This window comes from Streptococcus sp. 27098_8_99, assembly GCF_041431935.1.
GTDB classification, from domain to species: domain Bacteria; phylum Bacillota; class Bacilli; order Lactobacillales; family Streptococcaceae; genus Streptococcus; species Streptococcus parasanguinis_D.
The window spans coordinates 1-86397 of sequence record NZ_JAPVYQ010000010.1; the positions used below are offsets into that span (position 1 = coordinate 1).

Sequence of the window (86397 nt, forward strand, 5' to 3'; positions counted from 1 at the left end):
CAAAAATAATTGAGAGGCTAGGACTTTTGTCCTAGCCTCTTTACTCTTATTTCTTAATAAAGATCTAAATAGTTGTCTACTTCCCATTGAGATACGAAGGTCGCATAGCTTGCCCATTCGATTCGTTTGGCTTCAAGGAAGCTGGTGTAGATATGTTCACCCAAGGCAGCTTTCACCACTTCGTCTTCTGTCAAGGCTTTCAAGGCATTGTGAAGGGTAGAAGGGAGATCTGTGATTCCAGCTGCTCTACGTTCTTCCGGTGTCATCACATAGATATTTTCTTCGATCGGAGCAGGTGCTTCGATTTTATTTTCAATTCCGTGAAGGCCGACTTCAAGCAAGACTGCCAAGGCTACATAAGGATTGGCCATTGGATCTACGGAACGCAATTCCAAACGAGTTCCCATACCACGTGATGCTGGCACACGTACCAATGGGGAACGGTTGCGACCTGCCCAAGCGATATAAACAGGTGCTTCATATCCAGGAACCAAACGTTTATAAGAGTTGACGGTTGGGTTGGTCACCGCTGTAAAGTTGTAGGCATGCTTGATCAAACCACCCAAGAAGTGATAAGCAGTTTCTGACAATTGCATTCCACGTGGATCTTCTGGATCAAAGAAAGCATTGTTGCCATCTTGGTCAAAGAGAGACATATTACAGTGCATACCTGATCCGGCAATTCCAAATTTTGGTTTGGCCATAAAGGTTGCATACAAGCCGTGTTTACGAGCGATAGTCTTCACAACGAGTTTAAAGATTTGGATCTTGTCACAAGCGCGGAGAACTTCGTCATACTTAAAGTCGATTTCATGCTGACCAACGGCTACTTCGTGGTGACTAGCTTCTACTTCAAAGCCCATCTTGGTCAAGACATTTACGATTTCACGACGAGTGTTATCTGCAAGGTCTGTTGGAGCCAAGTCAAAATAGCCACCTTTGTCGTTTACTTCAAGAGTTGGATCTCCATTTTCGTCCAACTTGAAGAGGAAGAATTCCGGTTCTGGACCAAGGTTAAAGGATTTGAATCCAAGTTCTTCCATATGACGAAGAGCACGTTTCAAGTTGCCACGTGGGTCTCCTGCAAATGGTTCCCCTTCTGTCGTATAGACATCACAGATCAAGCCAGCTACGCTACCATTTTCATCTCCCCAAGGGAAGACTGTCCATGTATCCAAATCTGGGTAAAGATACATATCTGACTCGTTGATACGGACAAATCCTTCGATAGAAGAACCATCAAACATGGCTTTGTTTGAAAGAACCTTGTCCAGTTGCTCATCGGTAGCTGGAATTTCGACATTCTTCATGGTTCCCAAAATATCAGAGAACATCAAGCGAATAAAAGTAACATTTTTTTCTTTTACTTCACGGCGAATATCTGCAGCAGTAATTGACATTTTTGTCTCCTTAAAATAGATTACAAGCTTATGAAATGATCAACGAAATTGACCATATGGCGATGGGGAAGATGTGAAGCGACTTTGCTGAAGAATGTCACGATGAAGAGCCTTACGGATCTCTTCTTGACTGACAACCTTGGTTTGCTCTTGCTCTTTTTCCGCATATTTCTTCTTAATATCCGCAATATTGAAGCCATCTGAGATATAATCTTTGATCTCAAGTAGGCGGTCCATATCGTCCAACGAATACATGCGGCGATTGCCTTCTGTCCGATCGGGAGAAATCAATCCCTGATCTTCATAATAACGAATCTGGCGAGCTGTCAAGTCGGTCAGCTTCATAACACTGCCAATCGGAAAGACTGCTAGCGAGCGTCGTAATTCCTTTTCCTTCATACCATTCCTCTTTCTATTCTATTATATCGAAAAAAAAATCTATGTCAAGATTAAATGTTATATAATCTTACATAGGTTTTTTGTGTTTCTTGAGAAAATCGCGAATGCGATCCACATCCGAATTGACCAAAATCGCAACGAAAACGCCAATAAAGGTCTCAAATATTCGGGCAAAAACATACAAGAAGGTTTCTCCGTTAGGAATCGAGAGGGTAATGATCAGCATTGCCGAAACTCCTCCGATAATTCCTGCTTTATTATTCATAGCGACATTTGTCATAATGGTTAACATGGTCGCAATAGGTACAAAAATAAGAGTCACCCAATACGCCCCATGAAAGAGCGTTTTTAAAAGGAAGAACAATACGGCATAAAAACCTCCGATACTGTTGCCCATGACACGCGAAGCCCCGAAGTGGACACTCTTATCAAAGTCTTCCCTCAAACTAAAAACAGCTGTCAAGGTCCCAATCTGAAGGCCTCGCCAGCCAAATATTCCAAAAATAAGTAGTACAATAAAAACGGCAATCCCTGTTTTAAAGGTTCTCATCCCCAAACGGAATTTGGACCAATCAAATTTGTGTCGTTTAAAGTAATCCATGGTCACCTATCTTTCTATTTCTATTATTCTACCATATTTTCAGAAAGGAGAGAACAGATATCAATAGAAAGAAAAAAGAGAGTGGGACAGAAATCGGTAATTCGTTAGAATTCGATTTCGTCGTCCCACCTCCGCACAGTTGAGTAGGGCTGTAAAAGCTGATGAAATCAGTGTAGTAGAGCCCACTCAACCACTGCGTCTTGCTTGACAATCCAAAAATAATTGAGAGGCTAGAACTTTTGTCCCAGCCTCTTTCATTCTATTTAGATTATTTGTCTGTAAGAGCAGCCAATCCTGGAAGTTCTTTACCTTCAAGGAGTTCCATAGAAGCACCACCACCAGTAGAGATCCATGAGAATTTGTCTGCACGGCCAAGGTTGATCGCAGCAGCAGCTGAGTCACCACCACCGATGATTGATTTAACGCCTGGTTGTTTCACGATAGCGTCCATCACACCGATTGTACCAGCTTGGAAGTCAGGGTTTTCAAATACACCCATAGGTCCGTTCCATACAACTGTTTTCGCACCAGTCAATTCTTGGTCGAATTTAGCGATTGATTTAGGACCGATATCAAGACCAAGGAATCCTGGATCTACTGCTTCACCTTCAGTGTCTTTCACTTCAGTGTAGTCAGCAAATGCGTTTGCTTCTTTTGAGTCAACTGGCAAGATCAATTTACCGTTTGATTTTTCAAGAAGAGCTTTCGCAACATCCAATTTGTCTTCTTCTACAAGTGAGTTACCGATTTCGATACCTTGTGCTTTGTAGAATGTGTAAGTCATCCCACCACCGATAAGAACTTTATCAGCTTTTTCAAGCAAGTTTTCGATAACACCGATCTTGTCAGATACTTTAGATCCACCAAGGATAGCTACGAATGGACGTTCTGGAGCTTCAACTGCTTCTTTGATGTAAGCAATTTCGTTTTCAAGAAGGAATCCAGCAACAGCTTTCTCAACGTTTGCAGAGATACCAACGTTAGATGCGTGTGCACGGTGAGCAGTACCAAATGCATCGTTTACGAAGATACCATCTCCAAGTGATGCCCAGTATTTACCAAGTTCAGGATCGTTTTTAGATTCTTTCTTGCCGTCAACATCTTCGAAACGAGTGTTTTCAACCAAGAGAACTTGTCCATCTTCAAGAGCGTTAACAGCTGCTTCCAATTCAGCACCACGTGTAACACCTGGGATAAATTTCACTTCTTGACCCAATTTAGCAGCCAAGTCAGCAACTACAGGAGCAAGTGATTTACCTTCTTTATCTGCTTCCTCTTTTACACGTCCAAGGTGAGAGAAGAGGATTGCACGTCCACCTTGTTCAAGGATGTACTTGATAGTTGGAAGAGCTGCAGTGATACGGTTATCGTTAGTGATCACGCCATCTTTTACAGGAACGTTGAAGTCAACACGAACGAGAACTTTTTTCCCTTTCAAGTCAACGTCTTTAACAGTCAATTTTGCCATTAGATATGACTCCTTCTTTTTTTAATACATGATAATTATATCACAAAAGCTGTAAAAGAGGTAGAAAAATTCGATGATTTCACCTCTAATTGAGCTGGATTCCCTATACTTTGGATGATTTGTATCTCCATAAGTACAAAAAAAGAGGAGGTTTCCCTCCTCTCATCATACGCATGAATTATTTAGCAATTTTTGCGAAGTATTCAAGAGTACGAACAAGTTGTGAAGTGTAAGACATTTCATTGTCATACCATGAAACAACTTTAACCAATTGTTTACCGTCAACGTCAAGAACTTTAGTTTGAGTTGCGTCAAACAATGAACCGAATGACATACCTACGATATCAGAAGATACGATTGGATCTTCAGTGTATCCGTATGATTCGTTAGAAGCTGCTTTCATAGCTGCGTTTACTTCATCAACAGTAACGTTCTTATCAAGAACTGCTACCAATTCAGTTACTGAACCAGTTGGAACAGGAACACGTTGAGCAGCTCCGTCCAATTTACCGTTCAATTCAGGGATAACCAAACCGATTGCTTTAGCAGCACCAGTTGAGTTAGGAACGATGTTAGCTGCAGCAGCACGAGCACGGCGAAGGTCACCTTTACGGTGTGGTCCGTCAAGAACCATTTGGTCACCAGTGTAACCGTGGATAGTAGTCATCAAACCTTCAACGATACCGAAGTTGTCATGAAGAGCTTTAGCCATTGGAGCCAAACAGTTTGTAGTACATGAAGCACCTGAGATAACTGTTTCAGTACCATCAAGAATATCGTGGTTAGTGTTAAATACGACTGTTTTAACATCTGATCCACCAGGAGCAGTGATAACAACTTTCTTAGCACCACCAGCATGCAAGTGTTTTTCAGCAGCTGCTTTAGTAGCAAAGAAACCAGTTGCTTCAAGAACGATTTCTACACCGTCGTTAGCCCAGTCGATTTGTTCTGGATCGCGTTCAGCAGAAACTTTAACGAATTTACCGTTAACTTCGAATCCACCTTCTTTAACTTCCACAGTACCGTCGAAACGACCTTGAGTTGTATCGTATTTCAACAAGTGTGCAAGCATAACTGGATCTGTAAGGTCGTTGATGCGAGTAACTTCAACACCTTCTACGTTTTGGATACGACGGAAAGCAAGACGACCGATACGACCGAAACCGTTAATACCAACTTTAACTACCATTCGTGATTTCCTCCTTATGAAAATCAAAAAATTTTTTTGTGAAAAGAGTAACTTGACACAGCGCCAAACATCTTTTAACAGTCTCTATTATATACTTTATTGCATTAAAAAGCAACTATTTCCCAACGAAAAGCAAGATTTATCCTAGTTCGAGACCTTTTTTATTAAAGTTTTTCACAAAGTCTTGATCCATGGAATTAACGTTTTCTTTACTACCATTTAACCTCTAGCCTTCCCAGACAAACAAAAACCCTTCCCTAAACGGGAAGAGTTTTCTAGCTCCGGTAAATTAAGCTTCACCTTTAGCTTTTTTAATGATTTCTTCTTGTACTGATTTTGGTACATCTTCGTAGTGGTCAAATACCATCATGAAAGTACCACGTCCTTGAGTTGCAGAACGAAGAACAGTAGCGTAACCGAACATTTCAGCAAGTGGCACATAAGCACGAACGATTTGGCTTGCACCGTGTGCTTCCATACCATCTACACGTCCACGACGAGCAGTTACGTGACCCATAACATCCCCAAGGTTTTCTTCAGGAACTGTGATGGTTACAAGCATCATTGGTTCAAGGATAGCTGGTTGTGCAGTCTTAGCAGCTTCTTTAAGTGCAAGAGATGCAGCGATCTTGAAGGCAGTTTCAGATGAGTCGACATCGTGGTATGAACCATCGTAAAGCTTAGCTTTCACGTCAACCATTGGGTAACCAGCAAGAACACCGTTCGCCATAGATTCTTGAAGTCCTTTTTCTACTGCAGGGATGAATTCACGTGGAACCACACCACCGACGATAGCATTTTCGAACTCGAATCCTTTACCTTCTTCGTTTGGAGTAAATTCGATCCAAACATCACCAAACTGACCTTTACCACCAGATTGACGTTTGAAGAATCCACGTGCTTGTGTAGAAGCGCGGAATGTTTCACGGTAAGATACTTGAGGAGCACCAACGTTAGCTTCAACCTTGAATTCACGTTTCATACGGTCAACAAGGACATCCAAGTGCAACTCACCCATACCAGAGATAACTGTTTCACCAGTTTCAGGGTTTGTTTCAACGCGGAAGGTTGGATCTTCTTCAGCCAATTTTTGAAGGGCGATACCCATCTTGTCTTGGTCTGCTTTAGATTTAGGTTCAACCATCAATTGGATAACTGGTTCTGGAACTTCGATTGATTCAAGGATGATTTTTGCTTTTTCATCTGTCAATGAGTCACCGGTTGTAGTATCTTTCAAACCAACGGCAGCAGCGATATCTCCAGAGTAAACTGTTTCGATTTCTTTACGAGTGTTGGCGTGCATTTGAAGGATACGTCCGATACGTTCACGTTTACCTTTAGAAGTGTTCAATACGTATGAACCTGAGTTCAAGACACCTGAGTAAACACGGAAGAATGTCAAACGACCTACGAATGGGTCAGTCATGATCTTGAAGGCAAGAGCTGCAAATGGCTCTTCATCAGATGCTGGACGTTCTTCTTCTTCATCTGTATCTGGGTTTACACCCTTGATTGCAGGGATATCAAGTGGGCTTGGAAGGTAGTCAAGAACTGCATCCAACATCAATTGAACCCCTTTGTTCTTGAAGGCAGAACCACAAAGTACTGGGTAGAATTCAACGTTGATTGTAGCTTTACGGATACCAGCTTTCAATTCTTCGTTTGTGATTTCTTCCCCTTCAAGGTATTTCATCATCAAGTCTTCATCAGTTTCAGCAACTGCTTCAACCAATTTTTCACGGTATTCTTGAGCTTGTTCAAGGTATTCAGCTGGAATATCTTCTTCAAGGATATCTGTACCAAGGTCGTTGGTATAGATTTCAGCTTTCATCTTGATCAAGTCAATGATTCCGCGGAAGTCATCTTCAGCACCGATTGGCAATTGAATTGGGTGAGCGTTTGCTTGAAGACGGTCATGAAGTGTGCTCACTGAGTAAAGGAAGTCAGCACCGATTTTATCCATCTTGTTTGCGAATACGATACGTGGAACTCCGTATTCAGTTGCTTGACGCCAAACTGTTTCAGTTTGAGGTTCAACACCTGATTGTGAGTCAAGAACGGTTACAGCACCGTCCAAAACGCGGAGTGAACGTTGAACTTCGATAGTGAAGTCCACGTGTCCTGGTGTGTCGATGATGTTTACACGAGTGTCTTTCCATTGAGCTGTTGTAGCGGCAGATGTAATAGTGATACCACGTTCTTGCTCTTGCTCCATCCAGTCCATTTGTGACGCACCTTCGTGAGTTTCACCGATTTTGTGAATCTTACCAGTGTAGTAAAGGATACGCTCAGTTGTAGTTGTTTTACCAGCATCGACGTGAGCCATGATACCGATATTACGAGTTTTTTCAAGTGAAAATTCGCGTGCCATGAGGTTTGTTTCTCCTATATTTTTTATTTCTATATTCTATTATAACATGATTTAATAAAAACGGATAGGCAGGACCTACCCGTTCTCATTGTTTTCATGATTTGTTGGTTTCAACTCATTGGTGAGTTGAACTCGGGCTAAAAGCTCAAGTTAGCCGATTTGAGCCGGAACGGGATGCTGTGTGAAAAAGATAAACTTCCTTGTATTCATCGAATACTGCGTCAGTTTCCTATTTTCACTTTGCATCCTTGCCGTTCCTAGCATCATGATCTTACCAACGGAAGTGTGCGAATGCACGGTTAGCTTCAGCCATACGGTGAGTATCTTCACGTTTCTTAACAGCTGCACCAGTGTTGTTCGCTGCATCCAAGATTTCTTTTGCAAGACGATCAACCATTGTGTGTTCACCACGTTGACGAGCGATTGTTACCAACCAACGAAGTCCAAGGGTTGTACGACGTTCTGGACGAACTTCAACTGGGACTTGGTAGTTAGAACCACCGACACGGCGAGCACGTACTTCAAGTACAGGCATGATGTTTTCCATAGCTGTTTCAAATACTTCAAGAGCATCGTTTCCAGTAGCTTCTTTAATTTGTTCGAAAGCTCCGTAAACGATTGAAGCAGCTGTACCACGTTTACCATCAAGCATAACGCGGTTGATAAGACGAGTAACTAATTGTGAATTGTAAAGCGGATCTGGCAATACATCGCGTTTAGGCGCACGGTTTTTACGACTCATTTCTCTTTATCCCCTTTCCTTATGCTTTTGGACGTTTAGTGCCGTATTTAGAACGGCCTTGTTTACGATCGTTTACACCTGCAGTATCAAGTGCTCCACGGACGATATGGTAACGTACCCCTGGAAGGTCTTTTACACGTCCACCACGAAGAAGAACCACGCTGTGTTCTTGCAAGTTGTGTCCGATACCTGGGATATAAGCAGTAACTTCGATCAAGTTGCTCAAACGTACACGAGCGAATTTACGAAGGGCTGAGTTAGGTTTCTTAGGTGTCATTGTTCCAACACGAGTTGCAACACCACGTTTTTGTGGTGAAGAAACGTTTGTTTGAACTTTTTTATGACTGTTGTAACCAACGTTCAAAGCTGGTGATTTAGATTTTTCTACTTTTGATTTACGCGGTTTGCGAACCAATTGGTTAATTGTAGGCATCTACATTCTCCTGTGAATTTTTTTATTTTTGGTGATGATACACTTGGTGACAGCTACCATCTGTGTGTACTTTTGCAACATTTGTCAGCACGTCCCTGTACACTCTTGAGAGACCAAAAGTAAAAAGTACCGTCTATTATTATAACATGACGGCACTTTGATTGCAAGATGTTTTTTTATTTTTTAAAGAAGTCTAAAAAGTTCATTATTGCCCAGCTTGAGCAGGTTCTTCTGCCCCTGTATCTGCAGCCGGTGCATACTGTTGTTGCTGTTGTGGTTGCACTGTCGCATTGGCTCCAGCTACCCCAGCATTCGCATTAGCGTCTGTTTGAGTCTGCTGCGTTGTCGCAGTATCACTCTCATAGGTTAGTCCATAATAGTTAGCAATGTATTGAATACGAGCTTCAAGCGATTCCTTTTGAGTTGCATCTTTTACTTTCTTCACAGCAGCTTGGGCAGAGTTCACAGAATCTTGACTCGGAGTCGTTTCCATTTGAACGACTGCTTTTTCAGCAGCTTCTGTATTTTTCTTTTCTTCCTTCTTTTCTTTTTCTTCCTTTGTTTCCTTTTTCACTGGAAGGGAACCTGTTTTTTTAGCAGGTTGAATTTCTGTCGTTACCTGGGCAGCTGTATTCTTTTTAACGGTATACAAACCAGCTACCAAAATAAAGGATAGAGACAGAACTGTCACCAAGCGAATCCACAAAGGACTATTATCAAATCGATCTAAAATTCTTTTCACTTTTTGATCCTCCTTTGTTGCTCTTAATCAAAGATATTCCCAACTTCGACACTCAATTTATTTTCTTTTACATCGATGTTGGTCACGCGCAATAAGGATTTGTGTTCAAAGAATTCACGGTCGGTTGCAGCATTATCCGCAAAGACAGCTACCCCTGCTAATTCAGAATCAAATTCAGACAAGAGGCTGACCATCCCGTTAATCGTTCCGCCACCTTTAAGGAAGTCATCGACAATCAAGACCCGGCTTCCTGCTTTTAGGCTCCGTTTTGAAAGGAACATTTTCTCAATGCGATCCCCACTTGAGCCTGAAACATAGTTGACACTAACGGTTGACCCTTCTGTGATTTTCAAATCACGACGGACAATAACAAAAGGAACATTCAAGACATTGGCTACTGCATTGGCTAGAGGAACTCCCTTGGTCGCTACGGTCATGACAGCATCAATCTTCTTATCCCGGAAAGCTTTGGCAATGATGCGGCCGATGCGATTCAAAATCTTTGGATTGCTCAACAGATCAGACAGGTAAATGTAGCCACCAGGAAGGATACGATCACTTTCAGACAGCTGCTTGCAAAGATCCTCGACGATTTCTTTGGATTCTTGATCTGAGATAGACGGTGTAAAGATAACACCTCCACCAGCTCCTGTAATGGTCTCAATATTTCCGATTTCCATCTCTTCAAACGCACGCTTAATGATCACGATATCTTCTGAGATGGAAGACTTGGCAGACTCATACTTTTCCGCAAACGTATTGAGGCTCGTCAATTCATAGGGATGGTTGATCAAGTAATTAGAAATCACGACCATCCGTTCACTTCTTCTTAATTTCATTTTCTCACCATGTAGTTTTTTCTATCATTATACCATAAGAAGCGAAAAAAACGAACATTCTGATTTACAGAAGGCCGTTTTTTCCTGATTATTTTATTTTTGGCAGAATCATTCCCGTATTTATCTCTGTTTTTACTAGTCGAGATTCGGTTTATAGAAGGAACGATTTTCCATAGCAAAGATTTTATTGGTCATTTCGCCAGGACCAATTAAGCCAAGTGCCGTTGTCATCATCATCATTTCTGCATCCAAATTATCGATCATATGAATAATCTCTGCTTCCATGATCTTTGGACGAACAGGACTACCGTATTCGAGCAAGCCATGGTGACTCAAGATCACATGGCGAAGAACGATGACATCTTCTTTTTGGTCATCAATCTTCAAGTCTTGCAAGACCTTGGTGATTTCTTCATCGATGAGTGCAATGTGGCCGATGAGGTTGCCTCGAACAGTGTATTCTGTATTTTCAGGCCCCGTCAACTCGATCACTTTGGCCAAATCGTGTAACATAATCCCTGCAAAGAGCAAGCTCTTATTCAACTGAGGATAGATATCACCGATACTATCTGCCAAGCGGACCATGGTCGCCGTATGATAAGCAAGGCCTGCTTCAAAGGCATGGTGGTTGGTCTTAGCAGCTGGATAGCTATAAAACTCTTTCTCATATTTCCCATAGAGGGCCCGGACAATCCGTTGCCAGACTGGATTTTCAATTTTGAAAATCATGTTTGACAGGTATTCATGCAATTCCTTGGGATCTACTGGTGGTTTTTCCTTAAAGTCTGCTGGATTGTTGGGCTCTCCTGCTTGGGGCAAGCGCATGTTTAATTGGTTGACTTGCGGAGTATTATTGTAAACTTCTCGACGTCCAGACATATGGACCACGCGTCCAGCCATAAAACTCTCTACATTGTGAGGTTGGGCATCCCATAGTTTACCTTCGATTGTACCGGTCTCATCCTGGAAGACAAAGGCGAGGTAGTTTTTCCCGGCCCGCGTTTGACGCACTTCTGCTGACTTGATCAAATAGAATCCTTCGAACAATTCATCTTTTTTCATTTGGTTAATTTTGACCATCATCTTCTCCATCTTCTATATATACATCTAGTTCCAGCAGGTCCTCATCGCTTTCGATTTGGCGGAGTGTCCGCTCGATGGCACTGGTCCGTCTGGTGAGCAAATCATCAATATTATTGGAAGCATTCTTTAAATGGCGCTGGGTCTTGGCCAGAATCCCTCCAAACTTATGGAATTCTGATTTGACCGATCCCAACACCTTGCTAATGTCATCTGCACTCTTTTGGATGTTGAGCGTTTTAAAGCCAACAGACAAGGAGTTCAAGAGGGCTGATAGTGTGCTTGGACCAGCCACTAAAATTTGTTCGTCCCGACGCAAGCGATCGAAGAATTCTGGATTGCGAACCACTTCGGAATAGAGGCCTTCAGTTGGCAAAAAGAGAATTCCGAAATTCGTTGTCGCTGGTGGAAAGAGGTATTTTTGTTGGATATCCTTAGCAAAACGCTTGATACTAGCAAGAAGGGCCTTGCGGTAACGCTCGATCTCCTCTTTCTCTCCCGATTCATAAGCTTCTTCCAGACGATAGTAATCTTCCAGTGGGAATTTAGAGTCAATCGGAAGATAGACTGGTTCTTCTCCTTGTCCAGGAAGCTTAATGGCATATTCCACGCGCTCACTGGATTGAGGAACGGTGACAAACTCCCGCTCATACTGGGCTGGGGTCAAGATATCTTCAATAATTTGGCCCAGCTGCAATTCGCCCATAATCCCACGCGTCTTGGTATTGGAGAGAACTTTATTAAGAGTTCCGACATCCCGCGCCACTGTCTGCATTTCTCCCAGCCCTTTGTTGACCGACTCCAATTGTTTTGAAACCGTCTCAAAGGAGGTCTGCAAGCGGTGCTGCAAGGTTTTCTCCAATTTTTCTTCTACCGTTTGGCGCATCTGTTCTAGCCGCACTTCATTGGACTCTTGGATCTGGCGCATGCGCTCATCTGTTTTGTCCCGATTTTTAGTAAAGTGCTCATTCATCTCAGCGCGCAGAGCCGTCGTCTGCTGGTGGATCTCCACTCGCATCTCGGTTAAGCGATCTGTCAGGGCGATCTCTAACTGCTGATTGGCAATCTGGCTTGCTTGCCTTTCTTTTTCAAAACGATAGTCCAACTGGTCTGTCAAATGATCCTCATGGTCTTCCAGCATCTCTCGTAAAGCCGGTCTGGTGTCATCTGACCGTTGCAAGAGATAGATGAGGAGGCCCAGATTGAGCAGGCCAATCAGAAGCAGAATGATATTCATATTAACCTCTGTCTTTACTATAAACAATGACAAGATAGCCACGATCAAGACTCACTTGAATCAGTTGATCCAAAAATTCATTGGAGCCATACATGGCCTTCAAAAAATAATTCTCCTGATGGAGCGGATACTTGGCTCCTGTGATCTCTAAGCGACCTTGTCCGACAGGCATAAAACCAACATAGGACATGGCTGGATCTGGCTGAATCTCATGGCAGCCGGCTGATCTGTAGATCAAGCGATTTTGACCGTCGACTAATTGGATTTGCTCCATGTAGGGAGCTAGGTCTGGATCGGTCGGCAAAAAGATATTGGACAAGAAGTGATCCAAACGACCGCCAAAGGCACCATAAACGGTGACACCAGCCTCTGGATAGGCCTCAAAGGCCGCTTTTAAGGCCAATTCCAAATCCGTATCGTTCTTTTCAGGGATGGATTGAATAACCTGCTTGGCTTGGGTTTGGATCTGGCGCAAATCGGTCTCAGAGACAGAATCGAAATCCCCCACAGCTATATCTAAAGGCAAGCCTTGTGCCAGCAACTTCAAACAGCCTCCGTCGACACCTACGTATAGATCTTGATCTTTTGGTAGTAGAGAAGAATCTCCACCTGCTAATACTCCTATATTAACCATTGATGGCATCTCGGAGCGTTTGAACGCGCTCATTGACATCTCCATTAAAGACATAAGAGCCTGCTACAAAGACATTGGCCCCCGCTTCTTTTGCTTGGGAAATACTTTGGCCATCAATTCCGCCATCGACTTCGATATCAAAGTCTAAGCCTTTCTCTTCACGAAGAGCCGCTAATTCGCGCACCTTGTCCATTGTTTCTGGAAGAAAGGCTTGGCCACCAAATCCTGGATTAACGGTCATGACCAAGACTTGATCCACCAAGTTCAAGACGTGTTTGATACTGACTACAGGAGTTCCTGGATTAATTACAACACTAGCTTTCACACCGGCTTGACGAATTTTTTGAAGAGCTCCATGGATATGAGGAGTCGCTTCCACATGAATGCTGATGATATCCGCACCTGCACGGGCAAATTCTTCAATGTGGTGTTCGGGATTGGTCACCATCAAGTGGCAATCAAAGACCAACTTGCTATGCGGACGCATACTCTCTACGACTCCAGCTCCAAAGCTGATATTTGGCACAAAATGGCCATCCATGACATCGATATGAGCATAGTCAGCTCCAGCTGCTTCTAAGCGTTTCAACTCACTTTCAAAATTGGCATAATCTGCACTCAAAATTGAGGGTGCTATTTTCATTGTTTTCATTCTTCTATTGTCTCCTATTTTGGCATTTTTTTCGAAACTTTTTTATAGGTTTCGCGACGGTTTTCGATCTCACTTAGAAATTGCAAGTAATCCTCATATCGGAAAGGCGCAATTTCCTCTCTTTCAACGGCTGGTTTCACCGCACAAGCGGGCTCATGCGTGTGGGTACAGGTACGAAATTTACAAGAGTGGCTCACATCGGCGATCTCTGGAAAGGCTTGATTTAAGTCTTCACTGGTCGTCACTTCATAATCGAGGGACGAGAAGCCTGGCGTATCTGCGATCTTTCCTCCATTTAAATGGTAAAAGCTGACAGCTCGGGTCGTGTGTCGACCGCGCCCCAGACTATCTGAAATCTCACCCGTTTCAAGCTCCAGATCCGGAGCAATCTTATTGAGCAAGGTCGATTTTCCTACACCGGTCTGTCCCATAAAGACCGTGGTTTGATTGGTCAAAAGGGGCAAGAGTTCCTCAATCGACAAGACAAAATCATAGCCAATAGCCTGATAGATTCCTTGGTAGTAGTGGATGTCTTCCATATCTTCTAACAAGTCCAGTTTTGAAATATAGACAATGGGATGAATCCCCTTATGCTCCAAAAGAACCAGAAAACGGTCTAAAAGATTGGCATTGAAATCCGGCTCCTTAGCTGACATAATCACTACTGCCTGATCAATATTGACAATCGGAGGACGCACGAGGCTATTTTTTCGAGGCGCAATGCTCAAAATGTAGCCTTCTGAATTCTCTTCAGCAGAGAATTCTACCTGATCCCCCACATAAGGAGTCTGTCCTTTTTTTCTAAAATTTCCACGAGCCCGTGTCTGGTAAATATGGCCGTCTGACTCCACATAGTAGAAGCCAGCCAAGGCCTTGACGATGGTTCCTTGCAAATCGCACTCCTTTGAGATTAATACTATCTATTATACCAAAAAATGAGAAATTAGGCTGGATTGCTCAATAAGAAAAAACGAAAAGTGAACCTCTCCGGACGCTTTTAGAAACGAATAGGTTCGTTTTTTAAATGGATAGAAACAGAAGACGGAGTATCTGTTATGACTTGTCTTTTAGCAGAATTCGGGAAAGGGCACCTTCCTTTTTTTCCTTGGCATTTTTCCTAAAAAGTGTATAATAGAACTATGCGGAGGTGGTGGAATGGCAGACACGCATGCTTCAGGCGCATGTGCCCCTTCGGGCGTGAGGGTTCAAATCCCTTTCTCCGCATCTTGGAAAGGTGGCCCAGCTCGGTACGGCACCGGACTCGAAATCCGGCAAGTGGATTTTCTTCACGCGCGGGTTCAAATCCCGTCCTTTCCTTACGATACAAATAAGCCATAGGTTATAACCTATGGCTTTTCTGTTATTTTATTCCTGCTTCTAAAAGGCCATCTGCTAGGCGAGCGAAGTCTTCTAGGCTAAGAGCTTCTCCTCGTACAGAAGGTTGCAGGCCTGCAGCTTGGATTCCTGCTTCCAGTTTGGCTTTGATTTCTTCGGTCTTGCCAAAGCGACTGGTCAAGTTGTTCCAAAGTGTCTTCCGCCGATAGACAAAGCTAGCCTTGCTGACAGAGAAGAAGAAATCTTCATCCTTGACTGCTACTTCTGGTTCTTCGCGACGGACCATCTTCAAAATGGCAGAGTCGACGTTTGGTGCTGGCACAAAGACGGTGCGAGGCACGATAAAGGCTACCTTGGCAGTCATATAGTATTGGACTGCAATGGATAAAGAACCATAAGCCTTGGTGTTGGGCTCAGCCGAGATGCGGTCTGCCACCTCTTTTTGCATCATGACCACAAATTCTTGGAAAGGAATCTTGGATTCGATCAAGTGCATGAGGATAGGAGTTGTGATGTAATACGGAAGGTTAGCCACCACCTTGATCGGAAGGTCTGGATTTTTAAACTCTTCGATGTACTGGTTGAGGTCTACCTTGAGGATGTCTTGGTTGACAACCGTGACATTGTCAAAATCCCGTAAGGTATCCGCCAAAATGGGAACCAGGCGGTCATCGATCTCAAAGGCCATGACTTCTGCCGCATTTTCCGCCAAGAACTCAGTCAAAGCTCCAATTCCAGGACCGATTTCGATGACATTGACCTGCTTATCGATCTCTGCCGTATCCACAATTTTTTGAAGGATGTTGGTATCGGTCAAAAAGTTTTGACCGAAGGATTTTTTAAAGGTAAATCCGTGACGCTCCAGCACTGCCTTGGTCACGCTATAATCTGCAATTCTCATGTATTCTCTTTTCTATTTATTAGCTAAAAACAATATATAAAACCCACATAATTCCTAGTGCCAACAAAATCCAAAACACTAAAAGAACACGAGACTTGTTCCCTTGTGAATCGGCTCCAGTCATATCGATCGCTTTCTTATCTTCTTGGGGGTTCATTTTCTTCAGTTCATCCTGATAGGCAACCGAATCTAGAATATTGTCTTCTGGCAATAATTCTGAAGCATAATAATCAGGAAAGCCCATAGCAAGACCAATTAAGTTCTTTTCTGTCAAAGAAAAATCTAAATCTTTGGGTTGATTTTCCCGAATAGCTCGTATATTTTTTAACAGTTTATCAGAAACAACAGACACTTGGTCCATAAAAACAACATCTAAGACATCAAATCCGAGCACATCACCATCTTTTACGTTTGCAAGAATATAACGAACAAAGGCATCATATAATTGTAAGGTCTGAGAAGCATTTTCTTCTAAAAAAGAGCGGTTTTGGAGGGCACTTTGCCGGAATTTTTCAATAGGAAGCAAGATATCTACATTCTGCTCTTGGTAAAATCTTTCTGCTTGCTCTTCATCTTCTTCGAGTTCTTCTGCTGTTTCCCAGAGAGCAATAGGAGCTTTTAAGTCTTCTTCATCCCAAAACAATTGCCAAAAATAAGGTATCGTGTAAATTCCCTCTGTTAAGATACGAGCTTCATCTCCGTTTTTTAAGTAAATATAACTTCTATTCGCCATTCCATTTCCTTTCAAAATCTTTGAAAAAGGGTAGTGGTTCAGGTAAGATGTAGATAAAACTATATAGTTTCCCAATGAAAGAAACTCTCTAATCTTTATCTCTGCCTTCTAGTTCCTCACTAAACTTTTGCATTTCCTTAAAAGCTGTTAGGCTAACATAGGCACCCGCTTCATAATACTCCGTTGGATTTATGGCATAGTCAAAGCCTTCAATCATGCCACCAGCTTCTTCAATCATGCCATTCCACTTTTCATCAAAGACCATTCGCAGACGTTTCCAATCAGTAAATACTGGCACAGAATTGCGCCCATCTTTTCCTTCTCTGACTGGGATGCTGAACTTAGCGTCTTCTTTCAATACAAAGGAGTTGGCTCCCTGACTCTTATCGGGGAATCCCGAAGTAGCATTTAAAGGAATGAGGAGTTTGGCTTTTGGCATGGCTGCTGAGAAGAATTTATAATAGAGCTTATATATTACTTCTTCGTCATCTGTTGTAGGCTTATCCATCTGCCCCATCAACAGCATCCATCTTACAATATCAGGATTCATAACAGGAACTTGTATCTCTGGTAGGTTCGAAAAATCTGGTTTCTGAACCAAAACAGAAGCACTAATGCTGACTTCCTTGGTATTAAAGGCTGCTCCCAAAGCTCCATTTAAGTAAAAGGCTGTCCCAAGAAAATTCTCAATTCCTTTTTTATCTGCTGTATTTTCAATCAGTTTCACAACTGAATTTGGTCGACGATCAATGGTTTCCTTAAATTGGTGATACCAACGCGGCGTATATAGCATGATCATCGGGTCTGAACAGAGATAGCCCTCTTCACCTTTATCATAGGTCGTTGAGAAAAGATACGCTTCCCCCGTTTTTTCTGAAAAGACCGCGTAAATCGAATCTGCTGCTAACAACTTGTCCTTGACGATTTCTGCTAGGCGTTCTAGCTTTCGAGTGTTAGCTTGATAGCTTTCTTCACTTTCAGTTTTCTGATTTTGACGGCACTCCCATAAAAAGAGGCGCAATATTTCTATGCTATCATCAAGACTAGCGGCTTGATAGTCTTCATTGGACATTTGACCTTTTTGGACAATTACAAACGCGTTATAAAGAGCATCTGTATAGCTTGATAGCCGTTGTTCCTCATCGACACCATAACTATAGAGAACACTTCCCTTTTTAAGATTAACCAAGGAAGTTTCCATATCGATGACCAAATGAGCTAGAGATTCATCCGTGAGAACATCTACATCCTTATTTTGATTAATGAGTTTTTTCACGACTACAGAACCAAGAGCGTCCATACCTTGATCGGGATTGCAAAATTGCAGACAATCCCCAACCTTGAGTCCGCCCTCTAAGCTCCCAATAATCAATAACTCATTCGTCTCCTTTATCGGAAATAGTTCTAGAACTCCCAAGCATGTTTTGTCAATTGACTCTACTGTTTTGTTTGTTGCTTCAGTTGTTTCTGTCTTTTTTAAAAAATCGAAGATTCCCATAAATTATCCTCATTATCTACACTCATAACAAATCCTATGGAGTCACTTTTCTAATGCTTGCAACCAAGCCTGATTAAACCGTATATACTTACTTCTATTGCGTCATCTTCCCCTTGCTTTTGGGGGAGTTTCTCAATTCTCATAACTTTTCATGGTAGCTTCAACCTCAGCCAAACTAATTCCAAACAACTCCAAGCGTTTGAGTAATTGCTTGCCATTGCAGTAGCCGATGCGCAAGGCTTCTCCTAGATATTCCCGCCGTTTGCGACTATCGCTTCCCATCAACAGTCCAAGCCGCATCAAGTCGGTCTTTGTGATATCAAAGAAATTTTCATCTTCGTAAGACCCGACCAGTCCAGCTAGGGCTTTTTCTAAATCTTCAAAGTTCGCATGCTCCACTCCAAGAGAACGCCCCTTGGTCTTGGATTTGGGGACTGCTTCACCACGATTTAAAAAGGCATGTTTGGCTTGGGGCACCTCTTGCATAATGATCTTGCGAATGCGCTCGCCATTATAGTCTGGATCGGTAAAGACAATGACCCCACGCAACTCTTGCAAGGTAGCAATCCGTTCTAGGTCATCTTGATCGATCGCAGAGCCTCGTGTTTCATAGGTATCCACCTCATAAAAACGACGGAGATTGGCTGTGTCGTCCTTGCCCTCCACGACAATCACTTCTGGTATTTTTCTTTTCTCAGTCAAGGGCAAATACCTTTCTTGCATTGTCATAGGTTGCCTGAGCCACTTCTTCTGTTGTTAAGCCACGTAGTTCTGCAATGAAGTCTACTACATAACGTGTGTAGGCTGTTTTATTTTCCCGACCACGTTTGGGAACTGGCGCCAGATAAGGGGCATCTGTTTCAACCAAGATCTTGTCTAGCGGCAGGCCAGCTGCTGCTTCTTGGACATCTGTGGCTTTCTTAAAGGTCACCACTCCAGAAAAGGAAATCATCATTCCCAAATCCATGAAGCGTTTCGCTTCTTCTAAACTTCCTGAGAAAGAATGCATGATCCCACCGCGAGGACCAACTCCTTCACTCTTGATGATGCCATAAGTATCTTCTAAAGCATCGCGTGTATGCACCACAAAGGGGAGGTCCAAGTCCTTAGACAATTGAATCTGACGACGAAAAACCTTTTCTTGGACATCTTTTGGTGCCGTCATCCAGTGGTAATCCAGACCGATTTCTCCGAGTGCGACAACTTTGGGATGTTTTAGCTGTTCAAGTAAATAGGCCTCCACTTCAGGACTATAATCGCCTGCCTCAGTGGGGTGCCAACCAAGCGTGAGATAGAGTTCTGGATGCTGGTCTGCCAACTCCATGGCACGCTCAATCGTCGGTTTGTCAAAACCAACGATATTGTGGGCTACAACACCCATTTCCTTGGCCAAGTCGAGCTCTTCTTGTTCTTTTCCTGCGAATTCTTCCACATTGAGATGGGTGTGGGTATCAAAAATCTGCATGATCTTCCTTTTCTTCCGAGTTTTTCTTCTTTCTATTATAGCAGAAAGCGCCTCTAAATTCACTTTCGGACAAAACAAAAACCAGTAGTCTCGAGTTTCTACTGGTTTTTAGGTTTTTATCTGAATTAGGCAGCCAAAACTTTGCGTCCTTTACGACGACGAGCTGCCAATACGCGACGACCATTTTTAGTTGCCATACGGTGACGGAAACCATGTTTGCGCGCACGACGAAGTTTACTTGGTTGATAAGTACGTTTCACGATGAATACCTCCTCATAGATTTTGTATTCGTTTAGCCGGCTAGTTGTGATCAGTTACTAAACATACTTTACTATTCTATCGGATTCGACTCTATTTGTCAATAGCTATGGCAAAATTGTTGCAAATACAGGTCGGAGAACACCTTTCTACACCTGACGGGTTGCCAAGTAATAGGGTTCCAGAGCCACCAGCGCCTCTTGCAACTGATCCAGGATATTCTCTAGGGAACTCTCCTCAACTAGAGAAACATCGTATTTGACGAGGACCTTACGAACCGTCCCTTCTGCTACTCCTTGCAACAGATCATGGCGATTCTTTTCTGTTCCTTCTACCCTTTGACTCTCTCCATTTTTCTGGGCGAAATAATAAACTGGCTGAGTGATGGGTATGGTGAGAACCATTTGTTGTTTTTGAAGGCTCTGCTCATCTTTTTTTCGCTCGATAAAGCTCACCTCTAAGGAAACTCCAAAATCAACTGCATCTCCATAAAGCCTCAAGGCAAACATGGGCTCTGCCATCGTCCCCGCTCCTTTTAGATAGGCCCAAAAATGAGGCCGCAAGATCTGGGCCTGGTTCATCCATTGACTGGTCCGATCTTGCTCCAAGTAGGGGTGGCGCTTCTGAAAGGCTGAGACCAAATCGGTGAATTCCTTACGAGCCGCTTGAGCTAGGGCACGATACTGCTCCATCTCCGATGCTAGCACCCCTGCCTTTGCTGGAGCCAGGTATTTCATTCCTTGAAGCTTTAAAAACTCTCGAATCGCTGCAAATGCCATCTGCTTCCTTTCTAAACCTAAAAAAGGAGAGATCGGCTCAATCCCGTCTCTCCCTTATGGGAAATAATAGCTTGATTATCCTTCGATGTCTACCACTACGTAACGGTTTGGTTCTTCCCCTTCAGAGTAGCTAGTGACTCCTTCCATCTTAGAGACAATACGGTGAATGATTTTGCGTTCACTGTTTGACATCGGATCTGTCTGTTGGGCTTGCCCATCTTCGAGGGCACGCGTTGCCAACTTCTGAGCATAGCTTTGAAGAACTTCCGCCCGGTGTTCTACATAGTCATTAACATTAATAGTAATGTAAAAATTCTTTGAGTAGCGGTTATAGAGGTAATTTTGTGCCAAAAGTTGAAGAGCCTTCAAGACTTTTCCGTGGTATCCAATGACACGTCCCGGTTCATTGGTATCAATTTGCATATTGACCGTACGGCGGTTGTGACTGCTTGAGATGGTCGCATCCACATCCATTTCATCGACCACTGTTTGAACATAGGCTGTCACATCATCTACGACTTCTTCGATGTTGTAGTTTTCCTCTACCTCGATACCAAGGTTTGAGAAATCAGATTCGCTTGATTCTTTTATCGCTGGTTCTTTGACTTTTTCAAGGATATGTTCATGCCCTTTTTCTTCAAGAACGGTATCTGCTTCTTTGTCATGTTTCAGGATTTCTGTCTTGATTTCTTCAGAGACAACTTCTCCTTCTTCTTCGACCTTTTTGATCGCTGCTACGACGCGTCCGAGATCGACCGTTGCTTCGCTCACCGTCTTAACTGGTTCGTTTTGTGCATTGATCTCATCTGGGACACCTTTGACAGCTTTTTGATTGGCTTTCACAACAGTTGTTTCTGCAATGGGTTCAATCTCTACTTGGGCTGGTTTTTTCCCAAACAAGCCAAGAAAACCTTTCTTTTCACGCGCTACAACCGTAATATGTGCCTTCATACGAGGAATATCTAAATCGTTCAGACCTTTTTGAATCGCTTCTTCAACAGTTGCTCCAGTATATAGGACCATATGTCCACCTCTTTCTTATTTTTTCTTTTTCTGTGCTTTGTTTAGGGCACGGCGTTTTTGTTTTTCCATGTCGCGCGAAGCTTGCTCTTTTGCTTCACGCTCTGCAATAATCTTGAAGGGGTTGTTCAAGAGATAGGTTTGCCCGACTTGGTAAGCATTGGAAGTCACCCAGTATAGTGCGACCCCGCTGGCTGAGAACAAGGCAAAGAAGAAGATCATCACAGGCATCACATACATCATGGTTGTCGCACTACCATTGCGCTCTGGCATGGCTTTATTTGTCAACCAACTGCTGAAAAATGTGAAGAGTGCTGCAAGAACCGGCAAGATATAAGTCGGGTCGATCGCACCAAGGTCCAACCAAAGGAAGTGACCGACTTTAAGGAATTCGACACGGCTCAGCGCTTGGAACAAGGCCATCAAGACCGGCATCTGGATCAAGAGAGGAAGGAAGGCTGAAGACGTTTTGACGCCTTTTTCCTTGTAAAGGGCCCGCATCTCTTCAGAAAGCTTAGTCCGGCTATCGAGATCCTTCCCAGGATACTTAGCTTGCAATTCCTTGAGGAGGGGTTGAATTTCCTGCATTTTGCGGGTTGAATTCATTTGATATTGGAAGAGAGGCAAGAGGACCGTCCGAATCACAATGGTAAAGACGATAATCCCTACACCGATACTTCCGCCAAAGGACAAGAAGCGGATGGCTTCTGCAAAGAAGTAGACGAAGCGTTCCCAACCACCTGTCGACTGAGCTGTCACTTGAGAAGTTCCACAAGCTGTCAAGACCAATAAGGCCGCTCCAAATAATCCAGTTAACTTCAGTTTCTTTTTCACATTATTCCCTTTCTTGGTAGACATGCGCTAATTTTAAGACATGTACAAGATTTTTCTCTACTTGATGAAAGTCGAGCTCCTCCACTCCTTTACGAGCAATGACAACAAAATCATCGGTCGTAAGGAAGGCTTGGTGTTTGATCAAAACATGGCGAATCAAACGTTTGATGCGATTTCTGGTCACAGCATTTCCCAGTTTCTTACTAACAGACAGGCCGACTCGAAAATGCGGTTGGTCTTTGCGCAAGCGGTAAACAACGAATTTCCGATTGGCAACATTTTGACCACTTTTAAAAATAGCATTAAAATCTTTGTCACGTTTGACGCGGTAGCTTTTTTTCAAACCTCAACTCCCTCTATTAAATTTATTCTATTATACCATATTTTCAAAAAAAACCAATCTCACTCAGGAAATCGGTTGCTACTTAAATACAGATAAAAGTAAAGGCAAGGTGTAGTAGAGATTGAGCAAGATATGAGCCAAAATAGGTGAAAGGAGCGTCTTGCTCCGATAATACAGGATCCCAAAAATCACACTCGGCAGGAGATAGATGATAGAAGCTCCCAGCGAAAAGGGAGTGTGGAGAAAATGCAGGCCACTGTAGATGAGGGCTGGAAGCCAAATCTCTGCATAGAGTTTCCAGCCTTTGAAGTAGGCATTCACCAAGGCTCCACGAAAGATCAGTTCTTCTGTCACTGGCCGGATGACGACCATTGCGATCACCAGGATAAGCATCCCTGTGGGGCTAATTTCCCGTGGAAACAAACTCAAAACGGCTGCCCGTCCTTGAACAAAACCACTGATGAAGTAGTCCAGCCAGTAGACCAAACAGGCCGCAAAAACAGCTTCTATCAGAGCTTGAAGGGGGTTCTTCCCCAGTTTAAACTGCGCTTTTTTAGAAAAACGGTAGACCAAAAATCCTGTAAAGACTGCATAGAGGCCTTCTAGGCCAAATAAGGTCCAATAATAGCTATTGGCGCTTGCTACGCTATTGGAGACATACTGGGCCAAGGGGCGAAATTGAGGCCGAACATAAAAATAAAACAAGAGCAGAAAAAGGGGATAAAGTAGTGAGAGCTTTCCTTTGATGAATTTCATAGATACCTTTCCTATAGAGTATGACAAATCGTATAGTGCATCTTACCATAATCGTGACAAGGTTTCAATGAAAAAGGATGACTTCCTACTCCCTGAGATAGGCCACATAACCTCCTAAAACAGCGACTAAAATCAAGAGACAAAGAAGAGTTTCCATCCATACGAGAGCTGTCAAGAAAGGCCACTGCAACAAGCCTTGGGCCATTTTCAAAGAGGTCGCTGTGATGACTGTTGGAAAGGTCAGGGCTGAAAAAGCAGGTTGAAAACCTTCTTTGATCATTCTCGGTAGACGCGTCAAAACAAAGAAATAAAAACCTTGTGAGGCAACTACCATGATCAGTAAGAACCAGACAGGAAGGCTTGCTCCACCCACACGAACCAGAGCTGCTAAAAGAAGGGAAAATGGAGCGCAATAGATGCCTTCTTGGCCCAACAGATGACTGGGCAAGGGGGACTGCTTCAAATCATGATAGATAAGGGGATAAAGAAGAAAGGTCAAACCAAAACCAATCACTAAAGCGAGATAAGCAATCTCTCTTATTCCTACAACTGGATAAGTCAAGGCTGCTACTGCAATGCCCACATAGAGAACGGTCCAACTTGGAGTGGCATTGGCTCTTGGTCGCGCTAGGACATGGGTCTTGGTAAAATAGAGAATTAAGCTCAGATCCAAGAGAAAGGCAGACCACCAGACCAACTGTGATAGACCTCCAAAGGCGGGAAAGAGGCGCAAAAGATAGGTGGATAGAATCATCCCTGCCATGGGAAAAGTCGCCATCCCAGATAAAAGGGCTGGTTGTTGGAATTCTATCTTGGCTTCTTGCCAGCGAATCGCATGGTAAACTACAAAGAAAAACCAGAAGAACAAACCTGTCAGACTAAAGGCGTGGGCAAAGAAAGGTAGCGAGTCTGCAAGAAGGTTTCCAGCGCCAACCAGTCCTAACAGACAGCCTGAAAATACTAAGGGGATCTTTTTCATCGGGAGCTCCAATCATGTTGTCGCTTTCAGTATACCATAAAAGAGAAGGAAGCAGGATAAAAAACATACTAAGATTAGTAGTGAAGAAATCTCCGACGGGAGAGAGTACTCACTACTTTTTCTTTATATTAAAGCAGAAGTATCTTGTTATGTCGTAGCTTCTTTTGGCGCTAGACGCCGAGTATTGAAAATGGAATCACCAAAATAAGGAATCATTCAAGACAAAGAGGAAAACATAATGCGGACAGTTTTTGGAATTGATGTGAGTAAAGCAAGCTCAGAAGTCGCTATTCTTGTGAATGGTGAAAGGGTTCATGGCTATACTATGCCTAATGACATTATCGGATTTTCTCGTCTACTGGAGGATCTAAAGACCGTGAGCAATCCCGAAATTATTTTCGAAGCTACTGGTGTATACTCTCGCCGACTTCAGGCCTTTCTAGAAGAAAACAGCTATGACTATACACGTCTTAATCCTTTGGAAGCTAAGAAGCAACTTGATGGATTACGAGTCCGAAAAACCGATAAGATTGATGCAGAGAAACTTGCTTCGTCACAATTTGTTCTAAACCGTAAGCCAACTTATGTTCAAGAAGAAGTCTATCAAAACTTGCATGATCTTAGCCGATTCTACCAAAATCTGACAGAGGATATCGTAAGGACGAAGAATAGGCTGCACAAAGTTCTTCAAGTCGCCTTCCCAGAAATCGAGAATCTACTATCTACTCCTACAGGTGAGCAATATTGGAATCTCGTGTCCATCTTCCCAACCAAGCATTGGGTGCTGGAACTATCAGAAGTTGAGTTGAAAGAAGCTATTCGCAACTCAACCTCTAAACGCATTTCAGAGAACAGAGTAGGTAACTTGACTGAGAAATTAGTTGGATTGGCGAGGCAATCTTATGCTGGCATTTCAAAAGCCTCTCCTATGATAAAAGAGGTTAAGTATGATGCACAGGAGAGTATAAGGTTGACAAACAGTCGGGAACAAGTTTTACAACAGTTGATAGCGTTAGCTGAACCTCTACCTGAATATGAGATTCTTCTCTCTATTCCTGGTATCGCAGAAACAACGGCTACAAGCATTATTGGCGAATTAGGAGATATTCGTCATTTTAAGTCTGTTAATCAACTCAACGCTTTTATCGGTATTGATCTCAAACACTATGAATAGGGAGATTTTCTAGGTCAAGAGCATATCACTAAGCGTGGGGATCCTTATGCAAGAAAAATTCTGTACAAATGTATTCACGATATCGCTTCAGCTAGCCATACTAATCCTTGCCATATCGCAGATTTCAATGAGAAACGAAAAAGACAATCGCAGATAACTTCAACTAAGCCACATACGATTGCCTCTATACATCGTCTCATTAGGATAATGTATTATCTTATAATGCATAATAAACTTTACAACTATACTTTATTTCAAAGTCATTAAAGTCGTCTAAGCCTTATAATTCCAACACCTTGTTTCAAAAAATGCCAGATAAGGTGTCATTTTTCTATGCTCAAATATCAGAAAAATGGCTCGAACTATCCCTCAAAAAATTCTCTTCATACATTTTCAAGAATAATGGTGAGTCGGAAACCGTATTATACTTGACAAATGGTAGAAAAAGAAGTAAAAAAATGAACTGAACCCCAAAAGTTGGATCTTTTCTGTCTAACTTTTGGGGTTCAATTCATTTACAGGCTTTTCTGATAATTATCTGATTTCTTCCAACATTTTTTCAATGTGTTGGATGGATTTCTCACGTCCAAGCAAGTAGATGGTATCTGGCAATTCAGGACCATGCATTTCACCTGAAACGGCAATACGGATTGGCATGAAGAGGTTCTTCCCTTTGATACCAGTTTCTTTTTGGACCGCTTTGATTTGTGGGAAGATATTTTCTACTACAAACTCATCGTCTGACATGGCTTCAAGTTTTGCTTTGAAGGCTTCAAGTACCGTCGGCACTGTTTCACCAGCCATGACTTCTTTCTCTGCTTCGGTCAATTCTGGGAAGTCTGAGAAGAAGAGGTCTGTCAATGGAACGATTTCATCCACTGACTTCATTTGTGGTTTGTAAAGTTCCACTAATTTCTCAGCCTTGTCTGTCAAACGTCCTGCTTCTTCGAGGAATGGTTTGGCCATTTCAAAGATAGTCTCAAGATCCGCATTCTTGATGTACTCATTGCTCATCCAGTCCATTTTCTTTTGGTCGAAAGCAGCTGGAGACTTGCTGAGGCGGTTTTCGTCAAAAAGTTTAATGAGTTCTTCACGAGAGAAGATTTCGTCTTCCCCACCAGGGTTCCAACCAAGAAGAGCGATAAAGTTAAAGACTGCCTCTGGAAGGTAACCTTTCTTCCGGTAATCTTCGATAAACTGAAGGGTATTCGTATCACGTTTAGACAACTTCTTACCAGTTTCAGAGTTGATGATCAAGGTCATGTGACCGAACTCTGGCGCTTCCCATCCAAGCGCTTCATAGACCATGAGTTGTTTTGGAGTGTTGGCAATGTGGTCATCTCCACGGATAACGTGAGAGATTTGCATATCGTGGTCATCGATCACAACAGCAAAGTTGTAAGTTGGGTAACCATCTTTCTTTTGGATGACCCAGTCCCCACCGATATTGCCGCCTTCAAATTCGATATCGCCTTTGACCATATCATGCCATTTGTAGATACCTGACTCATTCACTGCCAAACGAACCGTTGGAATCACACCTGCTGCTTCCCGTTCTGCGATGTAAGCTGCTTTTTCTTCTTCGCTCATGCCAAGGTATTCGTTGATGTAGCGAGGTGTTTCCCCAGCTGCTTCTTGGCGTTCACGTTCCGCTGCCAACTCTTCTTCTGTAACGTAAGATTTATAGGCTTTACCTTCAGCCAAGAGTTGGTCAATGTATTTTTGATAGAGTTCCAAACGTTCAGACTGGCGGTAGTTTTCATGCGTCTCTGGGCTTTCATCCCAGTCCATGCCCAACCAACGAAGGTTTTCAAGCTGTGAACGTTCTCCGTCTTCGACGTGACGTTTGCGGTCCGTATCCTCGATACGGATGATAAAGGTTCCACCATGGTGGCGTGCATACAAGTAGTTAAACAATGCTGTACGAGCATTTCCGATGTGTAATAGCCCTGTTGGACTTGGTGCATAACGCACACGAATATCTTTTGCCATATTTCTCTCCTCTTATCTTGTTCGCTATTTCTAGCTCATTTTTCAATCGTTCCTATTATACCACAAAGAAAGCAGGACTGAAATGAATAAGTGACCTTTCTAGCCTTTCTTCCTATATATATGAAAAAAGCCAGAACAAATGCTCTGACTTATATCCAATCTATTTGTATCTTATTAAACGAACACGGGCTACGGATTGTGTCAAAAACGAAAGCTGAATAGCAATTAATTCAAGACACAGTAGCTGATTGGATTCTTCTGTCGCTTTCTAAGCTCAGAAGAATACCTAATCAGCCTTGTGGGGGTAGGACGACGAAGCGTTTATAAATGATATCGCTTCTGTCCTACTCCCTATTTTCACTGTGCATTTTACGGGCTTTGTATCTTATTTTAACCGTTCTTCTAATTCAAAATCGATTGGCAGGGTTTGTAAAAAGTGCTCCAACTCACGTTCCCAGTAGAACCATTCGTGCTTGCCTGAGCTGTGGGTATAGGTGACATCCAAACCTAACTTTTCTAGTTCCTTGACTTCAAAATTATTGGCCTCATAGAGGAAATCCTGCTCCCCACACCAGATCCATAGTTTGGTCTTCTTATCTGAAAACTTCTTGGCAGCAGTCTCTAGCGAATAGGGACTGGTTGTCCAATCCTCAATCTCTCCAAAGATCCCCTTCCAAAAAGCTGGTTGTTCCAAGTCATTGTTTTCAAAGTCCCGATCGTGGAAACTCAGAGCACCGGAAAAACTAGCCGCATGGGAGAAACGATTTGTCTTGAGAGCCAAGAGCATGGATCCATAGCCGCCCATGGATAGACCAGCAATAAAGGTCTTCTCCCGTTTCTTGGTCATATTAGGGAAGAAGCGAGAAAGAGTCTCTGGCAATTCCTCCGCAATGGCCGTGTAGTAGTTGTAGCCATACTGGGTATCTGTGTAAAAGCCATTATTGGTATTGGGTAGGACCACGATTAGATTGGTATTTCGCAAAATGCGCTCCACATTAGTCCGCTTCAACCAGGAATGGTGGTTTCCATTCATCCCGTGCAAGAGATAAAGGACTGGAATATCTGTATCCGCTGGATCTTCCACGCGCGATGCATCGGGATAAAGGACGGACACACCCCACTCCATCTTCAAGGCTTCTGAATAATACTCAATCTGCATAACTGCCATTTGATTTCCTCTTTCTACTGTTAAAAACACTCGGCAAGCCTCTGGCTGCCAAGCGTTTCGTTTTCTACTATTATTTCACTTCCATCACGACTGGTAGGATGGCTGGACGGCGTTTGGTTTGTTCAAACAAGAACTTAGACAAGTTGTCGCGTACCAAGCCTTTTAACTCACCCCAGTCAAAGCTGTCTTGTGCCAAATAGTCTTCAACGCTTTGGTTGACCAATTCGCAACTTTCACGAAGAATATCCCGACTCTTCTTAACATAGACAAAACCACGGGTGTGCACACGCGCTTTGGAAATAATCTTCTTCTCTTTGCGATTCACTGTGATCGCCACGATAAAGATCCCGTCTTCTGACAAGACCTTGCGGTCACGAAGGACAATATTGCCCACATCACCAATGGCATTCCCATCGATCATAACATCTCCAGCTGAGACGCTACCGGCAGGGACAAAGTCCCCCTTTTCGTACTCCATCACAGTTCCGCGTTTTGGAATAAAGATATTCTCAGGCAAGATACCGACTTCCATCGCTACTCGTGCATGGGCATCCAATTCGCGGTATTCCCCTTGGATCGGGAAGAGATATTTAGGACGAAGAAGGTTGATCATCAACTGCAAGTCCCGTGCGTTTCCGTGACCAGACACGCGCAAGCTTGACGTGATCAATTTGACAATGCCACCCGCTTGGTAGACCATGTTTTCCACACGAGCCACCACAGCTTCTTTAGCAATAGATGGTGTTGTAACGACGTAGACCAAGTCCCCATCTTTGATTTCCACATAACGGTGACGGCCAATAGACATCTTGCGCAAACCGTTGATCGGCTCACCCATCCGGCCTGTTTCCAAAATGATCAATTCATGATCCTCGAAACGGCTCATTTCTTTTGGCTTGATCAAGAGTTTTTCGTTGGCAAGAGACAATTTGTTCAAGCGAATAGCTGTACGGACGATGTTTTCCACATCAAACCCTGTCAAGACCACTCGACGGCCAGTCTCAGCCGCAGCATCAAAGACCTGCTGGATCCGAGAAAGGTTGCTGGCTACCGCAGCTACGATGACACGACCATCCCAGTCTGCAATCGTATCTAAGATGGCATCGCCTACTTCTTGCTCACTGGCAACTTGAATATTACTATCCGCATTGGCCGAATCACTCAAGAGAGCGAGTACGCCTTCGCGTCCAATCTCAGCTAGGCGAGCAAAGTCTGTCGCATATGACTCGCTGGCAGTTTGGTCAAATTTAAAGTCTCCTGTGTAGACGATATTGCCCTCAGGAGTGCCAATCACAATCCCGATACTTTCAGGGATGGAGTGGGTTGTTTGGAAGAAAGAGACGACGGCATCGCCAAAATCAATCTCAGAATTCTGATCGATGACATGGAAATCGTTGAATTTCTTCACACTGTCATTGCTTTTTACAAAGAGTTTAGCCAACTCAATGGTCAACTCTGTCCCGAATACAGGAACTTTTGCTTCCGCCAAAAGATAAGGCAAGGCCCCAATGGCATCTGCGTGACCATGGGTCAAGAAAACACCCGCAATGCGGTCCTTGTTTTCAAATAGATAATCCATGTTGGGGATAACGACATCCACCCCAAGTTGCTCATTTTCTGGATACTTCAAACCTGCATCCAAGACAAAAATTGAATCGTTCACTTCGGCAACGTAGAGATTTTTCCCATTTTCTCGAACACCGCCAAGAGTGACTAATTTAATACTACTCACTGTTGTCTCCTTTAGTGTGATTATTTTAATACTTACGGTCCTTGGTCGCCCAAGTCGAATTACAGCTTTGCAAATACTTGCATATCCACTTTATTATACAATTTTTTTCTCTTTTTTTCAAAAAGCTTTCCACAGCAAAAAAGTCCTCTCATCTGAAGTAGATGAGAGGGCTTCTAGGCGCCTATTTTTAGGGGGAAAAGACCCTAAAGATGGTAATCTCCCCGTTTATTTTCAATGATCCGCATGGCTGCCTTGATCACATGAAACTTGCCTAACAATTCCTCTAGGCGCTTACTATTTCGTTCGCTCAATTGGCCGTTCTTGACTGCTTGGGACAGGCGATAAAAGTCATCCAAGTCCTCCCCAATGTTTTCAAACAGCTCTTTGGCTTCCTTGAGTCGGTAGCGATTGACCAGGTGATTCACATCTTTTTTGAAGGAAGCGACATTGCTTTCGTGAATGTCCGTATAAGCTTCCTCTTCTTCCTTAGATTCTTGGTAATTGACTGCCTTAAAACAGGTGATAAACTCCCGACTTTTGATATTGCAGACAAAGATGACACCATCACTAGCTACATAGGCTTCTGTATTGGCGGGTTGAACCACATTACTATCATAAGGAGAGAGGGAAGGGAGGTGTTGGTTGATCCACCTGTTCAGGTGCTGATCATCTACGCCAAAGCGCTCAAAAGCTCTTTGCCGAAAATGGTCACGGCAACTATATTCTTGCGCATACGACAATCCCATACTCTCACCTCCTCCTGGGTATTTTATAAAAATGGCCTCCAGTCTTACGGGACTAGAGGCCTGGTCTGCTTCACTGACTTGGTGCAATTAACCTTTTGGCTAACAAAACAATGTTTATGATGTTGATTTCATTTAATAGTATTTGTGTAAAATACCAGAGGTTTTCTTTGCTATCCCAAATCCAAATGATTAGTTTTCGACTGGACGCATTGAAGTTTGAAAACCTTTACAAAAAGCTTCTACCTACTATTCCCACGTTTTCTTATGTCTCCGGACAAACTAAGCAGGTTTGCCCGACCGTCCAACCGATCACCGATCCGACACACACGACATGACTGCTCTTTTACGATAAGAGCATGAACAGATATCAGCAAAACAGGCCTAAAACGAAGTAACCTAAATTTTAACTCGATAAGGCATTGGTATCAATCCCTTCTTCATCTTTCTACCTTTATTATACTCAGCTTCCTAGGCAATTGCAAGCGATTCCAGCTGAAACTAGTTCCTATTTTTATGCGGTTTTATAGATGATTTAAGGAAAAGAAAAGAGGATGGGACAAAAGTCGTAGCCTCTCAATTATTTTTGGATTGTCGAGCAAGACACAGTGGTTGAGTGGGCTATACTACGCTGATTTCATCAGCTTTTACAGCCCTACTCAACTGTGCGGAGGTGGGACGACGAAATCGAATTCTAACGAATTACCGATTTCTGTCCCACTCTCTAGCATGCAGACAAACTACTTCTACATCAGACCACCTAAGTAATGTCGCTTCTGTCCTACTCCCATTTTACGGGCTTTGTATCTTATTCTTTCTCAAATAATTGATAGTAGTCTGCGATGGTCATTTGGGCTTTTTCTTCTTGATTGAGGTCTTGGACGATGTGTCCGTCTTTCATCACAATCAAGCGATTTCCATATTTCAAAGCATCTTCCATATGGTGGGTGATCATAAGAGCTGTGAGGGCATCTTGTTTCACAAACTCATCGGTCAAGGTCATTAGGGCCTGACTGGTTTTTGGATCCAAGGCTGCAGTGTGTTCGTCTAAAAGCAAGAGTTTTGGGCGTTTCAGTGTCGCCATCAACAGACTCAAGGCTTGTCGTTGCCCCCCTGATAGAAACTCAACGGCTGTGTCGATATGATTTTCCAAGCCATTGCCGATCTTAGCAAGGACCATTTGAAACTCTTCTTTATAGCTGGCCAAGTGACGCGGAATCAAGCCACGTTTTTCTCCACGAAACTTCGCTACCAAGAGGTTTTCCGCTACTGTCATGCGAGGCGCTGTGCCCATTTTAGGATCTTGAAAGACCCGCGATAGGTACTTGGCTCTCTTTTCAGGAGAATAGTTGGTTACATCTTCCCCCAAAATATAAATCTTCCCACTGCTCACCGGAAGCGTCCCAGCAATGGTATTAAAGAGGGTTGATTTTCCAGCTCCATTGCCCCCCAAAATCGTGATAAAATCATGCTCTCGAATTTCCAAGGAAACATCATCCAGAATGACTTTTTCTTCGTTCATCCCATTGCTCACGGCTTTGGTTACATTTTTTAATTCTACAATTGCTGTCATTTACTGAGTTTTGCTCCTTTCATGATTTTTCCCTTAAAGGTTGGAATCATCAAGCAGATAGCTAAGATCAAGGCACTGAAGATTCGAATATAGCTGGTATTGATGCCAAGCGCAATCACGGCCCAAATCAAAAATTGGTAGGCGATCGATCCGATCGCAATACTGAGCAAGCGCTCTGTCAAGGTGACATTTGAAAAGAGCACCTCTCCAATAATGAGACTGGCAAGCCCAATAACGATGACACCAATCCCACGTGAAGCATCCGCATAGCCTTCTTGTTGGGCCATCAGTGCACCAGATAGAGCAATAATCCCATTTGAAATGACCAAGCCCATCAATTCCATCCGGTCAGTGTTGATCCCAAAGCTCTTGGCCATATCTGGATTGTCCCCTGTCGCAATATAGGCTTGGCCCAAGCGTGTATCCAAGAAGAAGATCAAACCAAGGATCACAAGCGTTACGAAAATCAAGCCAATCAGGATCTCATTGAACCCACTGGCAAAAGGAAGAAATTCCTGAATTTTTTTATAGCCCAGAAGTCCTAAATTAGCCCGCTGCATGACAAAGAGAATAACCGAGTTACAAGATGTCATTACAAGGATCCCTGACAAGAGTGTGGGGATTTTCCCTTTTGTATAGAGAAGACCCGTCGCAAGTCCTGCCAAGCACCCTGCACCAATAGCAGCCAGCGTCGCAAGGAGTGGATTGACCCCTTTGGTAATCAAGGTTACCGCCACCGCTCCTCCAAGCGGGAAGGACCCTTCTGTCGTCATATCTGGAAAATCTAGAATTCGGAAGGTCATAAAGATTCCTAACCCTAAAATTGCCCAAATCAAGCCTTGTGAAACAATTGAATTAATCATAGTTTCTCCCTTCGATAATAGTAGTTTAATTGTATCACAAATATGGAAGAGAACCTATAGGAAATTGTCATCAATTCCCTTTTCATGCTTTATAAAAAACCAAAAGGTTGTGCCTTCTGGTTTTTAATCGTGAGATTTTTTAAAGGATTAAAAGAAAATCTTAGTCTTCTTTTTTCTTTCTTGACAAAGCATAACCGGCAGTAGCTAAACCAATAAGTGCTGAATAAGTCATGAATGATTGTTCAACTGAACCAGTATTTGGCAATGATTTCTTAGATGATTCTGGTTTTGGCTCTGGTTTTGGCTCTGGCTTAGGCTCTGGTTTTGGTTCTGGCTTAGGCTCTGGTTTTGGTTCTGGCTTAGGCTCTGGTTTTGGCTCTGGTTTTGGCTCTGGCTTAGGCTCTGGTTTTGGCTCTGGTTTTGGCTCTGGCTTAGGCTCTGGTTTTGGTTCTGGCTTAGGCTCTGGTTTTGGTTCTGGCTTAGGTTGTGGTTTTTCATTTTCCTTGATAAGCACAACATTTTTATTCCATTCAACAACTGGTTTTTCTGTTTCTTTCTTAACAGGATCCTTCACCAACTCAGGTGCTTCTGGTTTAACCGGTTCACTTGGTAAGACAGGTACAGTTTTATATTCTGGTTCTGTCGGTGGAACTGGTTTTTCTTTAACAGTTGGTACTTCTGTCAATTCTGGTTTTTCAGGTTTAACTGGAGGTGTTGGTTCTGTTGGTTTAACTGGCTCTTCACCTGGATCTTGAGGGAAGCCAACGTTTGAGTTGATAGAGAACCAATAGATAGTTGCTTCGCCTGTTGCGTTAGCACCTTTTGCTGTAAATTCAAGATGACCATCTTTCAAAATAACAGCAGCACCACCATAGTAAAGGTAAGGGCTCGTAGGATCATCCCAACCCTTAGTTTGACTTGAAGAGTCTGCATTAAATGTAGCACCTTGATCCATGTATTGGTTTTGTTCTTTAGCAGATACTTCTTTTGTAGATGAATCTTGGTCTACACTTGAATTTGGAAGTTTAATAAACTCTTTGTCACCAATGTTTACAGACTCAACGTGAGGAGTATCTTGGTGTTTCATTTTTGGTGTGTATCTCAAAACACCTGATGTAGCGTCTACAGTGTAAGAACCGATAACATCTGATTTATCACCAAATGTGTAATCTTCAGTACCAACTGAGTGACCATTTCCGCCACCAGATGCGTTCACTGTTGTAGCATCAACTGTTGTTTCTTCAGTTACTTTGAAGGCATCATCAACCCATGTTGCTTTTTGAGCAACAATTTTCAAAGGATTATCAGCATTGATATCAACTTCTGCACTACCGAAGTCAGCTTTACCGCTTTTCACAACAACGTTTGCACCATCGAGTTTTGGTTCACTTCCATCTGAATATGGATCCCAAGTTCCACGAACTGTATTGCCTTCGCTATCTTTAGCTTCAACAACTAGAGGACGAGGTTTGTCATTTTCAACATAAGATGCACCATTCCAGTGGTTAAGTGAGTTAAGGGCAAGGATTGCATTGTGTTGTGACAAATCAATTAATTGGTCATTTTCATCGTAAAACTCAATGTCAACACCAACAGTTACTGGGTTTTCAGTATCTGTTGAGCTACCAATTGTCATTGTAACTGCTGGATCGTTATAAATTTGAACGATTCCTTTTCCATCTGATGATGGAAGGCTCTTCACTTCGTATTTATAAACAACTTTTGCAATACGTTTTTCTTCGCTACCTTTTACAATTTTAGCTTGAGTAAGTCCTGTGTATGTCACATCAAATTTGTCTCCGACTTTTACAACTCCCCACTCAATTTCATTGTTGGCATATGGATTTGTAGTTGTCAAATCAGAATCTTGAAGATTCTTTGTTTCATACATTTTTGTAGCTTTCCCATCGCCGTACATACGAGAATGACCTTCTTTTGTCAAGTAAGTTGTTAATCCAGTTGTTTGGTGTGTGATTTTAGTTGTTTCGCCATCAGCAAGTTCTTCAGAGAGGAATGTCAAATCTTGTTTGTATTTCTCAGGATTTCCACCACGCTCTGCAACCATCGTATTGAAGGCATCTTTAGCATCATCGTATTGTGCTTTTTTCTTGTTGTAAATTTCAAGTTCAATCAAGTAAGCAGCTTGCGCTTCATCATAAACAGCTTTTTTAGTCTTGTATTCAGCTAATTTAGCTTCATAATCTGCTTGAGCTAATTTATTACTTTCAGTAGCTTCTTGATTTGCTGTTACAGATGCATTATATGCTGCAAGAGCTGTGTTATATTCTTCAAGCGCTTTTTCATAAGCAACACGTGCTTCTTCATTACTTTTTTCTACTGCTGTTTTTTCTGCTGTTTTTTCAGTCAATTCTTTTTCGTAAGCAGTAAGTTTTTCGTTGTAAGCTGCAAGCTCTTTATCGTAGTTTGCTTGTGTAGCAGCATTTTTAGCATCAACTTCAGCTTTTTCTTTTTCGTAAGCTTCTTGATTTGCTGCCACTTCAGCTTTATAATCAGCTACAGTTTTATTAATATCAGTAACTTGTTTTTCGTAATCTTTAGCAGCAGCTTCCTCAGAATCTTGCTTTTTAGTCTCAGTTTCTTTAACTTCAAGACCTTCATTTGTGGCAGCAGTTTTAGCTTCTTCCAACTTCTCTGGAACCGCAACTTCTTTTGTTTCTTCTCCAGCTACTGTTGTAGTTGAAGTAACAGGTGTAGTTGCTGATGAAGTTTCATCGGCAGATACTGTAGCAATACCTGCAACAGCAATACCTGCAACAGCAATAACTGTTGCGACTGCAACAGAACCAAAAGCAACTGAGGTTTTTCTCAAGGCATACTTAATCGTTTTATTATTCTTTAACGATGACATGACAAACTCCTTTTTAATTGTTTTTTATTTATGCTTCTCAAGCAAAAAGAATTTTTGTTCTTCGACGTCGGAAAAATCGTAACAAAAATTATTTTAAAAGTCAAGTATTTTTATTTGTTTTTTTACTTTATTTTCAGGAGTTTTTTATTTTGATTTCAAAAAGTTTACGTTATTGTTGACATTTTCCTATGATATGTCGTATAATTTCAACTAACAAAATTTAATGATTGGGGGATATAATGAAATTTTCAAATAACTTTTCTCAAGAAAAAGGTCATGGCTATTTCCGTAAGCGAAATAAAGTACTTGTATCTATGATTACGGTCTTTGGTTCCTTGATGTTAGGTTCTGTTGCTATGGCAGATGAAGTTGCTTCTACTACAACTTCAACAACAAACGTAACAACATCAAGTCAACCAGCCACTAGTACTGAAACCACTAGTGAGCAACCTACTACAACAACTAGTGAGGAAAACCCAAAGACTTCCTCAAGTGAAGAGACATCATCTTTGCCTCAAACTGCAAGTGCCACTGAACCAACAACTCGTAGTACTTCAGCGGCAACAAGTACTTATAACACACCAAAAATCCAAAACGATGTAACATTTAATAAGGCCACATATAAAAGTGGTGAGGATGTTAGCATCTCAATCAATAATCCTGACGTAACTTCGTCTGATTTGACAGTGTCTCATTTAGACAAAGTTATTTATGAGTTGAAAAATGCTCCAGGAAATTCACTTGTCATTCCAAGCTCTGTTTTCTCTCCAAACTCTGGCTATCTCATTGACGTCATCGGAAAGAATGCTGATGGAAAACAAGAATTTCACAAGGTGGCTGGTCTATCAGTTGAAGATGATTGGACTGTATATCCACGTTATGGTGTTGTAGCAGGTTCAAAAGACAATCACAATTCGATCACTAAAGAGCAAGTGGAAGGATATAAAAATAGTATTGACCAATTGGCCAATATGCACATCAATAACTACTTCTTCTACGACGTTTATAATACACCTGCCAACCCATTCCCAGCTAATGTTGAACGATTCACACAAGATTGGGCTACTTTCTTGATTCCGAAAGGTGAGACTGACCCCGAAAAACGTAAAACATACTTACCAGTTATTGACACAGATGCCGTTAAAGAGTTGGTTTCTCATGTCCATTCGACTGGTGCTAAAGCTATGCTTTATAACATGATTTACGCTGTGTCTCTTGATGAAAAAATCCCAGACCAAGTAAAAAGTGCTATCGTACGTAACTTACAAGATCACTTCAACTTTGGAAAGACTGGTGATATTACTGCAACAGACATCCAACAATTTCTTGATCCAGGAGATCCGAACTGGCAAAACTTTATCATCAATGTGATGTTAAAAGCCATGAAAGAAGGTGGCTTCGATGGTTGGCAAGGGGACACTATGGGGACTAACTTGGTTGAAAAAGTTAACGAACCTGGAAAAGCTTTCTCTTTAAGTGAAAACTATCCAAAACTAGCCGCAGCTGCAACAGAGGCCCTCAAAAAAGAAGGCTATGACTTCATGATCAACGATATCTCTACTGGAGATGCTGATCGATTAGGAAAAACCAATGTCTCTGCACCTTACGCGGAAGTTTGGGGAGATAGCATCGCCTATGATTCTACCTATCAAGCCTTAACACGCTTGACTGAGCGTATGCGAGATTTATACAACGGAAAATCTCCAATTATCGCTGCTTATACTCACCGTGAAAAAAATGCAGCAAAACTCAGCAAAGACAATGAATTACTAACAGATGCAATTATTGCAGCAAGTGGAGGTTATCATATGACCACTGCTGCTCTCAATACATCTCAAGATGAAAAAGGTTTTGGTGTTATTCAGGCTGAATGGTACCTCAATCAAAACTTACCAGTCAATGCTGATTTTGCTAATGCAGAATTTAACTACCAAGAATTTATCGTTGCCTACCAAGAACTCCTTCGTGGACGCGACACCTTGGCGCATGATACTCGTCGGATTGTAGACAATACAAATGTACTGGTCAACGGCAACTTCATCGGATCCAACCTGGATAATGCTGACGGGGTTCAACCTGGAACTGTTTATACCATTACAAAAGAAACCAAGACAGGTGATCGGATTGCTCACTTGATCAATTTGGTCGGCATTACCGAAAATAAATGGAACAGCGCTGTTAACTCCACTACCAAACTGACTAACATCCAAGCTTTTGTACCACTTGGTAAAATTTCAAAAGATCAGGCCGAACATGCGAATATCTACTGGGCTACCCCAGATGCAGTAGATGGAAAGTATAATATTAAACTTCGCGAAACTACTGCTAATGTATATTATGATAGCGGGGCTGGTCAATGGATGGCTGCAATTGATGTTCCTAGCCTGGATGTATGGGATATGCTCTATGTCAAACTTAATGAAGTTGCCCGTGTTATTTATCAAGATGAAAATGGTAAAGAACTGGAACGTTCAAGCGACTTTGTTGGCCATACTGGTGAAAAGATTGACTACTCAACAAAAGATACGATTGCTAAATACCTGAAACAAGGTTATAAACTAGTTGAGAACGAATTTGATAAAAATGGACCAGTAAAATTTGACCGAGATGCTTCAAACATTAATGGTGATGGCGTACAGGAATTCATTGTTCGCTTTACACCAAAAATTGTAGATTTTTCTGAAACACAACCAATTCGAGTTGGCCAAGTTGTTCCAGGAGATACCGATGGTAGCATCTATCCAACTCCTAAAGCTCCAAATGGAAAATCTATTAGTGATCTCAATCATTTATCAGAAAAAGTAACTCGTACTATCACTTATGTTACTAAAGATAAGAATGGTAACAATCGTCAAGAAGCTGACATCGTTTCAAAAACAGATAGTTTAAACTTTAGCCGAAAAGGAACTATCAATTTGGTAACTGGAGAAACAACACTTGAAGATTGGGTGACTAAAGACGGTACTACTTTCGCAGATTATGAAAATCCAGTCAAAAATGGATATGTTGTCGTATCTAAAGAATCAAATGCAACAATCTCTCCTGATCTTAATAAATCTGGAGGTCATACTGGAATCCTAGCTGAATCTGATGACATTTCTGATATTGTTGTCTACCGACCAGTCGGTGTTTATACAATTAGTTATGCATCAGGAAAAGAACCATCAAATGCTATTAAAGAGATTCCATATTTAAATGATTCTTCTAATCCAACTGCTATTTCAGCGCCAACTGCAACTTTACCATATATTGAAGGGTTAGAACCAAAAGATGCTCGTGGACAAGTCTTAAACCTTGTGGATCCTCTTGACGAGACCAAAGGCTATCTTCTTCCAAGCCCTGATTCTCCAACAGCTGATACTACTATTACCTATGCCATCACCAAAGGATCTGTCAGAGTACGATTCCTCACTGAGGGAAGTGACACTGATCTGCAAGAGGCGCAAGACCTTGTGACAGAGGTAGATTCCGGCACCAAGTACACCAGTGAGGCCCCAACAGAAATCACAAAAGATGGTCGTATCTACCATCTAGTTGGCCACCGTGCTGATTCTGCTGATCCAAGTGGCACAGTCACTAAGGGAATGAAAACGGTCATCTATGATTACAAGTTAGCTACGGGGACGGTCATCGCGCGATTTGTCATCCAAGATACGAGCACTGAATTGCAACCAGAACTTGCGGTTGCAACGAATGTGGACAATGGAACCCATTACGTCGCTAGCGCACCAGATGAGATCTCCTACGACGGCCACATTTACGAACGGATCGGTGCAGCTGATCAAACTGGGAAGGTAGAAGTGGGGACAACCATCTTGATCTTTGCCTACAAGGTCAAAGAAATTCCTACTCCACAACCATCCCCAGAAACAGAAAAAGAAGAAACAGTTAGCCCTCTTCCTTCCGTGACAAAAGTAAACACGACTGATGCTCATGAAGAAAAGGGATCACCACTTCTTACTAATAAAGAAGAGGAGAAACCTCTTGAAACTACAAGCCAAACAGAGGAACTCCCTGAAGTTGTTCCTAACACCACTCAAGAAGGAACTCACCTACCTGCAACAGGTGAAGAAACCTCTCAGCTAGCCCTACTTGGACTTGGCATCTTGGCAGGTTTGGCCAGTCTTATCTCTTACAAAAAGAAACAAGAGTAGCTCTAAAACAAAAAGAAACTTCCTATGGAATTCTGTTCCAAGGAAGTTTTTTTATATTTATACAACTCATTCAGAGTCTAGATCCCATTTATGAGGGCGACTGACGACAATAAGGGTGTGAAGTACTACCACTCCAAACCCTACTGTATTCCAATTCAAAGTGGCTTCATTTCCCTTGTTGCCGGCAGTTTGAAAGATCAAATTGCTTTACTAGTATACTGTTTTCTCTACTTCAAGTCAATGGATATTCGCTGAAACTAGTAACAGAATGAAATGACTAATCGAATAATTTCTGAAACATTTCATAATATATACGCAATTTTTTCTAAGCTTTTAACACCAAACAAAGAGGCCTTGCTCTTTCGAGCAAAGCCTCTTCCTGTTGGATCTAAAATTGTCACCTCATCAACAAGTTTGCTGATGTCACCTCAATTTTAGTCTTCGCGTTTTTTACGTTTTGCAAGTCCCGCAAGGCCAACCAAACCAAGTGCAGCACCTAACAATGCAGCAGATGCTGATTGTTCTTCACCAGTTTCAGGAAGTGCTGGAGCTGGAGGAGTTGTAGGTGTTGGCGGTGTTGGCGGTGTTGGCGGTGTTGGTGGTGTTGGTGGTGTTGGTGGTGTTGGTGGTGTTGGTGGTGTTGGTGGTGTTGGTGGTGTTGGTGGTGTTGGTGGTGTTGGTGGTGTTGGCGGAATAACAGTGTTATTAAACTCTGTATCTTCTGGCAACTTAGTAGTAGCTACTATTACCTTACCTGCTTTATTCACCACGATACTAACAGTTGCAACCATCTTATCGTATACAACGCTAGAATCTGTGCCACGGATTTCTTCTACATGATAGAGATGAGTTCCTTCTTCACCACGTTTGAATTCAAGAGCAGTTACTTCTTTTCCTTCTTTATTAGTATATTTAACTGGAGTGAATTTAATGTTTCCATTAGCATCATTTGTTACTGTTGTAATCACAACACCATCTTTGTCTTTAAGCACAAAGCTGAATTCGTTGGCTTTAAGTACACGGCCTTCCAAACGTTTCGTGAAGTTGAATTCTACTGAAACAGGGATGTTCACAACACGTTTTTCAGTTGGTTTGTTTGGTTTCTTCACTGTCTTGCTTGTTGGATCGTATTGATGTACGATTTGAGCCGCAGTGTTTTCAATGTCCACACCATCTTTAACAGTATCTTTCACTGTTGCTGGGATATCGAACTTGTAGTAACGTCCAAACGCAAACTTAGTTGTGTCGATCACTGGAGTATTTTCTGCGTCTCCAAGTGACTTAGTCAAGTCCGCTTTAGAAGTTGCAGAGATCACACCGTTTTCAACTTTGATATCAAATTTAGCAGTCACATCTTCGCCTGTTACAGAGTCGTAAGCTTTGATGTTTGCAACATTGATGTCAAGTTTGTCTTCTTCGTAGTCATCAGTAACACCAACAGATTGGATGTTGTGCGCTTCAGTGAACTTAGTTGTATCCAACCACACTTGGTAAACAACCTTATCGCCACGTTTCACAGTCTTAGTATTGATGTTTGCTGCTTCATTATTATCAGCCTTATCAGCGTAAGGATTTGCGTTTGTTTCCGCAACCTTGTCTGCCAATTCTTTATCATCATCAAGAAGTGATTTACCAGTAAGGTCGAATTTCTCAGCGTTCAAGATGTATTTCTCTGGGTTGAACTCTGGGGTTTCTGGAGGAGTCACCTTGTTGTTAAATTCTTTATCCGCAATGTCGCCAACTTTCGCGATCAGAACTTTAGCTGTTCCGTCGTGTGAAACTGTGACTGTCACATTCGCTTTCATTGTGTCGTATGTAACGGTTGCGTCTGTTCCTTTAACTTCTTCTACTGTGTAGTTGTGAACGCCTTCTTGACCTTTTTTGAACTCAAGTTTAGAGAACTTAACGTTACCATCTTTATCGTTCTTCACAGTTTCAAGAGTCTTACCTGTTGAATCTTTAAGAACGAAGCTGAATTCGTTGGCTTTAAGCTCACGGCCTTCCATACGTTTAGTAAAGTTGAATTCCACTTCAACTGGCACGCTGTTGACACGTTTTTCAGTTGGTTTGCTTGGTTTTTCAACTTTCTTAGTAGTTGGGTTGTAGTAGTTGACTACTTGAGCCGCAGTGTTTTCAATATCTACACCACCAGGAACATCAGCTTTCACTGTTGTTGGGATGTCGAACTTGTAGTAACGTCCGAATTCGAACTTAGTAGTGTCAATAACTTGTGTGTTTTCCGCATCGCCAAGTGACTTAGTGAAGCCATCTTTAAGGGTTGCAGTGATCACACCGTTGTTCACAGTAATATCGAATTTATCTGTTACTTCTGCGCCTGTTACTGAATCGTAAGCTTTGATCTTAGTAGAATCAAGTTCCAATTTAGCTTCATCGTAGTCATCTGAGATTCCTACTGATTGGATGTTATCCTTGTTAGCTGCGTCGAATTTAGTTGTATCAAGCCATACTTGGTAAACCAACTTGTCGCCACGTTTAACAGTCTTGGTATTGATGTTTTCTGCTTCGTTGTTGCCTGTTTTGTCTACATATGGATCTGTATTTGTTTCACCATATTTATCAGTCAACTCGTCATCATCATCAACGAGCTTGTCGCCTGTGATATCGTATTTCTCTTCAGAAACAACATATTTCTCTGGTTGGAACTTAGGTTCTTCTGGAGGACGAACTGTGTTATTGAATTCTTTATCAGCTGGTTCTGTCACGTTTGTGATCAAGGCTTTGGCTGTACCATCATGAGAAACAGTAACAGTTACAACAGCAGCCATTGTGTCGTACTCAACAGTTGCGTCTGTACCCTTAACCTCTGTTACAGTATACTTGTAAGTACCTTCTTGACCCTTCTTGTATTTAAGGGCAGTAACAGTTTCACCAGCTTTATTAGTGTAATCTACTGGGGCAAACTTGATCTTACCAGCTGCATCGTTGGTTGCAGTCGCAATCACAACATTGTCGCTGTCTTTCAACTCGAATGTGAATTCGCCAGCTTTCAAATCACGGCCTTCCAATTTCTTAGTGAAGTTGAATTCTACTGAGATCGGAACACTGTTAACACGTTTTTCAGTTGGTTTGTTTGGTTTTTCAACCGTCTTGCTTACTGGGTTGTAGTAGTTAACAACTTGTGCTGCCTTGTTTTCGATATCTGCACCAGCTACAACATCGTCTTTCACTGTTGCTGGAATATCGAACTTGTAGTAACGTCCAAATTCGAACTTAGTTGTATCAATGATTTGAGTATTTTCAGCGTCTCCGAGTGACTTCGTGAAGCCATCTTTGAGGTTCGCTGTCAGAACACCATTGTTATCAGAGATATCGAATTTCGTCGTAACGTCTGCACCAGTAACTGAATCGTAAACCTTGATATCTGAAGCATTAACAGTCAATTTATCCTTGTCGTAGTTATCTGTGATTCCTACTGTTTGGATATTGTCTTTGTTAGCTGCATCAAATTTAGTTGTATCCAACCATACTTGGTAGTAAAGTTTTTGACCACGTTCAACTGGTTTCGTATTCAAGTTTTCATCTTCGTTGTTGGCAGTTGTATCGACATATGGATTTGTATTTGTTTCACCATATTTATCTGTCAATTCAGAATCGTCATCAACGAGCTTAGTACCTGTAATATCGAATTTCGCTTTAGAAACAACGTATTTCTCTGGTTGGAACTTAGGTTCTTCTGGTGGAGTTACTGTATTATTGAACTCTTTATCAGCAGCGTCTGTTACGTTGGCAACAATTGCTTTAGCTGTACCATCATGTGAAACAACCACTTTAACAGTAGCAACCATTGTGTCGTATTTGACAGTTGCATCTGTACCAGGAGTTTCTTCTACTGTGTAGTTGTAAGTCTTACCAAGATCATCACGACCGAATTCGAGAGTCTTGAAGACGATCTTACCAGCAGCGTCATTCTTCACGCGCTCAACTTCAACGCCGTCTTTCTTCAATACGAATTCGAATTCGTTGGCTTGAAGTTCACGACCTTCCAAACGTTTCGTGAAGTTCATTTCCACTGGAACTGGAACGCTGTTGACACGTTTTTGTGTTGGTTTTTCAGGTTTTTCAACTGTCTTGCTTACTGGGTTGTAAACGTGAACTGTTTGGTTGGCTGTATTTTCAATATCAGCACCAGCTTTAACAGATTCTTTCACAGTTGCTGGAATATCAAATTTATAGTAACGTCCAAATTCGAACTTAGTTGTGTCGATAACAGGAGCATTGACTTTATCTTTGATAAATTCACCTTTAGAAGTTGCAGTGATCGTACCATTTTCAACTTTGATGTCGAATTTATTGGTTACTTCTGCACCAGTTACTGCATCATATGCTTTGATGTCCGCTGCATTGACATCCAATTTATCAGCATCGTATGTATCAGATACACCAACGTATTGGATGTTATTCGCTTCAGTGAATTTAGTTGTATCAAGCCATACTTGGTAAACCAATTTAGAACCACGTTTAACTGTCTTAGTATTCAAGTTTTCTGGTTCGTTGTTGTTTGTCTTGTCTACATATGGATCTGCATTTGTTTCAGTGTATTCATTTGTCAACTCATCGTCGTCATTCATCAACTTGTTACCAGTGATGTCGTATTTCTCTTTAGAAACGACAAATTTTTCTGGTTGGAATTCTGGAGTTTCTGGAGGAGTGACTTTGTTGTTGAATTCTTTATCTGCAGTACCATCAGTAGCGTTACCGTTGGCATCTTTACCACCAGTTGATGTAACGTTTGTAACAGTTGTCAATGAGTGACCGTTCTTGGCAACTTCAACTGTAACAGTTGCTTTCATTTGGTCGTAAGTCATTCCAAATTCTTTATCTGCAGGAATCACTTCTTCTACTGTATACGTATGAGTACCAACTTTCGTATTGTCGAATGACAATTCTGAGAAGGTTACGTTACCAGCAACATCATTTTTCACTGTTTCAACTTCGTTACCAGTAGCATCTTTCAATACGAAGCTGAATTCACCGGCTTTCAATTCACGGCCAGCCAACTTCTTAGTGAAGTCAAATTTTGTTACAACTGGAGAAACCACATAGTTGTTAAACTCAGTGTCTTCTGGCATTGTAACAGCTGCGCTCAAGAGACCTGTAGCTGCATTTTTGGTTACATTAACGGTTACGACTGCGTTCATTGGATCGTAGTCGATGTTTGTATCTGTTCCAGCTTTTTCGCGCACAGTGTAAGTGTGTTCACCTACAGCGTTGTATTCAATCGCATCAAATGTAATAGATCCATCAGCTTTATTTTTCTTAGTTTGGATCACATTGCCATTTTCAAGCAATTCGAATGTGAAGGCATCTGCTTCAAGTGCTTTACCTTCAAGACGTTTAGTGAACTTGAATTGAGCTTGCGTAGCAGCAGGTGTGAAGGTATTGTTGAACTCTGTATCTGTTGGAAGAGTTGCAACAGCAGTAAGCGCATGGCCTGACTTCGTAACAGTTACTGTTACGTTCGCTTTCATTGGGTCATACGTCATACCTGCTTCAGAACCTTGAACTTCTTCTACAGTGTACTTGTGATCACCCACTTGAGCGTTTGTAAATGTCAAGGCATCGAAACGAACACGTCCGCTAGCATCGTTTTGTTTTGTTTGAAGGACTTTACCATCTTTGTCTTTCAATACAAAGCTAAATTCGCCGTCTTTCAAGTCACGACCTGCAAGAGCCTTGCTGAAGTCGAATTGAGCAGTCACAGGAGCCACAACGTGGTTGTTGAATGTCTTGTCATCCGCACCAGTTGCTTCACCGCCTGTTGAAGTCATTTCAGTCTTGGCACTCAAAAGACCTGTTGCAGCATCTTTCGTAACAGTTACTTTCACGCCGATTGTCATTTCATCGTAGTCTACATCGGCATTGTTGCCTTTCACTTCTTTAACAGTGTAGTTGTAGACACCTTCTTTATCAAATGACAATTCGCTAAAGTTAATCTTACCGTTAGCTTTATTGGTAACAGTTTCATTAACATTGTTATCACCAGTCAAGGTAAAGCTGAAATCACCAGCATTCAAGTTACCGTTTGAAAGTGATTTATCAAAGTCAAGATTTACTTTCACCGCACCTGGAGTGAAGGTATTGTTGAACTCTGTGTCCTCTGGAAGCATATTAAATGCTTTAAGTACATGACCTTCCTTCGTAACAGTAATGGTCACTTCAGCCTTCATTGTATCGTAAGTCATACCAGCTTCTTTATCTGCTGGAATCACTTCTTCAACTGTGTAATTGTGAGTACCAACTTGAGCTTTTGTAAATGTCAAGTCGTCAAAAGCGATCACACCATTTGCTTTGTTCTTTTTCGTTTGAATAACATTTCCAGATTCATCTTTAAGAACGAAAGTAAACTCATCATCTTGTAACTTACGACCTGCAAGAGCCTTACTGAAGTCAAACTTAGTCTTAACTGGAGCTACTACGAAGTTGTTGAACTCTTTATCTTCTGAAGGAGGTAAAGAAGGATTTTTAGGCTGACCATTTTCATCCTCGCCTTTAACTGAACTATAAGAAACGCTTGCATTCAAACTGCCATTTTCTTCCTTAACTGTGACTGTCATGGTAACTTCCATGTCATCATAGTCAACATCAGCATCTGAACCCGCAACCTCTGTAACTTTGTATGTATATGTCCCAGCTTTAGTGAATGAAAGCTCTCCAAATGTAACTTTTCCGCCTTGGTTAGTTACCGTCTCTGTGTGTGAGGCAGTATCACCCGTTGAAGTAATCTTAAAGCTGAAATCGCCATCATTAAGCGAACGTTTGTTTTCTGCATTTAAATCACTAAGAACTTTAGTAAATTCAGGCTTAACCTTGATGGTTTCTGTCTTGTCGTAGTAGTAGATTGGTTGTTTGTATGGTGTCAAGGAGTTGAGCAAGTCAACGTTGGTACCAATACCTCCTACTCCACGTTCCAATTGTGAATTTGGTGAAAGGTGACCGATATTGTCTCCCAAGAAAGGAACAAAGACTGTCTTATACGGAGTGTAGTTAGCAGCCCATTGGAAATCGAACGGAACTGTCTTACCATTTGGATGATTAACGCCGTCAGTACCAGTGAAAGCTATTGTATTAAGAGGTGATTTCTTAACAACTAGTTCTCTAGTATTCGCTTCTCCCGGCTTGATTGGTTTGGTTTCTGCTAAAAGCATATAACCATCCGTGTTTAAAGTACCATCTGAACGTTTATTTTGTTGCTTTGGATCTAGAAGGTAAACACGAACCACTACAGATCCATCTTCACCAACGATTTCCTTGATACGTTTAATCCCAGCACGCTCAGCATCCATGAATTTGGTACCAACGGTGTAAGGACGGCTTACATAACCAGAAGTTGTATCTGGATCAGCTGTTTGATATAGGGTATAAGCTGTTTCTCTAGTAATTTTATCCGTGAGTTTTTCAGTCTTTGTAAATTGACGTTCTCCAGAAGCTGTGAAGTTTTGACCTTCCTTCGCTTTCAGAGTATATTTGGCTAACTCAGTTTCACTTCCATTTTCTTTATAGTCCTGAGTTGTAACAGACTTACCAGTTTCCTTGTAGGTAGGGTTTTTCTTGTCAACAAGTTTATAGTAAGTAGTCTTTTCAACAGTAACAGGAATCTTAAAGTTTGTATCCGTAACTTCACGACCATTATAAGCAGGTTCAACTGCATTCAAAATATCGTTTGAGTTACGTGCAGAATATACAGCCATATAATGAGCTTGTTCAGCTTCAGTAAGATTATGACCAGGAGCTACCAAAGCTTGAATCGCTGGACCAACTTCAAATCCCATTTGAATAAATGGTTGGTCTGTCTTACCAGGACCTTGACCAGCACCTGCTTGATAGTCTACTTGTAGGGTCAACTCATTATTAGATTTTGGAGTGGTCGTAGTGAATTTTTGAATACCACTAGTTGCAGTGACAGTATGTGTTTCAACTACATTACCCGTATTCTTATCAATCAATTCAACCGTAGTATCGGTGGAAGTACCAAACGTCTTATAAGCACGCGCATAATAGTTTGTATTATAACGGGCATTGAATTTTGTCAGATTCCAGATACCAAAAGTATAGAAGTCACCTTCTTTAGCTTGGTAACCAGCAGGAATTGTTTGAGAGTGCACAGATGCTCCGTTAGGATCTGTCATGTCTGGATCAGCAGCGACTTTATCAGCTATAGCCGTTATAACATCAATCGGTGCTACATTATGGTCTGTCAATGCACGACGTCCACGACGACGGCTACTTGTTGCCAAAGCTCCACCATTAGTCATATCAGTTGCTGCTCGATCGAGTACTACACTGCGATCTTCTGTTGCAGAATCTGGTTTAGGAGCTTCAGTACCACGAAGTAATGCTGGCTGCGCTGTAGGTTTGAGGGCTACTGGTGTTGCTGGTTCTTCACTTGCAGCTGCTCTTTCTGAGCTTTCATCTGCTGCAACACGAGTTACAGTAGGTTTTTCTGTAGTAGCTGTTGTTGTAGAGGCTGGTTTAGAGCTTGACTCTTTTTTCTTCTCTACAGGTTTGCTGGTTTCTGATGACGCTGTCGTTTTTGGAGCTTCTTCAGATTTTTTAGTTTCAGCCTTTTCTTCTTTTTTAGCTTCTGCTTTTGCTTCCTTGTTTTCTGTAGCAACTGGTTTCTCAGTTCCTTCAGATTTTTCAGTCGCTGAAGCTGGTGCTTCCGAAGTTGCAGCAGAATTAGAAAGGTCTACTTTCGGTGCTGGTGCTCCCACACCATAGACTGGGGAAGCAGCTGGTGCTTCTGCTTGACTTGACTCTGGTGTAACAGGTTGTGCTGCTTCTGAAGCTGCTGTTCCCGCAGATTCAGAGGCTGTTGTTGCTTCATCCGCTGATGCAAATTGAGCTCCTGCAGCAAAGAGTGCTGTTCCTAAAAGAACTGAACAAACCCCAATGCTATATTTTCGCAATGAAAAGCGCTGGCGCTTATTAAATACATCCTTCATTTATAGGATCTCCTTTTCCATATTTCATGATTCCATGATACAAATGAAATTGTAACATTCTTGATAACAAGAGTCAATCTGGTGAAATTAAAATGTAATGTTTTTGTAAAAATGTCATATTATACCACATATTTTTTAAAAATTTGTGTCAAATTGTCACATTTCTTCCTATTTGGTTCACTTTTTTTACACCAAAAAAAGAAAAGTACAGGAAAACTAAGATCGTTCTGTCTTCCTATACTCTTCTATATCATTATTTCACTTCTGAGATCAATCCGGTGTCCACATCATACACAGCTCCCGAAATAACGACGTCCTCTGGAATCAAAGGAGAAGCCTTTAAAAGCTCCATATCCTCGCGGACACTCTCCTCAATATCTTGAAAAGGAAGGAAATCGCGATCTCCTACATCCACACCCAGTTCTTTCTTGAGATGCTGACGGAAGCCTTCGTTTTCAAAGGTCTGTGCACCACAGTCTGTATGGTGCAAGACCACAATTTCACGGGTTCCCATTTGCTGCTGGGAAATGACCAAGGAGCGGATCATATCATCGGTCACGCGCCCTCCAGCATTCCGCAAAATATGGGCATCTCCAAGAGCCAGACCTAGTGCAGGCGCCACGTGAAGACGGGAATCCATACAGGTCACAATGGCTACCTGTGTTTTGGGCTTAATCGGAAGACGGAGCTCTCCATGTAGCGCCACATAAGCTTGGTTGGCTGTTAAAAAATTATCAAAATAAGACATGGTCTCTCCTTCATTCCTTTGAAATTCAAATTATCTATTATTTTACCATATCCGATCCTTTCTGTCAGGAGATACCTCCTGTCATCTGTCACATCTGAAAAAAAGCCTTAAACTTCCCGTTTAAGACTTTTCTACTATTTAAATACTTTCTTCAAGACTTCAGCTAGTGTACTCACACCGACCACTTGGATCCCCGATGGCGTCGTGATCCCCGTCAGAGAATTTTTCGGAACATAAATCTTGGTAAAACCGAGCTTGGCAGCTTCATTGATCCGTTGTTCAATCCGGTTGACCCGGCGAACTTCTCCTGTCAAGCCCAACTCTCCGACGAAACATTCCTGCGGGTTGGTTGGTTTGTCCTTGTAGCTCGAGGCAATGGCAACTGCAACCGCTAGGTCGATAGCCGGCTCATCCAACTTAACTCCTCCAGCAGACTTAAGATAGGCATCCTGATTTTGAAGCAAGAGGCCTGCGCGTTTTTCCAACACCGCCATGATGAGACTGGCCCGATTGAAATCAAGCCCCGTTGTCGTCCGCTTGGCATTTCCAAACATGGTTGGTGTCACCAAGGCCTGCACTTCAGCTAGAATCGGACGAGTCCCCTCCATGGTCACAACGATGGACGATCCAGTCGCGCCATCCAGGCGTTCTTCTAGAAAGACCTGACTGGGATTGAGGACCTCAACCAGTCCACCTGATTGCATCTCAAAGATCCCAATCTCATTGGTGGAGCCAAAGCGGTTCTTGACCGCTCTCAGGATCCGGAAGGTGTGGTGGCGTTCGCCCTCAAAGTAGAGGACCGTATCCACCATGTGTTCCAGCATCCGAGGACCCGCCAAGGTTCCTTCCTTGGTTACATGCCCCACGATAAAGATAGCAATGTTATTGGTCTTAGCCAGCTGCATGAGCTCAGCCGTCACCTCGCGTACCTGAGAGACCGACCCCTGCACCCCTGAAATCTCAGGAGACATGATCGTCTGAATAGAGTCAATGATCAGAAAATCAGGCTGGATGCGCTCTACTTCTGCCCGGACACTCTGCATATTGGTCTCGGCATAGAGGTAAAACTCGCTATCGATATCTCCCAATCGCTCTGCACGGAGTTTGATCTGCTGGGCCGACTCCTCTCCACTGACATAGAGAACCGTTCCTACTTGAGACAACTGGGTCGACACTTGGAGAAGCAGGGTCGATTTCCCAATCCCTGGATCTCCCCCGATGAGAACGAGACTCCCTGGGACCACTCCTCCACCGAGTACACGGTTGAATTCCTCCATCTCCGTCTTGGTCCGGTGAACATTGATAGAGGTCACGTCCGCCAATTTCATGGGTTTGGTCTTTTCACCCGTCAAGGATACCCGTGCATTCTTGACCTCTGCGACCTCGACCTCCTCGACAAAAGAAGACCAAGAACCACAGTTGGGACACCGTCCTAGATACTTGGGTGAATTATAGGCACAATTTTGACAAATAAATGTCGTTTTTTTCTTTGCGATGATAAACCTCTTTCTAAATCTCTATCTCACACTCAATCACTTGGCAAAAATCAATCTTCTCATTTGGCACAAACTGGCGCATAAGCATTCCGTGAGTTACAATGATAATAGTTTTATAATTTTTATATTTTTCCAAAGCTCTTAAAAAACGATGACGCATCTCTAGATCAGTTTCATAGCGATAAGGAGAATCTTCAGATAAAGCTCCTTGATGTTTTAGATAATATTCATGAGCTACCAATACACTAGTTAAATCAGAGTTAGTGCCATCTAAGTCTGGACGCCACTCATGAAAAAACGGCTCCACAAACAAGTCCAATCCTGTTTCAACTGCTATATAATGTGCTGTTTCTAAAGCCCTCGTCACAGACGATGAAATAATAATCTCTGCCTTTCCAAAACATACAGTTTTAGCAACTTCTTTTGCCAGACTGCGACCTTTTCCTGTCAATGGTGCTAAATCACGACCAAAACCACTATAGAGTTGGGGATTTTCAAGTTTATCAAGCATACTATAATCTGGCTCCCCATGACGGACAAAGATAATCTTCATCTTATTTCCCTGTACTTCCAAAGCCACCAGTCCGCACGCCATCAGCCTCATCTCCATCTGCAATTAAGAAAGGAGCAAAGACAGCTTGAACCACACGTTCACCGACTTCAAGGACTACTTCCTGGTCGGTAATATTTTTCATCTGAGCAAAGATATGGCCTTCATTTCCTGGATTTCCGTAGTAGTCTCCATCGATAACCCCCACAGAGTTGATTAAGACCAGGCCTTTTTTGCGAGGGTTAGAGGAACGGTCATAAAGATAGAGCACCTCACCCGCTTGCATATAGGCCTTGACCCCAGTTGGCACGAGGACGATTTCTCCTGGTGCAATGACCGTGCGTTCTGCCACCTTTAAGTCGTAACCAGCTGCGTGTGCTGTCTCCCGTTTTGGTAACAAGTCCTGATTGGTATAGCTTGATACAAGTTCAAATCCACGAATTTTTGTCATCTTCATTCCTCTTTCATTCTATATAGTTTCCATCTCTTCTATTATACCATCACTTTGCCCTAGCGTCTCCCCTCTACTACTATTCGTATTTTTAAAAAGAATTCTCTTCAATCTGGAAGTTACATATTGTTTTCATGTTTTTTTCTGAAAACAAAACGCTATCATGACTGATATGACATATAATTTGTGCTAAAAAATGCTATTTTATGCTTGAAAATAAGCTTTATTTTTGCTATAATTCCCTGTGTAGGGAATAATTTTAAAAGCAAAATATTTTACCCTATAAAATTATTTTGTGGAGGTCGTGTCTCAGCATTCAATTCTTATTACCAACAGATAGGGTTTGAAATATCCAGATCTTTAAGAGTAATCAGGCATTGATGATTAGGCACTATTTTTTTATGAAAAGGGAAGATAAAATGAAAAAGAATAGGAATATTAAAATTTTCTCATTTGTCCTTTGTTTAGTGGCCATGCTTTTCGCTTTAGGTCTGAATCGCACTTCAGCTGAAACTCCTGAAGTTTCAGTAACTGGAAAATTCGTAGATACAATCAAAAATGTTAAGGTATCAAATAATGAAGGCGGAGTTCTCGACTGGGAATTAAAACAATGGGCTACATTCCGTCTTAATGCAGATTTTGATTTATCTGGAAAAAATGTTAAGGCAGGAGATCAAACGATAATTACGGTGCCTGATGCTATAATCATTAACTCTGATAATATTGAAATCAAGGATATCAATACAAATGAGGTGATTGCACATGCAAAACTAAGTGCTGATAACAAGTCCATTACTTTAACTTATACGGATTATGTTGAAAAACACTCAGATACTCACGGATCTTTCTTCTTCTATGCTCGTGTCGATTTCAAAAAACACCCTCAACAAGGAGAAATTCCAGTTGAGATTACGATTAATAAAGAAACAATACCTGCTGGTAAGGTATCATTTACTGGTATTGGCGATGGTGATCCGTCTCTTTTATCAAAGACTAGTTGGGTTAACGAGGGAGACAAAAGAGAGGTTCAATACACTATTTCAGTCAATCGTACAAAACAAAACGTCAAGAGTGTAACAATTGAAGATCACTTGAAATTTACAAATGCTAGCTATGTAAAAGATAGCATTAAGGTTATCAAAGGTAAATTCTCTTATGAAACCGGTGAATGGGTATTCTCAAACCGTGTTGATGTAACAGACCAACACAAGATTACAGTTAGTGAAGATGGACAATCTTTCGTTGTCAAATTAGGGGACATGACAGAAGAAGACCAATATCGTATTTCTTATAACGTACGTTTAAATTATGAACCCGTTGATGGCGAATTATTGAATAATGACGCTACATTAAAAGGTGAAGGTGTCGTTGTTAAAGAAGTGACAAATGGTGCTTTAGTTCAAATTGCTGGTGGTGCTGGTGTTGGTTATGTTTACTCAATCAACATCCATAAAGTAGATGAGGCGAATCAACCACTTAAGGGTGCTAAATTTAAAGTAGTTCGTCAAGCTAATAACCAAGTTATTGGTGAGTATGTATCAGATGATAATGGTAATATTGCTGTTAACAAACTGTTGAAAGATAAATATATCATCACCGAGGTTGAAGCACCATCAGGCTATGTCATCAAGGATGCAGATACAGAAGTTAATATTGAAGATTTTGGAACTGATCGTTCAGTAACTAAAACAATTGTGAATCCGAAAGATAAGCCAAAAGAAACACAAGCTACCATCGAACTAGAGAAAGCTCTTACCGGTCGTGCTCTAACAGATGGCGAATTCAGCTTTGAATTGTACGAGGGTGCAACTAAGCTTCAAACTGTTACCAACAAAAACGGAAAAGTAACATTTGCACCAATTGAGTACACCGAAGAAGGTGAACACACCTACACTGTTAAGGAAGTAGCTGGAAATACCCCAGGTATTACCTATGACAAGACTGATAAACAAGTAACTGTTAAGGTGAAAAAAGATGGCGACAACCTGAAAGCAGATGTGGCTTATCCAGATAATAAAACCTTCTCAAATACTTATACGGCTCCCCAACCAGCAAAAGCTAAAATTTCAGCTAGCAAGATTTTAGAAGGTGCTGAATTGAAGAATGGCGAATTCAATTTCCAATTGTTGGATGAAACCGGAAAAGTTCTTCAAACAAAACAAAATGCTGCAGATGGTACGGTAACCTTTGATGACATTTCATATTCATCAGAGGACGCAGGAAAAACCTTCCACTACACGATCAAAGAAGTTATTCCTGAAAGCAAAGCAAAAGGAATGACCTACGATGAAGGAAGTATTGATGCTACTGTAACTGTCACAAAAGATGATGCAAGCAATACACTCAAAGCTTCTGTGGCATATGGTGATAAAACATCCTTCACCAACAAATTAGTAACAACCTCAATTCCACCAACTCCTCCAACTGTTGACAAACCTGAATTGAAACTCTACAGCATCCAATTGCACAAAGTGAACCAAGAAGGGAAAGCTCTTGTTGGTGCCGTATTCGGTCTCTTTGAAGCCGATGGTACGACTCCTGTAGCAAATCCTTATGGTGCAGGTCAAGCAACTGCTACCTCTGATGCAAACGGTCTTGTAACCTTTACAGGATTAGAAGCAAAAGATTATGTAGTAAGAGAGCTTACAGCTCCAGACGGTTACCAATTATCAGATGAAGTCATCAAGATCGCAGCTAGTGATTTGGTTGCTTCAAACAGTGTAGTGGATAAAGGAAATGTCGTTAACAAACCGTTCACTTCAATTCCACCAACTCCTCCGACTGTTGACAAACCTGAATTGAAACTCTACAACATTCAATTGCACAAGGTGAATGCGGAAGGAGCCGCACTTGCTGGTGCAGTATTTGGTCTCTTTGAAGCTGATGGTACGACTCCTGTAGCGAACCCTTACGGACAAGGTCAAGCGACTGCAACTTCTGATAAGGATGGTCTTGTAACCTTCATTGGATTTGAAGCGAAAGATTATATCATCAAGGAATTGACAGCTCCAGCTGGCTATCAATTATTGAGCGATCCAATCACTGTTACAGTGGAAGACTATGTGAAATCTACAAACTTTGTAGTGGACAAAGGAAATGTCGTTAACAAGAAGACACCTCCAACACCTTCAACTGATAAACCTAAAGGAAATCATCCTTCTGGTAAACAATCAAAAGAAGGTAAGAAACAAGGCCTTCCTTCTACTGGTGAAACAGTAAGTACTGGACTTATTGCAGCAGGGCTTGCCCTTGCAGGTGCTGGAAGCATGCTCGTTGCTAAAAAACGCCACGAATAATTCTAAAACAGGTTTTCATCTAGCATTGCTAGATGGACCTGTTTTTTATTGATGACAGTCCTGTTTTCTGATCTTATTCCCGGTGTTTTTGCGCCCTTTCTAAGGCACAAAAAAGAGATCAGCTCAAGTCCAATCTCTAGCTTCATTATAATTCCTGTAATAAATAACGGAAGAGTTCTAAATTCCCTTTTTCTTCATTGACCAAGTATTCTGGATGCCACTGCAAGCCCATAATCCGATGGCCGTCTACTGCTTCAATCGCTTCGATGGTGTGATCGCGCGGATCAAAGGCGGTCGCACGGAAATTTGGTGCAAGATCCTTGATACTTTGACGGTGAACGGAATTGATCCGACTGGCCTGACCAAAGAGTTGCTCCACCACACTACCTTTTTTAGTCTCGATAGAATGGGAAGTCCCAAACGGAAGTCCTTGCCAATGTCCTTCAATCTCTTGGTTGAGTGTTCCTCCAAAAGCTACATTGATCAACTGAACCCCACGGCAGATTCCTAGAACCGGTTTGTTTTGGCGTACTGCTTCCTTCAGCAGGGCAAGCTCAAATTGATCGCGTTCGATATTGTAATCATCACTTTCGATGGTTTTTTCTTCGCCATAGAGACTAGGATCGACATTTTGGCCTCCACTTAAGATCAATTTGTCAATCGTTTCAACATAATCCTTAACCAAGGAAGGATCTCCCATCGGGATGACCATTGGAAGTCCACCTGCTTGACGGATCCCTTCCGCAAATTGACTAGACACGGAGGAATGAAGGTTTTTCCCTTCCGGGTCCACCGGACAGAGATTAGCGGATACTCCAACAATTGTTCTGCACATATTCATTCCTCCTTCATTTTAACTACTACTTATCTTACCACCCATTAGTGATAGTGTCTAATATGTATTTTTTAAAGCCGTGATAGATTTTATTTATCACCCTCACTTTCCTCACAAAACAATTGATGATTATACAAGTTTTTTTACCTATATTATGTTAAAATAGAGAGGAAAATAGAATCGTCCTTCAAGGCGCACATTAGGCTGTTTCGAAGGCGCAAGCGCTAGATTACTAGCCTTGTTGAAAAAATAGACATAGAAATGGAAGATACAATGGAAAAACAAACCGTTGCAGTATTGGGTCCTGGTTCATGGGGAACAGCCCTTTCACAAGTCCTCAATGATAACGGCCATGAAGTCCGTCTCTGGGGAAATATCCAAGAACAAATCGATGAAATCAATACCGCTCATACCAATCAACGCTATTTCAAAGACATCGTTATTAGCGATCAAATTACCGCTACGACCGATCTGACAGCTGCTTTGGACGGTGTGGATGCTGTCCTTTTTGTCGTTCCTACAAAGGTGACCCGCTTGGTCGCTAAACAAGTTGCTGAAACACTGGATCACCCTGTCACAGTCATGCACGCTTCTAAAGGATTAGAACCTGGTACACACGATCGGATTTCTCAAATCCTCGAAGAAGAAATCCCTGCCTCTCTTCGCAGTGAGGTAGTGGTCGTTTCTGGACCGAGTCATGCAGAGGAGACCATCGTACGGGACATCACCCTCATTACAGCTGCCTCAAAAGATTTAGAAGTTGCACGTTATGTTCAAGAACTCTTTAGCAATCACTACTTCCGCCTGTATACCAATACCGATGTTATCGGAGTGGAAACTGCTGGAGCCTTGAAGAATATCATCGCTGTCGGAGCTGGGGCCCTGCACGGTCTTGGTTATGGTGACAATGCCAAAGCAGCTATCATCACGCGCGGTCTCGCTGAAATCACGCGCCTTGGCGTTAAGCTAGGAGCTAGCCCATTGACTTATAGCGGTTTGTCTGGGGTTGGTGACTTGATCGTTACCGGTACTTCTGTTCATTCCCGCAACTGGCGAGCTGGGGATGCTCTCGGACGTGGTGAAAAATTGGAAGACATCGAAGCCAACATGGGCATGATCATTGAAGGGATCTCTACGACCAAAGTCGCCCACGAGCTGGCCCAAGAATTGGATGTCTACATGCCGATTACACAAGCCATTTACCAAGTCATTTATGAAGGGAAAGATATCCGCGAAGCAATCCACCACATTATGAGCAATGAATTTAAAGAAGAAAACGAGTGGAAATAAGCCAACCACCCTAACATCAATCCTACCTTTTAGAAAGGAAACTATATGACTAAAGTTAGAAAAGCAGTCATTCCTGCGGCTGGTTTAGGGACACGCTTCCTCCCAGCTACCAAAGCTTTGGCAAAGGAAATGTTGCCAATCGTTGACAAACCTACTATCCAATTCATCGTAGAAGAGGCTCTGAAATCTGGAATTGAGGAAATCCTTGTCGTAACAGGGAAGGCCAAACGTTCGATCGAAGACCATTTCGACTCTAACTTCGAATTGGAATACAATCTCGAGCAAAAAGGCAAGACTGACTTACTCAAGTTGGTCAATGATACAACAGCGATCAATCTTCATTTCATCCGCCAAAGTCACCCTCGAGGTTTAGGGGACGCTGTTCTTCAAGCCAAGGCCTTTGTTGGGAACGAGCCTTTTGTCGTTATGTTGGGAGATGATCTGATGGACATCACTAATGATGATGCCTTGCCATTGACCAAACAATTGATGAACGACTACGATGAAACCCATGCATCAACCATCGCTGTGATGGAAGTCCCTCATGAAGAGGTTTCTTCTTACGGTGTGATCGCGCCTCAAGGCGAAGGTATTAATGGTCTTTATAGCGTTGAAACTTTTGTAGAAAAACCAAAGCCAGAGGACGCTCCAAGCAATCTCGCTATCATCGGGCGCTACCTCTTGACTCCTGAAATCTTTGATATTCTTGCAAATCAAGAACCAGGTGCTGGCAATGAAATTCAATTGACGGATGCAATCGACACCCTTAATAAGACCCAACGAGTCTTTGCCCGTGAATTTAAAGGCCAACGCTACGATGTAGGTGATAAATTCGGCTTCATGAAAACTTCGATCGACTATGCCTTGAAACACCCTCAAGTCAAAGACGATCTCAAACAATATATTATCGACCTTGGAAAAAAATTAGAAGCATCTGAACAAACTGCAGACTAAAAAAGAAGGAAGAGAGATTTCATTCTCACTTCCTTTTTTTGTTGTATCTTATAAACTGTATCGTTTAATGGGTTCTACGTTTTTCGATGTAGTAGCCAAATCCAAAAACTATCAAAAGAACTCCGCCTACCATTGTCGCAATGGAAATACTTTGACCGGTTGATGGTAATTTTTTCTCACCTTTCTTCTCTTCAATTTTTGCTGCAGATTTATAAACTACACCATAAGTTGAGAAATGAGAGGTTGTAAATGTTATGGCTGACTTATCTTCATTTAGTTGGAATTGGAAGGATTCCAATTGACCATTTTCACCGATACCATAAACTGCTTCTACTTCTTTTTGGCTATTTACTGGAATGGTCACAACAGTTGGACTAATTTGATGTACAGGATTATTTTGGTTCGATAATTGAATATTATATGCCTTGTACTCTTTACCAGCTAGTTCTTTGACATCTTTCAAAACTTCAACAAGAAGACTATAGCCACCTTGAGCAAAATCAGGGTTTTGCAAGACGATACCTGTTGCCTGGTCTACTAAAATATATGAATTTGTTGGTAAAACTGGGCGACCAACGGTACTAACACTGTTGCTATTTGTAGGAACAACAGTAGTTGTACGACTTGGTGTTGTTTCTTCCTTGCTTGGCTCTGTACTTGTTTCAGTGCTTGGTTTCGTTTCTGACTTGCTTGGTTCTGTACTTGCTTCGGTGCTTGGTTTCGTTTCTTCCTTGCTTGGTTCTGTACTTGACTCAGTGCTTGGTTTCGTTTCTTCCTTGCTTGGCTCTGTACTTGCTTCGGTGCTTGGTTTCGTTTCTTCCTTGCTTGGTTCTGTACTTGCTTCGGTGCTTGGTTTTGTTTCTTCCTTGCTTGGTTCTGTACTTGACTCAGTGCTTGGTTTCGTTTCTTCCTTGCTTGGTTCTGTACTTGACTCAGTGCTTGGTTTCGTTTCTTCTTTGCTTGGTTCTGTACTTGCTTCGGTGCTTGGCTTCGTTTCTTCCTTACTTGGCTCGGTGCTTGACTCTGTTGGATCCTTGTAGTCATCTGGTAAAGATGCACGGTATGGATCATCTGTACGACCTGCTTCTTTTAGAGTTGCAGACAATTCAGACTCATATTGCTTGAATTGTTTGAAGAGACGTTCAGACCGAGCTAAAGCATCTTCAGTCACCTTATCTTCAACTGCTTTTGCTGCAGCTTCATCAGCTTTCAAGGCAGCGTATTTTGCATCGCTCACTTTTTGTTCAATAATGAGCTGTTTTTCTAGTGCTTTCCAGTGATTTTGGATAGATTTTCCAAAGAGATCTTGGTTATTGATGGCCATTTGGTCGATGTGCCAAACTGTCCAATACCATGAATTTGGATCATAAGTAGCCGTTTGAGGTTTAAAAGCTTCGTAAGTATCTTTTACATTTCCATAGAATGGAACATAAGGGGTATTCCGTGAAGGTCCCATGCCGAGCCATACAGTTCCACCAAATGATTTTGGAAGGTTTGGATTGATTTGATAGACATGGGCATCAATCACATTTTCATTTCCTAAAGCATACTTGTATTGGTCTTTCCGAACAGTATCGTTGCTACCATCATCACCTTGTTTCTTAACACCAATTTGATCATCTGGTACAAAACGTCCATTCAAGTGTTCAAACCGGTTCCGTTGCAAGGCAAACGCATCTTCTAAGGTGTATTTTTTGTTTGGATCGGTTGGTGAACGGAAGAGCTCATACTCATCATCCTCATAAGTGACTTTAGAGTCTGGATCTAGCAAGGTGATTCCTGCATAGGTCCGTGAGCGGTCTCCTTCAGCATATTTTTCTGGTCCATAAGATTTAGCGATATGGAAGTTGCCATCTTTGTCTGTCTTGTAGTTACCAGATTCCTTGGCTACTTTTTCGACATCTTTAGAGGCAATGACATTTTCAGTGTCATTCAAATCAACATGACCTAGGTAGTAGGTATTTGCAAAGACTGCATATTTATCTTCTGGCACCTTCACCGCTACATATTGGTGGCCAGAAAGAATTTCCATATACCAAGTTTCATTTTGGTCTGCAAAGACGACCACATTCCCTTCAGCTGAACCTTTTTCTTCGATGACTTTAGCCAGTAATTCAACTCCTTCACGAGCTGACTTAACGCGTGGTAACACTACGTCCAACATAGCAGCTTCTGGAATTCCGTTTTCTGTCAATGGGTCCGTCTTCAAGACTTTCTTATTCGGGATAGCTGTTACTGTCGCAGTCATGGATACACCGGCTTCATTAAATCCATGTTCACCAAAAGCACCGTTACTACCGTCACCACGAGCAGAGTCATAGGTCGCTGTGTATTTCATTTCATTGGCAGCATGCGGGTAGGTGAATCCGTTAGATTCATCCTCGATCTGATCTCCCTCGTTATAGGTCTTAGCATCGACCACAACATAGTTTTTGTTGTGTTTTCCACCATTTGGATAATAAGGGTAGTCCTCTGTCCGACCAAAGAGAGTGGTCCCATCCTTGGTCAACTGGCGACCAATGATAAATCCACAGCAGGCCTGAACGGCTTGAATTGGTAGGAGTAAGAACGTCATCGCTATCAAAGCTAGTTTAAACAACCATTTCTTCATGGCAAATCTCCTTTATGTTTGAATGTTCCTTTATAGAAAAAGGGAGCATCCCCTATTTTTTATACCTTAAGTCTATCTTTTTTTCACCTCTTTTGCAAGCGCTTTCTATTTTGTGTTTTTATACCTTTTTACCCATGATTACCTTCTCTATGGGCCTACCAATAGTGGGTTCACTCGGCTCCTGCAAGTATATTATAATAAATATATACAATTCTTTGCATTTCAAACAATTTTCTGTTAGTTTACGATTTCGCTACATTTTTTAGAAAAAAAGAGGCTGGGACAAAAGTCCTGGCCTCTCAATTGTTTTTGGATTGTCGAGCAAGACGCAGTGGTTGAGTGGGCTCTACTACGCTGATTTCATCAGCTTTTACAGCCCTACTCAACTGTGCGGAGGTGGGACGACGAAATCGAATTCTAACGAATTACCGATTTCTGTCCCACTCTCTCTTAAAATAGATTCAAGATTTTACCTAAGAAATAAAGCAAAAGCAAGAGATAAGATAAGGCTGCACTCATCTGATAGGTTCGGTTCATAAAGCGAGCCTCTCCTCTTACAGGAAAGACATAAGCCAACATGACCCCAGCTACTAAGCCACCAATGTGGCCCGCCATACTGATGTCTGGCATAAAACTAAAGATCAGATTGACCACAATCAAGCTGGTATAGGACTGACTCAAGTGGCGAATATAGGGACTTTGAACAATAAAGCGCAGAGCGCCAATGGTCCCAAACAGTCCAAAGAGGGCTGTAGATGCGCCTGCTGCAATCACATCTGGCGTAAAAATAGCAACAAAGACATTGCCCATCATGCCTGATAAGAGATAAAGAGCTAAGAAAGCCTTGGAACCAAAGAGATCTTCTGCCAAACGTCCCAAGTAATAGAGGGTGATCATATTGAGCACAAAATGTTCTAGGCCGATATGAACAAAAGTAGCTGTCACTATTCGCCATAACTGGCTAGGATCGACTTTCACAGCCTCTCCAATAATACCACCGCTATAGTAAATAGCAGCACCCGTTTGGTAGTCACCTCCAAATCGGATAAACATGGAAAGAAAGACTGCTGTTGTGACGAGCAACAAGAGGCTGGTCACAGGATAACGACGATCAAAGAGTAACTTCATAGACTAGCACCTCCTGAACGGCCTGATCAAAAACATCTGGTTGGAACTCCTTCTGCTGGATGGAATAAATCGTACTCACCGTCTTCCCAGTATAATCGGCTAAATAACGATCATAATAGCCACCACCATAGCCAATTCGGTAGCCTTTTGACTGGAAGACCAAGCCTGGTACATGGATCAGATCAATCTCTGACTTATCCACAAGCTTTCCTTTTTCATTGGGCTCCAGCAAACCAAAGCGTGTCTTTTCCAAAATATTAGGATCGTATTCCACAAATTCCATCCGACCTTGTGGATAGGTACGGGGAACACAGACACGTTTCCCAAGTTGAAGAGCGGCTTGGATCAAGCCAGCTGTGGAAAATTCGTGGCCAAAGGACAGATAGGTCGCAAGGGTCTTTGCCTCCTGAAAGGCTGGAAGCTCCAAGAGACGTTGAGTGAGCTGTTCATCTGCTTGAGTTTTCACGGATTCTGGCAGCTCTTTCATGGCTGCTATGGTTTCTTTTCGTAGTGTTTTCTTCATTCCCTACTCCTTTTGTCTAGCTTTAATTGTATCATTTTTTATGAAACATCCGAACAGTTTGCACACGAGAAAATAAAAATCCAACTCCAGACGGAGTTGAATCAATCCCTTATTGATTGGCTTTCATTTTCAAAAAATTACCAATGTTTTCCACAGCAAAGGGAAGGGCAGCCTCATTTGGGCTCATCTTCGGATGGTGCAGGGCATAAGGGGTATCAATCCCCAGCCAGAACATGACACCAGGGACCTTGCTCAAGAGAAAGCCGAAGTCTTCTCCTGTCATCGCAGGCAGGATATCAATCAGGTTCACGTCTTCCTCAGCTGTGAAAAAGTCCATGAGTTCTTTAGCCAATTCTGGTTGGTTTTCCACAGGCAGGTAACCTCCTTGCTTGAGTTCCAGATCTAATTCTACATCAAAAGCGGCTGCAACCCCTTCCGCAATCGTTTTGACCCGTTTTTGAGTCAGGAGGTTCATCTCCATGGTCAAGGTCCGGATGGTCCCATGAAGGAAGGCCGTCTCAGCGATCACATTATTGGTGGTTCCTGCATGCATGGAACCAAAGGTCACCACAGCACCTTCAATTGGATCGACATTTCGACTCACTACCGATTGGACTTGGGTAATGAAGTAAGAAGCTGCTACAAGAGCATCATTAGCTTCATGTGGAAAGGCAGCATGCCCTCCCTTTCCTGTAAAGGTGATCTTGACTTCACAGGTCCCTGCAAAAAGGGTACCCGTATTGGTCGCAATGTCTCCCACCTTCAAATCAGGGCGCACATGCAGACCATAAAATTCATCAGGGAGCCAGTCGCCAAAAGCATCGTCCTTATACATGAGCATCCCACCAGCCTCATTTTCTTCAGCTGGTTGGAAGAGAAAGAGCAGGTTATTTTTTGGTTGCACTTGGACCAGTTGATCCAAAAGCCCGAGGGCTGTTGTCATGTGCATATCATGACCACAAGCATGCATCCGTCCTTCATGCTTAGAGGCAAAATCAAGGCCCGTTTGTTCCACAATCGGTAAACCATCTATATCTGTCCGCCAACCAATGGTTTTTTCAGGTGCAGCCCCATGGAGATACACCAGGATCCCGGTCCGCCAAGTCCGTTGCTCTACAAAATCCTTGCCTGCTGTGATCTCTGCGATTCGTTCTAAGAGGTAGGCTTGGGTTTCAAATTCTTCCAATCCAATTTCAGGGATTTGGTGCAAATCCCGTCTGATTTTGATTAAGTCCAATGTCATCGTTGTCTTCTTTCTATTAGAAGAGGCTGAGACAAAAGTCTTAGCCTCTCAATTGTTTTTGGATTGTCTAGCAAGACGCAGTGGTTGAGTGTGCTCTACTACGCTGATTTCATCAGCTTTTACAGCCCTACTCAACTGTGCGGAGGTGGGACGACGAAATCGAATTCTAACGAATTACCGATTTCTGTTCCACTCTCATTTCTATCTTACAAATTGCGCAAAGCGTCTTCAAGTGCTGTTTTTTGTTGTGTTTTTTCGTCAATTTCCTTGATGATGCGAGCTGGAACACCAGCTACAACCACATTTTCAGGGACATCTTGAGTAACGATCGCTCCAGCGGCAACGACTGAACCGTTTCCAACTTGAACTCCTTCAATCACAACAGCGTTGGCACCGACCAAGACATTGTCACCAATCCGGACAGGCTCAGCAGAAGCTGGCTCAATGACTCCCGCAAGAACGGCACCCGCACCAATATGGCTGTTTTTACCAACAGTAGCACGACCACCAAGAATAGCCCCCATATCAATCATGGTTCCTGCACCGATTTCAGCACCGATATTGATGACAGCACCCATCATGACAACCGCATTGTCTTCGATGGTTACTTGGTCACGGATAATAGCGCCTGGTTCAATACGCGCATTTAGGTAGCGTTTATCCAGTAATGGGACAGCTGAGTTACGGCCATCTTGTTCTACCACATAATCCTTGTTTTCAGTCAAATTCGCAAGAAGGGGCTCGATATCTTTCCAGTCACCGAACAAAACATTGCCAAGCTTGGTAACAGAAGTAGGAACAGCTGTTGCCAATTCCCCTTCAAAGGTTACTTTCACATTGGTTTTCTTTTCTGCATTCCCGATAAAAGCGATAATTTCTTGTGCAGACATTTTTTGTGCAGTCATGAGATTCTCCATTCATTTCAATTAAAGGTATCCATATTATACCACAATCCTAGTGAGATGAACACCTAAGGCGCCGTGGAAGCTGATGTCGCTGGATCTTCTAGGCCCTTTATTTCACTGATAGTCCGATTCCCTCCAAAGTGAATAATGACGGAGCGCGAATCAGAAAGCTTATAGTAAAAGGTTAAGAAGAACTCTGAACCCAGCATACTCGACCAAGAAACACTGCTAGGAATTCCTACTGTATTCACAAGATCTGAATAGCTCGTTCCTATTTTCATATTGGCAAAATCTTCTCTGTTTAAGCTACCATTTTTATTGGCTAATCGCTCACTGTTTAAGTTTTTAAAATCAAGAGAAGATAAACGATCAACACCAATTTTTGAAAGTAAAACGGTTACGGAAGAAGGGGACCCTTCCGACTGATACTCCAATTGTGTCATAAAAGGACTGACACCACCTTCTTGGTAGGTTTCTTCCCCACTGCTAGCCTTCCCCAGTACAGCTACCACTTCCTGTGGAGACAGAGAAGTTGAAGAATGACGACCTTGATCCCCCTCACTTAAACCAGGAATCAGGGAAATGGCCTTCTCATAGGTCACTTGAAACTGAAATTCCCTCTCCGGAGCAACCAAGGTACTATTACCACTCTTCAAGGTTTCCTTTCTGGTTCCATAAGACAAGCTAGTGCTTCCATATTCACTAGTAGTAGAAGAAGGATGTTCCTCGCTATGAATACCTCCTGAAGCCAGATAGGCAAATAATCCCAGCATGGCCAATAAACCAAAAAAGGCTGCCAGCGAAGACCCTTCACTCTTAGAGGAAGGAGAGTAGGTTTTCGTCCTATCTGATTGGGAGTCTAGTACCGTTTGTCTTGGTTCTGAATGCCTGCTTCCCCCTATTGAAGCCAGGTCAGCTTCTGAAATCAAGCGACTCCCACCCTGGTGAGAAGAAGTTGCCTTGATGTCTGTCCGTTGATCGTCCAATGATGTCTCCCTTCTTATACCAACACTAATTTCTTGCCTTTTTTCTTGAATTCCATTACCACTTCTGACTGCCCTGGTAGCTGGTAAGTCGCGCGATACCCCATTCCGCCATCTGACACTTCCCCCCAGATTAAGCGTTGAGGATTTCCTAGTTTCTTAATAAGCTGGGCGAATTCTGCACCTTTGTGCTCTTTTTCAGTAATGATTTCTTTCTCACTGCTTGTCTTCTCTTTTGCGTCCAACAAATTCGTCGCATCCACCATCGTCAAGCGATACCCCTGGTCTTTCTCTTCTTCAAACCACAAGTTCACACTTTTCTTCCCCTGATCGGTTTGCTTAGCTGCATAAGTCAAGACAAGAACGGTTTGTTCCCCTTGAGCTGTCTTTGTGTAGCGAACTTTTTGTGCTTTTCCCCATTCAGTCACAACTGTTTCCAAGCGGGTTCCTAGTTGCTGACTCTGCTTAAGACGGACTTTCAAATTCACCACAGCTTCGATGGTCCATTGAAAATGCTTGATTTCTTGATCGTTGCTTACCAAATTCTTGTAATCCTTTGGTTGAAAACGGGAAAGCGTTTGGTCCTCCTTGGTATCGGTTCCCTGCTCCTGTACCTGGATGCTTGCAATCGCAAGTAACAACCCTAAAACAAAACACAAAAACGGCAGCAAGAGTTCTTTTCGATTTTTTTTCATCCACTCGATCATGTGCTTCACCCCTTCTTCGTCAAACGATACTGACCACTCTGGTCGCGTTCAAAGGTCAAAGAGACCAATCCATCTGTCACCTGATAAGACAAGGCTAAAACTTGCTTGTCCTTTACAGAGGTCAAACTAAGAGAATTGGGAAGACCTGATTTTTTCAAGACTTCTTCTACTGCCGTTCCCTTTTCCTTTTTCCCATCTAGAGTCTGATAGCCTGTAAAATCTGCCTGTTTTAAGTCCTTTTTGCTCTGATAGTGAGACGACTTTGGTGCAAATCCTTGAATCGAGCTCAAATAAAAATCATCATCCTGCTTTTGAAATTCTATGGTATAAGGATAGAGCCCCTTCACAGAAGCCCCATAGCCTAACTGGACTTGTGCTCCAAAACTCGTATCTTCTTGTGTAAAGCTCGCTGCTTTTCCAAATTTTTTGACGAATGCAGACAAAGTCACCCAACTTTTTTGTACCTTTCCTTCTCCCCTTGCAAGCTCTAATGACAACAAGTCTTCTAGAGCCGGCTCTTTTGAAGAAGGAGCGACAAATTGTTGGCTTGCTTCTTGCATTCGAGATAGGCTCAGCAAACGGTCTTTTGGTAAGGTTTTAACCGGATGAATCATAAACACCAAGCAAGCCCCAACGACAAAAGCTAGCAAAGCCCCTGCAGCTTTTTGGAGGATCCGCTTATGATGTTCTATCCACTGTTTCATTTCTTCCATCCTTAATGCTCTTTCTATTCAAACTCCTTCTATTGTATAGAAAATTAGCGTATTTGTCTCGTCTTATCCCAAAAAAGAGGCGCTTGCCTCTTTCTTTTATTCATTGATTTAGTAGCTGTCTTTACTACTCAAGAGGAAATCTCCATTTTCTTGGCGAATAAAGGTCAAATCTACATAGTCCCCGTTTTTCTTTTGGAAGTCCATGACCAATTCTATCTTGTCTGAATCATCAGATGAACTCACCGTCAGATTGACTGCATCACCGTATTTTTTTAAAAGCTCTTTGTAAGAGGTCCCTCCAGCACCGGTCTCACTATCTCCAACCTTGAACCCATCTGCGAAGTTATCCTCAACCGTAAGATTTTTCCCAAATTGATTAAATTCAAATTTGACAAGCTGAAATTCTTTTCCTTTCTTAGAGTAGGTCGCTTTGACCTCTTTATTATAAGAGTTATCATCCCAGAATAATTTCAATTCTCCACTATCAAATTGAACAGAACTAGCCTTTCCATAAGCGTCGACCATTTCCTCAGGACTCTCCCCATCATCCTTTCCAGTCAAAAATTGAAGTTGCTCGATATCAGACTGCTCCCAGCTAAAATCGGCTTCCGCATCTTCTGCGGTCAACTGGTCCAAATCAATATTGGATGAAGAACCAGACTGGTTGCCTGACCAAGAAGTGTGCTTTCTAGATGGTGACGTGCTAGGGCTGGCATGACCAATCAAATAGCCACTGACTCCACCGATAAGAAGCCCAACTAAAATCCCAAGGGCAAAACGAATCGCCTTCTTGTCTGCAGTATCCATCGGTCTTCCAACAGGAGAAAGAGGAGCTTGTGGAATAGGTGTCTCAGGAACAGGCACTGTTTGCGGACCAATTGGTTCAGCTGCCATGTTTTGAGGAGCTTGAGGTGCAGGCTGGAATGGAGGAGTCGGTTGGGGAGCAGCAACTACATCCGAATGTTCTCCAACAGTTGCTTCATCCACCTTTGGAAGCTCCACCGTTTCTGAAATAACTGGCTCTTTTGCCTCTTCTTCCATTGCTTTCGTCTCCGTCGCTGAAATGCCACTAACTTCTGGAACTTCCAAGTCTTTGACTTCTTCTTTTTGGACAAATGCCGGCGCAGCCACATCAAATTGAGGCGCACCCTCTAAGGGAGTCTGTTTCATCAATGGTTCTTGATCTTTCTCGGACATTTCGAATTCTCCTTTTTATTCTTCTCTTCTACTATAACATAAAACCAAGCAAGGACCAACTCCTGTCTTGATAGACTAAAAAAGATCGGAGAGATATCCGACCTTTTAGAAACTTATCTTAAAATTTCTTGCGAAGGGAGACAATAGCAATCAGTTAACCATATGATTGAGAAACATAACTAGATCGTGTTTTTATAATTGATTCCAGGGGACAAAAATATGAGTTTGTTTAGCAAGTAAAAAAACGACCTCTTGCGAGATCGTTTTGTCTATTGATTAAAGACGAGCGTTGAGTTCTGCTCCAAGTTCTTCAAATCCTGGTTTACCAAGAAGGGCAAACATATTTTTCTTGTAGGCTTCAACACCTGGTTGGTCAAATGGGTTGATCGCGTTCAAGTAACCTGAAAGGGCGATGGCCAACTCGAAGAAGTAGATGGCATAACCAAGAGTGAAGGCATCTTGCTCAGGAAGAGTTACGTACATGTTTGGCACGTCACCGTCTGTGTGGGCAAGAAGAACACCGTCAGTTGCTTTTTTGTTTACAAAGTCAACGTCTTTCCCTTGAAGGTAACCAAGTCCATCAAGGTCTTCTTCCAATGTAGGGATGATCACGTTCTTACGTGGTTTGTCCACACGGACAACTGTTTCAAACATGATACGAGTTCCTTCTTGGATAAATTGACCCAATGAGTGCAAGTCTGTTGAGAAGTTTGCTGAAGTTGGGTAAATACCTTTTTGGTCTTTTCCTTCTGTTCAGGCACACCTTATGGATGCATCTGCTGGAAATTCCCTTGCACTGGCTGGCTAGTTTGATTGACTTCAAGCTCTTTGCGCTTGACCTTGACCGTCTTTTTCTGGCATGCTTTTATCCTTATAAATTTTGTTGATTTGTCATATTGCGAAAACATTGAAAAACAATGACAAATTTTACAATATTAAAACATAAATTATTTTCCCTATCAAAAAGGGAGTGGGAAAGAACTTCAAACAAGTTAAAAAGTTCATCTTCCCACCCCCGCACAGTTGATCAGGCAATCTTTGGGGCTTAAAAAGCGAAGGAAGATGCCAATCAACCACCGCGTCATCTATTTTTTCTAATTTAGACCCAGAAGCCTGGACTTTTTGTCCAAGCTCTGAATCAATTTTTTTGACTTTTATGTTTCTAAATTGCTTGATTTTAAATTTTGTTATGGTCAAGCAGTTTCGAAAATCTGAATGGTAGAGTCCTTTTCAATTACTACTGCTTGGTCTGCTGCAACATGGAGAGTGCCCGGCAGGCTGCCCTCTTTTGAACCATCAAAAGAAATCGTGATATGGCCCAGTCCAGTTAAATTTTTTTCTACTACATTTCCTACGGCAGTAATCGAATATTCCTGACTATCTACCACCAGCTTTCCACCTTCTAGTATTGCACCTAGAAGATTTTTGTTATCGATTTTAAAACAATACTCTGCTAAGTCTTCCGGAGCTTCTTCTCCAAACAAAATGAGCATATTGGCATCTTGAATCATATTCTGAGCTTCAGGCCCCACTTGAATTACTTTAGCTTCAAAAATTTTCTTCATCTAATTCCTATTCATCCTTTCTCAAATCTGTCATAAACTTATGCTTATAGATAAGTTTAACATAATAGTTGCTATGTTTACGTGCATCTATCAAAGGTTTACTGATAAAGGCCAATACTAGCTATCCAAGCTACTAGCACCCGCGGAACACCATTGAGAAAGCGTGAATAAAGCACAGAAGGGACACCAACCTCAACTGTTTCAGCCTTGGCTTCAGATAGACCGAGTGCTACAGGAATGAAATCACAACCGTTTTGAGTGTTGATAGCAAATATAGCTGGCAGAGCCATTTGGGGCGGAATATTCCCTTTGCCGATTTCAACTCCAATTAAGGTTCCAATAATCTGACTGATAACAGCTCCGGGGCCTAACAAAGGAGATAGGAATGGCAAGGAACAGATAAAGCCAATCAAAATGAGTCCCCAGATGTTCCCAGCTAGGGGAACCATTAATTTTGCCAGCCAATTTCCAACACCTGAACCTTGAATAACCCCAATCAGCAAGGAAACAAAGGCCATGAAAGGAATGATCGTGTTGAGCATTGTTTGGATGGCTTCACGAGCAGCCTGGTTGAAAGTCGCAACGACCTTCCCAGCGCCCATCCCAATTCTTGCTACAATACTTGTTTCAGCTTTTTGCTCTGTAATTTTTTTACTAGTATCGTAAGTTGGCTTTTCTGTTACCACAGTTGTCGCTTTTTCGTCTTCATTAGCAGCAGAAATTTGATTAAGGCCAACTGCTGACACATAGATTTCCTCGGTTATATATTGAGCTAGAGGCCCACTTTTCCCTGTAGCTACAATATTTATTGTAGGGATCCCCTTTTTAGGATAAATACCACAGCGAAGAGTACCGCCACAATCCACGATTGCTAAAGCAATTTCCTCATCTGGGATAGAAGTTTTAAACCCATTAACAGCTTCCATACCGGTCAAATCAGCAATTTTATCCACAATATCTGGCTTTTCTCCTCCGCCAGTGATATAGATGAATTTATGCTTAGCTTCACTAGGTGTAATGACCAAAGGTCCTCCGAAACCGCCATTTCCTTTAACAACTTTTATACTCTTATATGACATAATTTCACTCTTTCTATAAATCAAATGTTTTACTCAAGGTAACACCTTGCTGTTTTGCTACATAAGCAGTTGTAAAATCGGTCACCCAACCGCCTACAAAGTTCATGACAAGCCCAACAAGCATGTAACGAATGGCTAAGTCCATTTGACTTAAACCTAAAGTTTGAATTCCTGTTGCAATTCCCATCCATACAAACAATTCCCCAGGATTGATATGCGGAAATACACCATTTGAAGTATGGCAGAACTGCATCTGAGCTGCTACAAAACTAGGTTTATAATATTCTGGTAAGAAACGTCCCATACTGATTGCCATCGGATTCCCCAGCATAAAGGCTGAAATGAAAGGTAAAATCATATACCGGCTAACAGGATTTTTGGCAGAAATCTTAGCCAGGGAATTGACCTTCTCTTCTCCCAAGAAAGCGATAAGGGTATTCATTGCAATCAATAGCATTAAGACAAGCGGTACAATATTTGTCATCCAGCTAATAAAGGTTTCTCCACCTAATTGGAAGAGTTTCATAAAACTCTCTGCAAAATTTGTAATGTGATTCATAAGGAACTCCCTTTCTTATTTTTTTTAAATAACTGTTTAATAGATAATTGTAAGTAATTCGCATAAAAGCCGAATCCCAGAAAAGAATCAGATGAACTTGTCTCTTTCTCAATACCTGCCTCATGCCAAAGATAGACTTTTCTAGCATCTTCTATGGCTGATTGCATCAACTTATTTTCTTTTCTCACAAGAGGATTATACTTGTCAAAATAATGGATGTCTTCTCCAACATAATCGTCCATATTTTGAAAACGTGCTAAGATTGTGACTCCTTGCATTTTGCTAGCTTTAAGAACCCGACCGTTTTCATCAACCGCGAACATGACAATCGTACCGGATTTGATTCTTCCGGACTTCCTGCCAATCGCTACGCGCCCCAGTCTTCGGAGCATCGTATAGGTCTTATTGAAGTCTTTGAGTTGCTGCCAGCCGAGGAACATTTGAAATATATAAGCTGCCATGACAAATACAGCGAAAATTATTAGCGAATTCATTAAAATACTCCTTTGCTCTTAGAAAATGATAGAAACTCTGTCTCTGTTTCTACAGCCCTCAAAGCTTCTTTTAGAGAAGGCTCTCCTGCAATTCGAAAAATGTCGTCATACAATTCCAGCAATTCACTCTCCATTTTGCTTTCAATTTCTGAGGGAATGGCGACTAGAAAGATAAATTCAATCCAATCATCTCCTTTTTGATAAGGCTCTTCTAGCTTTCCAAACATTAAAATAGTCTTTGCATAACCCTGGTTAATTGTATGGGGGAAGGCAATTCCTCCACCAAAAATGGTTGATTGTTTTTTCTCCCTATCAATTATCCGATTTCTAAAACCTTCATCAATCATCTGAAGTTTCTCTAACTCTGCAACCATATTTAGCAAGTATTGCTGATAGGTTTTTTGGGGACTCAACCGAAGAAAACGTAAGCTGACTGTTTCTAGATTTTTTTGATGAAAAGCATTGGCCCTCTGCCATTCTTCCCGCAGCCATTGATCATCAAAAAGATGATTAACTTGAATGACTGGAGATTTAGAATCTTTATATTTTAGAGGAACTGTCGTAAAAATCGCGAAATAGTCCTGATTCAAATCCAGATTAAAATCCTCTTCAGAATACTGAGTAATGTCTACATCATTTCCAAGGATTCGTCTGAGTTGCTGAATAATCATCGCAGCAGTTCCTCTTCCTGTTGTGCAAACTACTGCTATCTGCTTGCGAGAACCATTTACAACAGAGTTTTGCTTTCTTAAAATCATTTCAAAATACAAAGCCAGATATCCGATTTCAGATAATTCCAATTCAGAACCAAAAATTGCAGACAGTTCTTCTCCAGCAATTTTCGCCATTTCAAAAGCAAAAGGATATTGAGTTTGAACCTCGCCATGGAATATATCATTAGCTTGCACATGGAAAATCAGTCGATTGATTAAGGGGCCTAGATGAGACTTGATTTCTTCAAATAATTCTTCATCATCAAAGTTAACCAACATTGTTTCTTTGACTTTCTTGACAATCCCTTGAAAAATGTTTGCAAGCTGTTCAGATTGATAAGACGGCTTGCTTAAAGTGTCAATAAAACGGATATTAAACGGAAAACACAAAAAGTCTATTTCAAACTGACTGAGGGAAATCTTATAAGTCATCTCAATATGATAGATTAATTTTTCAACCAAAGGTGTCTCTGTTAAATCATTCCTATAGTAAGGAATAGGGCAACTCAACACCCTAGATGCATAAATACGCTCCACCATAATTGAAATTGTCTTTCGAAGGAGTTCCTTTGTTTCTTTCGGGATTTTATACTCCTGGAGTAGCGTCTCCAGAAAAGAAGATGTTGCCTCGGTGAGTGTCTTTCCTTCAAAGTAAGGGGCCACTTGGTGAATATAGAGCAAGCGCAAATTCAGCTCGGACCCCAAGACCTCCAGCCCACGGTTGGGCTTTCCTGAAATAGTGATAGAGTAACTCTCTGCCAAAGATTTTACTTGTTTTAAATCCTTATTAAGGGTACTTCTACTAACACCTGCCTCCTCAGCCAAGTCGTCAATAAGAAGAGGGGAGGTTGACTTAATTAAACGTTTTAGTAAATAGGCAATTCTTTTACTGGAAGAATTGAAGTCACTCTCCCGTTTTAAACTACCAGATAAAATCCTTTCCAACTCAGTATAGTCATACACCTCTAACATTAACTTATCATCTTGTGAGATAATCTGGATACTCGGAGCCAAAACATCATTTAATTGTTGGATACTCTTTTGCAAGGTTTGCATACTAATATCCAGCTCTGAGCGCATATCTACCAAGGAATAAGTTGGCTGTGAGACCATTTTTTCTAAAATGTTATACCATCGATTTACTATGGTCAACTCTCTTCCTCACCTTCATTTTTTTAACCGCGAGTTTTCCCCCCGGCAATATTTGTAGTGACTCCAGTTATATAGCTAGAACGGTCTGAAATATAGAATGCTACAAGGTCAGCTACTTCCCGTAGTTTACCACTTCGTCCCAAAGGAGTTGTTGAAGTTGAAGCATAACCAGCTCGAATATCTTCTACCGTCTTTCCACGGGTATAAGCAAGAGCTTCCTCATAAGAAAGAGTTCGAAGTCCCGTAGCTTCCATAATTCCTGGAGCAATTCCAACCACACGTACACCATGCTTACCCAGCTCTTTTGCCCATGAACGAGTGTAACTATAGACTGCTGCTTTTGTGGCAGCATAGGCACTTTGTCCTTCAGAACCTTCCAAGCCTGCTTCTGAAGCCATGTTCACAATTACACCTTTTCCATTTTTCACTAAAATACGTCCCACTGCCTGACTAACCAGATACAAACCTTTTTGATTAATCATCGTTACTTTTTCGAACGTCTCATCGTCCAATTCGTAAGGACCTTTAGGATTTTCTGCATCGATTAATAATCTAGGGATATTAATCCCTGCATTATTGACCACTGCATCAATATTGCCAAATCTTTCAACTATTTTGGCAACACCCTCTTCTACTTCAGAGCGAGAAGTTACATCAACTTTTACAAATAATAGATTTGGATGACGCAAATCGTTGTCGCTAAGATCGAAATTCGCTACATTGACACCTAATTCCAGCAATTCTTCAACGATTGCCTTACCGATCCCAGATGACGCGCCAGTCACAAGAACTGTTTTGCCTTTTATGTTTAACCAATCATTCATTTTGATACCTCTCAAATTTTATTTACAAGGCAATTATACAGCGCTTTCATAAAAGAATTAAGACACTCTTTTTTATACTGTTCAAAAAAATAATAAACTAATTATGAGGCTTGTACTAAAAAATCCACAAGAAATGAACTTGTGGATCTCTTTTTATACTCTAAATGAACTCAAGGCATATAAGAATCAAAGGCGTGCATTCAGCTCAGCACCCAGCTCTTCAAAGCCTGGTTTTCCAAGAAGGGCAAACATGTTTTTCTTATAAGCCTCAACTCCAGGCTGGTCAAATGGATTGATACCATTCAGGTAGCCAGAAAGAGCAATAGCCAACTCAAAGAAGTAAATAGTGTAGCCCAAAGTGAACTCATCTTGCTCAGGCAGTGTCACAAACATATTTGGAACTCCACCATCAGTGTGTGCTAACAGCACTCCATCTGTAGCTTTTTTATTGACAAAGTCAACATCTTTTCCTTGCAAGTAGCCAAGACCGTCCAAGTCTTCTGCCAATTCAGGAATCAGCACATTTTTGCGAGGTTTATCTACACGTACAACTGTTTCAAAGAGGATACGGGTACCTTCCTGGATAAATTGTCCCAGAGAGTGCAAGTCTGTTGAGAAGTTGGCTGAAGTTGGGTAAATCCCTTTTTGGTCTTTCCCTTCTGACTCACCAGCCAGTTGCTTCCACCACTCAGAGAAGTATTGTAGAGATGGTTCATAGTTAGCTAGAACTTCTGTCAGATAACCTTTACGGTACAAGATATTGCGTACAACTGCATATTGATATGCTTCATTTTCAGCCAACTTATCAGAAGCATAAGCCTTGCGAGCAGCATTTGCTCCTTCCATTAACTTGCTGATATCAGCCCCTGCAGCTGCGATTGGCAAGAGTCCCACTGCTGTCAATACTGTAAAACGACCACCTACACTATCAGGCACTACAAAAGTATCCCAGCCATTAGCATCTGCTTCAACCTTAACTGCACCTTTAGCGCGGTCTGTAGTTGCATAAATCCGTTTATTTGCTTCTTCCTGACCATACTTCTTAACCAAGAGTTCTTTGAAGACACGGAAAGCAATAGCAGGCTCTGTAGTCGTTCCTGACTTAGAAATAACGTTGACAGAGAAATCTTTGTCTGATACATAGTCTACCAAATCAGCCAAATAGCTTGAAGAAATAGAATTTCCAGCATAGAGGATTTGAGGTGCCTTGCGTTCTTCCTTGCTTTGTAGATTTACAAAAGAATTATTCAAGAAATCAATAGCTGCACGAGCTCCTAAATAGGAACCACCAATACCGATTACGATCAATACCTCACTATCAGATTGGATTTTAGCAGCAGCCTTTTGAATACGAGCAAATTCATCTTTGTCATATTCTTCAGGCAAGTTCAACCAGCCAGTCATTTCTGCCCCAGGACCTGTACCATTTCGCAGAGCAGAATCTGCAGCAGTCACTTGAGGCTGCATATAATCTAGTTCATGTGGTGCTACAAATTTATCTAACACCTTTGAGTAGTCAAATTTAATATGTGACATGTTTATCCTCCAATTGTTCTTTTCTTTTATGATAACGCTTTAAGAAAAAATAAGCAAGTGCTTTCACTATTTTAAAACGTTTACATTTTATATTCTATACTATTTTTCTAAATAAGCTAACCTTAGGACATAACCGAGAGCACTCGTTTGCGTAAGACAACAAATTTTAGGCCTATTGAGAAGAACAATTTTGATTGACAAGAAAACAAATACGCTTCTTAAGATTGGATGTCAGCTGAATTCATTTCAGGTCCGTTCAAACTAGATTCGCTGCTCCAATATTCATCTGCACCTTTTAGGCTTGATTCATTATACTTCGGAACCTAGTTCTCACTTTGTTCGAACTGCGTCAATGCACCTAAGTTCATCCGCGTCCGTTGGACTTGATTCACTAAGGGCTATCATAGGTTTACAGCTTTTTCCCTAGCGGGAAAAACTGCATCCATTGCTCTAGGATTCTTCTGCGTCCCTTGGACTTGACTCATCAAGAGCAATAGAAAAGAGCACACAGTTCACTTCGCTTAGGGCTGCTGGATTCCTCCCCTGACCCGCTTCACGCAGAACTGTTGCTCCGATAGGTATTATATCATAATTTGTTCGATTTGCAAAGGTCCGGTTTTTATTCTTGTGTTTCGGCCTTGGCTGCGAGCTTGGCTTGTTTTTTTCGTTCCCGACCTTGGCGGAAGAAGGTCTGCATGATGGCTGCACATTCTGCTTCCAAGATTCCTGTTTCCACTTCCACCCGGTGATTGAGGCGCTCATCTGTCAAAATGTCATAGAGACTCCCTGCTCCGCCAAACTTTTGATTGGTCGCTCCGTAAATCACCTGGGGAATCCGAGCTAGTCCAATGGCACCGCTACACATAACACAGGGCTCAATCGTGACAAAAAGCGTCGTATCCAGCAGGCGCCAGCTATTTTCACGCTGATTGGCCTTCTCGATCGCCATGATTTCCGCATGCATGACCGCCCGCTGCAGCTCCTCACGCGCATTATGTCCACGCCCGATAATCTGACCATCCTTGACCAAGACACAGCCAATCGGTATTTCATCATTGGCGAGGGCAATCTCCGCCTCCTTCAGGGCTTCCCTCATAAACATCGCTTTTTCCTCTATCGTGTAGTCCATCTCTTCCTTCTTCCTTTTAGTTTCTTTGTTCATTATACCATAGGCAGCTTACGACTCACAAAAAAAGCCGCCGATTGGGCGACTCTTATGGGAGATTATTATGAAAAAGTTTAGGAGGTTTAAACAAAGTTAGGAGGTCTTTGTTTATGCTTCTAGTATAGCTGGCCTATCTTAAATAAAGCTTAAGTTCTCTGAGTATTGATGATTTTGGAAATATCACCACTTAGAATCTCAAAAATATCTGACAAATTGCTGGCTTATTACTATCCGCTTTGTCGCAGAACCAACTATTGTGGCATCGCTCATCCTTTACGTAACTCAAGGATTTGGTCATAGCGCTCTTCTTCATCAATATGATGGGCTATTTCTAGTACCGTGATCGGCAAAGAAAAGATTAGGTCTCTAACCAGACGACTATTTTTTTCGTCCAAAGCTGATGTCACTTCGTCCGCTAATAAAATATCCTTCTCGCGTAAGAGAAAACGAACCAACTCTAATCTGACACGCTGACCTCCTGAAATGTTTTCACCATTATTATGAATTTCTACATTCAAAATATCCTGAAATTCATCTATTAAGCCAACTCGGTCCAATACCTCCAATAATTCATGGTCCTGAAAAGGCTGACCAAAAGTTAGATTATAGCGGATAGTATCGTTAAACAGGAAGGGATGCTGGCTAATTAAACCGATATTCCCTTGGAAATGACTCGTTATTTGATTTCCATCATACTGAACGAAAATGTCACCCTCATCACATACTTCTTCTCCTAAAATCAAGCGAAAAAGAGTCGTCTTTCCAGACCCGCTCGGTCCTTTGATTAAGACCTTCTGACCTACTGAAATCGTCGCCGTCAAATCAGAAAAAAGCTGACGTTCAGCAAAACTTTTTGAAATATGATTTAAGCGCAACGATTCGAGATTTTCAACAAATTGATCCTTTGTCTCTTCGAAATCAGGTTCTTCCTCGATAATCTTAAACAGGCGGTTCGCAGTCGGCAAGGCACCTTGGAGATTGGCTGCACTGTACATCAGAGTTTGGATCGGTTCTACCAGCATCCCCGCAGCAACATACATAGAGATGAGGCTTGTAATAGAAATAGAATTTCCCTGTAAACTCAAATAAAAGCCTAAAGCAAGAGGAACAACCTGACTAAAAAAGACCATAAATCCATTAAAGAAAAAAATAATATTATGTGTGAAACAAAATCTTTGGATGGCTTTTTGATATTCTCCGTTTAAATCATTCACGCGCTCTTCATTCAGCCTCATGGCCTGATTAATCCGTAAGGTTTGGCTGCCTTGCATACTATCCGAGACAAGCCCATGTAATTTCGTTCTAAGCTTGGACCAGCTGTCTCCCGAATCTTGTAAACGACGATTCATGATGAACTGAGGAATAGGTCTCATAATCGTAAAAATGACAAAAATAAGTCCTAAGAGAAAATTTTGTGAAACAATATAAATGGCTGTAACAAGGGCGACAAATCCCCAACTCACCATAACATTTATATTTTCCAAATAATTATCGCCCACATATTCCATATCTTGAGTTAGCAGACTAACTTTTTCATCATTGGAAAATTTAGGATTCAATATGACTTTCTTAAATAAAAGGGCACGGACACTTTTGTTGATTTCTCTTCGGAATATATTGTGCGAATAGTTTGAAAACAGCATCAGACTATAAATAACAAGATAGACAGACAAACCAAATAAAACAAAATTGAGAATTTTTCCATAAGAAAGGCCGTCTTGATCTAACTTCAAGGCCTTCGTTAAAATCAGAGGTTGTGCCAACACCAAACCACTATTCACAATACGCCCTAAAAAAATAGGAAAAAGATACTTCTTATCAATGTACTTATAAATATTTCTCATAATTATCATCCATCAAAATAGAGGGCTAGCACAATCCTCTTCTCTAATTTATTTAAAATCGTGATTATTTACAATCACAATTATAGTTAAGTACTCTAGGTTTAGCATTCATTTTGTCATCGAATTTGTTATTCACTTTAACCTTCATGATATCTTCCTTTCTAGTCCACATCTAAAATGTCATTATAAGATTTTGACAAAGCGAAAAGTGCTAAATTTTTACGAATTTTTTCCTTCACACTTTTACATAGATAGCGTGAATTTGTCTTCGTAATTCGCTTGGCCATCGGACAATAGCCAGATTTACAGATTAAAACAAATGGGCACTCTTTGCAACTTGCATCAAGCCGAATAACCCAATCATTCAGTTTACTGTAATTCACAAAACCTTTATTAATGTTACCGAAAATATTTTGAGGTTCATATAAAGCAACTGTACATGATTGAACAATTCCTCTTACATTAAACATAAAATGATTTTTTCGATTAGAATAGCAGGTATAATTATTATTCACTACAACTTCTGGGGAAGAGATATGATATCCTGAAGTTACAGCTAACTTAGATAATTCAAAACTTGCATCTTTATCCAGTAAAGTAACGCAGTAATTTATATCTCTATCTCCTTTGCCCCAATTTCCAATATTATGATAAGAAATCTTAAATCTGGAATCATCTTTGAAATAGATACCATCATGTGTTAAAAACTCTTTAACATTTTGATAGTTATCTTTACTTACATTAAAGCGAATCACACAAATAAAATCAAATTTACTTTCTTGCATTGCTTTCAAATTATCGAATATACGATTATACGACAACCCACCGTTTTGCAATACTCTCTGATTATTATGACTTTCTTCATCTCCATCCAAAGTTATCTGGTAACTAGTCACTTTAAATTTTTCATTCAAATATCGAAACTTATTCTTAGTCAATAAATAACCATTCGTAGTGATTGCACTTTGATAATGAATCTGATATTTCTCACATAAATCTATAAAAACAGGAGACAACCGCTTGATAGTTTTATATCCCAACAGTGGTTCTCCTCCAAACCAGCCTACTGACAAATACTTATACTTCCCGGACTGAAGTTTTTCTTTCAAAAATTGGACAATGGCATCTTCTGTCTCTGTTGACATAGCAATATTTTCAAATTTTTCATAACAATACTTACACCGAAAATTACAATCTCCATGTGTCAAAATTGTTAGTTCCAATAATTCAGCATCTGTATCGCTTATTTTAGATAGATACTTTTCGACCTCATACTCACCCTCACTTAAATATTTATTTTTATCAAGATAAGCATGAAACTCTTTCCTAATCACATCATTGCTGTCGACTACTCTATTCAATTCATTCGTAAGAAAAAATGAATGATTGGTTTTAGTATTAAAATACAACGTACCATCATCAGTACTATATTTTAATATATATCGTGACAAATTCATATTATCACCTCTTAATCTGTGTGACTTAACCTACAGTAAGTATACACCGATAGAAATATTAAATAAAGCAATATTCAGCAGATTAGAAAAGTTCAAACTTTTAATATTTTGGAAAAGGTTATCCTATAAAAGCTGCAATTTCGCCAACTTCTTGAGCAATATAGGTGGCGCCGGCTTCTTCCAATTCTTCCCTGCTTCCAAAGCCATAAAGGACACCGATAGAATCAAGCTTTTGCGCTTGAGCGCCAAGCACATCGTGCTCCCTGTCTCCAATCATGATGGTATGCGCCAAATCTGTAATCCCATTTTGCTCCAAGGCATACTGGATAACATCGCTTTTTTTACTACGTTTTCTATCCATGGTCGCACCAGCGACAAAGTCAAAATAATCATACAAACCAAAGTGTTTGAGAATTTGAATGGAAAATTCTTCAGGCTTTGACGTAGCTACAATCAACTGTTTGCCAGCCTGCTTGAGAGAAGCCAGCAAGTCAGGAACGCCTAGATAGACCTCATTTTCATAAAGGCCTTTTTCGGAAAAATACTCATGATAGTAGTCAATGGCCTTTAAACATTCTTCCTTAGAAAATCCATAAAAGCGCTCAAAAGACTCCTGCAAGGGCGGACCGATGAAAACTCTCAATGCTTTCTTGTCTGGCACTTGAATCCCATATTTTCCTAAGGCATAGGCCACCGAGTTGGTAATCCCTAGTTCTGAATTGGTCAAGGTGCCGTCTAGGTCAAATAAAATCGTTTGATACATTTTTTCCTCTTTCTGCTTTCAAAAAGAGGCTGGGACAAAAGTCCTAGCCTCTCAATTGTCTTTGGATTGTCGAGCAAGACGCAGTGGTTGAGTGGGCTCTACTACGCTGATTTCATCAGCTTTTACAGCCCTACTCAACTGTGCGGAGGTGGGACGATGAAATCGAATTCTAACGAATGACCGATTTCTGTCCCACTCTCTTATCTTCATTTGCTTATAAACTAGACCACACACTTTCAAGGATATTGGTTTGGTCACGATCTGGTCCGACTGAGAAGGTTGAAATGCGCACACCAACTAATTCACCGACACGGCGGACATAGTTGCGGGCATTTTCTGGAAGCTCATCCAAGTGGCGGACACCTGTGATGTCTTCTGACCAGCCTGGTAATTCTTCATAGATTGGTTTGCAACGTTTGAGTTGCTCCAAGCTTGCTGGGTAGTGGTCGATGCGTTCCCCATCCAAGTCGTAGGCTACACAGATTTTCACTGTATCCAAGCCGGACAGAACGTCGATCGAGTTCAAGCTAAGGTTGGTAATTCCTGACACGCGACGGCTATGGCGCATGACAACTGAGTCAAACCAACCAACACGACGAGGACGACCGGTTGTTGTCCCATACTCATGGCCGACTTCACGGATCCGATCACCCACTTCATCGAAGAGTTCCGTAGGGAATGGGCCATCACCAACACGGCTAGTGTAGGCTTTACATACACCGACAACCTTGTCGATCTTGCTTGGGCCGACACCTGATCCGATGGTCACCCCACCTGCGACTGGGTTTGAAGAGGTTACAAATGGATAGGTTCCTTGGTCGATATCCAACATAACCCCTTGGGCTCCTTCAAAGAGCACGCGCTTGCCGTTATCCAAAGCATCGTTCAAGATAACAGAAGTATCGGTTACATATTGCTTGATTTGTTGACCATATTCATAGTATTCTTCGAAGATATCGTCAAATGACAGAGCCTCTGCATCATAGAGTTTGGTAAATTGACGGTTCTTTTCTTCCAAGTTGATACGAAGACGTTCCGCAAAGACGTCGCGGTCCAAAAGGTCCGCGATCCGGATTCCCACACGCGCAGCCTTGTCCATGTAGGCTGGTCCAATCCCTTTGATGGTCGTTCCGATTTTGTTGTCGCCTTTAGACTCTTCTTGGAGACGGTCCAATTCGATATGGTAAGGAAGGATGACATGGGCACGGTCTGAAATGCGCAAACTGTCCGTTGTCACACCTTCTTCATGAAGATAAGCCAACTCTTTGACCAATGATTTAGGGTTGACCACCACGCCGTTTCCGATGACAGAGATCTTTTCAGGGAAGAAGATACCAGAAGGAATCAAGTGCAACTTGAACTTTTTGCCGTCGATTACGATGGTGTGCCCGGCATTGTCCCCACCTTGATAGCGAGCAATGACTTCTGCATTGGCTGATAGGAAGTCTGTAATCTTCCCTTTTCCTTCATCACCCCATTGGGTTCCTACTACAACAACTGATGTCATAATTCTTTTTCATATACCATAGATAGTTGCCTATCTATGCCTTTCTTCAAACTAAGGGCAGGAGTCTCACCTGCAAGTTTGTCTTACACTCTATTATAAGCAATTTTTAATGTTTTTTCAAGATCCACTCGGCTATCGTTTATTTTTCTCCTTTCTTTTTAAACCAACTTCTCTATGAAACTCGTCTTTTACTTGGAAATTGCTTCTTTCTAGAAATAACGTTCGGAATTTTCTTTTCTTCTCGTCCTTCTTCTGAAACGACTGATTTTCAGAATTCTCCTTGTCCCCACTTTGCTTGATTTGTGCTAAAATAGTAGGTATGGACAAAATTATTAAAACTATCTCAGAAAGTGGTGCTTTTCGTGCTTATGTACTAGACAGTACAGAAACCGTACGAACAGCCCAAGAAAAACATCATACACAAGCTAGCTCCACGGTCGCACTTGGCCGCACCCTCATTGCCAGTCAAATCTTGGCAGCAAACGAGAAAGGAGATACTAAAATTACGGTCAAAGTCCTTGGGACTAGCTCACTCGGAGCCATCATCACCGTGGCAGATACCAAGGGAAATGTTAAAGGCTACGTGCAAAATCCTGGAGTGGATATTAAGAAGACGGCAACTGGTGAAGTCCTGGTGGGACCATTTGTCGGAAACGGAGAATTCCTGGTCATTACTGACTATGGTACGGGAAATCCTTATAACTCCATGACCCCTCTTGTGACCGGTGAAATCGGAGAAGACCTGGCCTTTTATCTGACGGAAAGCCAACAAACACCTTCTGCAGTTGGACTCAATGTCCTTTTGGATGACGAAGACAAGGTCAAGGTGGCTGGTGGTTTCTTGCTCCAGGTCTTGCCAAATGCCAAGGAAGAAGAAATCGCGCGCTTTGAAAAACGCATCCAAGAAATGCCTGCCATCTCCACACTGTTGGAGTCCGAAGACCATATTGAAGCTCTTCTTGCCGCTATCTATGGGGATGAACCTTTCAAACGCCTCTCTGAAGAAGAACTTCGCTTCCAGTGCGACTGCAGCCGTGAGCGTTTCTTGAACGCTTTAGCAAGTCTGCCAGCTAGTGATCTGAAAGAGATGAAAGATGAAGATCACGGTGCAGAGATTACCTGCCAATTCTGCCAAACACACTACCACTTTGACGAAAATGACTTGGAGGAACTCATTCGTGACAAATCTTAATACGCCATTTATGATCGGGGATGTCGAAATCCCTAACCGTACTGTCCTAGCCCCAATGGCCGGAGTGACCAACTCAGCTTTCCGGACCATTGCCAAAGAACTAGGGGCGGGACTCGTTGTGATGGAAATGGTCTCTGACAAGGGAATCCAGTACAACAATGAAAAGACGCTTCACATGCTCCATATCGATGAAGGAGAAAATCCTGTATCGATCCAACTCTTTGGAAGTGACGAAGATAGCCTCGCACGCGCAGCTGAATTTATCCAAGAAAATACCAAGACTGATATCGTGGATATCAACATGGGTTGCCCCGTCAATAAAATCGTAAAAAACGAAGCGGGTGCCATGTGGCTCAAGGACCCAGATAAGATCTACTCCATCATCAATAAGGTTCAATCTGTCCTTGATATCCCCCTCACTGTTAAAATGCGGACGGGTTGGTCGGATCCTTCCCTAGCAGTTGAGAACGCCCTCGCTGCTGAAGCCGCAGGTGTCTCTGCCCTTGCCATGCATGGGCGAACTCGGGAGCAAATGTATACGGGGCATGCGGATCTTGAGACCCTTCACAAGGTTGCACAAGCTCTGACCAAGATTCCATTTATCGCAAACGGAGATATCCGTACAGTTCAAGATGCCAAACAACGAATCGAAGAAGTCGGTGCTGATGCGGTCATGATCGGTCGCGCTGCTATGGGTAATCCTTATCTCTTCAACCAAATCAACCACTACTTTGAAACAGGAGAAATCCTGCCTGATTTGACTTTTGAAGACAAAATGAAGATTGCTTACGAACACTTGAAACGCTTGATCGATCTCAAAGGTGAGCACATTGCCGTTCGTGAATTCCGTGGCCTCGCCCCTCACTACCTCCGTGGGACTTCTGGCGCAGCCAAACTCCGCGGCGCCATCTCCCAAGCTAGCACTCTGGCTGAGATTGAAGAACTCTTACAATTAAAAGCATAGAAACACAAAAAGCGAGAGTGGGACAAAAATCGGT

Annotated in this window: 67 protein-coding genes, 2 tRNA genes, 1 other RNA gene and 2 pseudogenes; 9 read left to right on the forward strand and 63 right to left on the reverse strand. The window is 41.9% G+C overall.

The genetic code is table 11. The features are described 5' to 3' along the window. Positions 1 to 53 precede the first annotated feature (53 nt). From glnA to rsgA, 15 genes are all read right to left on the reverse strand, one after another. Positions 54 to 1400 (reverse strand): type I glutamate--ammonia ligase, encoded by a 1347-nt coding sequence (glnA, locus tag O3605_RS06765; protein WP_003008870.1) that lies wholly within the window; start codon positions 1398 to 1400, stop codon positions 54 to 56. A gap of 39 nt (positions 1401 to 1439) precedes the next feature. After that, positions 1440 to 1799, reverse strand: a complete 360-nt coding sequence (locus tag O3605_RS06770) for a MerR family transcriptional regulator (protein WP_003008872.1) — start codon at positions 1797 to 1799, stop codon at positions 1440 to 1442. Positions 1800 to 1866: 67 nt separating this feature from the next. Continuing rightward, entirely contained in the window at positions 1867 to 2400 is a 534-nt protein-coding gene (locus O3605_RS06775; RefSeq protein ID WP_003008874.1) for an FUSC family protein, read from the reverse strand. Between the two features lie 268 nt (positions 2401 to 2668). Further along, positions 2669 to 3868 carry a phosphoglycerate kinase gene (locus O3605_RS06780; protein ID WP_371585657.1) on the reverse strand — a complete coding sequence of 400 codons (1200 nt, stop codon included), beginning with the start codon at positions 3866 to 3868 and terminating at the stop codon, positions 2669 to 2671. Between the two features lie 178 nt (positions 3869 to 4046). Continuing rightward, a complete protein-coding gene (gene gap, locus O3605_RS06785; RefSeq protein ID WP_000260673.1) occupies positions 4047 to 5057 on the reverse strand; it encodes a type I glyceraldehyde-3-phosphate dehydrogenase in 1011 nt (336 codons plus the stop codon). Between the two features lie 289 nt (positions 5058 to 5346). Next, positions 5347 to 7428 (reverse strand): elongation factor G, encoded by a 2082-nt coding sequence (gene fusA, locus O3605_RS06790; RefSeq protein ID WP_003003071.1) that lies wholly within the window; start codon positions 7426 to 7428, stop codon positions 5347 to 5349. Between the two features lie 271 nt (positions 7429 to 7699). Further along, entirely contained in the window at positions 7700 to 8170 is a 471-nt protein-coding gene (gene rpsG, locus O3605_RS06795; RefSeq protein WP_003003105.1) for a 30S ribosomal protein S7, read from the reverse strand. A 19-nt stretch (positions 8171 to 8189) separates the two neighbouring features. Next, the gene (rpsL, locus tag O3605_RS06800; protein WP_001142332.1) at positions 8190 to 8603 is read right to left on the reverse strand and encodes a 30S ribosomal protein S12; all 414 of its coding nucleotides are present in this window, start codon (positions 8601 to 8603) and stop codon (positions 8190 to 8192) included. 205 nt (positions 8604 to 8808) lie between these two features. After that, positions 8809 to 9345: a hypothetical protein gene (locus tag O3605_RS06805; RefSeq protein ID WP_371585662.1), complete on the reverse strand. Its 537-nt coding sequence runs from the start codon at positions 9343 to 9345 to the stop codon at positions 8809 to 8811. A 23-nt stretch (positions 9346 to 9368) separates the two neighbouring features. Then, positions 9369 to 10184 (reverse strand): pur operon repressor, encoded by an 816-nt coding sequence (gene purR / locus O3605_RS06810; protein WP_037599408.1) that lies wholly within the window; start codon positions 10182 to 10184, stop codon positions 9369 to 9371. A gap of 135 nt (positions 10185 to 10319) precedes the next feature. Continuing rightward, positions 10320 to 11264 carry a 3'-5' exoribonuclease YhaM family protein gene (locus O3605_RS06815; protein ID WP_049514801.1) on the reverse strand — a complete coding sequence of 315 codons (945 nt, stop codon included), beginning with the start codon at positions 11262 to 11264 and terminating at the stop codon, positions 10320 to 10322. Next, entirely contained in the window at positions 11251 to 12501 is a 1251-nt protein-coding gene (locus O3605_RS06820) for a DNA recombination protein RmuC (protein ID WP_195423546.1), read from the reverse strand. The genes O3605_RS06815 and O3605_RS06820 overlap by 14 nt, the downstream gene beginning before the upstream one ends. 1 nt (position 12502) lies before the next feature. Continuing rightward, entirely contained in the window at positions 12503 to 13135 is a 633-nt protein-coding gene (locus tag O3605_RS06825) for a thiamine diphosphokinase (RefSeq protein ID WP_371585696.1), read from the reverse strand. After that, on the reverse strand, positions 13128 to 13787 hold the full coding sequence (gene rpe / locus O3605_RS06830) for a ribulose-phosphate 3-epimerase (protein WP_371585665.1): 660 nt from the start codon (positions 13785 to 13787) through the stop codon (positions 13128 to 13130). Before rpe ends, O3605_RS06825 begins: the two co-directional genes overlap by 8 nt. A gap of 14 nt (positions 13788 to 13801) precedes the next feature. Continuing rightward, entirely contained in the window at positions 13802 to 14680 is an 879-nt protein-coding gene (rsgA, locus tag O3605_RS06835) for a ribosome small subunit-dependent GTPase A (protein ID WP_031573894.1), read from the reverse strand. A gap of 248 nt (positions 14681 to 14928) precedes the next feature. Here rsgA and O3605_RS06840 point away from each other — a divergent pair. Both O3605_RS06840 and O3605_RS06845 read left to right on the forward strand, forming a co-directional pair. Continuing rightward, positions 14929 to 15011 (forward strand) — tRNA-Leu (locus O3605_RS06840). Between the two features lie 4 nt (positions 15012 to 15015). Next, positions 15016 to 15104, forward strand: a tRNA-Ser gene (locus O3605_RS06845). A gap of 43 nt (positions 15105 to 15147) precedes the next feature. Here O3605_RS06845 and rsmA read toward each other — a convergent pair. From rsmA to O3605_RS06905, 12 genes are all read right to left on the reverse strand, one after another. Continuing rightward, entirely contained in the window at positions 15148 to 16023 is an 876-nt protein-coding gene (gene rsmA / locus O3605_RS06850) for a 16S rRNA (adenine(1518)-N(6)/adenine(1519)-N(6))-dimethyltransferase RsmA (RefSeq protein ID WP_371585667.1), read from the reverse strand. A gap of 19 nt (positions 16024 to 16042) precedes the next feature. Next, complete coding sequence (locus O3605_RS06855; protein ID WP_371585697.1) at positions 16043 to 16756, reverse strand: dimethyladenosine transferase; 714 nt, start codon at positions 16754 to 16756, stop codon at positions 16043 to 16045. Between the two features lie 88 nt (positions 16757 to 16844). Continuing rightward, positions 16845 to 18254: an SseB family protein gene (locus O3605_RS06860; protein ID WP_049471810.1), complete on the reverse strand. Its 1410-nt coding sequence runs from the start codon at positions 18252 to 18254 to the stop codon at positions 16845 to 16847. 132 nt (positions 18255 to 18386) lie between these two features. Then, on the reverse strand, positions 18387 to 18977 hold the full coding sequence (rnmV, locus tag O3605_RS06865) for a ribonuclease M5 (protein ID WP_371585669.1): 591 nt from the start codon (positions 18975 to 18977) through the stop codon (positions 18387 to 18389). Then, the gene (locus O3605_RS06870) at positions 18949 to 19719 is read right to left on the reverse strand and encodes a TatD family hydrolase (RefSeq protein ID WP_371585671.1); all 771 of its coding nucleotides are present in this window, start codon (positions 19717 to 19719) and stop codon (positions 18949 to 18951) included. The genes rnmV and O3605_RS06870 overlap by 29 nt, the downstream gene beginning before the upstream one ends. A 125-nt stretch (positions 19720 to 19844) precedes the next feature. Beyond that, complete coding sequence (gene rpmH, locus O3605_RS06875) at positions 19845 to 19979, reverse strand: 50S ribosomal protein L34 (RefSeq protein WP_003003086.1); 135 nt, start codon at positions 19977 to 19979, stop codon at positions 19845 to 19847. Between the two features lie 147 nt (positions 19980 to 20126). Next, positions 20127 to 20756, reverse strand: a complete 630-nt coding sequence (locus O3605_RS06880) for an HI_0552 family protein (RefSeq protein WP_371585674.1) — start codon at positions 20754 to 20756, stop codon at positions 20127 to 20129. A gap of 75 nt (positions 20757 to 20831) precedes the next feature. Further along, a complete protein-coding gene (gene jag / locus O3605_RS06885; RefSeq protein ID WP_023919242.1) occupies positions 20832 to 21779 on the reverse strand; it encodes an RNA-binding cell elongation regulator Jag/EloR in 948 nt (315 codons plus the stop codon). Positions 21780 to 21794: 15 nt separating this feature from the next. Continuing rightward, positions 21795 to 22610 carry a YidC/Oxa1 family membrane protein insertase gene (locus O3605_RS06890; protein ID WP_037599411.1) on the reverse strand — a complete coding sequence of 272 codons (816 nt, stop codon included), beginning with the start codon at positions 22608 to 22610 and terminating at the stop codon, positions 21795 to 21797. A gap of 1 nt (position 22611) precedes the next feature. Further along, the gene (gene rnpA / locus O3605_RS06895; protein WP_003002960.1) at positions 22612 to 22953 is read right to left on the reverse strand and encodes a ribonuclease P protein component; all 342 of its coding nucleotides are present in this window, start codon (positions 22951 to 22953) and stop codon (positions 22612 to 22614) included. Positions 22954 to 23031: 78 nt separating this feature from the next. After that, positions 23032 to 23709, reverse strand: a complete 678-nt coding sequence (locus O3605_RS06900; protein ID WP_049497084.1) for a CPBP family intramembrane glutamic endopeptidase — start codon at positions 23707 to 23709, stop codon at positions 23032 to 23034. An 85-nt stretch (positions 23710 to 23794) separates the two neighbouring features. Beyond that, the gene (locus tag O3605_RS06905; RefSeq protein ID WP_049497083.1) at positions 23795 to 24688 is read right to left on the reverse strand and encodes a TDT family transporter; all 894 of its coding nucleotides are present in this window, start codon (positions 24686 to 24688) and stop codon (positions 23795 to 23797) included. A 238-nt stretch (positions 24689 to 24926) separates the two neighbouring features. On the opposite strand from O3605_RS06905, the pseudogene O3605_RS06910 reads away from it, so the two are divergent. Beyond that, positions 24927 to 26129: pseudogene (locus O3605_RS06910) on the forward strand (IS110 family RNA-guided transposase). A gap of 267 nt (positions 26130 to 26396) precedes the next feature. On the opposite strand, the gene gltX reads toward O3605_RS06910, so the two are convergent. The 7 genes from gltX to O3605_RS06945 form a co-directional block, all read right to left on the reverse strand. Further along, a complete protein-coding gene (gene gltX / locus O3605_RS06915) occupies positions 26397 to 27854 on the reverse strand; it encodes a glutamate--tRNA ligase (RefSeq protein WP_155199120.1) in 1458 nt (485 codons plus the stop codon). 385 nt (positions 27855 to 28239) lie between these two features. After that, on the reverse strand, positions 28240 to 29022 hold the full coding sequence (locus O3605_RS06920; RefSeq protein WP_155199119.1) for an alpha/beta hydrolase: 783 nt from the start codon (positions 29020 to 29022) through the stop codon (positions 28240 to 28242). A 70-nt stretch (positions 29023 to 29092) separates the two neighbouring features. Next, entirely contained in the window at positions 29093 to 30754 is a 1662-nt protein-coding gene (locus O3605_RS06925) for a ribonuclease J (RefSeq protein ID WP_049497079.1), read from the reverse strand. 203 nt (positions 30755 to 30957) lie between these two features. Beyond that, a complete protein-coding gene (locus O3605_RS06930; protein WP_049497077.1) occupies positions 30958 to 31500 on the reverse strand; it encodes a hypothetical protein in 543 nt (180 codons plus the stop codon). An 805-nt stretch (positions 31501 to 32305) separates the two neighbouring features. After that, a complete protein-coding gene (locus O3605_RS06935; RefSeq protein WP_371585679.1) occupies positions 32306 to 33070 on the reverse strand; it encodes an ABC transporter ATP-binding protein in 765 nt (254 codons plus the stop codon). Then, positions 33067 to 33933: an ABC transporter permease gene (locus tag O3605_RS06940; RefSeq protein WP_049497072.1), complete on the reverse strand. Its 867-nt coding sequence runs from the start codon at positions 33931 to 33933 to the stop codon at positions 33067 to 33069. Before O3605_RS06940 ends, O3605_RS06935 begins: the two co-directional genes overlap by 4 nt. 160 nt (positions 33934 to 34093) lie before the next feature. Then, positions 34094 to 36802 (reverse strand): LPXTG cell wall anchor domain-containing protein, encoded by a 2709-nt coding sequence (locus O3605_RS06945; protein ID WP_371585681.1) that lies wholly within the window; start codon positions 36800 to 36802, stop codon positions 34094 to 34096. A gap of 239 nt (positions 36803 to 37041) precedes the next feature. On the opposite strand from O3605_RS06945, the gene O3605_RS06950 reads away from it, so the two are divergent. Beyond that, positions 37042 to 40956, forward strand: coding sequence for a glycoside hydrolase family 66 protein (locus O3605_RS06950; RefSeq protein ID WP_371585683.1), 3915 nt, complete (start codon positions 37042 to 37044; stop codon positions 40954 to 40956). Positions 40957 to 41390: 434 nt separating this feature from the next. Here O3605_RS06950 and O3605_RS06955 read toward each other — a convergent pair whose 3' ends face one another. The 5 genes from O3605_RS06955 to O3605_RS06975 all read right to left on the reverse strand — a co-directional run bounded on the left by O3605_RS06955 (position 41391) and on the right by O3605_RS06975 (position 53164). Next, positions 41391 to 49919 (reverse strand): streptococcal pilin isopeptide linkage domain-containing protein, encoded by an 8529-nt coding sequence (locus tag O3605_RS06955; protein ID WP_371585685.1) that lies wholly within the window; start codon positions 49917 to 49919, stop codon positions 41391 to 41393. Positions 49920 to 50172: 253 nt separating this feature from the next. Then, entirely contained in the window at positions 50173 to 50667 is a 495-nt protein-coding gene (locus tag O3605_RS06960; protein ID WP_070505548.1) for a beta-class carbonic anhydrase, read from the reverse strand. A 134-nt stretch (positions 50668 to 50801) separates the two neighbouring features. Then, positions 50802 to 52163 carry a DNA repair protein RadA gene (radA, locus tag O3605_RS06965; RefSeq protein WP_080978958.1) on the reverse strand — a complete coding sequence of 454 codons (1362 nt, stop codon included), beginning with the start codon at positions 52161 to 52163 and terminating at the stop codon, positions 50802 to 50804. Positions 52164 to 52176: 13 nt separating this feature from the next. Continuing rightward, positions 52177 to 52716, reverse strand: coding sequence for a histidine phosphatase family protein (locus O3605_RS06970; protein WP_049497061.1), 540 nt, complete (start codon positions 52714 to 52716; stop codon positions 52177 to 52179). A 1-nt stretch (position 52717) separates the two neighbouring features. Then, positions 52718 to 53164, reverse strand: coding sequence for a dUTP diphosphatase (locus tag O3605_RS06975; protein ID WP_023919767.1), 447 nt, complete (start codon positions 53162 to 53164; stop codon positions 52718 to 52720). 419 nt (positions 53165 to 53583) lie between these two features. Here O3605_RS06975 and O3605_RS06980 point away from each other — a divergent pair, with 419 nt between their 5' ends. Then, positions 53584 to 56460, forward strand: a complete 2877-nt coding sequence (locus O3605_RS06980) for a SpaA isopeptide-forming pilin-related protein (protein WP_338323919.1) — start codon at positions 53584 to 53586, stop codon at positions 56458 to 56460. 145 nt (positions 56461 to 56605) lie between these two features. Here the strand turns inward: O3605_RS06980 and O3605_RS06985 are convergent, their stop codons facing one another. Continuing rightward, the gene (locus O3605_RS06985; RefSeq protein WP_003002057.1) at positions 56606 to 57295 is read right to left on the reverse strand and encodes a gamma-glutamyl-gamma-aminobutyrate hydrolase family protein; all 690 of its coding nucleotides are present in this window, start codon (positions 57293 to 57295) and stop codon (positions 56606 to 56608) included. A 273-nt stretch (positions 57296 to 57568) separates the two neighbouring features. Here O3605_RS06985 and O3605_RS06990 point away from each other — a divergent pair, with 273 nt between their 5' ends. Both O3605_RS06990 and galU read left to right on the forward strand, forming a co-directional pair. Further along, the gene (locus O3605_RS06990; protein ID WP_371585687.1) at positions 57569 to 58585 is read left to right on the forward strand and encodes an NAD(P)H-dependent glycerol-3-phosphate dehydrogenase; all 1017 of its coding nucleotides are present in this window, start codon (positions 57569 to 57571) and stop codon (positions 58583 to 58585) included. A gap of 45 nt (positions 58586 to 58630) precedes the next feature. Continuing rightward, on the forward strand, positions 58631 to 59539 hold the full coding sequence (gene galU, locus O3605_RS06995; RefSeq protein WP_049497053.1) for a UTP--glucose-1-phosphate uridylyltransferase GalU: 909 nt from the start codon (positions 58631 to 58633) through the stop codon (positions 59537 to 59539). A 64-nt stretch (positions 59540 to 59603) separates the two neighbouring features. Here the strand turns inward: galU and O3605_RS07000 are convergent, their stop codons facing one another. The 23 genes and pseudogenes from O3605_RS07000 to O3605_RS07110 form a co-directional block, all read right to left on the reverse strand. Continuing rightward, the gene (locus O3605_RS07000) at positions 59604 to 62150 is read right to left on the reverse strand and encodes a C69 family dipeptidase (RefSeq protein ID WP_049497051.1); all 2547 of its coding nucleotides are present in this window, start codon (positions 62148 to 62150) and stop codon (positions 59604 to 59606) included. Positions 62151 to 62600: 450 nt separating this feature from the next. Next, positions 62601 to 63278: a rhomboid family intramembrane serine protease gene (locus tag O3605_RS07005; protein WP_049497737.1), complete on the reverse strand. Its 678-nt coding sequence runs from the start codon at positions 63276 to 63278 to the stop codon at positions 62601 to 62603. Continuing rightward, positions 63262 to 63801, reverse strand: coding sequence for a 5-formyltetrahydrofolate cyclo-ligase (locus O3605_RS07010; RefSeq protein ID WP_049497734.1), 540 nt, complete (start codon positions 63799 to 63801; stop codon positions 63262 to 63264). Before O3605_RS07010 ends, O3605_RS07005 begins: the two co-directional genes overlap by 17 nt. Positions 63802 to 63910: 109 nt before the next feature. Then, positions 63911 to 65044: an N-acetyldiaminopimelate deacetylase gene (locus tag O3605_RS07015; protein ID WP_371585689.1), complete on the reverse strand. Its 1134-nt coding sequence runs from the start codon at positions 65042 to 65044 to the stop codon at positions 63911 to 63913. Positions 65045 to 65250: 206 nt separating this feature from the next. Next, complete coding sequence (gene dapD, locus O3605_RS07020) at positions 65251 to 65949, reverse strand: 2,3,4,5-tetrahydropyridine-2,6-dicarboxylate N-acetyltransferase (RefSeq protein WP_049497728.1); 699 nt, start codon at positions 65947 to 65949, stop codon at positions 65251 to 65253. Between the two features lie 65 nt (positions 65950 to 66014). Further along, positions 66015 to 66935, reverse strand: a complete 921-nt coding sequence (locus O3605_RS07025; RefSeq protein ID WP_080978972.1) for a hypothetical protein — start codon at positions 66933 to 66935, stop codon at positions 66015 to 66017. A 14-nt stretch (positions 66936 to 66949) separates the two neighbouring features. Further along, entirely contained in the window at positions 66950 to 67639 is a 690-nt protein-coding gene (locus tag O3605_RS07030; protein ID WP_049497727.1) for a hypothetical protein, read from the reverse strand. A gap of 5 nt (positions 67640 to 67644) precedes the next feature. Continuing rightward, a complete protein-coding gene (locus tag O3605_RS07035) occupies positions 67645 to 68352 on the reverse strand; it encodes a hypothetical protein (RefSeq protein WP_049497726.1) in 708 nt (235 codons plus the stop codon). Between the two features lie 108 nt (positions 68353 to 68460). Then, positions 68461 to 69549: a hypothetical protein gene (locus O3605_RS07040; protein WP_049497725.1), complete on the reverse strand. Its 1089-nt coding sequence runs from the start codon at positions 69547 to 69549 to the stop codon at positions 68461 to 68463. Between the two features lie 276 nt (positions 69550 to 69825). Then, positions 69826 to 70302, reverse strand: a pseudogene (locus O3605_RS07045) (phosphoglucose isomerase-related protein); the annotation flags it as partial. A 440-nt stretch (positions 70303 to 70742) separates the two neighbouring features. Beyond that, the gene (locus O3605_RS07050) at positions 70743 to 71114 is read right to left on the reverse strand and encodes a PTS glucitol/sorbitol transporter subunit IIA (RefSeq protein ID WP_008808177.1); all 372 of its coding nucleotides are present in this window, start codon (positions 71112 to 71114) and stop codon (positions 70743 to 70745) included. Between the two features lie 98 nt (positions 71115 to 71212). Further along, on the reverse strand, positions 71213 to 72193 hold the full coding sequence (gene srlE, locus O3605_RS07055) for a PTS glucitol/sorbitol transporter subunit IIB (RefSeq protein WP_020992831.1): 981 nt from the start codon (positions 72191 to 72193) through the stop codon (positions 71213 to 71215). Between the two features lie 13 nt (positions 72194 to 72206). Beyond that, entirely contained in the window at positions 72207 to 72752 is a 546-nt protein-coding gene (gene srlA, locus O3605_RS07060; RefSeq protein WP_001015684.1) for a PTS glucitol/sorbitol transporter subunit IIC, read from the reverse strand. After that, the gene (locus O3605_RS07065) at positions 72749 to 73246 is read right to left on the reverse strand and encodes a transcriptional regulator GutM (RefSeq protein ID WP_001086645.1); all 498 of its coding nucleotides are present in this window, start codon (positions 73244 to 73246) and stop codon (positions 72749 to 72751) included. The genes srlA and O3605_RS07065 overlap by 4 nt, the downstream gene beginning before the upstream one ends. Then, the gene (locus O3605_RS07070; protein WP_080981318.1) at positions 73246 to 75072 is read right to left on the reverse strand and encodes a BglG family transcription antiterminator; all 1827 of its coding nucleotides are present in this window, start codon (positions 75070 to 75072) and stop codon (positions 73246 to 73248) included. Before O3605_RS07070 ends, O3605_RS07065 begins: the two co-directional genes overlap by 1 nt. A gap of 62 nt (positions 75073 to 75134) precedes the next feature. Continuing rightward, the gene (locus O3605_RS07075) at positions 75135 to 75935 is read right to left on the reverse strand and encodes an SDR family oxidoreductase (RefSeq protein ID WP_001000837.1); all 801 of its coding nucleotides are present in this window, start codon (positions 75933 to 75935) and stop codon (positions 75135 to 75137) included. Between the two features lie 186 nt (positions 75936 to 76121). Then, positions 76122 to 77471 carry a glucose-6-phosphate isomerase gene (locus tag O3605_RS07080; protein ID WP_008808173.1) on the reverse strand — a complete coding sequence of 450 codons (1350 nt, stop codon included), beginning with the start codon at positions 77469 to 77471 and terminating at the stop codon, positions 76122 to 76124. 485 nt (positions 77472 to 77956) lie between these two features. Then, positions 77957 to 78052: signal recognition particle sRNA small type (gene ffs, locus O3605_RS07085), an RNA gene on the reverse strand. Between the two features lie 38 nt (positions 78053 to 78090). Then, positions 78091 to 78600, reverse strand: a complete 510-nt coding sequence (gene tadA, locus O3605_RS07090) for a tRNA adenosine(34) deaminase TadA (RefSeq protein WP_049498606.1) — start codon at positions 78598 to 78600, stop codon at positions 78091 to 78093. 302 nt (positions 78601 to 78902) lie between these two features. Beyond that, on the reverse strand, positions 78903 to 80480 hold the full coding sequence (locus tag O3605_RS07095) for an ATP-binding cassette domain-containing protein (RefSeq protein WP_371585693.1): 1578 nt from the start codon (positions 80478 to 80480) through the stop codon (positions 78903 to 78905). Between the two features lie 161 nt (positions 80481 to 80641). Beyond that, positions 80642 to 81937 carry a radical SAM protein gene (locus tag O3605_RS07100; protein WP_003016815.1) on the reverse strand — a complete coding sequence of 432 codons (1296 nt, stop codon included), beginning with the start codon at positions 81935 to 81937 and terminating at the stop codon, positions 80642 to 80644. Positions 81938 to 82055: 118 nt separating this feature from the next. Beyond that, positions 82056 to 82700, reverse strand: a complete 645-nt coding sequence (locus tag O3605_RS07105) for an HAD family hydrolase (RefSeq protein ID WP_003002091.1) — start codon at positions 82698 to 82700, stop codon at positions 82056 to 82058. A 214-nt stretch (positions 82701 to 82914) separates the two neighbouring features. Further along, positions 82915 to 84207, reverse strand: a complete 1293-nt coding sequence (locus tag O3605_RS07110; protein WP_003014816.1) for an adenylosuccinate synthase — start codon at positions 84205 to 84207, stop codon at positions 82915 to 82917. A 319-nt stretch (positions 84208 to 84526) separates the two neighbouring features. On the opposite strand from O3605_RS07110, the gene hslO reads away from it, so the two are divergent. Together hslO and dusB are read left to right on the forward strand one after the other, a co-directional pair. Continuing rightward, positions 84527 to 85399, forward strand: coding sequence for an Hsp33 family molecular chaperone HslO (gene hslO, locus O3605_RS07115; protein WP_014714025.1), 873 nt, complete (start codon positions 84527 to 84529; stop codon positions 85397 to 85399). Further along, the gene (dusB, locus tag O3605_RS07120; RefSeq protein ID WP_003012894.1) at positions 85386 to 86363 is read left to right on the forward strand and encodes a tRNA dihydrouridine synthase DusB; all 978 of its coding nucleotides are present in this window, start codon (positions 85386 to 85388) and stop codon (positions 86361 to 86363) included. Before hslO ends, dusB begins: the two co-directional genes overlap by 14 nt. Positions 86364 to 86397 lie beyond the last annotated feature (34 nt).

What these genes read in the sequence shown, in the direction of transcription:
- O3605_RS06860 (WP_049471810.1), bottom strand. Translation starts at nt 18,254, where the DNA reads ATGGGAATCTTCGATTTTTTAAAAAAGACAGAAACAACTGAAGCAACA.
- gltX (WP_155199120.1), bottom strand. Translation starts at nt 27,854, where the DNA reads ATGGCAAAAGATATTCGTGTGCGTTATGCACCAAGTCCAACAGGGCTA.
- O3605_RS06775 (WP_003008874.1), bottom strand. Translation starts at nt 2,400, where the DNA reads ATGGATTACTTTAAACGACACAAATTTGATTGGTCCAAATTCCGTTTG.
- O3605_RS06970 (WP_049497061.1), bottom strand. Translation starts at nt 52,716, where the DNA reads ATGAAGATTATCTTTGTCCGTCATGGGGAGCCAGATTATAGTATGCTT.
- O3605_RS07035 (WP_049497726.1), bottom strand. Translation starts at nt 68,352, where the DNA reads ATGGAAGAAATGAAACAGTGGATAGAACATCATAAGCGGATCCTCCAA.
- O3605_RS06940 (WP_049497072.1), bottom strand. Translation starts at nt 33,933, where the DNA reads ATGATTAATTCAATTGTTTCACAAGGCTTGATTTGGGCAATTTTAGGG.
- O3605_RS07095 (WP_371585693.1), bottom strand. Translation starts at nt 80,480, where the DNA reads ATGAGAAATATTTATAAGTACATTGATAAGAAGTATCTTTTTCCTATT.
- O3605_RS06950 (WP_371585683.1), top strand. Translation starts at nt 37,042, where the DNA reads ATGAAATTTTCAAATAACTTTTCTCAAGAAAAAGGTCATGGCTATTTC.
- O3605_RS06990 (WP_371585687.1), top strand. Translation starts at nt 57,569, where the DNA reads ATGGAAAAACAAACCGTTGCAGTATTGGGTCCTGGTTCATGGGGAACA.
- O3605_RS06815 (WP_049514801.1), bottom strand. Translation starts at nt 11,264, where the DNA reads ATGGTCAAAATTAACCAAATGAAAAAAGATGAATTGTTCGAAGGATTC.
- O3605_RS07005 (WP_049497737.1), bottom strand. Translation starts at nt 63,278, where the DNA reads ATGAAGTTACTCTTTGATCGTCGTTATCCTGTGACCAGCCTCTTGTTG.
- rnmV (WP_371585669.1), bottom strand. Translation starts at nt 18,977, where the DNA reads ATGCAAGAAAGGTATTTGCCCTTGACTGAGAAAAGAAAAATACCAGAA.
- O3605_RS06980 (WP_338323919.1), top strand. Translation starts at nt 53,584, where the DNA reads ATGAAAAAGAATAGGAATATTAAAATTTTCTCATTTGTCCTTTGTTTA.
- gap (WP_000260673.1), bottom strand. Translation starts at nt 5,057, where the DNA reads ATGGTAGTTAAAGTTGGTATTAACGGTTTCGGTCGTATCGGTCGTCTT.
- O3605_RS06780 (WP_371585657.1), bottom strand. Translation starts at nt 3,868, where the DNA reads ATGGCAAAATTGACTGTTAAAGACGTTGACTTGAAAGGGAAAAAAGTT.
- O3605_RS06975 (WP_023919767.1), bottom strand. Translation starts at nt 53,164, where the DNA reads ATGACAAAAATTCGTGGATTTGAACTTGTATCAAGCTATACCAATCAG.
- hslO (WP_014714025.1), top strand. Translation starts at nt 84,527, where the DNA reads ATGGACAAAATTATTAAAACTATCTCAGAAAGTGGTGCTTTTCGTGCT.
- O3605_RS06955 (WP_371585685.1), bottom strand. Translation starts at nt 49,919, where the DNA reads ATGAAGGATGTATTTAATAAGCGCCAGCGCTTTTCATTGCGAAAATAT.
- O3605_RS07040 (WP_049497725.1), bottom strand. Translation starts at nt 69,549, where the DNA reads ATGTCCGAGAAAGATCAAGAACCATTGATGAAACAGACTCCCTTAGAG.
- jag (WP_023919242.1), bottom strand. Translation starts at nt 21,779, where the DNA reads ATGGTCCTATATACTGGAGCAACTGTTGAAGAAGCGATTCAAAAAGGT.
- rsmA (WP_371585667.1), bottom strand. Translation starts at nt 16,023, where the DNA reads ATGAGAATTGCAGATTATAGCGTGACCAAGGCAGTGCTGGAGCGTCAC.
- O3605_RS06930 (WP_049497077.1), bottom strand. Translation starts at nt 31,500, where the DNA reads ATGGGATTGTCGTATGCGCAAGAATATAGTTGCCGTGACCATTTTCGG.
- O3605_RS06770 (WP_003008872.1), bottom strand. Translation starts at nt 1,799, where the DNA reads ATGAAGGAAAAGGAATTACGACGCTCGCTAGCAGTCTTTCCGATTGGC.
- O3605_RS06985 (WP_003002057.1), bottom strand. Translation starts at nt 57,295, where the DNA reads ATGTGCAGAACAATTGTTGGAGTATCCGCTAATCTCTGTCCGGTGGAC.
- O3605_RS06820 (WP_195423546.1), bottom strand. Translation starts at nt 12,501, where the DNA reads ATGAATATCATTCTGCTTCTGATTGGCCTGCTCAATCTGGGCCTCCTC.
- O3605_RS06855 (WP_371585697.1), bottom strand. Translation starts at nt 16,756, where the DNA reads ATGGCGAATAGAAGTTATATTTACTTAAAAAACGGAGATGAAGCTCGT.
- srlA (WP_001015684.1), bottom strand. Translation starts at nt 72,752, where the DNA reads ATGAATCACATTACAAATTTTGCAGAGAGTTTTATGAAACTCTTCCAA.
- O3605_RS07010 (WP_049497734.1), bottom strand. Translation starts at nt 63,801, where the DNA reads ATGAAGAAAACACTACGAAAAGAAACCATAGCAGCCATGAAAGAGCTG.
- O3605_RS06935 (WP_371585679.1), bottom strand. Translation starts at nt 33,070, where the DNA reads ATGACAGCAATTGTAGAATTAAAAAATGTAACCAAAGCCGTGAGCAAT.
- srlE (WP_020992831.1), bottom strand. Translation starts at nt 72,193, where the DNA reads ATGTCATATAAGAGTATAAAAGTTGTTAAAGGAAATGGCGGTTTCGGA.
- O3605_RS06880 (WP_371585674.1), bottom strand. Translation starts at nt 20,756, where the DNA reads ATGGCATTTGCAGCGATTCGAGAGTTTTTAAAGCTTCAAGGAATGAAA.
- rpsL (WP_001142332.1), bottom strand. Translation starts at nt 8,603, where the DNA reads ATGCCTACAATTAACCAATTGGTTCGCAAACCGCGTAAATCAAAAGTA.
- O3605_RS06920 (WP_155199119.1), bottom strand. Translation starts at nt 29,022, where the DNA reads ATGGCAGTTATGCAGATTGAGTATTATTCAGAAGCCTTGAAGATGGAG.
- galU (WP_049497053.1), top strand. Translation starts at nt 58,631, where the DNA reads ATGACTAAAGTTAGAAAAGCAGTCATTCCTGCGGCTGGTTTAGGGACA.
- rpe (WP_371585665.1), bottom strand. Translation starts at nt 13,787, where the DNA reads ATGAAAACAATGAAAATAGCACCCTCAATTTTGAGTGCAGATTATGCC.
- O3605_RS07080 (WP_008808173.1), bottom strand. Translation starts at nt 77,471, where the DNA reads ATGTCACATATTAAATTTGACTACTCAAAGGTGTTAGATAAATTTGTA.
- O3605_RS07070 (WP_080981318.1), bottom strand. Translation starts at nt 75,072, where the DNA reads ATGGTCTCACAGCCAACTTATTCCTTGGTAGATATGCGCTCAGAGCTG.
- rpsG (WP_003003105.1), bottom strand. Translation starts at nt 8,170, where the DNA reads ATGAGTCGTAAAAACCGTGCGCCTAAACGCGATGTATTGCCAGATCCG.
- O3605_RS06870 (WP_371585671.1), bottom strand. Translation starts at nt 19,719, where the DNA reads ATGCAGATTTTTGATACCCACACCCATCTCAATGTGGAAGAATTCGCA.
- O3605_RS06905 (WP_049497083.1), bottom strand. Translation starts at nt 24,688, where the DNA reads ATGAAAAAGATCCCCTTAGTATTTTCAGGCTGTCTGTTAGGACTGGTT.
- O3605_RS07015 (WP_371585689.1), bottom strand. Translation starts at nt 65,044, where the DNA reads ATGACATTGGACTTAATCAAAATCAGACGGGATTTGCACCAAATCCCT.
- O3605_RS06960 (WP_070505548.1), bottom strand. Translation starts at nt 50,667, where the DNA reads ATGTCTTATTTTGATAATTTTTTAACAGCCAACCAAGCTTATGTGGCG.
- dapD (WP_049497728.1), bottom strand. Translation starts at nt 65,949, where the DNA reads ATGACTGCACAAAAAATGTCTGCACAAGAAATTATCGCTTTTATCGGG.
- O3605_RS06825 (WP_371585696.1), bottom strand. Translation starts at nt 13,135, where the DNA reads ATGGTTAATATAGGAGTATTAGCAGGTGGAGATTCTTCTCTACTACCA.
- O3605_RS06900 (WP_049497084.1), bottom strand. Translation starts at nt 23,709, where the DNA reads ATGAAATTCATCAAAGGAAAGCTCTCACTACTTTATCCCCTTTTTCTG.
- O3605_RS07065 (WP_001086645.1), bottom strand. Translation starts at nt 73,246, where the DNA reads ATGAATTCGCTAATAATTTTCGCTGTATTTGTCATGGCAGCTTATATA.
- O3605_RS06945 (WP_371585681.1), bottom strand. Translation starts at nt 36,802, where the DNA reads ATGTCATCGTTAAAGAATAATAAAACGATTAAGTATGCCTTGAGAAAA.
- O3605_RS07105 (WP_003002091.1), bottom strand. Translation starts at nt 82,700, where the DNA reads ATGTATCAAACGATTTTATTTGACCTAGACGGCACCTTGACCAATTCA.
- O3605_RS07030 (WP_049497727.1), bottom strand. Translation starts at nt 67,639, where the DNA reads ATGATCGAGTGGATGAAAAAAAATCGAAAAGAACTCTTGCTGCCGTTT.
- fusA (WP_003003071.1), bottom strand. Translation starts at nt 7,428, where the DNA reads ATGGCACGCGAATTTTCACTTGAAAAAACTCGTAATATCGGTATCATG.
- O3605_RS07075 (WP_001000837.1), bottom strand. Translation starts at nt 75,935, where the DNA reads ATGAATGATTGGTTAAACATAAAAGGCAAAACAGTTCTTGTGACTGGC.
- purR (WP_037599408.1), bottom strand. Translation starts at nt 10,184, where the DNA reads ATGAAATTAAGAAGAAGTGAACGGATGGTCGTGATTTCTAATTACTTG.
- O3605_RS07000 (WP_049497051.1), bottom strand. Translation starts at nt 62,150, where the DNA reads ATGAAGAAATGGTTGTTTAAACTAGCTTTGATAGCGATGACGTTCTTA.
- glnA (WP_003008870.1), bottom strand. Translation starts at nt 1,400, where the DNA reads ATGTCAATTACTGCTGCAGATATTCGCCGTGAAGTAAAAGAAAAAAAT.
- O3605_RS07100 (WP_003016815.1), bottom strand. Translation starts at nt 81,937, where the DNA reads ATGAATTTGTCACGATATATATTAAAATATAGTACTGATGATGGTACG.
- O3605_RS07050 (WP_008808177.1), bottom strand. Translation starts at nt 71,114, where the DNA reads ATGAAGAAAATTTTTGAAGCTAAAGTAATTCAAGTGGGGCCTGAAGCT.
- O3605_RS07110 (WP_003014816.1), bottom strand. Translation starts at nt 84,207, where the DNA reads ATGACATCAGTTGTTGTAGTAGGAACCCAATGGGGTGATGAAGGAAAA.
- tadA (WP_049498606.1), bottom strand. Translation starts at nt 78,600, where the DNA reads ATGGACTACACGATAGAGGAAAAAGCGATGTTTATGAGGGAAGCCCTG.